This is a genomic window from Magnetospirillum sp. SS-4, assembly GCF_902729425.1.
In the GTDB taxonomy this organism is placed as follows: domain Bacteria; phylum Pseudomonadota; class Alphaproteobacteria; order Rhodospirillales; family Magnetospirillaceae; genus Phaeospirillum.
The window spans coordinates 55,900-171,242 of record NZ_CACVCH010000081.1 but is presented as its reverse complement, the minus strand read 5'-3'; the positions used below and the strand labels follow the sequence as shown (position 1 = coordinate 171,242).

The 115,343-nt window shown below is 66.2% G+C and carries 95 protein-coding genes and 2 pseudogenes (2 of these 97 only partly in view); 33 read left to right on the top strand and 64 right to left on the bottom strand.

Annotation, left to right across the window (positions count from 1 at the left end; all coding sequences use genetic code 11):
- From MTBSS4_RS15095 to MTBSS4_RS14995, 22 genes and pseudogenes are all read right to left on the bottom strand, one after another.
- A pseudogene (locus MTBSS4_RS15095) lies at nt 1–23 on the bottom strand (2-oxo acid dehydrogenase subunit E2) (its annotated part extends 832 nt beyond the left edge of the window); the annotation flags it as partial.
- Between the two features lie 29 nt (nt 24–52).
- A complete protein-coding gene (locus MTBSS4_RS15090) occupies nt 53–580 on the bottom strand; it encodes a VOC family protein (protein ID WP_173984226.1) in 528 nt (175 codons plus the stop codon).
- Between the two features lie 11 nt (nt 581–591).
- Complete coding sequence (locus MTBSS4_RS15085) at nt 592–2,775, bottom strand: thiamine pyrophosphate-dependent enzyme (protein WP_217425554.1); 2,184 nt, start codon at nt 2,773–2,775, stop codon at nt 592–594.
- A gap of 20 nt (nt 2,776–2,795) precedes the next feature.
- Nucleotides 2,796–3,767, bottom strand: coding sequence for a GTP-binding protein (locus MTBSS4_RS15080; RefSeq protein ID WP_173984224.1), 972 nt, complete (start codon nt 3,765–3,767; stop codon nt 2,796–2,798).
- A gap of 2 nt (nt 3,768–3,769) precedes the next feature.
- Complete coding sequence (gene gabD / locus MTBSS4_RS15075; protein WP_173984223.1) at nt 3,770–5,227, bottom strand: NADP-dependent succinate-semialdehyde dehydrogenase; 1,458 nt, start codon at nt 5,225–5,227, stop codon at nt 3,770–3,772.
- 11 nt (nt 5,228–5,238) lie between these two features.
- On the bottom strand, nt 5,239–5,871 hold the full coding sequence (locus MTBSS4_RS22160; protein ID WP_368667787.1) for a M24 family metallopeptidase: 633 nt from the start codon (nt 5,869–5,871) through the stop codon (nt 5,239–5,241).
- A gap of 179 nt (nt 5,872–6,050) precedes the next feature.
- A pseudogene (locus MTBSS4_RS22455) lies at nt 6,051–6,476 on the bottom strand (aminopeptidase P family N-terminal domain-containing protein); the annotation flags it as partial.
- A gap of 78 nt (nt 6,477–6,554) precedes the next feature.
- The gene (locus tag MTBSS4_RS15065; RefSeq protein ID WP_173984222.1) at nt 6,555–7,268 is read right to left on the bottom strand and encodes an ABC transporter ATP-binding protein; all 714 of its coding nucleotides are present in this window, start codon (nt 7,266–7,268) and stop codon (nt 6,555–6,557) included.
- Complete coding sequence (locus tag MTBSS4_RS15060) at nt 7,255–8,022, bottom strand: ABC transporter ATP-binding protein (protein ID WP_173984221.1); 768 nt, start codon at nt 8,020–8,022, stop codon at nt 7,255–7,257. The genes MTBSS4_RS15065 and MTBSS4_RS15060 overlap by 14 nt, the downstream gene beginning before the upstream one ends.
- Nucleotides 8,019–9,020 (bottom strand): branched-chain amino acid ABC transporter permease, encoded by a 1,002-nt coding sequence (locus MTBSS4_RS15055; RefSeq protein WP_173984220.1) that lies wholly within the window; start codon nt 9,018–9,020, stop codon nt 8,019–8,021. The genes MTBSS4_RS15060 and MTBSS4_RS15055 overlap by 4 nt, the downstream gene beginning before the upstream one ends.
- Before the next feature lie 10 nt (nt 9,021–9,030).
- Nucleotides 9,031–9,891: a branched-chain amino acid ABC transporter permease gene (locus tag MTBSS4_RS15050; RefSeq protein WP_173984219.1), complete on the bottom strand. Its 861-nt coding sequence runs from the start codon at nt 9,889–9,891 to the stop codon at nt 9,031–9,033.
- A gap of 68 nt (nt 9,892–9,959) precedes the next feature.
- Nucleotides 9,960–10,310, bottom strand: a complete 351-nt coding sequence (locus tag MTBSS4_RS15045; RefSeq protein ID WP_173984218.1) for an AraC family ligand binding domain-containing protein — start codon at nt 10,308–10,310, stop codon at nt 9,960–9,962.
- Between the two features lie 27 nt (nt 10,311–10,337).
- Nucleotides 10,338–10,754, bottom strand: a complete 417-nt coding sequence (locus tag MTBSS4_RS15040; protein ID WP_173984217.1) for a cupin domain-containing protein — start codon at nt 10,752–10,754, stop codon at nt 10,338–10,340.
- 35 nt (nt 10,755–10,789) lie between these two features.
- Complete coding sequence (locus tag MTBSS4_RS15035) at nt 10,790–11,713, bottom strand: NAD(P)-dependent oxidoreductase (RefSeq protein WP_173984216.1); 924 nt, start codon at nt 11,711–11,713, stop codon at nt 10,790–10,792.
- 6 nt (nt 11,714–11,719) lie between these two features.
- Nucleotides 11,720–12,574 (bottom strand): 4Fe-4S dicluster domain-containing protein, encoded by an 855-nt coding sequence (locus tag MTBSS4_RS15030; RefSeq protein ID WP_173984215.1) that lies wholly within the window; start codon nt 12,572–12,574, stop codon nt 11,720–11,722.
- A gap of 10 nt (nt 12,575–12,584) precedes the next feature.
- Nucleotides 12,585–15,596 (bottom strand): molybdopterin-dependent oxidoreductase, encoded by a 3,012-nt coding sequence (locus MTBSS4_RS15025; protein WP_254432577.1) that lies wholly within the window; start codon nt 15,594–15,596, stop codon nt 12,585–12,587.
- A gap of 147 nt (nt 15,597–15,743) precedes the next feature.
- Entirely contained in the window at nt 15,744–16,658 is a 915-nt protein-coding gene (locus MTBSS4_RS15020; RefSeq protein ID WP_173984214.1) for a LysR family transcriptional regulator, read from the bottom strand.
- Nucleotides 16,659–16,883: 225 nt separating this feature from the next.
- Nucleotides 16,884–17,516 (bottom strand): hypothetical protein, encoded by a 633-nt coding sequence (locus MTBSS4_RS15015; protein WP_173984213.1) that lies wholly within the window; start codon nt 17,514–17,516, stop codon nt 16,884–16,886.
- Entirely contained in the window at nt 17,501–18,094 is a 594-nt protein-coding gene (locus MTBSS4_RS15010; RefSeq protein WP_173984212.1) for an SCO family protein, read from the bottom strand. Before MTBSS4_RS15010 ends, MTBSS4_RS15015 begins: the two co-directional genes overlap by 16 nt.
- Nucleotides 18,094–19,545, bottom strand: a complete 1,452-nt coding sequence (locus tag MTBSS4_RS15005) for a cbb3-type cytochrome c oxidase subunit I (RefSeq protein WP_173984211.1) — start codon at nt 19,543–19,545, stop codon at nt 18,094–18,096. Before MTBSS4_RS15005 ends, MTBSS4_RS15010 begins: the two co-directional genes overlap by 1 nt.
- A 12-nt stretch (nt 19,546–19,557) precedes the next feature.
- Nucleotides 19,558–20,085, bottom strand: a complete 528-nt coding sequence (locus tag MTBSS4_RS15000) for a cytochrome C oxidase subunit II (RefSeq protein ID WP_173984210.1) — start codon at nt 20,083–20,085, stop codon at nt 19,558–19,560.
- Nucleotides 20,086–20,160: 75 nt separating this feature from the next.
- The gene (locus MTBSS4_RS14995; RefSeq protein ID WP_173984209.1) at nt 20,161–20,433 is read right to left on the bottom strand and encodes a hypothetical protein; all 273 of its coding nucleotides are present in this window, start codon (nt 20,431–20,433) and stop codon (nt 20,161–20,163) included.
- Nucleotides 20,434–20,801: 368 nt separating this feature from the next.
- Here MTBSS4_RS14995 and MTBSS4_RS14990 point away from each other — a divergent pair, with 368 nt between their 5' ends.
- From MTBSS4_RS14990 to MTBSS4_RS14980, 3 genes are read left to right on the top strand one after another with little or no spacing between them, the layout of a single operon-like run.
- Nucleotides 20,802–21,302 carry an HPP family protein gene (locus tag MTBSS4_RS14990; RefSeq protein WP_173984208.1) on the top strand — a complete coding sequence of 167 codons (501 nt, stop codon included), beginning with the start codon at nt 20,802–20,804 and terminating at the stop codon, nt 21,300–21,302.
- Between the two features lie 47 nt (nt 21,303–21,349).
- Nucleotides 21,350–22,630 carry an EAL domain-containing protein gene (locus MTBSS4_RS14985; protein WP_173984207.1) on the top strand — a complete coding sequence of 427 codons (1,281 nt, stop codon included), beginning with the start codon at nt 21,350–21,352 and terminating at the stop codon, nt 22,628–22,630.
- Nucleotides 22,631–22,666: 36 nt separating this feature from the next.
- Nucleotides 22,667–25,660, top strand: coding sequence for a response regulator (locus MTBSS4_RS14980; RefSeq protein WP_173984206.1), 2,994 nt, complete (start codon nt 22,667–22,669; stop codon nt 25,658–25,660).
- Nucleotides 25,661–25,666: 6 nt separating this feature from the next.
- Here the strand turns inward: MTBSS4_RS14980 and MTBSS4_RS14975 are convergent, their stop codons facing one another.
- Together MTBSS4_RS14975 and mce are read right to left on the bottom strand one after the other, a co-directional pair.
- Nucleotides 25,667–26,221: a DNA-3-methyladenine glycosylase I gene (locus tag MTBSS4_RS14975; protein WP_173984205.1), complete on the bottom strand. Its 555-nt coding sequence runs from the start codon at nt 26,219–26,221 to the stop codon at nt 25,667–25,669.
- A 21-nt stretch (nt 26,222–26,242) separates the two neighbouring features.
- Complete coding sequence (gene mce / locus MTBSS4_RS14970; RefSeq protein WP_173984204.1) at nt 26,243–26,647, bottom strand: methylmalonyl-CoA epimerase; 405 nt, start codon at nt 26,645–26,647, stop codon at nt 26,243–26,245.
- A gap of 158 nt (nt 26,648–26,805) precedes the next feature.
- Between mce and MTBSS4_RS14965 the strand changes: the two genes are divergently transcribed.
- The 4 genes from MTBSS4_RS14965 (at nt 26,806) to MTBSS4_RS14950 (ending at nt 32,079) form a co-directional block, all read left to right on the top strand.
- A complete protein-coding gene (locus tag MTBSS4_RS14965) occupies nt 26,806–29,703 on the top strand; it encodes a molybdopterin oxidoreductase family protein (protein ID WP_173984203.1) in 2,898 nt (965 codons plus the stop codon).
- Nucleotides 29,700–30,437 (top strand): 4Fe-4S dicluster domain-containing protein, encoded by a 738-nt coding sequence (locus tag MTBSS4_RS14960; RefSeq protein ID WP_173984202.1) that lies wholly within the window; start codon nt 29,700–29,702, stop codon nt 30,435–30,437. Before MTBSS4_RS14965 ends, MTBSS4_RS14960 begins: the two co-directional genes overlap by 4 nt.
- A 14-nt stretch (nt 30,438–30,451) precedes the next feature.
- Entirely contained in the window at nt 30,452–31,432 is a 981-nt protein-coding gene (locus MTBSS4_RS14955; RefSeq protein ID WP_173984201.1) for a DmsC/YnfH family molybdoenzyme membrane anchor subunit, read from the top strand.
- Nucleotides 31,433–31,539: 107 nt separating this feature from the next.
- Nucleotides 31,540–32,079, top strand: a complete 540-nt coding sequence (locus tag MTBSS4_RS14950; protein ID WP_254432576.1) for a GAF domain-containing protein — start codon at nt 31,540–31,542, stop codon at nt 32,077–32,079.
- Nucleotides 32,080–32,152: 73 nt separating this feature from the next.
- Here the strand turns inward: MTBSS4_RS14950 and MTBSS4_RS14945 are convergent, their stop codons facing one another.
- Nucleotides 32,153–32,572 (bottom strand): helix-turn-helix domain-containing protein, encoded by a 420-nt coding sequence (locus MTBSS4_RS14945; RefSeq protein ID WP_254432575.1) that lies wholly within the window; start codon nt 32,570–32,572, stop codon nt 32,153–32,155.
- A 262-nt stretch (nt 32,573–32,834) separates the two neighbouring features.
- Here MTBSS4_RS14945 and MTBSS4_RS14940 point away from each other — a divergent pair, with 262 nt between their 5' ends.
- The 5 genes from MTBSS4_RS14940 (at nt 32,835) to rpmB (ending at nt 35,526) form a co-directional block, all read left to right on the top strand.
- The gene (locus MTBSS4_RS14940; protein ID WP_173984200.1) at nt 32,835–33,230 is read left to right on the top strand and encodes a hypothetical protein; all 396 of its coding nucleotides are present in this window, start codon (nt 32,835–32,837) and stop codon (nt 33,228–33,230) included.
- Nucleotides 33,230–33,496: a hypothetical protein gene (locus MTBSS4_RS14935; protein WP_173984199.1), complete on the top strand. Its 267-nt coding sequence runs from the start codon at nt 33,230–33,232 to the stop codon at nt 33,494–33,496. The genes MTBSS4_RS14940 and MTBSS4_RS14935 overlap by 1 nt, the downstream gene beginning before the upstream one ends.
- 7 nt (nt 33,497–33,503) lie before the next feature.
- Nucleotides 33,504–34,505: a methylmalonyl Co-A mutase-associated GTPase MeaB gene (meaB, locus tag MTBSS4_RS14930; protein ID WP_173984198.1), complete on the top strand. Its 1,002-nt coding sequence runs from the start codon at nt 33,504–33,506 to the stop codon at nt 34,503–34,505.
- 44 nt (nt 34,506–34,549) lie between these two features.
- Complete coding sequence (locus MTBSS4_RS14925) at nt 34,550–35,110, top strand: protein phosphatase CheZ (protein ID WP_173984197.1); 561 nt, start codon at nt 34,550–34,552, stop codon at nt 35,108–35,110.
- Nucleotides 35,111–35,226: 116 nt separating this feature from the next.
- Nucleotides 35,227–35,526: a 50S ribosomal protein L28 gene (rpmB, locus tag MTBSS4_RS14920; protein WP_173984196.1), complete on the top strand. Its 300-nt coding sequence runs from the start codon at nt 35,227–35,229 to the stop codon at nt 35,524–35,526.
- Nucleotides 35,527–35,614: 88 nt separating this feature from the next.
- On the opposite strand, the gene MTBSS4_RS14915 is transcribed toward rpmB, so the two are convergent.
- From MTBSS4_RS14915 to MTBSS4_RS14865, 11 genes are all read right to left on the bottom strand, one after another.
- Nucleotides 35,615–37,240 (bottom strand): ATP-binding protein, encoded by a 1,626-nt coding sequence (locus MTBSS4_RS14915; protein WP_254432574.1) that lies wholly within the window; start codon nt 37,238–37,240, stop codon nt 35,615–35,617.
- A complete protein-coding gene (locus tag MTBSS4_RS14910) occupies nt 37,237–38,949 on the bottom strand; it encodes a response regulator (RefSeq protein ID WP_173984195.1) in 1,713 nt (570 codons plus the stop codon). Before MTBSS4_RS14910 ends, MTBSS4_RS14915 begins: the two co-directional genes overlap by 4 nt.
- Nucleotides 38,946–40,007, bottom strand: a complete 1,062-nt coding sequence (cheB, locus tag MTBSS4_RS14905) for a chemotaxis-specific protein-glutamate methyltransferase CheB (protein ID WP_173984194.1) — start codon at nt 40,005–40,007, stop codon at nt 38,946–38,948. Before cheB ends, MTBSS4_RS14910 begins: the two co-directional genes overlap by 4 nt.
- The gene (locus MTBSS4_RS14900) at nt 40,004–42,301 is read right to left on the bottom strand and encodes a response regulator (protein WP_173984193.1); all 2,298 of its coding nucleotides are present in this window, start codon (nt 42,299–42,301) and stop codon (nt 40,004–40,006) included. Before MTBSS4_RS14900 ends, cheB begins: the two co-directional genes overlap by 4 nt.
- Nucleotides 42,298–43,920: a methyl-accepting chemotaxis protein gene (locus MTBSS4_RS14895; RefSeq protein WP_254432573.1), complete on the bottom strand. Its 1,623-nt coding sequence runs from the start codon at nt 43,918–43,920 to the stop codon at nt 42,298–42,300. The genes MTBSS4_RS14900 and MTBSS4_RS14895 overlap by 4 nt, the downstream gene beginning before the upstream one ends.
- An 11-nt stretch (nt 43,921–43,931) precedes the next feature.
- The gene (locus MTBSS4_RS14890) at nt 43,932–44,549 is read right to left on the bottom strand and encodes a chemotaxis protein CheW (RefSeq protein WP_173984191.1); all 618 of its coding nucleotides are present in this window, start codon (nt 44,547–44,549) and stop codon (nt 43,932–43,934) included.
- Nucleotides 44,549–46,048: a protein-glutamate O-methyltransferase CheR gene (locus tag MTBSS4_RS14885; RefSeq protein WP_254432572.1), complete on the bottom strand. Its 1,500-nt coding sequence runs from the start codon at nt 46,046–46,048 to the stop codon at nt 44,549–44,551. The genes MTBSS4_RS14890 and MTBSS4_RS14885 overlap by 1 nt, the downstream gene beginning before the upstream one ends.
- Complete coding sequence (locus tag MTBSS4_RS14880) at nt 46,045–46,575, bottom strand: chemotaxis protein CheW (protein ID WP_173984190.1); 531 nt, start codon at nt 46,573–46,575, stop codon at nt 46,045–46,047. Before MTBSS4_RS14880 ends, MTBSS4_RS14885 begins: the two co-directional genes overlap by 4 nt.
- Nucleotides 46,576–46,598: 23 nt before the next feature.
- A complete protein-coding gene (locus MTBSS4_RS14875) occupies nt 46,599–47,690 on the bottom strand; it encodes a ParA family protein (RefSeq protein WP_173984189.1) in 1,092 nt (363 codons plus the stop codon).
- 320 nt (nt 47,691–48,010) lie between these two features.
- Nucleotides 48,011–48,649: a peptide-methionine (S)-S-oxide reductase MsrA gene (msrA, locus tag MTBSS4_RS14870; RefSeq protein WP_173984188.1), complete on the bottom strand. Its 639-nt coding sequence runs from the start codon at nt 48,647–48,649 to the stop codon at nt 48,011–48,013.
- 48 nt (nt 48,650–48,697) lie between these two features.
- Entirely contained in the window at nt 48,698–49,063 is a 366-nt protein-coding gene (locus MTBSS4_RS14865; protein WP_173984187.1) for a hypothetical protein, read from the bottom strand.
- A gap of 227 nt (nt 49,064–49,290) precedes the next feature.
- On the opposite strand from MTBSS4_RS14865, the gene MTBSS4_RS14860 reads away from it, so the two are divergent.
- Nucleotides 49,291–50,070: a GNAT family N-acetyltransferase gene (locus tag MTBSS4_RS14860; RefSeq protein WP_173984186.1), complete on the top strand. Its 780-nt coding sequence runs from the start codon at nt 49,291–49,293 to the stop codon at nt 50,068–50,070.
- On the opposite strand, the gene MTBSS4_RS14855 is transcribed toward MTBSS4_RS14860, so the two are convergent.
- Together MTBSS4_RS14855 and MTBSS4_RS14850 are read right to left on the bottom strand one after the other, a co-directional pair.
- The gene (locus MTBSS4_RS14855; protein WP_173984185.1) at nt 50,060–51,667 is read right to left on the bottom strand and encodes a glycosyltransferase; all 1,608 of its coding nucleotides are present in this window, start codon (nt 51,665–51,667) and stop codon (nt 50,060–50,062) included. The genes MTBSS4_RS14860 and MTBSS4_RS14855 overlap by 11 nt on opposite strands.
- A 125-nt stretch (nt 51,668–51,792) precedes the next feature.
- Nucleotides 51,793–53,232 carry a DUF294 nucleotidyltransferase-like domain-containing protein gene (locus MTBSS4_RS14850; protein WP_173984184.1) on the bottom strand — a complete coding sequence of 480 codons (1,440 nt, stop codon included), beginning with the start codon at nt 53,230–53,232 and terminating at the stop codon, nt 51,793–51,795.
- Nucleotides 53,233–53,718: 486 nt separating this feature from the next.
- Here MTBSS4_RS14850 and MTBSS4_RS14845 point away from each other — a divergent pair, with 486 nt between their 5' ends.
- Nucleotides 53,719–54,054, top strand: coding sequence for a DUF485 domain-containing protein (locus tag MTBSS4_RS14845; protein WP_173984183.1), 336 nt, complete (start codon nt 53,719–53,721; stop codon nt 54,052–54,054).
- Nucleotides 54,055–54,101: 47 nt separating this feature from the next.
- Nucleotides 54,102–55,739, top strand: a complete 1,638-nt coding sequence (locus MTBSS4_RS14840) for a cation acetate symporter (protein WP_368667792.1) — start codon at nt 54,102–54,104, stop codon at nt 55,737–55,739.
- A gap of 60 nt (nt 55,740–55,799) precedes the next feature.
- Here the strand turns inward: MTBSS4_RS14840 and MTBSS4_RS14835 are convergent, their stop codons facing one another.
- Entirely contained in the window at nt 55,800–56,594 is a 795-nt protein-coding gene (locus MTBSS4_RS14835) for an undecaprenyl-diphosphate phosphatase (RefSeq protein WP_173984181.1), read from the bottom strand.
- A 153-nt stretch (nt 56,595–56,747) separates the two neighbouring features.
- Here MTBSS4_RS14835 and MTBSS4_RS14830 point away from each other — a divergent pair, with 153 nt between their 5' ends.
- The gene (locus MTBSS4_RS14830) at nt 56,748–57,047 is read left to right on the top strand and encodes an STAS domain-containing protein (protein ID WP_173984180.1); all 300 of its coding nucleotides are present in this window, start codon (nt 56,748–56,750) and stop codon (nt 57,045–57,047) included.
- A gap of 89 nt (nt 57,048–57,136) precedes the next feature.
- Entirely contained in the window at nt 57,137–59,194 is a 2,058-nt protein-coding gene (locus MTBSS4_RS14825; RefSeq protein WP_254432571.1) for a methyl-accepting chemotaxis protein, read from the top strand.
- Here MTBSS4_RS14825 and MTBSS4_RS14820 read toward each other — a convergent pair whose 3' ends face one another.
- The 6 genes from MTBSS4_RS14820 to MTBSS4_RS14795 form a co-directional block, all read right to left on the bottom strand.
- Complete coding sequence (locus MTBSS4_RS14820) at nt 59,195–60,457, bottom strand: diguanylate cyclase (protein WP_173984179.1); 1,263 nt, start codon at nt 60,455–60,457, stop codon at nt 59,195–59,197. It lies immediately after the preceding gene.
- 88 nt (nt 60,458–60,545) lie between these two features.
- Entirely contained in the window at nt 60,546–60,956 is a 411-nt protein-coding gene (locus MTBSS4_RS14815) for a DUF2237 family protein (protein WP_173984178.1), read from the bottom strand.
- A 9-nt stretch (nt 60,957–60,965) separates the two neighbouring features.
- Entirely contained in the window at nt 60,966–63,269 is a 2,304-nt protein-coding gene (gene clpA, locus MTBSS4_RS14810; protein ID WP_173984177.1) for an ATP-dependent Clp protease ATP-binding subunit ClpA, read from the bottom strand.
- A 19-nt stretch (nt 63,270–63,288) separates the two neighbouring features.
- Entirely contained in the window at nt 63,289–63,612 is a 324-nt protein-coding gene (clpS, locus tag MTBSS4_RS14805) for an ATP-dependent Clp protease adapter ClpS (RefSeq protein ID WP_173984176.1), read from the bottom strand.
- 160 nt (nt 63,613–63,772) lie between these two features.
- Nucleotides 63,773–64,666, bottom strand: coding sequence for a phasin family protein (locus tag MTBSS4_RS14800; protein WP_173984175.1), 894 nt, complete (start codon nt 64,664–64,666; stop codon nt 63,773–63,775).
- Between the two features lie 135 nt (nt 64,667–64,801).
- Nucleotides 64,802–65,473: a hypothetical protein gene (locus tag MTBSS4_RS14795; protein ID WP_173984174.1), complete on the bottom strand. Its 672-nt coding sequence runs from the start codon at nt 65,471–65,473 to the stop codon at nt 64,802–64,804.
- Between the two features lie 233 nt (nt 65,474–65,706).
- Between MTBSS4_RS14795 and MTBSS4_RS14790 the strand changes: the two genes are divergently transcribed.
- The 6 genes from MTBSS4_RS14790 to MTBSS4_RS14765 all read left to right on the top strand — a co-directional run bounded on the left by MTBSS4_RS14790 (nt 65,707) and on the right by MTBSS4_RS14765 (nt 75,247).
- Nucleotides 65,707–66,975 (top strand): D-alanyl-D-alanine carboxypeptidase, encoded by a 1,269-nt coding sequence (locus tag MTBSS4_RS14790; RefSeq protein ID WP_173984173.1) that lies wholly within the window; start codon nt 65,707–65,709, stop codon nt 66,973–66,975.
- Between the two features lie 113 nt (nt 66,976–67,088).
- Nucleotides 67,089–68,474, top strand: a complete 1,386-nt coding sequence (locus MTBSS4_RS14785; protein WP_173984172.1) for an aspartate aminotransferase family protein — start codon at nt 67,089–67,091, stop codon at nt 68,472–68,474.
- Nucleotides 68,475–68,593: 119 nt separating this feature from the next.
- On the top strand, nt 68,594–69,832 hold the full coding sequence (gene hemA / locus MTBSS4_RS14780) for a 5-aminolevulinate synthase (protein WP_173984171.1): 1,239 nt from the start codon (nt 68,594–68,596) through the stop codon (nt 69,830–69,832).
- 369 nt (nt 69,833–70,201) lie between these two features.
- Nucleotides 70,202–72,148, top strand: coding sequence for a PrkA family serine protein kinase (locus tag MTBSS4_RS14775; protein ID WP_173984170.1), 1,947 nt, complete (start codon nt 70,202–70,204; stop codon nt 72,146–72,148).
- Between the two features lie 253 nt (nt 72,149–72,401).
- On the top strand, nt 72,402–73,718 hold the full coding sequence (locus MTBSS4_RS14770) for a YeaH/YhbH family protein (RefSeq protein ID WP_173984169.1): 1,317 nt from the start codon (nt 72,402–72,404) through the stop codon (nt 73,716–73,718).
- On the top strand, nt 73,715–75,247 hold the full coding sequence (locus tag MTBSS4_RS14765) for a SpoVR family protein (protein ID WP_173984168.1): 1,533 nt from the start codon (nt 73,715–73,717) through the stop codon (nt 75,245–75,247). The genes MTBSS4_RS14770 and MTBSS4_RS14765 overlap by 4 nt, the downstream gene beginning before the upstream one ends.
- Nucleotides 75,248–75,250: 3 nt before the next feature.
- Here MTBSS4_RS14765 and MTBSS4_RS14760 read toward each other — a convergent pair whose 3' ends face one another.
- From MTBSS4_RS14760 to MTBSS4_RS14750, 3 genes are all read right to left on the bottom strand, one after another.
- Complete coding sequence (locus tag MTBSS4_RS14760) at nt 75,251–76,204, bottom strand: GGDEF domain-containing response regulator (RefSeq protein WP_173984167.1); 954 nt, start codon at nt 76,202–76,204, stop codon at nt 75,251–75,253.
- A gap of 110 nt (nt 76,205–76,314) precedes the next feature.
- Nucleotides 76,315–77,226, bottom strand: coding sequence for a response regulator (locus MTBSS4_RS14755; protein WP_173984166.1), 912 nt, complete (start codon nt 77,224–77,226; stop codon nt 76,315–76,317).
- Nucleotides 77,227–77,416: 190 nt separating this feature from the next.
- Nucleotides 77,417–79,240 carry a long-chain fatty acid--CoA ligase gene (locus tag MTBSS4_RS14750; protein WP_173984165.1) on the bottom strand — a complete coding sequence of 608 codons (1,824 nt, stop codon included), beginning with the start codon at nt 79,238–79,240 and terminating at the stop codon, nt 77,417–77,419.
- 68 nt (nt 79,241–79,308) lie between these two features.
- Here MTBSS4_RS14750 and MTBSS4_RS14745 point away from each other — a divergent pair, with 68 nt between their 5' ends.
- Nucleotides 79,309–81,093, top strand: a complete 1,785-nt coding sequence (locus tag MTBSS4_RS14745; protein WP_173984164.1) for a M3 family oligoendopeptidase — start codon at nt 79,309–79,311, stop codon at nt 81,091–81,093.
- Between the two features lie 245 nt (nt 81,094–81,338).
- Here the strand turns inward: MTBSS4_RS14745 and MTBSS4_RS14740 are convergent, their stop codons facing one another.
- Together MTBSS4_RS14740 and MTBSS4_RS14735 are read right to left on the bottom strand one after the other, a co-directional pair.
- Nucleotides 81,339–81,788 (bottom strand): Rrf2 family transcriptional regulator, encoded by a 450-nt coding sequence (locus tag MTBSS4_RS14740; RefSeq protein ID WP_173984163.1) that lies wholly within the window; start codon nt 81,786–81,788, stop codon nt 81,339–81,341.
- 78 nt (nt 81,789–81,866) lie between these two features.
- Nucleotides 81,867–82,799, bottom strand: a complete 933-nt coding sequence (locus MTBSS4_RS14735) for a histone deacetylase family protein (RefSeq protein ID WP_173984318.1) — start codon at nt 82,797–82,799, stop codon at nt 81,867–81,869.
- 95 nt (nt 82,800–82,894) lie between these two features.
- Between MTBSS4_RS14735 and MTBSS4_RS14730 the strand changes: the two genes are divergently transcribed.
- Nucleotides 82,895–83,635 carry a TlyA family RNA methyltransferase gene (locus MTBSS4_RS14730; protein ID WP_173984162.1) on the top strand — a complete coding sequence of 247 codons (741 nt, stop codon included), beginning with the start codon at nt 82,895–82,897 and terminating at the stop codon, nt 83,633–83,635.
- Here MTBSS4_RS14730 and MTBSS4_RS14725 read toward each other — a convergent pair.
- A complete protein-coding gene (locus MTBSS4_RS14725; RefSeq protein ID WP_173984161.1) occupies nt 83,629–83,883 on the bottom strand; it encodes a hypothetical protein in 255 nt (84 codons plus the stop codon). The genes MTBSS4_RS14730 and MTBSS4_RS14725 overlap by 7 nt on opposite strands.
- 243 nt (nt 83,884–84,126) lie before the next feature.
- On the bottom strand, nt 84,127–85,032 hold the full coding sequence (gene rpoH / locus MTBSS4_RS14720) for an RNA polymerase sigma factor RpoH (RefSeq protein WP_173984160.1): 906 nt from the start codon (nt 85,030–85,032) through the stop codon (nt 84,127–84,129).
- Between the two features lie 322 nt (nt 85,033–85,354).
- Here rpoH and MTBSS4_RS14715 point away from each other — a divergent pair, with 322 nt between their 5' ends.
- On the top strand, nt 85,355–86,938 hold the full coding sequence (locus MTBSS4_RS14715) for a lysine--tRNA ligase (RefSeq protein ID WP_173984159.1): 1,584 nt from the start codon (nt 85,355–85,357) through the stop codon (nt 86,936–86,938).
- A gap of 24 nt (nt 86,939–86,962) precedes the next feature.
- Here MTBSS4_RS14715 and cysC read toward each other — a convergent pair whose 3' ends face one another.
- Genes cysC through MTBSS4_RS14695 form a run of 4 tightly spaced genes read right to left on the bottom strand, consistent with a single transcriptional unit; the run spans nt 86,963 to nt 92,487 of the window.
- Nucleotides 86,963–88,846, bottom strand: a complete 1,884-nt coding sequence (gene cysC / locus MTBSS4_RS14710) for an adenylyl-sulfate kinase (RefSeq protein ID WP_173984158.1) — start codon at nt 88,844–88,846, stop codon at nt 86,963–86,965.
- A 16-nt stretch (nt 88,847–88,862) separates the two neighbouring features.
- Nucleotides 88,863–89,663, bottom strand: coding sequence for a sulfate adenylyltransferase subunit CysD (gene cysD, locus MTBSS4_RS14705; RefSeq protein ID WP_173984317.1), 801 nt, complete (start codon nt 89,661–89,663; stop codon nt 88,863–88,865).
- Nucleotides 89,664–89,695: 32 nt separating this feature from the next.
- Nucleotides 89,696–90,406: a phosphoadenylyl-sulfate reductase gene (locus MTBSS4_RS14700; protein WP_173984157.1), complete on the bottom strand. Its 711-nt coding sequence runs from the start codon at nt 90,404–90,406 to the stop codon at nt 89,696–89,698.
- Nucleotides 90,406–92,487: a nitrite/sulfite reductase gene (locus MTBSS4_RS14695; protein ID WP_173984156.1), complete on the bottom strand. Its 2,082-nt coding sequence runs from the start codon at nt 92,485–92,487 to the stop codon at nt 90,406–90,408. Before MTBSS4_RS14695 ends, MTBSS4_RS14700 begins: the two co-directional genes overlap by 1 nt.
- Before the next feature lie 156 nt (nt 92,488–92,643).
- Between MTBSS4_RS14695 and MTBSS4_RS14690 the strand changes: the two genes are divergently transcribed.
- From MTBSS4_RS14690 to MTBSS4_RS14660, 7 genes are all read left to right on the top strand, one after another.
- The gene (locus tag MTBSS4_RS14690) at nt 92,644–93,090 is read left to right on the top strand and encodes a rhodanese-like domain-containing protein (RefSeq protein WP_173984155.1); all 447 of its coding nucleotides are present in this window, start codon (nt 92,644–92,646) and stop codon (nt 93,088–93,090) included.
- A gap of 110 nt (nt 93,091–93,200) precedes the next feature.
- Nucleotides 93,201–94,808: a murein L,D-transpeptidase gene (locus MTBSS4_RS14685; RefSeq protein ID WP_173984154.1), complete on the top strand. Its 1,608-nt coding sequence runs from the start codon at nt 93,201–93,203 to the stop codon at nt 94,806–94,808.
- Nucleotides 94,809–95,033: 225 nt separating this feature from the next.
- Nucleotides 95,034–96,980, top strand: a complete 1,947-nt coding sequence (locus MTBSS4_RS14680) for a response regulator (RefSeq protein WP_173984153.1) — start codon at nt 95,034–95,036, stop codon at nt 96,978–96,980.
- Nucleotides 96,981–97,445, top strand: coding sequence for a response regulator (locus MTBSS4_RS14675; protein WP_173984152.1), 465 nt, complete (start codon nt 96,981–96,983; stop codon nt 97,443–97,445). It abuts the gene before it with no gap.
- A gap of 110 nt (nt 97,446–97,555) precedes the next feature.
- Nucleotides 97,556–102,316, top strand: coding sequence for a response regulator (locus tag MTBSS4_RS14670; RefSeq protein WP_173984151.1), 4,761 nt, complete (start codon nt 97,556–97,558; stop codon nt 102,314–102,316).
- A 10-nt stretch (nt 102,317–102,326) separates the two neighbouring features.
- A complete protein-coding gene (locus MTBSS4_RS14665) occupies nt 102,327–103,517 on the top strand; it encodes a two-component system response regulator (protein WP_173984150.1) in 1,191 nt (396 codons plus the stop codon).
- Nucleotides 103,518–103,531: 14 nt separating this feature from the next.
- Nucleotides 103,532–104,638: a two-component system response regulator gene (locus tag MTBSS4_RS14660; RefSeq protein ID WP_173984149.1), complete on the top strand. Its 1,107-nt coding sequence runs from the start codon at nt 103,532–103,534 to the stop codon at nt 104,636–104,638.
- Between the two features lie 180 nt (nt 104,639–104,818).
- Here the strand turns inward: MTBSS4_RS14660 and MTBSS4_RS14655 are convergent, their stop codons facing one another.
- From MTBSS4_RS14655 to MTBSS4_RS14620, 8 genes are all read right to left on the bottom strand, one after another.
- Nucleotides 104,819–106,714, bottom strand: coding sequence for a serine/threonine-protein kinase (locus MTBSS4_RS14655; RefSeq protein ID WP_254432570.1), 1,896 nt, complete (start codon nt 106,712–106,714; stop codon nt 104,819–104,821).
- 91 nt (nt 106,715–106,805) lie between these two features.
- Nucleotides 106,806–108,095: an adenylosuccinate synthase gene (locus MTBSS4_RS14650; protein WP_173984148.1), complete on the bottom strand. Its 1,290-nt coding sequence runs from the start codon at nt 108,093–108,095 to the stop codon at nt 106,806–106,808.
- Nucleotides 108,096–108,110: 15 nt separating this feature from the next.
- On the bottom strand, nt 108,111–109,247 hold the full coding sequence (locus tag MTBSS4_RS14645; RefSeq protein WP_173984147.1) for an ATP phosphoribosyltransferase regulatory subunit: 1,137 nt from the start codon (nt 109,245–109,247) through the stop codon (nt 108,111–108,113).
- A 121-nt stretch (nt 109,248–109,368) separates the two neighbouring features.
- On the bottom strand, nt 109,369–110,694 hold the full coding sequence (locus tag MTBSS4_RS14640) for a methyl-accepting chemotaxis protein (RefSeq protein ID WP_173984146.1): 1,326 nt from the start codon (nt 110,692–110,694) through the stop codon (nt 109,369–109,371).
- A gap of 257 nt (nt 110,695–110,951) precedes the next feature.
- On the bottom strand, nt 110,952–112,529 hold the full coding sequence (gene serA, locus MTBSS4_RS14635) for a phosphoglycerate dehydrogenase (protein WP_173984145.1): 1,578 nt from the start codon (nt 112,527–112,529) through the stop codon (nt 110,952–110,954).
- A 71-nt stretch (nt 112,530–112,600) separates the two neighbouring features.
- On the bottom strand, nt 112,601–113,779 hold the full coding sequence (locus tag MTBSS4_RS14630; RefSeq protein WP_173984144.1) for a phosphoserine transaminase: 1,179 nt from the start codon (nt 113,777–113,779) through the stop codon (nt 112,601–112,603).
- Between the two features lie 136 nt (nt 113,780–113,915).
- Nucleotides 113,916–114,758, bottom strand: coding sequence for a hypothetical protein (locus MTBSS4_RS14625; protein WP_173984143.1), 843 nt, complete (start codon nt 114,756–114,758; stop codon nt 113,916–113,918).
- A gap of 10 nt (nt 114,759–114,768) precedes the next feature.
- Nucleotides 114,769–115,343 carry the end of a hypothetical protein gene (locus tag MTBSS4_RS14620; protein ID WP_173984142.1) on the bottom strand. It continues 1,468 nt past the right edge of the window, so the window shows 575 of its 2,043 coding nt (coding positions 1,469–2,043); its start codon lies off the right edge, out of view — the gene reads right to left on this strand; the stop codon is at nt 114,769–114,771.

Sequence of the window (115,343 nt, the reverse complement as noted above, 5' to 3'; positions counted from 1 at the left end):
GCCAGCGGACTGGCGACGATGCGATGATCGGAATCGGAGGGCATGATATGGCTCAATTCGCGGGAAAGGCGGGATGCCACAGGCGCGCCGTGGTCTCGCGCTCGTAGCCCTTGCCGTTGGGAAAGCTGACCAGTTCAAGCTGCATCCCCCAGGGCGACAGGAAATAGACCCAGGTCTGGCCGCCATTGGGACCATTGGTCCTGACCGTCGGTTCGCCCAGGATGCGCACCCCTTGCGACCTCAGATAGGCCACCGCGACATCCATGTCGTCGACATAGAAGGCCAGATGGTGGCCGCCGATGTCGCTGTTGCGGGGCTGCGCCCGGTTCTGATCGGGCGAGTCGTACTCGAACAGCTCGAAGTTGGAGCCGTTGCGGCAGCGCAGGAACTTCAGGCGTTTCATCACCGCCCTGGGATGAACATCGAGATGGGTAGCCATCCAGTCGCCGTCGGAGCGGAACGGCCCCAGTTCGTAGAACGGCTCGCAGCCGATGACGTCGACGAAGAACGCCACCGCCTCGTCCAGGTCGGGAACGGTGAAGCCGATATGGTCGGTCCCCTTCAGGCCGGGCAGGCTCATGCTTCCCTCCCCTATTCCGCCGCCAGCGTCAGGCCGGTCTCGGCCAGGGCGCGGGCGAAGCCCTGGCGGATTTCCTCCTCGCCCACATAGGCGGCGCGTTCCAGCACCTTGGAGACCGAGGGCGCGGCCTCGCCGCCGTGGATGCGGCCCACCGGGGCGTCCAGCCAGTCGAAGAAGCGGCGCTGCACCTCATCGGCCACCATGGCGCCATAGGAAACCGTCAGCCCGCCCTGCTCCAGCACCACCACGTTGTTGGTCTTGCGGATGGAAGCGCCGATGGTGTCCCAATCGAGGCCGGCGCGATCCAGAGAGCGCAGGTCCACCACCTCGATGTCCAGCCCGGCTTCGTCGGCCACCGTCACCGCCAGCGGCGTCATCGCCAGATAGGTCAGCACCGTCAGGCGGGAACCGGGGCGCACCACCTTGGCCTTGCCCAGCGGAATGAAATAGTCGAAATCCGCGGATGGCCCCGGGCCGGTCGAGCTGTATAGGCCCACATGCTCGATCACCAGCACCGGGTCCTCGCACAAAAGCGCGCTGTTCATCAGGCCGACATAGTCGAAGGGGGTGGATGGGGCCACGATCCGCCAGCCCGGCCAGGCGGCGTAAAGCCCGGCCGGGTCCATGGAATGCTGCGAGCCGTAGCCGGTGCCGATGGCGCACTTGCTGCGCAGCACCAGCGGCATGGGGGCGTCGCCGCCGAACATGTGCCGCACCTTGGCGATCTGGTTGAACAGCTGGTCGGCGGCGACCAGGGCGAAATCGGCGTACATCAGCTCGATCACCGGCCGGTAGGTTCCGTCCATGGCGATGCCGCCGCCCACGCCGACGAAGCCCTGTTCCGAGATCGGGGTGGGAACGATGCGGCCGGGAAAGCGGTCGAACAGGCCCTTGGTGGCGCCATTGGTGCCGCCCTTCAGGCGGTGGATGTCCTCGCCCAGGACGACGATGCGCTCGTCGGTCTCCATGCGCCGCGTCATCACGGCGGCGACCGCATCGATGAACCTGACCTCGCCCACCGGGCCGGTGGCGGTCTCCAGTTCCTCGAACCGGACGCCGGCGAACTCGGACAGGTCGCCGCGCAATCCGTGGTCGCGGAATTCCGGCTTGGGCCACAGCGAGGCAACGATGCGGCGCTTGTTGCCGTCCGGCTCGGTCAGGCGCGCCGCCGCATGGCTCATGGCCGTCTGGGCATTGGCGCAGATCGCCTGATCCTGGTCGGCCGACAGCCATTTGCGCTCGATCATTTCGGCCGCCATCCGGACCAGGGGATCGCGCTGGCGCCACGCCGCCTCCTCGTCCTTGGCGCGGTAGCCGAAGGCGCTGCCGGGCAGGCCGCCGCTGTGATGGAAGTAACGGTAGACATCGGCCTCGATCACCGTCGGTCCCTCGTCGGCCCGCATGATCTTCAAGGCCTCCCCGGCGGCGAGGCGCACCGCCACCGGGTCCATGCCGTCCACCCGGAACGACGGAATGCCGAAGGCCGGCCCCCGCGACGACAGGCGGGGTTCCCGCGTCGCCTCCGCCAGGGTGGTCGAGACGGCATAGGAATTGTTCTCGATGAAGAAGCAGATGGGCAACCGCCACAGGGCGGCCAGGTTCATGGCTTCCGGCACCGCGCCGATATTGGCGGCGCCGTCGCCGAAGAAGCTGAACACCACGTCGCCCCGTCCCTGCCGCCGCCTGGCCCAGGCCAGCCCGGCCGCCAGCGGCACGCCGCCGCCGACGATGGCGTTGGTGCCCTGGGCGCCGGCCTCGGCCCAGCGCAGATGCATCGAGCCGCCGCGCCCCTTGCAGAAGCCGGCGGACAACCCCATGATCTCGGCCAGCGAGCGATGCAGGAAGGTCATCACCTCGCCGGACAGTGGATCATGACACGGATCGGCCCCCGTCCGATCAAGATGCCGCAGCCCCTTGGCGAGGAACTGGTGATGGCCCCGGTGAGACCCGGTGATGAGATCCGGACTGTTCAGCAGGGCGCAGACGCCGACCGCGCCGCCTTCCTGGCCGATGCTGGAATGGGCCGGACCATGGACCAGCCCCTCGCCCTCCAGTTGAAGGACGGTTTCCTCGAAGGCGCGAACCACATGCAGGTGGCCCAGCATGCGCAGCAATTCGTCACGGCCGAGCGCCGCCCAATCCTCGGGCGAGGAGCGCAGCTCGCGCCAGGGGGCGTCCGGGGTAAGATCGATCATCTGTGCCATCGCGAGAATCCCTAACAATGTCCCTGGGCGAGTTTCCGCCGCCGGTCGCGGGCGGCCATGCCCTCGACCAGCGCCGCGATCTCGTCGACCACCTGACGGCCGATCCCCTGGGTGATGAAGACGATGCGGCTGCGGCGGTCCTGGCCGGGCCAGTCCTCCAGCCGGACGAGGTCATGCAGGACGGCCTGCGCGCCCTGAAGCACCGCCGGCCGGCCGGGCTCGCCCTCGATGTCGATGATCCCCTTCACCCGCAGCAGGCCGGGACCGAGATTGTCCCGGATGGCGCGCAGCAGCAGGTCCAGGGTATCCAACGCCATGGGCTGGTCCCGGACGATGGAGAACGACTGGATGCCATGGCCGTGCCCCCCCGTGGCGGTCTCGAACACCCGTCCCGGCGGTTCGACCGCCAGATCGGACAGATCGCATCGCTCGGGCAGGACGATGGCCGCCGCCGGATTGACGGCGGCCAACCGGCGGCGCAGGACGTCCTCGGCATCGGGGCAGAGGTCCAGTTTGGTCAGGACAATGCGGTCGGCCAGCGACACCTGCCGGGCGCTGTCGGCGTGGGCGGCCAGGGTGGCCGGACCGTTGACGGCGTCGAATGTGCAGGTCACCGACCCCAGCGCATAGCGGGCCGACACCACCGGATCGGTCAGGATCACCTGGATCACCGAACCGGGATCGGCCAGCCCGCTGCACTCGATGGCGACGCGGGCGATTCCGGCGCCGGGGCGGAAGCACAGCTCGCGCAGGGTCTTGACCAGATCGCCCCTGACGGCGCAGCACAGGCAGCCGTTGGACAGCAGCACCACGGCGTCGTCGCTGTGGACGATAAGGTCGTGGTCAAGCCCGATATCGCCGAACTCGTTGACGATGACGGCGGTGCCGGCCCCCATCGGCCCCCGAAGCAGCCGGTTCAGCAGCGTCGTCTTGCCGCTGCCGAGATAGCCGGTCAGGATGGTGACGGGGATGCGCGGATCCATGGCTAGCCCCCGATTCCGCCCATGCAGAGATACTTGATCTCCAGATAGTCCTCGATGCCGTATTTCGAGCCCTCGCGGCCCAGGCCGGATTCCTTGACGCCGCCGAACGGGGCCACCTCGGTGGAGATCAGGCCCTCGTTGATGCCGACCATGCCGTATTCCAGCGCCTCGGCCACCCGCCACACCCGGCCGATGTCGCGGGTATAGAAGTAGGAGGCCAGCCCGAATTCGGTGTCGTTGGCCATGCGAACGGCCTCGTCCTCGGTCTTGAAGCGGAACAGCGGCGCCACCGGGCCGAAGGTCTCCTCCCGCGCCACCGCCATGGCGGGGGTGACGTCGGCCAGGATGGTGGGCTCGAAGAAGGTGCCGCCGCGCACATGCCGCCGGCCGCCGGCCACCACGCGGGCGCCCCGCGACAGGGCGTCCTGGATATGGGCCTCGACCTTCAGCACCGCCGCCTCGTCGATCAGCGGCCCTTGCTCGGCCCCGTCGGCGAAGCCGTCGGCGACCTTGAGCGCGGCCACCGCCGTCTTCAGGCGATAGGCGAAGTCGTCGTAGACGCGGTCCTGGACCAGGATGCGGTTGACGCAGACGCAGGTCTGGCCGGTGTTGCGGTACTTGGACGCCATCACGCCCCTGACCGCCGCATCCAGGTCGGCGTCGTCGAACACGATGAACGGCGCGTTGCCGCCCAGTTCCAGCGACACCTTCTTGACGGTGCCGGCGCACTGGGCCATCAGCATCTTGCCGATCTCGGTCGAGCCGGTGAAGGTCAGCTTGCGCACCACCGGATTGGAGGTCATCTCGCCGCCGATGGCCGAGGCGGCGCCGGTCACCACGCTGAACACGCCCTTCGGCACTCCCGCCCGCTCGGCAAGCACGGCCAGGGCCAGGGCGGAAAACGGGGTCTGGCTGGCCGGCTTCAGCACCACCGGGCAGCCGGCGGCCAGGGCGGCGCCGGCCTTGCGGGTGATCATCGCGTTGGGAAAGTTCCACGGCGTGATGGCGGCGACCACGCCGATGGGTTCCTTGACGACGATGATGCGCTTGTCGGGGGCATGGCCGGGAATGGTGTCGCCATAGACCCGCTTGGCCTCCTCGGCGAACCATTCGACGAACGACGCGCCGTAGAGGATTTCCCCCCTGGCCTCGGCCAAGGGCTTGCCCTGCTCCGAGGTCAGGATGGCGGCAAGGTCCTCCTGGCTGTCCACCATCAGCTCGAACCAGCGCCGGAGAATGCGGGACCGCTCCCTGGCGGTCCGCCCCCGCCAGTCCGCCCAGGCGGCGTTGGCGGCCTGAATGGCCCGATGGGTCTCGGCGGCCCCCATCCTTGGGACCGAGCCGAGCCGCTGGCCGGTGGACGGGTTGCGGACCTCGATCACCGCGCCGTCGGCGGCGTCGCACCAGACGCCGCCGACAAGGCATTGGTTCCGCAGCAGCCCCGAATCCTGAAGCTTCATCTGGGCGCTCCTCAGAACACGTCGCAGCCGGGCAGGCCGCAGGAGATCAGGCGGTCCGACGGGAAATTGGTGATCACCTCGCAGCCGGTCTTGGTGACCACCACCTCCTCCTCGATCCGCGCTGCGCCGGACCCGTCGGCGGCGCCCTTCCAGGTCTCGACCGCGAAGACCATGCCTTCCTTCAGCACGGTGTTCTGGCCCTTGAAGCGGCGGCTGATGATGGGGCGCTCCCACAGCGACAGGCCGATGCCGTGGCCGTATTGCAGCAGGAAGGCCTCTTCCTCGTTGCGATAGCCGAATTCCTCGGCCGCCGGCCACACCGAGGCCACCTCCTCGACCGTGGCGCCGGGGCGGATGGCGTCGATGGAGGCACTGATCCACCTGGACGCGGTCTCGTAGGCCTCGACCTGATGCCGGTTGGGCTCGCCGCAGACGAAGGTGCGGTAGTAGCAGGTGCGGTAGCCGTTAAAGGAATGCATGATGTCCAGGTAGATCATGTCGCCGGGCTGGATGATCCGGTCGGAAAAGGTGTGCGAATGCGGCGTGCCGCGCGGCCCCGCCACCGAATTGACGCACTCCACCCGCTCGGAGCCCAGGCGGTAGAGCCGGTCGTGGGCGATGGCCACCAGTTCGTTCTCGCGCACGCCGGGGCGGATGGCCTTGCAGATGTCGTAATAGGTGGCGTCCACNAGATGTCGTAATAGGTGGCGTCCACCATGCCGGCGGCGACCTTCAGCAATTCGATCTCGTCGGGGGTCTTGATCTCGCGGGCGTCCAGCATCGCCTGCTGCCCGTCCACCACCTCGATACCCTCGGCCTCCAGGGCGCGCAGCATGGGCAGTTCCAGCAGGTCGATGCCCAGCGGTTTGCCCTCGATGCCGTAATGGGCCATCATCTTTCTGATCTGCTTGGCGAAATCCTTCTGCGCGCCCACCTTGGGCGGCAACGCCCCTTGCATGTTGCTGATGGGGGCGTCGACCCGATCGGCGATCCAGGGCGAGCTGATCCGCTTGGCCGGCGGCGCCGGGTCCCACAGATAGGCCGGACCGTCGGCGGGGCAGAGCGCATAGCGGTCGAACTTGTCCCTGACCCATTCGCCGATATGGGTGCCGGTGATGTAGCGGACGTTGTCGACGTTGAAGCAGAGCACGGCCCCCAGGCCGGCGGCCTTGACCGCCGCCTGGGCGCGGTCGAAGCGGTCCGAGATCAGCCGCTGGTAATCGACGCCCTTTTCCCAATCCTTGGCCATCGTCCCCCAGGACGCGGTCGAATGCGGGCGGTTGTATTTCATGAGGACCCCTCCGGAATCGGTTGGTGTGGTAATGGCCTAATGCTTGGCCTTCGACGCTCCCCCGGCCCCGATCAGATCGGCCATCAGGTCCTGATCCTGGCGCAGCCGCTCGGATTCGCCGGCGAACACCACCCGGCCCCGGTCGAGGACGATGGTGACGGGCGAGAAATCGAGGGCGAGATTGACGTATTGCTCCACCAGGATGATGGCGAGGTCGCCGTCGGCCCGCAGGGTGCGGAAGGAATCCAGCAACTGCTCGACGATCACCGGGGCCAGCCCCTCCATGGGTTCGTCCAGCAGCAGCAGGGACGGATTGCCCATCAGGGCGCGGCCGATGGACAGCATCTGCTGTTCGCCGCCCGAAATCTCGGTGCCCTTGTTGTCGCGCCGCGCCGCCAGATTGGGAAACACCTCGAACACCCCGTCGAGATCCCATTTTCCCGGACGGGCGGCGATCCGCAGGTTCTCCTCGACGGTCAGCGACGGAAACACGTCGCGGGTCTGGGGAACATAGCCGATTCCCATGCGCGACCGGCGATACGACGCCTGTCCGGTTATGGTTTCCCCCCCGAACCTGATGTCGCCCTGGCGTATCCTGGTCTGGCCGACGATGGTCTTCATCAAGGTGGACTTGCCGACGCCGTTGCGCCCCAGCACCGCCAGCAGGCCGCCCGGCGGCAGGCTGAGGTCGACGCCTTCGAGAATGACGGTATGGCCGTAGCCGGCGGTGATCCCCTCAAGCCGCAGCATGGTCGCTCTCTCCCAGATAGATCTTGCGGACGCGCTCGTTGGCGGCGATCTCGGCCGGAGTTCCCTCGACCATCACCGATCCCTGAACCAGGACGGTGATGCGCTGCGCGAAGCGGAAGACCAGATCCATGTCGTGGTCGATCAGCAGCACCGCGATATCCTTGGGCAGGGTGTCCAGGATGGACAAGATGATGTGGCTCTCCGAGGTGGGGATGCCGGCGGCGGGCTCGTCCAGCAGCAGGACCCGGGGGCGCAGCGCCAGGGTGACGGCGATCTCCAGCAGACGCTGCCGTCCATAGGGCAGGTCCTGGGCCGGCACTTCCGCCACGTCGGAGAGACCGACCCGATCCAGCAGTTCGTCCACCCGGTCGAATTGCCGGCGGTGGGACGCCGCCGAGCGGAACAGGTTCCAGGCCACGCCCTCGTGCTCGGCCACCGCCAGGAACACGTTCTTGCGCACCGACAGGTTTGGAAACAGCGAGGTGATCTGGAATGTCCGTCCCAGGCCCAGCTTGATCCGCCTGGCCTCGCTCATGGCGGTCACGTTCTCGCCGCCAAGAAAGACCTGGCCGGAACTGGGGGCAAGACGTCCGCTCAGCAGGTTGACGAAGGTGGTCTTGCCCGCGCCGTTGGGGCCGATGATGGCGCGGCGCTCGCCGGGATGAAGGGTGAAGTCGACATCGCCGGTCACCCGCACCGGGCCGAAGAACCGGGTAAGCCCCCTGGTTTCGAGAATGGGCGCCGAACCGCTCATCGCCGACCTCCCCGCCCCAGGGAGCGCCGGACGCGCTCTACCAGGCCAAGGACGCCGCCGGGCACGAACAGGGTCATGACCAGCAGGATCACGCCTTGCCCCAGATACCAGTTGGCCGGGTCCTCCTTGGCCAGCAGGTCCTGGGCGAACATGAACAGGGGAACGCCGACGAAGGCGCCGTACAGCCGGCCGGCTCCCCCCAGGATCAGCATAATCAGCACGTCGCCGGACAGTTCCAGGCTGAGGGAGCGCAGGGCGACGAACTGGGTGATCTGCGCCTGCAACGCCCCGGCCAGCCCGGCCAGGGCGGACGAGATCACATAGGCGGCAAGGCGGCGGCGATAGATGGGGCAGCCGATCGCCCGCATGCGGCCGTCGTTCTCGCGGATGCCGCGCAGCGACCACCCGAACGGGGAATTGACCACCCGGCGAACCAGTAGGAAGGCGGCGAACAGGCAGGCGAGGCTGTAGTAGAACGCCGTCTGTCCCCTGAAATCGAATTCGAACACTCCCAGGAGCGGCGCGAAGCTGACGCCTTGCAAGCCGTCGTCGCCGCCGGTCACCGAGGTCGCCATGTTGGCCAGTTCATGCAGCATGAAGGCGGCGGCCAGGGACAGAACCAGGAAGGCCAGCCCCTTGGTCCGCAGCATGCAACTGCCGGTCACCAGCCCGACCAGGGCCGCGACGGCCATCCCGGACAATGCGGTGATCAGGGGGTCGTTGGTAAGCCGCAGCGCCATGATGCCGGCGGTGTAGGCGCCGGCGCCGAACAGGGCGGCGTGGCCCAGGGTGACGATGCCGGTGAACCCAACCAGCAGGTCCAGCGACAGGGCGAACAGGATCATGACCACGATCTGGCTGGCCAGCGGCGTATAGCCGGGGGCAAATGTCGGGATCGCCAGCGCTGCCACCCACAGCAGCATCGGCAGGATCTTCCTGGCCCCCACCGTGCCGGCCTGCGGCAGGACCAGGACTGCGGCGTTCGATCGGTCGGTCATGATGCCCTCCTCAACGCTTGCCGGTGATGCCGTTCGGTCGCCACAGCAGCAGGGCGAAGACGAAGGCGAAGATGAAGACGGAGCCCATTTCGGGAAGCAGGTACTTGCAGGCGGTGTCGGCCAGACCGATGGACAGCGCGGCGATGAAGGGACCGCGAATGCTGCCCAGTCCACCGACGGCGACCACCACCATGAAGTAGACGATGTAGTGGAGGGGGTAGTTGGGGGCGATGGCCAGCACGTCGGCCCCCAGGGCGCCGCCCAGGGCGGCGAGCCCGGTGCCCAGGCCGAAGGTGACGGCGAACAGCCTGCCGGTGTCGATGCCGATGGCCTGGGCCATGCCCCGGTTGTCGACCGCCGCCCGGATGCGGGCGCCGAACAGGGTGCGCTCGAAGATCACCCATAGGGCGACGATTACCGCCGTCCCGAAGGCGACCAGGACAAAGCGATAGGTCGGCAGTTCGATGCCGCCGACCACCGACTGGCCCTTGAGGTAGTCGGGCAGTTGGACCGGCTGGGCCAGCGGCCCCCACACCACCCGCACCAGTGCCATGGAAATCAGGATCAGCCCCATGGAAAACAGGACCTGATCCAGTTCCGACCGGCCGTAGAGACGGGAATACAGCGTGCGTTCCAGAACGAACCCGACGACGGTGACCATGGCGCAGGCCAGGGGCAGCGCCGCGAACAGCGACAGGCCCAATTGGTTCATCAAGGTCACGGCGGCGTAGCCGCCCAGCATGGCGAAAACGCCGTGCGCCAGATTGACGAACCCCATCAATCCCATGGTGACCGACAGGCCCACCGAGATGAGATACAGGATCATCCCGTACGCCACCCCGAAGAACAGTATGGTGACTACCGCGGTCATGGCCTCCCCCCAATCGCTATGACATCCAACCCGGCGCCGGACTCCCGACCGGCCGCCGGGGTTCCCGGTCAGGCCACCGTCTTCGGAACCACCAATTGGAAGAGCTTCAGGGGAGATCCCCCCGTCTGGCTGATGCTGGCGGTCTCGGACGGACCGAGATAGATGCCGGCGCCGGGACCGACCTCATAATCCTTGCCGTCCAGCCGGATCACGCCGCATCCTTCCATCAGGTAGACGACCTGGTGGGACTTGCCGTCCGAGGCGGCGGCGAGACTCTGGCCGGATTCCAGCCAGCGCAGGCTGCCCACCACGCTCTTGGCCCCGCACAGGGCGTCATTGAGAATTTCGGCATGGCGCCCCTGGCCGTTGCCGAGGGTGACGGGGGCGATGGTGTTGGTGTCGATAAAGGTCGTGGTCATTGCTTGCGTGCTCCCTTGCCAATCGGTTCAGCTCTGGACCCAGACCCGTCCGTCGACCCGCTCCCAGCGCAGGTCGTCCTCGGTCCCGTCCAGGATGGTGGTCTTGAAGCGGTTGGGGGCCTGAAACTCGAAATAGAACAGCGCGTCCTTCGAGGCCCGCAGGCGGTGCTTCTCCTCGGCGGGAATGAAGACCATGGTGCCCGGTCCGACCGGGGTCACGCCTTCCGGCGTCTCGACCTCGCCATCACCGGTCATGATGAAGTAAAAATGCTCACAGTTCTCATGGAAGTGATAAGGCGACGCGGCGCCATGCTTATAGCGCATGATACCGCACAGAAGATCATCGATATTGGCCAGCTCCTTGTTCACGAAGAACACGCGCTCGCGCCCAGGAACCACTGAAACAAGCTTCGGCAGTTCATCTTGCTGAAAAATGTATGCCATTCCGTCCTCCGCTTAATATTTTGTTCCCATCGGGATCACAGCCCGGTATCGACGTCCACGGCCTCGGGCGCCAGGGTCATGCCGGCGGCCTTGGCCTCGACCTCCAGCAGGGCGGCGAAGTCGCAGTCGCGATAGCCCTGGCCGATCATGGATTGCAGGATTTCCCGGACCTGGGCGGCCAGCGGCAGCGGCACCTCCATCTCGCGGGCGGCGGCCAGCCCGAGATCCAGATCCTTGCGCAGCAGCACCGGGGTGAAGGTCGGCCGGAAGTCGAGATTGACGTAGGCCGGCGCCTTGTAGCGGGTGAACATCGACCCCATCACGCTGTTGTTGATGAAGTCGAGGAAGGCGTGCCGGGGCACGCCGCCCTTTTCGGCCAGGACCGTGACCTCGGCCAGCGACTGGGCGACCACGCCAAGAAAGACGTTGTGGCAGATCTTGACGATGCGGGCCGCCTCGCCCTCGCCCACATAGGTCGCCGCCCTGGCCATCAGGCGGAGATAGGGCAGCGCCAGGTCGAAGGCGGCGCGCTCGCCGGACGCCACGATGGACAGCTTGCCGGCCTCGACCACCTTGGCGTTGCCGCTGACCGGCGCGTCCAGCATGGCGGCGCCGCGCTGCGCCAGGGCCTTCCTCGCCAAAGCCGAGGCCTCGGTGGAAATGGTGGAGAAATCCACCAGCAGGCGCGGCGATGGCCCCTTGCGCGACAGCAGGCCGTTCGCGCCGCACACCATGTCGACGAACACGTCCGAACTGGACAGGTTGGTGAAGACGATATCACGGCCGGCGAGGTCGGCCGGGCCGTCGACCAGGCGTGCGCCCAGCGCGGCCAGGGGTTCGGCCTTGGCGCGCGTCCGGTTGTGGACGGCGACGTCCAGTCCCGCCGTCAGCAGCCGGGCCGCCATGGCCGAGCCCATCCGGCCGGCGCCGATCCATCCCAGGGTGAGTTCAGCCGGCATGGCGCGTCACGCCGCCGACGCGGACAGGGTGATGACGCCGAGATAGGCCGAACGCTCCAAGGTGAAGTTCAGGCTACCGGGGGCGAAGCCCGGCTTGCGGATTTCCAGGCGATAGGCGCCGCTGCCTTCGTCCAGTCCGTCGAAACGGAAATCGCCGAAGGTGTCGGTCCGGGTCTCGGCCAGCGTCCGGCCGTCCCTGACCAGGGAGACGCTGGCCCCGGCGACGCATTCCTCCACCCCGGCGACGGGACCGGCCACCGAGCCGCCGACCAGCGCCTTGGTGAAGCAATCAAGATTCCGGTAGTAGACCCGGGGCCTGGTCCCGGCCTCGGGCTTCAGCACCTTCAATCCCTCGGCGGCGGCGATGCGGCGCATCTCGGCGTCATCCACCTTCAGGGTGCGGATCGCCTCGGTCGGGCAGGATTGCACGGCGCGGACCTTGGTCCAGCCGGAATCGAGCAGATGGGCGTCGAACGGCCAAGCCTGGGGAATGTTCAGGTCCTCGTTCCACCACACGGCGCCGTAGGGGCAGGATTCGACGATCTGGCGCTGGCCCTTGGCCTTTTCCGGCACGATGACGACGATGCCGTCCGCCCGCTTCACTACCGCTCCGCCGCGAGCGGCCTTGAGGCAGGGGGCGTCGTCGCAGTGATTGCAGGTGACCGGCATGGACACCACGTCGATCATGGGATAGACGCCGCGCTCGCGCTGGATCACGTCGATCCAGCGATGCCCCTGGCGGGGCATCTCGGCGGCGATTCCGGGAAACTCGTTGCCGTGATACTCGTCATGCACGGCCAGGGCGCAGTTGTTGCAGTTGAAGCACTTCCGCACGTCGACGATCATATTCCACTTCTTCATGATTCATCCCTCACTGCGCGGGAACCAAGACGGGCTCGGCCTTGCGCTCGGCCCCCACCAGATCGCCCCGGCCATCCCAGGGCTCGACCTGGACAAGGCAGGAATTGGCGGCGGTGCCGGTCACCTTCTTGGCGATGGAGCGCTTGGACGTCAACTGGTTGACGCAGCCGCCGCGATCGGCGGAATAGCCGGGTTCGCCGATCGGGTCGTAGACCGCCGAGGATTCGTAGGCGTGCACGGTGCCGCTGGGCAGCCGCTGGGTGACGTGGGCGGCGCAGATCACCGCGCCGCGATCATTGAACACCCGCACCAGATCGTGATGTCCGATACCGCGCGCCTTCGCGTCCTCGGCGTTGATGCGGATCACCCAGTAATAATAGCCGTCGACCAGGACGCGATGTTCCTTGATGTCGTTGACCGCGCTCTTCTTGCCATCGCTCAGGGTGTGATAGCTGAACCGCGAATGCGGCGAGATCATCTGAAGCGGATAGCGGTCATAATTCTCGGTTCCTGGACCTTCCCACGACCGCAGATACTTGACGATGGGCGGACGTTCCGGGTCGTCGGCGTCGAAACGCTTCAGGCTGTTGCACTCGAACTCGAACTTGCCGGTCTGGGTCTGGAGCCCCTCCAGGAATTGCTGGCTGTAATCGGCCGGCAGGGGATGGGGCTCGGGCACGTCCTTCTTGCGGCCCTCGTAGAACCAGCGCAGCGCCACGGGGTCGCGGTGTTTCTCGTCCAGGGCCGGCACCACGAAGTAGCCCTTTTTCAGGAACTCCTTCCAGGTGATGTGCTTGGGCAGGTCCGAGGCGTCGAACATGCGCTTGACCCAGTCCAGCTCGGTCTGGCCTTCCGAGAAATAGGCCGACAGGCCAAGACGCACCGACAGGTCCAGGAAGATCTGGAAGTCGGACCGGGATTCGCCCAGGGGCTCGATGCACTTGTGCTGAAGCAGGATGACGCGGTGGTTCATCTGGGTCTGCCCGTGCAGGGCATAGCCGCCGGTACCGCCGAACTCGCTGATGTCCCAGCGTTCCATCTGGGTACAGGCGGGCAGGATGATGTCGGCGAACTTGGCCTCGCCCTCGAACCAGATCGACTGGTTGACCACGAATTCCAGCTTGTCGGTGCGGTACGCCTTAACGTAGCGGTTGCTGTCGTTCATGGTGCCGAGCGAGGCGCCGCCGATCTTGTACATCATCTTGACCGGCGAATGGCCGGCGGCCGGATAGGTGAACTTGCGGAACTGGCCCTCCAGGGTCTTGCCGTCCCAGGGATAGCCCTCGGCCTTGCCGTCCAGGATGGCCTCGGGGATTTGCAGCCTCGGCACCTTCTGGGTCGCGGTATTGTAGGTCGGCAGTTGCGGCATGCGCTGATAGAGGCTGATGGCCAGCCCGGTGCCCTCCAGGTCGCCCGACAGGCCGCCATCGGCATAGCCGGGAAAGAAGAAGCGGATGTCGATGGGCGTGCCCCATTGCATGTGGCCGTAATTGACGCCGGGCCGCCCCATGCCCTGCATGCCCATCAGGCAGGCCAGCGTGCGGGCCCACTGGATGCCGGTGGCCGAGCGGCAGGCGCCGCCGTGGCCGTTGCCCCAGCCGCCGGCGCCGAGATAGGTCTTCTTCCTGCCCCACTGCCGGGCCAGGGCGCGGACCTCGCGGGCGGGAATGCCGGTCTCGGCCTCCTGCCATTCCGGGGTCTTGGGGATGCCGTCCTCCTTGCCCAGAACGTAATCGGCCCACTTGTCAAAGCCCACCGTCCGCTCGGCGACGAATGTCTTGTCGTAGAGCCCCTCGGTCAGCCAGACATGGGCGATGGCGAAGGCCATGGCGGGATCGGTGCCGGGCTTGGGCGCCAGCCACTTGCCGCCGATCAGGGTGGCGGTGTTGTTGTAGTAGGGGTCGATATGGACGACCTCGATGCCCAGGTCCTTCAGCCACTGGCGGCGCGAGGTGCCCTCGAAGGCGGCGTAGGAACCGCTGGTGGTCTCGGGGTCGGCCGACCAGAACACCACCATCTCGGCTTCCTGCATCAGATCCTCGACGCAGTTGTAGGTCTCGGTCTGGCCGAGCCGCATGCTGTAGCCGAAATGATGCATGGCGCCCCAGTACCATCCCTCCCAGCTGTCGGGATTGTGGGCGACCTTGGTGTAGCCGATGGTGTTGAAGAACTTGAAGGCCGAGCTGATGTAGTAGCCGAGATTGCCCCAGGTGTGGTGTGAGCCGTGGGTGCCCATGATGGCGCCCTGGCCGTGCTCCCGCTTCACCCGCTTGATCTCGGAGGCGACGATGTCGAGCGCCTCGTCCCAGCTGATCCGCACATAGCCCGAGATGCCGCGGTTCTCGCAATTGCGCTCGCCGTTGGGGTCGAAATCCACCCGCTTCATGGGATAGACCAGCCGGTCGGGCGAATAGAGCGTCGATTTGTGGCACATGGAATGCGGCGCCAAGGTGGTCTTGCGCGGCGGGGTAAAGGTCTTGCCGCGCGCCCGGATGGTCCAGGACGGCGCGTCCTCGTCGGTGAATTCGATGGGGGTCACCCGGACGACCTTGCCGTCCCTGACGAAGACGAACATCGGCCCGCCGTTGGTGTGCGAGACGTAGCGGGTGGTGCCGTCCGGCATCTTGGTGCCGTACTCGATCCCCTGCTGCTGCATGATCATCAGGGTCTGGGTGAACCACAGCGTCAGTTCATCCGGCCCTTCCATCATAAGCTGGAAATTCTTGATGGCCTCGATCTGGGCCAGCTGGTCGATGGGCGGCATCAGCAGCGAGGCGCCCAGTTCGGCCGAGATGAACGAGATGGTCATGTCGGGCCCGGCGTGGATGCCCCTGCCCGAGCCGACCTTGCCGTCCTTGAAGGTGAACCAGCGGCCGGCGCTGTTGTCGGCCACCTTCATCTGGGCCGTGAAGTTCTTCTCTTTCAGGCGATTCGCGAAGTCCGGATAACGCAACGCCTGGAGACGGAGCGCCTGCGCCATGCCGAACAACAGCATCGAGAACTTCATGCCACCCAAATCCATCTCGTCCTCCGTCCGTCGGCCCCATGCCGCCGGCTCGGAAAGCCGGCGGACGGGGACCCCTCACATGGGATGACTGGATGATACCGAGGCGGCGTTCTCCATCTGATGCAGATTGATAAGCAATTGATCTGATCTGGCGAACGCCGGTCAGCTGGCGCTGAGGCGGGCCTTCTCGGCGGTGCGGCGCAGTTCCTCCAGGAACGCCATGCACAGGGGTGACAATTCGTGATGGCGGCGCGAGATCACGGTGACGTCCCAAGGCGGCATGGGCGTTCCCATGAACAGCGGCGTGATCGGCGTCCGCCGGGGCCGGTTGGCGAAAATCTGGGTCGGCACCAAGGTGACGTAGTCGCTGTTCTCGACCAGGGCGATGGTGGCGGCGAACGACGTGCATTCGATGATCCGCCGGGGCGGGGTGAGGCCGTTGGACAGGAAACTGCGCTCGAAGATGTCGCGGCCGGTCCGGCTGCGGCGATAGATCACCCAGTTGAGGTCAAGCAGGTCGGACAGGACCAGCTTGCCCTTGCAGGTCATGGGATGATCGACCCGGACGGCGGGGGTCAGATAGTCCTGAAGCAGCAATTCGCACTGAAGCTCCTCGTCGGTCGGCATTTCGGGAACCAGCGCGACGGCGAAATCCAGTTCGCCCATCCGGACGGCGGGCAGGACGTCGGGATAGACCCCCTCCTCGATATGGAAGCCGACATTGGGCCGGGTCTTGCGGAAACTGGCCACCGCCCGGGGCAGGATTCCCACCGACACCGTCGGCGACGCGCTCACCCTGATCTCTCCGGACGAACCGCCATGAATGGTCTCGACGTCGTTCCTGATCTGGCGCAACTCGCCTTCGATGGACTTGACGCGGGAGATCAACATCTTGCCGATTGCGGTGGGCGACAGGCCGTGGGAACCGCGCAGGAACAGCTCCGCCTGGAGCGATTCCTCCAGTTGCTGGACGCTTTTGGTGACCGAGGATTGCGACAGGTTGAGATTGCGCGCCGCCTGACGGACCGATCCGGCCTCGGCCACGGCGAGAAAACAGCGGAACTGGCTGAGCTTCATGATATTTCTCCAGTCCGGGCGCAAGGGCCGGAAACGGCCGTCAACATACTATGCCCGCATCAGGGATAAAAACTCGGGAAAGCCGACGAGATACGCGGCCGGATCTCCCGAATCGCCGGGGCGGTCTGGTTGGCCAATGTCCTGCCCCCCGCGAAGCTCCGCCCCCCTGGGCTGGAAAACGAGATGATGGGCCGGAATCCTGACAAGATATCCGTTGGCGCCCGATCAATTGTTATCGATTGATGCGATGTTGATCGCGGTTATCGAACACGCGGCATCCGCCCGGCGCGGGCCGATGAAGGCGGCGCACAAGATCGAGGCGGTGATCGCGCCGGCCAGATAGAGCAACGACCGCCCGACAGTTTCCTGCTGGTCGGTCAGGTAGTACACGCAGACCCGAACGGGTGCCGCCAGATACAGCCAGCCGGCGATGCCCAGCATGGATATGGCGTTGGCGACGACGAAGCCCCGGCCAAGGGTGGGCATGCGGGGCCAGGAGCATCGCAGCGCCACGCCGACCAGCAGGGGAAGCGAGATGAACTTGGCAGCCTCGATGGCGGCCGAGACGATGGCGTCGTCCAGCGAGCGCGGCAGCATCCAATAGGCGGCGACCAGGTTGGCGGTCAGGACCCCGACGATGCCGTGGCGGTCCCAGCCGTCGGCGACCTTTCCCGACACGCCGCCCGGCGGCGCCAGCAGCCATCCGGCGACGACCAGCAGCGGAATCTGGACCAGCATATGCCGGACCATGTCCCGTTCCAGCGCCTCGCGCAGCGATGGCAGGGCCAGGACCAGCAGCAGCATGGCCCCGGTGGCGGCCTGGACGCGATGGGAGGGGGACGTCAGGACCGAAGCCACGGCCTCACCTCGTCGATCAGGGCGGCAACCGGCTCGAAATCGAGGATGCGGACCAGACGTCCGTCATGGTCGAGCAGGTGAACCGCCGCGTTGTGCTGATAGCCGCCCCAGCCGTCGGGGATCACCACCACTCCGGCGGCGTCCAGCAACCGGTCGAGGTCATGGCGGGACGTCGGGCGGACCACCCGCCAGTGACGGCCATCGGCGCCGTGACGGGCCGCGTAGTGCCGCAACTCTTCCGGCCCGTCGTGGTCGATGTCGAAGCTGATGCTGAGCAGGGTGGTTCCGGGCAGGGCGCGGGCCACCCGCGCGAAGGCCTCGCCCAGGGTCGAGCAGACGGTCGGGCAGCGGGTATAGATGAACTCGACCAGCACCACCCGGCCGCGCAGCGACTCGGCGAGGACCGGACGCCCGTCCTGATCCTCCAGGGGCACCCGCGGAAACGGACGCGGAGCCTGCTCGACCGCCAGCCGCCGGGCGCCCTCGGTGGTGACGACCCTGAACCCGTCGGTGGCCGAGGCGAACGCCCCGGCGGCGGCGAGGGTGACCGCCAGGGCGGCAAGCAGGCTCCGCCACATCAGCGGGCTCCGGTCGGACGATGAAGGCCGGCCAGCAGGCGTCCGGCCAGCATGGCGGCGCCAAGCACCACCAGCGCCGCCGACAGGGCGCCGATTCGGGCCTGCCCGATCCATTCCGGCAGATATTCGGCGAACCGGCGCGGAACCCCCGACCGTCCGGAATACAGGAACGACTGGGTCAAGCCGATGCCGCCGCCCACGAACAGCCAGAAGGCCAGGGCGTTGAACAGGCGCGACGGGGAGGTCCCGCCCGAGGCCTTGCCCAGCCAGCACGCGAAGCCCAGCAGCATCGCCACCTGTCCCAGCAGCAGGTAGCTGTGGAAATGACCGGGAACCCAAAGGGTGTTGTGCATCACCGAATTGACGATGATGGTGGCGTCGATGATGGCCGGAATCACTCCGGCGGCCCATCCGAACACGCCGACGAACAGCAGCCCGGCCCCCAGGTCCCAGCGCAGCCCCGAGCGGAAGACGATCATCAGCGCCCCGAAGGCGGTCACGACCAGGATCGGCAGGCCGCTGATATAGGACACGATCTGGCCGACGATCAGCACCCAGCGCGGCATGCCGAAATCCATCAGCAGGTGGTGGGGATAGGCCACCATCACCAGGACGGTCGACAGGGTCCAGGCCGCCAGGAACGGCCGGTTGGGCTTCCACGGCCGCCCGGTGTACTCGGGCAGCAGCTCGTAGACCGCGATCACCGCCATGTAGATGGTGGCGTTGATGAAGACATGACCGAAGAAGTAGATCATGTTCTTGGCGATCATGGCGTCGATGGCGAATTGCGGCACCATCAGGTTGATCAGGCTGATCACCAGAACCGAGGCGCCGAACACCAGCCCCAGGATGTTGACGATCAGCACCATGGTGCTGGCCACCACGGTGGCCGGCGGCGGCTGGGGATCGCTGCCGAACAGGCTGGGCCAGCCGAGAGCCCGGGTCAGGCTGCCGTAGCGGCCAAGGATGGCGCGGGCGGTGTCCAGGTGAAACAGCAGGAAGCCGGTCCCGATCAGCAGCAATCCGCCCAGATGCACCGCCGCCGCCCAATCCTCCCACTGCCCTCCGGCATTGGCCGGCAGGGGAAACAGAAAGGTCCACGCGGCCGCGAAGCCGCCGATGAAATCGGCCGACAGGATCATCGCCGCCCCGATGACGAAGGTGACGAGGTTGAACACGAAGACCCAGGTGGTCAGCCGGACGTAGCGCCCGAGGAAGTGCCACAGCACGGCGGCGCCGCCGATGCCGGCGACACCGACCATGCCGGTGCCGTGGACGGTCATGCTCTGATAGAACAGCTCGGGCGGCAACGTCACCAACCCGCCCTGATTGAGCCGCATCAGCAGCCCCAGGACCATCATCAGCAGGAGAACCGCGCCGAACACCGCGAGATAGGCTCCCACGGCGCGCCTCGCGCCCTGGGTCGGAACAAGAATGGAATGGTCGGCCATGGCCGGTCTCCTTCAGCGGTCGACCACGGTGAACTCGCCCATCATGCCATGATGGGCGACACCGCAGTATTCGAGGCAAAGCAGGCGATAGCGTCCGGCCTGGCGGAAGGTATAGGTCAGGACGTTGGTATATCCGGGCATCGCCTGGGTCTGGGCCAGCAGACGCATGGATTCGTCGTAGATGCCGAAGCCATGCGTCACATCGGTGGCGGTGACGCGAAACCGGACCGGTTGGCCGACCACGGCCCGGTCGGCCGAAAGCTCCCATTGCCAGCGGGCGCCGACCGCGTCGATCACCTGGAATTTTCCGGATTCGGCCCCATGGGTGGCGGCATAGGGCAGATCGCCCAGGGTGGCGGCGCTGACGCCGCCCGAAACCGCCAGCAAGGCGATGAACAGCACCTTGCGTATCCTGTAGGCCTTCTGGACGATTCCCGGATATTCGGCGAAGTTCCCGGCGCCGGCGGCGACCCACAGGAAGCCGATGGTGACGGCTCCCATGGCGACCAGGGTAATCACCCAGGCGATGTGTTGGACCATTTGGACGTTCCTTATTTGGTATTAACGTACTGGAATGCCGATATCGCGGCGGCCGAGGCCGCCGCGCGGCCCCCGTCAGCGGGCATGGTTCCCCACGCCCATGGCCGGGAACAGCTGCCGTCCGAACAGCTTTTCCCAATTGGAGATCTCGATCCGGCGCCGCTCCACCTCGCGGTTTTCATCGCCGGCCGAGACCTGACGGACAGGGTGCGGATTGCCGATTCCAACTACCTCCAGCGCCGTCGACAGGCCGGAAGAGCCGGAAGCGGCGGCGTCGACCGCCACGGCCGGCATGGCGATGGCCACAAGGGCGGCAACCGATAAAATCCTAGCGATCAACTTGGTCATGAGAACCTCCTTCTCAGGGTCATTGTATCGATGCATTCTCAATGCATGTTTAAACCGAACCAAACCCGAGCAAGAAAGTCAACCATGTTGAGTGTGGGGCCACCCTGCGAAAGAGCCAGCAAAACACGAGTTAATAAATTGTTATTAAACAATTTTTTTGATACAAGCCATGAGCATGAAAAAATGTCGTCATATTTTTTTCGATCCCATTAATCGGAAATAGCCTCACCCATGGACATCCGGCATCACAATCCGGGAACATCATTTTACCATATCAATTTAGTCAGTTAACCAACGTCAATGTCAGGAAGGCACGCGACCGACACCATCGCCCCGCTTTGTCATTCCAGGCTTGAAGGAACGCGCCGATGCCCCGCCGTTTTATTCACCGTCACCAGCCCTCGCACGGCTCATCGAACTGGGCCAAGGCGGCGTTGGGCGGGCTGACCGGACTGGCGGTGGTGGCGATGCTGGGAGAGTGGACCGGCACGCCGATGCTGCTGGCGCCGCTGGGGGCGTCGGCGGTGCTGCTGTTCGGCCTTCCCGACAGCCCGCTGTCGCAGCCGGTCAACCTGATCGGGGGACATGTCATCGCCACCCTGCTCGCCCTGATCTTGGATCAGGTGCTGCCTCAAAGCGGCTGGTCCATCGCCCTGGCGGTCGGGCTGGTGATCGGGGTGCTGGGAATGCTGCGCCTCACCCACCCCCCCGCCGGGGCCGACCCGATCGTGGTGATGATGCTTCACCCCGACTGGAGCTTCCTCTTCACCCCCGTCCTGGTTGGAACGGTGACCCTGGTGCTGGTGGGGCTGCTGATTCACCGCATACCGCCGCGATCGGTCTATCCGCTGCCGGTCCGCGTCCCCTGACGCCGGAGCGGAACATTCATTTCCCCGCGATTGGAACCCCGTCCCCCATGTCCATTCCTCCGCCCGCCGCCGCGACCGACAGCTTCCGCCGCCATCATCACCAGATGCGCGACATGATGGGGCGCATCCGCGACATCCTGGACGTGGCCCATGTCAGCCTCGATCCGGGCGCCGTCGCCACCATCCTTAGGGAATTGTTCGGCAAGTTCTCGATCCATCTGGCGCTGGAGGACCGTCTGCTCTATCCCAAGCTGCGAAGCTGGCCCGTTCCCCATCTCCAGGCCATCGCCGACCGTTTCGAGGTCGAGATGGGGGGGATGAAGGCCGAATTCGACCGTTACCGGCGAACCTGGCCCGGCCCCCAGGCCATCAGCCGCGATCCCGCCCGCTTCGTCGCCGAGACGTCGACGGTCCTGGCCGCCCTGGAACAGCGCATCAACCGCGAGGACGCCGATCTTTATCCCTCGTTCGAGGCGACGGCCTGCGCTCCGGCCGGCCGGATCACCCTGTTCGGGGAGGAACCGGACCCCAGGGCGGTTCCCAGCGACGAGCAACTGACCGAGGCGCTTGGACGCGCCCTTCGCCAGGGCGGCGTAACCCCGTTCTTCCAGCCGAAATTCGACATCTTCCGCAAGCGGATCATCGGCTTCGAGGCGCTGGCCCGCTGGTCCGATCCACATTGGGGCGCCATTCCCCCCATCCGCTTCATCGCCATCGCCGAACGGACCGGCCTGGTGTCCGCCCTGGGCGAGGCGATGCTGGCGGCGTCATGCCGCGAGGCCGCCCGCTGGAGCGCCGAGGGCCACGCCGCCTCCATCGCCGTCAACGTCTCGCCCCATCAACTGAACCAGGGGAACGGCTTCGCCGCGATGGTGTCGTCGGTCCTGGACGAGACCGGATTGCCGCCGGCCAGCCTGGAACTGGAGATGACCGAGGGGGTGATGATGGAGCCGGCGCTGCGCGGCGTGATCGACGCCCTGACCGGAATGGGAATCGGAATCGCCATCGACGATTTTGGAACCGGCTATTCCTCGCTGGCCTACCTGAAGCGCTTCAGCGCCTCGACCGTCAAGATCGACAAGAGCTTCATCGACGACATGCCGGCCGCCCTCGACAGCTGCATCCTGGTGGACGCCATCATCCGGCTGGGCCATGGCCTGGGCATGACCGTCGTCGCCGAGGGCGTCGAAACCGCCGAGCAGGTCGAGGCGCTGGAACTGGCCGGCTGCGACCTGGTCCAGGGATACACCATCGCGCCGGCCCTGGCCGGGCCGCAGGCGTTCGAATCGCTGGTCGCCCAGGACCGCCGCCTCGCCGATGCCGTCTGAGGCGCGGAGAACAGCGTGAACGCCCCGGATGGCATCATGATCGCAACCCTGCTGCTGGGCCTGTGCGCCGGCCTTCTGGCCGCCGGCCTGTGGCGGCGGTCACGGTCGGACCGGCGCCGCGACGGCACCGAATCGCGCTTCGCCTCGCTGACCGCCGTGGCGGCGGACGCGGTCGTCACCATTGACCAGAACAGTGTGATCCTGTCGTGGAATCGCGGCGCCGAGGCCATTTTCGGCCATGACGAGGCGGCGATGATCGGACGGCCGCTGCATGTGGTGATTCCCGAGCGCTACCGCGCCGCCCATGATGGCGGTGTCGCCCGCCTGTGCCGGGAAAGCGCCATCCCGTTCTCGGGCCGGACCCGCGAATTGTACGCCTTGCGCCGCGACGGCAGCGAGTTTCCCATCGAGCTGACCGTGTCGAGCTGGTCCGGTCCGCGCGAACGGCTGTTCATCGGCATCATCCGCGACATCACCGAGCGCCGCCTGATCGACGACGCCTTGCGGCAGGCGAAGGTCGAGGCCGAGCAAGGCGCCCGCGCCAAGTCCGAATTCCTGGCGATGATGAGCCACGAAATCCGCACGCCGCTGAACGGCATCATCGGGATGCTGCAATTGCTGCGCCGCAGCCCGCTCGCCCCCGACCAGACCGACTGGGTCGAGACCATCCACTATTCCAGCCATGCGCTGCTAAGCATCGTCGACGACGCCCTCAGCTTCTCGAAGCTGGATTCGGGACGCCTGGAACTGGAACGGGTGGATTTCGACCTATGGCGCCTCGGCTCCAGCATCACCTCGCTGATGGCGTCGCGCGCCGAGGCAAAGGGGGTGCGGCTGTCCATGCATGCCGACGAGGCGGTTCCGCGCCGCCTCAGGGGCGATCCCACCCGGCTGCGTCAGGTGCTGCTCAATCTGGTGGTCAACGCCATCAAGTTCACCGATCACGGCGACGTCACCATGGCGGTGACCGTCACGCGGCACGCCGCCGCCGGGGCGACGCTGCACTTCTCCGTCGCCGACACCGGCATCGGCATTGCGGACGAGGCGATCCCGTCCCTGTTCACCGCCTATACCCAGGCCGATTCATCGATCGCCCGGCGCTTCGGCGGAACCGGCCTTGGCCTTGCCATCTGCAAGAAAATCATCGACGCCATGGGCGGACGGATCGGTGTCCACAGCCGGGTGGGCGAAGGCAGCACGTTCTGGTTCGAGGTGCCGTTCGAGGTATCCAGCCGATCCCCGGAGGAAATCGGCGCCGATCCGGGGACGGACGAGGCCCCGGCCGATTTCGATCTGGCCAATCCGGCCCGTGTCCTGGTCGTCGAGGACAACCCCATCAACCAGAGGGTCGCCGAGACCCTGCTTCGGGCAATGGGATTGCACGTCGACGTCGTCGGCAACGGCCGGCTGGCGGTCGACGCCGTCCTTGGCGACAGCGGCGGCTACGATGCCGTCCTGATGGACGTGGACATGCCCGAGATGGACGGCATCGCCGCGACCGGCCTGATCCGCGCCCGGACCGGCGGCGACCGCCTTCCCGTCATCGGGCTGACCGCCCTGGCCATGGAGGACGAGATTCAGGCCTGCCGCGCCGCCGGCATGGACGACGTCATCACCAAGCCGATCGACGCCGTCGCCCTTCGCGACGCCTTGCTGCGTCACCTGCGGCATCCGCCCGCCCGACCGGAACCGCCCCCGCCCGCGGGCGGCGACATCCTGCCCGACCAGTTGCCGCCGTTCGACCTCGCCGCCGCCACCAAGCGCGTCGGCGGCAACCGGCTGCTGCTGCGCGAGGTGATCGTCGGGTTCCGCCAGCACTATCTCCATGCCGCCGACGACCTGCGCCGCCTGATCCGCGACGGCAGCCGCACCGAGGCGCAACGGCTGGCCCATTCCCTCCGGGGCGTGGCCGGAACCCTGGGGGCGACGGCGCTGTTCACCGCCGCCCGGGAACTGGAAACCGCCATCCGCCATGGCCGGGGCGATCCGGCCTCCGGCATCGCCGCGCTGGAGGCGGTGCTGTCGCCGGCCCTGGCGAGCGCCGGCGTCATCGCGGAATCCGAGACGGCGGCGGCCTGCCAATGCGGAACCGCGACCGCCGGCGCCCCCCTGTGCGCCAAGGACACCCGGGTCCTGATGATCGACGACGACCCGCTGAACATCCAGGTTCTGCGCGACATACTGAAGACCGAACACGAGATCGTGGTCGCCTCCGACGGCCCCGGGGCGCTTGAACTGGCCCGCAGCGTCGCCCCGGACCTGATCCTGCTCGACATCATGATGCCCGGCATGAACGGCTACGAGGTCTGCGCCCACCTGAAGGCCAATGCCGCCACCTCGCACATTCCGGTCATCTTCCTGACGTCGCTGGGCGATATCGACGCCGAAATCCGGGGATTGGAAGTGGGGGCGGCCGATTACGTTTCCAAGCCCATATCCCCCCCGATCATCCGCATGCGGATTCGCAACCAGATCGAACTGAAGAAAGCGCGCGAGGGGCTGACCATCCTGGCCGAGATCGACGGACTCACCGGCCTGGAGAACCGTCGGCGCTTCGACGAGGTGCTGGAGGCGGAATTGCGCCGCCTGCGCCGGTCCAGGGGATTGCTGTCGCTGGTCCTGCTCGACGTCGACCACTTCAAGGCGTTCAACGACAGCTATGGCCACGTCGCGGGAGACGACTGCCTGCGGCAGGTCGGTTGCGCCATCCGCAGCGTCGTCAGCCGGTCCGCCGACCATTCGGCCCGCTATGGCGGCGAGGAATTCTGTATCGTCCTGCCCGAGACCGATCATGCCGGGGCCAACGCGCTGGCCGAGCGCATCCGTTCCATCGTCGCCGGCCTGCGCATCCCCCACGCCGGCTCGGACACCGCCGCCTTCGTCACCGTCAGCCTGGGAGTCCTGACCGTGACGTGCCAGCCCCGGGATACGGCCAAGGACCTGCTGGCCATGGTCGATGCCCAGCTCTACCGGGCGAAGCGGGATGGACGCAACCGGATCGCCGCTAAACGGCGCGACGACGAGTCCTGACGCCGTTTAGCGATAGAATTCCTCTCCGACCCGCAGCCAGGGCGGGTCAAGCGGCCTGATCCGGTCGAACACCGGGCAATCCTGGCGGTGGGCGCCGGGCAGATAGCCGATGCTCATGAGGAATTCGCCCACCACCTCGCCGCCCATGAAGACGAAGGTCTTCCTGAACAGCCTGATCCAGCCGTCCTTGGCAAGCGGATGATTGGCCTCGATCCAGCCGGCGAAGCCGCCGTGGACGGGATCAAGCCGCCGAAGCCGGCGGGCGTTCTCGATCACCGCCTCGATCTTGCGGCGGTTGCGGATGATGCCGGCATCGTTCATCAGCCGCTCGATCTCGGCCGGACCATACTCCGCCACCGTGGCGGGCTCGAACCCGTCGAACGCCGCCGCCAGGGCCGGGCGCTTCTTCAGCACGATCAGCCACGACAGCCCTGCCTGGAAGATTTCCAGGCAGAGCCGCTCGAACAACGCTCGCTGATCGGTCAGCGGAAACCCGTATTCCCGGTCATGATAGGGGCCGTGGTGCGGATGCCCCGGCGCGACGTCGCAATACCAGCTCATCCGCCGCCTCTCCCCTTCGGTTCAGGCCTGTTCCAGTTCCACCAGGGTTCCGGTGAAATCCTTGGGATGCAGGAACAGAACCGGCTTGTCGTGGGCGCCGATCCTGGGCTCGCCGTCGCCCAGGACACGGGCGCCCTTGGCCTTCAGCTGATCGCGGGCCGCCAGGATGTCGGCGACCTCGTAGCAGATATGGTGGATGCCACCCGACGGATTCTTGTCAAGGAAACCGGCGATGGGCGACTTTTCCCCCAGTGGATGCAGCAGTTCCACCTTGGTGTTGGGCAGTTCGACGAAAACCACGGTCACGCCATGAGCGGGCTGCGGCACCGGCTGCGACACCTTGGCGCCCAGGGTGTCGCGGTAGAGGGCGGTAGCGGCGTCGAGGTCCGGCACGGCGATGGCGACATGGTTCAGCTTTCCGATCATTGGGTCCTCGTTCCAGGTGAATCCTCGGCTTGTCTTATCACGCCGGCCGGCTTATTCCAAAGGCGATGGGCGGCGGCCACCCCCTTTCCCATTGCCTTATTAGAACGCTCTAAAGTACAGTGCCCACGGAATATGAAGCGGCAGGGGAGATGGCTGGCATGAGGGATCCCGCGTCCATACCGGATTCCGAGCTTGGGCGGACCGAGGTCAAGACCACCACCTGCTACATGTGCGCCTGCCGCTGCGGCATCAAGGTTCATCTGCGCGACGGCGAGGTCCGCTACATCGAGGGTAATTCCGATCATCCGCTGAACCGGGGCGTGCTGTGCGCCAAGGGCGCGTCGGGCATCATGAAGCAGTATTCGCCGGCCCGCCTGACCAGGCCGCTGAAGCGCAAGGACGGGGCCGAGCGCGGCGCCAACCAGTTCGAGGCCATCACCTGGGACGAGGCCTTCGCCACCCTGGCCGAGCGGCTGGGCCGCATTCGCGCCACCGATCCGAAGAAATTCGCCCTGTTCACCGGCCGCGACCAGATGCAGGCGCTGACCGGCATGTTCGCCAAGCAGTTCGGCACCCCCAATTACGCCGCCCATGGCGGTTTCTGCTCGGTCAACATGGCCGCCGGCATGATCTACACCATCGGCGGCAGTTTCTGGGAATTCGGCGGCCCCGACCTGGAACGGGCCAAGCTGTTCGTCATGATCGGCACCGCCGAGGACCACCACTCCAACCCCATGAAGCGCGACCTGGGCCGCTTCAAGCGCGGCGGCGGCCGCTTCATCGCCGTCAATCCGGTGCGGACCGGCTATGCCGCCATCGCCGACGAATGGGTGCCGATCCGCCCCGGCACCGACGGCGCCCTGCTGCTGGCCCTGATTCACGAGATCATCGAACTGGGCCTGTTCGACCGCGACTTCCTGACCCGCTACACCAACGCCGCCGAACTGGTGAACCAGGACGAGGCCAGCGACGAATTCGGCCTGTTCGTCCGCGACCCCGACGTGCCGGTGCGTCCCGACACCTTCGAGACCCCCGACAAGCTGTGGTGGGACCGCCATGGAGACAAGGCGACCATCGCGCGCGTGGCCGGCACCGACGGCCGCCTGATGGGCAGCTACATCCTGCCCGACGGCACCCCGGTGAAGCCGTCGTTCCAGTTGCTGAAGGAACGGGTCAAGGACTACACGCCCGATTGGGCCGAGGGCATCACCGGCATTCCCGCCGCCACCATCCGCCGCCTCGCCCACGAGATGGGCGTCACCGCCCGCGACCAGAAGATCGAGTTGCCCATCGCCTGGACCGATTGCTGGGGCACCGAGCACGACAAGGTCACCGGCAATCCGGTGGCGTTCCACGCCATGCGGGGGCTGGCCGCCCATTCCAACGGCTTTCACGCCATCCGGGCGCTGGCCATCCTGATGACCCTGCTGGGCACCATCGACCGGCCGGGCGGATTCCGCCACAAGGCGCCGTTCCCCCGGCCGATTCCGCCCTGCCCCAAGCCGCCCAAGGGGCCGCAGGCCATCAAGGCCGGCGAGCCGCTGACCGGAACGCCGCTGGGCTGGCCGGCCGATCCCGACGACCTGTCGGTGGACGCCAATGGCGAGGCCATCCGCCTGGACAAGGGCTTTTCCTGGGAATTCCCGCTGTCGGTCCACGGCCTGATGCACAACGCCATCACCAATGCGTGGCGCGGCGATCCCTATCCCATCGACACCATGATGCTGTTCATGGCCAACATGGCCTGGAACTCGACCATGAACACGTCCGAGGTGCGCAAGATGCTCACCGACAAGGACGAATCCGGCGAATACAAGATTCCGTTCCTGGTGGTGTGCGACGCCTTCCAGTCCGAAACCGTCGCCTTCGCCGACCTGGTGCTGCCCGATACCAGCTATCTGGAACGCCACGACGTCATGAGCATCCTGGACCGTCCCATCTCGGAATTCGACGGACCGGTGGATTCGGTGCGCGTTCCCATCCTGCCGCCCATGGGCGAGTCCAAGCCGTTCCAGGACGTGGTCATCGAACTGGGCACCCGCCTCAAGCTGCCCGGCTTCACCAGGAAGGACGGATCGAGGAAGTTCCGCGACTATCCCGACTTCATCGTCAATTTCGAGACCGAGCCGGGGTCCGGCATCGGCTTCCTGTCGGGCTGGCGCGGCAAGGCCGGCGAAAAGTTCCTGGTGGGCGAGCCCAATCCCAACCAGTGGGACATGTACGCCCGCAACAACAACCACTATCACCACGAAATGCCGCGCAGCTACCAGTACATGCGCAACTGGAACAAGGGCTATCTGGACTGGGCCTACCGCCACCGCCTGGTGCGCTACACCGACCCGATCATCCCGCACGTCTATTCCGAGGTGTTGCAGAAATTCCGCCTCGCCGCCGAGGGCAAGTGGCGCGGCAAGCAGCCGCCGGAGCGGCTGCGCGAACGGGTCCGGACTTTCTTCGACCCCCTGCCCTTCTATTACTCGCCGCTGGAATGGGGCAAGTCGGACGGCACCTCGTTCCCGCTGACGGCGCTGACCCAGCGGCCCATGGCCATGTATCATTCGTGGGATTCCCAGAATGCCTGGCTGCGCCAGATTCACACCAGCAACGTCTTGTTCGTCCATCCCAAGGTGGGCGCCACCGCCAATTTCGACGACGGCGCCTGGGTATGGGTGGAAAGCCCGTGGGGCAAGATCAAATGCCAGGCCCGCTTCACCGAGGCGCTGGAGCCCGGCACGGTGTGGACCTGGAACGCCATCGGCAAGGCGTCGGGCGCCTGGGCGCTGGACGCCGACGCCAACGAGTCGAGGCAAGGCTTCCTGCTCAACCACCTGATCGCCGAGGAACTGCCCGACATGGTGGCGGGCAGGCCGGTCTCCAATTCCGACCCGGTCACCGGCCAGGCGGCGTGGTACGACCTCAAGGTCCGGGTCACGCCCTGCCAGCCGGGCGAGGCCGAGGAAAGCTGGCCGCAATTTCCGCCGATCGGCCCGGTTCCGGGGCAGGCCATCGGCTTCAAGTCCAAGGTCCGCGCCTTCTTCGCCGGGAGGAAGGCATGAGCAAGGTCCAGCTTGCCCTGGTCATCGACCTCAATGTCTGCGTCGGCTGCCACGCCTGCGTCACCTCGTGCAAGGAATGGAACAGCTCGGGCTGGGCCGGCCCCATGACCGACGAGAACCCCTATGGCGCCGACCCCTCCGGCGTGTTCTTCAACCGCGTCCAGACCTATGAGTGCGGCACCTATCCCGAAACCGAGACCATCCATTTCCCCAAGTCCTGCCTGCATTGCGTCGAACCGCCCTGCGTGCCGGTCTGCCCCACCGGCGCCAGCTACAAGCGGGAGGAGGACGGCATCGTCCTGGTGGATTACGACAAGTGCATCGGCTGCAAGTACTGTTCGTGGTCGTGCCCCTACGGCGCCCGTGAGTTCGATCCCGTCCAGGGCGTCATGAAGAAATGCACGCTGTGCGTCGACCGCATCTACGACAAGACCCTGGCCGAGGACCGGCGCAAGCCGGCCTGCGTCCTGGCCTGTCCGCCCGGCGCCCGCCTGTTCGGCGACGTCAACGACCCGGCGTCCGAGGCGTCGCGGGCCATCCGCGACAATGGCGGTTTCCAGCTGATGCCGGAATGGGGCACCAATCCGGCCAACCATTACCTGCCGCGCCGCAAGACCAGCATGACCTTGCACCACGATGAACTGGTCCGGGTCGACAACCCGCTGAAGATCGAGGGCGAACTGCCGCGGCCCAGCTTCAACGCGCCCTCCATCGACGACCTGTCGAGCTGGTAAGACGGAGAAGCCCCATGAGACCCGCCTTTTCCGTCCTGTTCCTCACCACCCTGATCGGCGTCGGCCAGGGATTGCTGGTCGCCCTGGTCACCGCCCAGTTCTTCCTGGTGATCGGCGCGGACGGCGCCGGCGAGACCGGCGGCTTCTACGCCCTGGGCAGCGTCCTGGCGCTGATCCTTCTGGGTCTCGGCCTGCTGGCCTCGTTCTTCCATCTCGCCAATCCGGGGCGGGCATGGCGCTCTGCCGCCAAGTGGCGCACCTCGTGGCTGTCGCGGGAAGTGATCCTGATTCCGGCGGTCTGCGGCCTCGCCTTCCTCTACGCCCTGGTGCACTGGCTGGGCTGGAGCCCGGTGCTGCTGGTGTTCGACAACGGCAAGGCGCTGGACCTGCCCATGGCGTTGGGATTCGCCGCTGCCGGCGCCTCGCTGGCCCTGTTCGTCTGCACCGGCATGATCTACGCCTGCGTCCGCTTCGTCCGCCAATGGGCCAGCGCCTGGACCGTGGTCAATTACCTGATGATGGGGCTGGCCTCGGGCTTTACCCTGGCCGCCGCCTACGCGGCGCTGAGCGGCAGCGCGCTGCGCGATTTCCTGACGGTCGCCGCCCTGGCGCTGACCCTGCTGGCCATGGCGACACGGCTGTATCAGGTGCGCCGCAATGGCCGGGTCCGCCTGAAATCCACCCTGAAGACCGCCATCGGCTCGCACCATCCCCAGATTCGCCAGATCAGCCAGGGCTTCATGGGCCAGTCGTTCAACACCACCGAATTCTTCACCCCAGGCGCCGCCGAGACGATCAGGGGGCTGACCCTGTTCTTCACCCTGGCCGGCTTTGTCGTCCCGGCCATCCTGCTGGCGGCCAGCCTGGGCGGCGATTACGGCCTGCTGATGGTGGCGGCGGCGCTTTGCCAGTATGCCGGCCTGCTGGCCGAGCGCTGGGTGTTCTTCGCCGCCGGCAACCATGTGCAGAACCTGTATTATCAGGCCAGGGCATAGCCGCCCTCTCGCAATTCGTCACACAGAAACACCGTCCGTATCTGGCGCCGCGCGATCAAACCGCATATCGTGGTTTCTACGCACATGTTTAGAAACGCGGATACGTCATGGGCCGTTCAGCTCTCGCCTTGATATCGGCCTCTTCCAGCCGTCCGGCGCCATCGCGCATGGACCGGGCGGTGGCGTGGCTGAGCGATCCGGCGCGGCGGCTCCACCGGATGCTCTGTTCCATGCAGGGATTGTCGGCGCTTCGCCATGTGTCGCTGTCGGTGCACGATCCCGTCACCGACATGCTGTGGGCCTTCAGTTGCTCGACCGACGATGGACACCCGCCCGAGGTCCAGGAAATCGACATGAACAACGCGCCGTCGCTGGTCCTGCTGGCGGGCAGCCACGAACCCCGCGTCATTTCGGACCTGACCGAGTTCGGCGAGGAAAGCCGCTTCCACACCCCGGGCGCCCGCAAATCCGGAAACCGGTCCTGCATGACGGTGCCGCTGCATTACGACGGGGCCTTTCTCGGCTTCGTCATCTTTGGCGCCACGGTTCCGAATTTCTTTGGCCCCACGGTCCAGGGCGTGCTGGAAACCTATTCCGAGGCCTTCGCCATCCTGATCTGCCGCGCCCTGGAAGAAGCGGCCGTCTGACCCCCGGCCATCCCCACGACAAAATGCCCCCTCCCGCTTCCGGAAGGGGGCATCGGCCCGCGAACGAACGGCATCAGACCGACGGAGCCAGGGCCTTGGCCAGTTCCCAGACCTGGGAGCGCAGATTGGGGTCGCTGATGCCGTAATAGGCCTGGATGAACTCCCTGGCTTCCCGGCTGTTGGCGGATTCGGCGGCGGCGCCGTCGTCGACCACGGCATCGGGCAGCCCGTCGAAGAAATAGCTGACGGACACATGCAGCGCCTTCGACAGGTCGAAAAGCCGCGAGCAGCTGACGCGGTTGACGCCGCGTTCATATTTCTGGACCTGCTGAAGGGTAAGGCCGATGGCGCGACCCAATTCGGTCTGGGTCATGCCCAGCTGCTGGCGACGATGACGCAGCCGGTCGCCCACATACTGGTCGGTGGGGCTGGGCGCGGCCCACATGACGCGAGGCTTGGCGCATTCCACGTTGATCGTCTGTTCCGGCGTCATCGTCATCCTCCAGGACCCACAAGCTGACGAATGCTAGCACCGCGCCCGCCTCCTGAAGATACGTAGAAACTACGCATATCCAGGACAAGGATCTCCAAAAGAATCGATTGCCCATCACCCCCAATACAAGAAGGCCTCGGCGGCTATTCTGCTTTATGATGCCCCGCTCATCCTGGAAAAACCCCACTGCGACGGACGGGAATTGATCATCGGACCGCCGGTTGCGGCGCAACATTACTGCTGACCGTGATATCATGGCGACATGTTGAAAAATGATGGGCCGGTCAGAATCGACACGCCCCGCCGCCGCCATTTGCGCTACCATCGTCGCATGATCGGCTGGCTGCAACGTCTGTTCCTGGACAAGCGGGCCCGCGACGCCCTGACCCGGCGGACGGCGGCGCCCCTGGCGGCGCGCCACCGCCGGAATCCGGCGGCGACGGGAACGCCGCCGCCGCCGCCCGAGCGCGACGCCGCCACCGCCCTGGCCGAGGCCGAGGCGCGCATGCGCCGTCTGCCGCCGGAAAAGGCGCAGCTGATCCGCAGCGCCCTGCTGGTCCACCGGGCGCGGCAATCGGCGCTGGGCGAGCTTAGCGACGACGAGCGCGCCAGGTTGCGGCAGGTGGCGCAAAAGGCGCTGCTGGGGGGAGGGGGCTGATGTTCGGCTTTCTCAAGGCCATGTTCGGCGGAACCACGCCCCGGTCGAAGCCGGCCAGGCCACCGCCAAAGCCCCAGGCGAAACCGCCCATGACCGAGGATCGCGCCGCCCTGCTGAAGCGGGCCCAGGACGTCCATCGCGCCAAGCGCAAGATTCTCGACCACCTGTCCGACGAGGACCGCGCCAAGCTGGTGTCCATGGCCATCCTCACCTTTCTGAACGAAGGCCGCGAGCCCGAAGTCAAGAGCCCCGACAAGAAGAGATAGACCCGCAGTGACCCTCCTTTCTCCCGATCCCGTCGCCCTGGCCGAGGGCGTCCTGGCCGGCGAGCGCCGCGCCCTGGCCCGCGCCATCACCTTGATCGAATCGTCGCGTCCCGACCATCGCGAGGCGGCGGAAGCCCTGATGCACCGCCTGTTGCCCCATACCGGGCAATCGGTGCGCATCGGCATTACCGGCGTGCCCGGCGCCGGCAAGAGCACCTTCATCGAAAGCTTCGGGCTGCATGTGCTGGAACAGGGCAAGCGCCCGGCGGTACTGGCGGTCGACCCGTCCTCGCCCCGCACCGGCGGCTCCATCCTGGGCGACAAGACCCGCATGGAGGAATTGTCCCGCGACGCCAGGGCCTTCATCCGCCCCAGCCCGTCGGGTTGCACCCTGGGCGGAGTGGCGCGACGCACCCGCGAAGCCATGCTGGTCTGCGAGGCCGCCGGCTTCGACGTGATCGTGGTGGAGACCGTCGGCGTCGGCCAGAGCGAGACCGCCGTGGCCGACATGGTCGACATGTTCCTGCTGGTGCTGGTGCCGGGCGGTGGCGACGAATTGCAGGGAATCAAGAAGGGCATCGTCGAGCTGGCCGACGCCATCGTCGTCAACAAGGCCGATGGCGACCTGGCGGCGGCGGCGGCCCGGGCGGCCCGGGATTACAAGAACGCCCTGCACCTGCTGGCGCCGGCGTCGGCCCATTGGCGGGTTCCGGTGCAGACCTGCTCGGCCCTGGCCCGGTCGGGCATCGACGAGGTCTGGGCCATGGTCGAACGCTACCGCGACACCATGGACAAGGCCGGCGCCCTAGCGGAACGCCGCGCCGAACAGGCCCACGCCTGGATGTGGAGCGAGGTTTCCGAAACCCTGCTGCAAGCGCTGCGCGACGATCCCAGGGTCGATCGCCTGCTGCCCGAGATGGAACGGGCCGTCGCCGCCGGCCGGATGGCGCCGGGGGCCGCCGCCCGGCAACTTGTCGGAACCTTTCGTCTCCCCTTGGCGCACGCCTGACAATCAGGCTATCTTCTGCCCGGACCTGTGTGGATAAAAACAAAATGCCGAAGATGCCGAACGATAGCCTGATCCTGAAACGCGAACTTGTCGGCCTGTTCGGTCACCTCCAGAAAATCAGAAAGGAACTGGCGGCCCTCAATCCGCCGGGCTCGACCGATCATTTCGGCGGCATGTCCGAACAGCTGGATGAGATCGTCAACGCCACCGAGACCGCCACCAACACCATCATGGAAAGCATGGAATCCATCGATGGCCTGATGGGCGAGGCCCGCGCCGCCGCCGGCGACAACCCCGCCCTGGCCGAGGTGTTCGACAAGGTCACCGACAAGGTCAACATGGTGTTCGAGGCCTGTTCGTTCCAGGACATCACCGGCCAGCGCATCTCGAAGGTGGTCAACTCCCTCAAATTCGTCGAGGAGCGGGTCAACACCATCATCCTGACCTGGGGCAAGGACGAATTGACCCAGGTGGTGGTGGAGATCAAGGAAAAGGACGCCGACAAGTCCCTGCTGAACGGCCCGCAGCTGCCCGGCCAGGGCGTCACCCAGGCCGACGTGGACCGCATGCTGGGCCAGGACGCCATCGACAAGCTGTTCGGGTGATGATTCCCGCTTGACGGACGGCCTCCGGCCCCTTAAAAACTCGGCTTCTTCCGGAACCGCTCCGGCCCCGTGGCCGTCGATGGACCGGTGAACGATTCAAAGCGAGGATTTGAGATATGGCACGTCGCTGCGCCATCACCGGCAAAGGCGTTCTGACCGGAAACAACGTCAGCCACGCGAACAACAAGAGCCGTCGCCGCTTTCTGCCCAATTTGCAGGATACGTCGCTGCTGTCCGACGCCCTGGGGCACGCCGTGCGTCTGCGGATTTCGGTGAATGGTCTCAAGACCATCGACCATAACGGCGGCATCGACTCCTTCCTGCTGTCGACCGCCGATTCCAAGCTGTCGGCCGAGGCTCGCCGCCTGAAGAAGAGCATTCAGCGCGCCATCGCCAGCAAGCAGGTCGCCGCCTAAGTCCAGGGGTCGGCTGAATTATCCAAGGGCGGCGCGATCCTCGCGCCGCCCTTGGTGCGTTTTCATGATCGATAGGGCGCCGCTTCCGTCAGGACGGCATGGTCCGGGTGACGGGAAACGTCACCACCATCCGCGTCCCCTTGCCGACCACGCTGTCGATGGCGAGGGTGCCGCCGTGCAGTTCGACGAAGCCCTTGGCCAGGGGCAGCCCCAGTCCGGCTCCCTCCTGCTTGGGGCTGATGGCGCTTTCCGCTTGGCCGAAGGGTTGCAGCACCATCGGGATATCGGCCTCGGCGATGCCGATTCCATCATCCTCGACCCGGATGAACAAGGCACCGTCCCGCAGCCCGGTGACGACCCGGACCGTCCCTCCCTCGGGAGTGAACTTGGCGGCGTTGGACACCAGGTTTAGCAGAATCTGCTTCAGCAGCCGCTCGTCTGCCCATAGCCGGGGCAGCGGCAACGGTTCCGGACGGACCAGGGACTGTCGCTTGGCCATGATGGCGTGGCCGACCAGCCGGCAGACCGATTCCACCACCTCTCCCACATCCACCGCGCTTTCCCGCAGCGAGACCTTGCCGATTTCCACCCGCGACACGTCGAGGATGTCGCTGATCACCTTGAGCAGGTGCTCGGCCGATTCGGAGATATTGTCGAGAAAGCCGCCGTAACGTTCGGCATCGGCCTCGGTCATCACCCGCCCCGCCAGTTCGGAAAATCCGAGGATGGCGTTCAACGGCGTACGCAGTTCATGGCTCATATTGGCGAGAAAGATGGTCTTGGCCCGGTTGGCGGCCTCGGCCACCTCGCGCGCCGCCTGGGCTTCCCGTTCGGCCCTGGCGCGATGCTCGACTTCCAGCCGTAGCGACCGGGTGCGTTCCGTCACCGCGCGTTGCAGCTCGTCATGGGCGTTTTGCAGGTAGGCCTCGGCCTCCTTGCGCCGGGTGACGTCGCGGGCGATGCCCACCAGGCCGATGACCTCGCCCCCCATGCGGATGGGGGCCTTGGTGGTGGAAACCCATCCTTGCGAGCCGTCGGCCTGGATGAAGCCCTCGATCACGTCGTCGACCACGGCCCCCTTGTCGATGATAGCCTGCTCCAGCGCCTCCACCGGACCGGCCTGGTCGACGGAGACGATGTCCGACAGCCGCATGCCCAGCAGGTCGACGGGATCGCCGCCACCGAGAATCACGGCCTGTGGCCGGTTCAGCCGGGTGAAGGCCAGGTCGCGGTCCTTGAAGAAGATGGCGTCCGGAACATTGTCCATCAGGGCGCGCAGCAGGTTGCGCTCGTGATCCAGCGCCCGGTTCAGGCGCCAGCGGTCGGCGGCGGTCCTGACCACGACCTTCAGTTCCAGGGGGTTCCACGGCTTTGACAGATAGGCGTGTATCTGCCCCAGATTCACGGCGCTGACCAGCGCGTCCAGATCGGAATAGCCGGTCACCAGCACCCGCGTCGCATCCGAGATCGAACGGGCGCGGCCCAGGAATTCGGCACCGGTCATGCCCGGCATGCGCTGATCCGACAAGATGACGCAGACCGTCCGAACCGCCAGGATATCTAGGGCGGCAAGACCATCGCAGGCGGTGTGAACCTCGAACTCCTCCTCCAGCAGATCGGTGATGGCGGTCAGAATCTGTGGTTCGTCGTCGACCACCAGCACGCCGAAGCGTTCCTTGGCGGGAGTCACGAAGCGCCCTCCCCCCTGGGTCATGGTTCGATCCTTTCCTTGAGGTCCAGCGGAATGAGAATCCGCACCTCGGTTCCCTTCCCCAAGGTGCTCGACACCTCGATCCGCCCCTGGTGGCTGCTGATGATACCGTATGAGATGGCCAGACCAAGCCCTGTTCCCTGCCCCACCGGCTTGGTGGTGAAAAAGGGATCGAAAATCCGTTCCAGATGCTCGGAGGCGATGCCGCCGCCGGTATCGGCGACCACGATCTTGAACATCCCGTCCTGCGTCTCGGTGCGGACGGTGATGACGCCCTCGCCGTCGATGGCGTCGACCGCGTTGGCGACCACGTTCATCAGCACCTGATTGAGCTGCCCGGCGAAGCAGCCCAGCATGTTGTCGCCGTTCCGGTAATCGCGAATCACCTCGATGCGGCCGGACATCTTGTGACGCAGGAACAGCAGCACCGATTCCATGGCGTCGCGGACGTCGATGACCTTGAACTCGCCCTCGTCCAGACGCGAGAAGGTGCGCAGCTTCACCACCAGTTCCCGCACCCGTTCCAGCCCGTCGCCGGTGTCGCTGACCCGCTTGCGCGCCTTTTCCAGGTTGGCGACCTGCTCCGCGGACAGGGCCGCGCCGGCCTCGTTGAGGATGGCGTTCAGCCAGCCCTCGACCGAAAAGACGTTAGACAGGGCGAAGGACAGGGGATTGTTGATCTCGTGGGCGATGCCGGCGACCAGTTGGCCCAGCGACGCCATCTTTTCCGACTGGATCAGGTGAACCTGGGTCTCGCGCAGCCGGGTGTTGGCCGCCTCCAGGTCGAGATTGGCCCGCGCCAGCCCCTCGACCAGGGCGGCCCGCGCCTCGGCCGCTTCCTTTTCCGCCTTCGCGCGCAGCGTCTCCATCTCGCGCATGCGGATCTCATCCATGATCCGCCGGTTCTGCTCCAGCAGGAACTTGCGGCGCAGCAGCGCGCGTAGGCGGGCACGCAGCACGCTCATCTCCGCCGACTTGCCGACGAAGTCGTCGGCGCCGGCTTCCAGGGCGCGGGCGACGTTCTCCTTGGTCTCGTAGGCCGACAACATCAGGACGACCAGCGGCACGTCCTCCTCCGTGCGCCGGGCGTTCAGCGCCTGACAGACGGCGATGCCGTCCATGTCCGGCATCACCATATCGACCATGACGCAGTCGAAATCATCTCCGGCCAGGGCCGCCAGCCCGTCGGCGCCGTTGGTGACCTGGGTGACGTCGCAGCCCTCGTCGCTCAGTTCCTGGACCAGGCTCTCGCGATAGGTCGGACTGTCGTCGATCACCAGGACGCGGGCGCGGCGAAACAGCGAGCGGGCCACCTCCACGTTGGCGGTGTCGCGCCGCGACTTGCGCAGCAGGTTGTGGACCCGAAGCAGCAGGATGTCGGAATCTTCCGACTTGGCGACGAAATCGTCGGCACCGCTTTCCAGGCCGTGCAACTGGGCGGCCGAGGTGTCGTCCGACGTCAGCATCAGCAGCGGAATGCCCCGCGTGGTGACGTCCATGTGTATCTGGCGGCACAGCTCGTCGCCCTGGATGCCGGGCAGGTGGTAATCGACGATGATCAGGCAGGGCAGTTGCCGGTTGATCTCTTCCAGCGCCGCCTCGCCCGAGCCGGCGACGACGGTGCGAAAGCCCTCCTGCTCCAGGGCGAATTGCAGCCGGATGGCCTGGGTTGCCGAGTCCTCGACGATCAGGATCAGCCGGTCGCCGGTCACCCCCCTCCTCCCCGGCCGGCGAGGTCGCGCAGCCGGGGCGCGATGGCGGGAAGCGGCAGCATCTCGCGGGCGGCTCCCAGCTTGGCCGCCGCCGCCGGCATCCCGAACACAACGCAGGTGCTGGCGTCCTCGGCGATGGTGTAGGCGCCGGCCTTGTGCATGTCCAGCAATCCGTCGGAACCGTCCGACCCCATGCCGGTCAGGACCACGCCGATGGCCTTCCGGCCCAGTTCGCGGGCCATGGAGTTGAACAGCACCGTCCCCGACGGCTTCTGATTGCACACCGCCGGCGTATCCAGGATGGACAGACGGTGGTGGATCAGGGCCAGATGGCGTTCGACCGGGGCCACGTAGACCCGGCCCGGCTGTGGGGTCTCGTCCTCGGTGGCGATGCCGACCTTGAACGGGGTGGCGCCGCTCAGCCAGGTGACGAAGCCTTCCAGGAAACTGGAGGTGATGTGCTGCACCAGCAGGATCGGCAGCGGAAATCCCTCGCCCAACCCGCTGAGCAACTGGACCAACGCCTGCGGCCCGCCGGTGGAGGCGGCGATGCCCAGCATGTCGTAGCTGCCCGGCCGCGCCTCGGGCCGCGGCACCGGCAGCGGGGAAGATCCGAAGGTCAGGCCGCGATTGCCGCCCTGGCGCACCACCCGGACCTGGCTCATGATCGCCAGTTGGGTACAGAGCTTGGCCGCCAGCGACTCGAATTCCACATGGGTGACGCCCACCGGCTTTTCCACCACCGACAGCGCCCCGGCCCGAAGGGCGTTCATGGCGATGTTCAGTTCGTCGTCGTCGACCTGGGCCGCCACCACCACGATCGGGGTCGGCCGCCGCGACATGATCTGAAGGGTGGCGTCCAGGCCGTTCATGCCCGGCAGGCGGATATCCAGCGAGATGACGTCGGGGGCCTCGGTCTCAAGCAATTGCAGGCATTGCTCGGCGCTTTCCACCGCCGCCACCACCTCGAAGCGGGAATCGCCGCCGATGATATGCTTGAGGAGTTCCCGCACCACCAGGGAATCCTCGACGATCAGGACACGGATCTTTTTCCTCATAGAAACTGTCCTATGGTTTCCAGAAGTTCCTTCTGGTCGAATTTCCGCTTGACCACATAGGCGTCGGCCCCCAGCGACAGCCCCCGCTCGCGATCCTCGCGCGCTTCCAGCGAACTGACCAGGATCAGGGGGATTGATTTCAGCGCCTGATCGGCGCGGATCGCCTGCAACAGGCCGAAGCCGTCGAGACGGGGCATCTGGATGTCGGAGATGACAAGGTCGATATGCTCGGCCCGCAACCGGCCCAGGGCCTCCAGGCCGTCGAAGGCGAGGCGGACCTGATAGCCGTGCGCCTCCAGGATACTTTTTTCCAGCGTCCGGGTGGTCAGCGAATCGTCGACCACCAGGATCACCGGCACCCGGCGTTCGGCCGGCTTTTCCACGGTGGTCAGCACCCGGATGCTGCCCGACTTCCTGAAGGTCTCGACGATCTCGAACGGATTGAGGACCAGGGCGATGCCGCCGTCCTCCATCAACATGCCGCCGGCCACCATGGTCCCCCGCGATCCCGGCACGCCGATATCCTTGACCATCCCCTCCCGGATGGACAGGAAGCTGTCCACCGCCACCGCCACCCGGCGGTCGCCGTTCTTCAGCACCACCAGCGGCACCACGTTGCGGGTAACCTTGACGGCGCTTTCGCCAAGCGCCAGCAGATGGGCCAGGGACAGCAGCGGCAATTGCTGGCCGCCGAGATAGACCACCGAGCGCCCTTCCACCATGCAGACGTCGTCGGCCTTGACCCGGTACAGCCGGTCCAGCCCTTCGGTGGGCAGGGCGTAGACGTGCCCCTGGCATTCCACCAGGAATAGCCGCTGGGTCGACACCGATAGCGGCACCGACAGGCGGAAGCAGGTGCCCGTCGGCTCGCGCCGCCGCACCTCGACGGTGCCGTTCATCATGGCGGCGGCTTCCCGCACCACCGACAACCCCATGCCGCGCCCGGCCAGGTCGTCGACCACGCGGGCGGTCGAGAAGCCGGGATCGAAGATGAGATCGAGCAGGGCGTCGCGTTCCAGCCCGGCCGCCTCGGCCTCGGTCAGGGCGCCGCGCTCCACCGCCTTGCGGCGGATGGCGTCGTAATCGACGCCGCGCCCGTCGTCTTCCACCAGCACCACCAGCCGGCCGTCGGAAACGTCGAAGCGCAGGAAGACGGTGGCGTGGGAGGGCTTGCCCGACGCGACCCGTTCCGCAGGCGGCTCGACCCCATGGGACAGGGCGTTGCGCAGCAGGTGCATGACCGGGTCCTTCAGTCCCTGGAGCACCATGCGGTCGGCCTCGACGTCGAGACCGGCGACCTGAACCTCCACCTTCTTGCCGGCGTCGCGGGCGAGGTCGCGCACCATCTTGCGAAAGCCGCCGAAGATGCTTTCGGCCGGCACCATGCGGACCTGACGGACTTCCTGCTGCAATTCCTCGCCCAGCTGGCGCAGCGCCCAGCCGGTCCGCTGCTGCAACCGGCGGCCGTCGCGGGCCTCGCGGGTCAGGGTCCGCAACGATTGTTCCAGCGCCTCGAACTGACGGTCGATCAGGCCGGCGCGTTCGTGGTCGGCGGTCTCGCGAATGGTGGCGGAAGCCACCTTGCGGACCCGGCGCCACTGCTTGTCGAATTCGGACAGCGAGCGGTCGATGCCCACCAGCTGACGGGTCAGTCCCCGCTGGATCATGGTCTCGGTGACCAGTTCGTTGCTGGAACGCAACAGCCGGTCGAGATGCAGCGCCCGCACCCGGACGGTCTCCTCCGCCCGGGCCGGAAGCGGCCGCTCCGGCTCGTCCTGGGGAGCCGGAGAAGAGGTGTCCTCCTCCGGCGGCAGGGGGGCGGGTGCAGGCAAAGGCGGCGGCGACGGAGCCGGGGAACACGGCGGCGGCGGGGACGGAGAGCACGGCGCCGTGGCCGAGGCGGCGCCGCCCTCCAGCACGTTCTCCAATTCGGCCATGATGGCGGCGGTGTCGGGCAGCGGGGAATCGGCGCTGTTGGCCGCCACCCAATCCTCGATGGAATCCAGCACCCGGCCGATCATCGCCGCCATGGCCCCATCAAGCCTGATGTCGCCGCCACGGATGCGGGCGAACAGGGTCTCCAGCCGATGGGCGATCTGCTCGACCGGCGGCAGGTCGACGGCGCGGGCGGCGCCCTTCAGGGAATGGGCGCGGCGAAAGGTCTCGTCCAGCTGGGCGATTCCGCTGCCGTCCGTGCGCCGGCTGAGGTCATCCAGCAGGGCGCGGATCGTCTCCAGATGTTCGCGGTATTCGATCTGAAAGGCTTCGAGAAGCCTTTCGCGGATGCCTTTCACAGCCGGAATCTCTCCAGGGTCGAGGCCAGCTTCTGGCCCAGTTGATTGAGGTCGAGGGAAGCCCGCTCAAGCTGGGCGGTGGTGATGGCGGTCTGCTGGCTCGCCTGGCGGATTTCATGCAAGGCCTGGGTGACCTGTTCCAGGCCGATCTGCTGCTGGTTGGTGGCGCCGACGATCTGCTGGAACGCATGCACGCTTTCCTGGATGTTGTCGGACATCTGGCGGATGACGTGTTCGGACACCGTGGTGCGCTCGCGGCCGGTCTCGACCCGCTTCAACGCCTCCTCGGTCAGCATCACCGAGGTGTTGATGCCCTTCTGGGTCTGTTCCAGGATGCCGCGCACCTGCGACGTGGCCTCCTTAGCCTGATCGGCGAGGTTCTTGATCTCGTTGGCCACCACCGAGAACCGGCGCCCCTGCTCGCGGGCGTCGGCGGCCTCGATGGCGGCGTTCAGCGCCACCAGGTTGGACTGTTCGGCGATCTCGTTGACGGTGGCGATGATCTCGCCGACCGCCTGGGTGCGCTCGGACAAGGTGATGATGTTCTCGGCCACCGTCTCGGTCTGCTCGCGGATGGCCTCCATCCCCACCGAGGCGTCGCGCACCGCCTGAAGCCCGGCGTTGCCCGAGGTCGCCACCGCCTCGGCGGTGCCGGCGACCTGACGCGACCGTTCGGCCACCTGCTTGCCCGACAGGCTGATCTCCTCCACCGTGGTGGTGATCTCCTGCACCGCCGCCGCCTGCTGCTTGGTGCCGGCCGCCTGTTCCTGGGCCGACGACAAGATCGCCGCCGAGGCCGCCGTCAGGGCGTCGCACACCGTGCGGGTCTGGACCGCCACGTCACGCTGGCTGGACAGCATCTCGTTGAAGGAGACCTGAAGCACGCCGATTTCGTCCGAGCTGCTGACCTGAAGCGGCTCGATGCGAAGATCGCCGCCGGCCACCCGGCGGGCCGCTTCCGAGCACGCCTCCAGCGGCTCGGCGATCTGATGCCCGACGGCGCGGCTGATCAGCATGCCGATCAGGGCGAACAGCACCCCCACCACCACCTGGAGCAGAATCATGGAGGAAATGTTGGACGCCGCGTACAGCCCCATCATCTTGACGGCGGAATCGGCGAGATCATTCATCTGCACCTGGGTGGTCAGCAGTTCCTTCAGCTTTTCGGGTCGCCGCGGATCGCTGGCCGGCAATCCCAGATAGGCGTTGGCGGCAGCCTCGTACTGACGCAACGCGATGGCCTGCTCGGCCAGCCGGTTGCGGATTTCGACGCTGAGCGCCGGCGGCAGCGTCACCTTGGCGCCGGTATCGAGATTGGCGATGATCTCGCCGCCATCCATCAGCGCCCCCAGACTGTCGCGCAACAGCTTGAGGGTCGATTGGGCATCCATCGTCACGCCGGCGCCGACCAGCAGGATCTCCTTTGCGAATTTCTGCGACAGCATGCGCTGACGCCCCGCCATGTCGGTGATCAGCGAGTACTGCGACTGGCTGCGCAACACCGTGACGTTGAAGGCGATCAGGCCGGCAAGGATGGCGGTGGCCAGGACCGAGATCACCGCGAACTTGCGGCGCAACTTCAGGGTTTTCCACAGCGAGTGTTGAGCGGCGTTGGTCATGGGAACTTCCTTCATGGGGCGCTGGTGGCGTCGGCGCGACTGTCCCTCAGGACATCGAGAGCGAGTATCTGGGGGATATCGAGCAGGATCAAGGTATCGGCTCCGATACCCCTGATAAAGCGCTGGGGAAGGCCGTTCCCCGAGATGTGCGGATCGGTCAGACCGGCGGGGTCGATGGCCCTGATGCTGTCCAGCCCCTCGACGCGAAGACCGACCTCGGACCGGCCATGCTTCACGAAGATCACCCAGCAGCGCGTCGAGGCGCCGGGGGGCTCCAGCCCGAACAGGGAATGCAGGTCGAGAACGGGCCGGATCTCGCCCCACAGATTGGTGATCCCCAGCAGGTATTGCGGCTGGCCGGGCACCGGCGTCCAGGCGGTCAGCGGCATGACCTCGGACAGGCAGGACAGCGCCAGGGCATAGCGTTCGGCCGCGATGCGGAAGCTCAGCACCTGAATGCCGGACTCCCGTTCGGCGGCGACGTCGCGAGGGCGGGCCAGGCGCAGGGCCCGGGCCTTCAGCAGGGCGGTATTCAAGTTGGAATCGCGGTCATTGCCGCCCCACTCGATGCGCGCCTGCAACCGCCGTCGCAACGAAGCCGAAGCCAGCTCATCGCGGGAGGTGGTCATCAGGGCTCTCCGATCAGCTTAAGGTGCATCTCCACCGCCTCGCGCATCTGTCCCGTCGTGATCTTGTCGGTATCGGCCACCCGGGCGTCGTCGGGCCGGTCCCGCAACAGGGCCTGGACATTGCGGAACGCCTTGGCCGCCGCCGCCGCATCGTCGCGACGCAGCAGGAACAGCCCCAGGTGATAGTGAGGCAGGACCAGCTTGCGGTCGAGATAGATGGCGCGCCGCAATGACCTCTCGCACAGTTCGGCCTCGCCGACCTGCTCGTGGATCATGGCGCGGTAGAAATGAGCCCAGGCGTCCAGGGGCGTCGCGTTCAGCAGCGTGTCGCAAGCCGCCGCAGCGGCCTCCCACTGGCCGCAATCGGCCAGTTCGCGAATCCTGGACACGCCCTCGCCGCCGCCGGTCGGGGGAGATGGCGGCGGGACCGGAAGAGACGGGGAAGGAGCCGGCCTCGGCGTGGCGGCCTTCGGCGAAGGCCGGCCTGCCGCCGTCTCCGGGCGGCGGGGCGGCTCGCGGGCGACATCGAGCGCCGTCAGGCGCGGCAGCACCAGCGACGGCGACGGCGACGGCGGGGGAGGCGGCGTCGGCGCGAGCGGCGGCGCGGATGCCTGATAATGTCGATCGGACCGCTGATAGAGGACGGCGCCGGGGGTATTGACGGTCTTGAACCTGCGGAACAGGTGCTGGTTGGGTTCGGCGTGTCCCATGATCAGCCAGCCGCCATCGGTCAGGGTCTCGTGAAAGCAAGGAATCAGCGATTCGATGGTTTCCGGGCTGAAATAGATGATGACGTTGCGGCAGATGATGACGTCGAAGCCGGCGATGTTGTCGATGATCGACGGAAACCGGCTCTTGATCAGGTTGTGGTACTGGAACTTAACGAAGCGCTTGAAGCCCGGATTGATCTGCCACTGGCCGCCGACCGGGGTGAAGCAGGCCGCCCGGATGTCGTCGGGCATGGTGCGGAACGCCCATGAATCGTAGCGCCCCTCGCGGGCGCGGGCCAGGAACTTCTGATTGATGTCGGTCCCCAGCACGGTGACATGCCAGTCGGCGATGCGGTGGCCGAATTCCCGTTCCAGCATGATGGCGATGGAATAGGGCTCGGGCCCGGTGGCGCAGCCGGCGCTCCATATCCTCAGGCGGCGGAACGGCCGGTTGCGTTCGATCACGTCGGGCAGGATCACGTCCCTCAGGGCGTCGAACTGCTCCTTGTGGCGAAAGAAGTAGGTCTCGCCGATGGTCAGTTCCGCCACCAGCGCGTCCATCTCGCAATCCTCGGACTTCGGCGCCTTCAGCAGCTCCAGGTAGGCGGCGCAGTCGGCGGCGCCGACCAGACCCATGCGGAGCTGGAATATCCTGGCCAGGTCCTCGCTCTTGTCGGCGTAGAAGGCCATGCCGGTGGCGTCGATCACCATGGCCTTCAGCGAGGCGAAGGTGAAATCGGCAAGAATGTCCCCAACCGCCGGCCCCGCCGGTTCGCCTCCCGCCGTCACGCCGAACCGTCCCGGGGCGGATCATCCGCCAGCGCCGCCAAGCGTTCCTGGGCGCAGGCCTGGAAATCGGCCAGCCGCGCCCGCTCCTCGGCCAGCAGGACGTTGCGCCACGACAGCAGATAGGCCATGCCGCCATCGGCGGCCAGCTGGTCGACGACGCAGCCGTTGAACGACTGCGCCTCCGGCATGCCGAGCGGGGAGAAGGCCTCGGCGGCGCGGACGCCGTCCACATGCTCGACCAGCAGCCCCAGCGGACGGGCATCCCCGGAATCGCGCATCACCAGGATGGAGGCGTCAATGCCGTAGCGACCGTCCTCCAGACCCAGCAGGCGGTCGAGCCGCAGGACCGGAATCGCCGTTCCGGCAAGATTGAGAACCCCCTGGACGATGCCGGGCATGCGCGGCGGCCGGTCGAGCCAGGCGACGGGAACCACCTCGCGCACATCGCCGACCGCCAGTCCGAAGGTCTGGCCGCATAACCGGAATGTGACCACTCCCGCCAGACTCTCGACACCATGTTCGGCCACCAAACTCCCCCCCAATCGTCCCGTCACCCGAATCCCAGCAATTCGGCCAACCGCCGCGCCCCCTCGAAGCCGGCTCCAAGCAGGGCGATCAGGCCGATCAGCATCACCAGAAGGAACGCCGCCAGCGACAAACGATTATCTATGAAGAAGTGAACCAGCGCCAGATGCCATCGCTCGGCCCGGCTACGGTCGCCATAAAGCATGCGGTCGAGTTGGTCCCTCTTCTGGCGCAGGCGCTCGTCGCCATCGGGACCGATCGACACCGCGTTCTGCGACTGCCAGCGGAACAGCCGTTCGATCGCCTGCTCGCGGGGCAGCCGTCCGGCGATGGTCTCGCCGACCTTGGCGGCGATGGAGACGTGACGGTCGATGAATTCCTCGGTGAAGTCGAGGTGAGCCTGCGCCGCCGCCGATTTCGGCCCGTAGACGCAGACCGGCAGGCGGGCGGTGGCGGCCTCGATCACCGTGTTGTCGCGGGGGATCTCGGTGCGGTAGACCGTCCCGCCCAGGCGCGAGCGGATCAGTTCGTTGATCTTGCGGGTGGTCTTGGTCTTGTCGTTGATGGTGAACAGCACGCCCTGAAGCAGCAGGTTCTTGTTCAACCCCTCCTGCACATACTTGATGGACGGCAGGGTCCGCAGCAATCCGTCATTGGCATAAGGCGTGGCGGTGACCGGAATGATGACGGCATGGGCCGAGGCCAGGGCGTTGATGGGCAGGATGCCCAGCGCCGGCGGGCAATCGATCACCACGTAGTCGCAGTCCAGTTCGGTCTGGGCCAGGATGGTGGACAGGGTCCGTTGTGAATTCTGCAATTCCGACAACTTGATCTCGATGCCGGCCAGGCTGTAGGTCGACGGCAGCACCCTGACGCCCTCGAACACGGTAGGCACCATCACCTCGTGCACCGGCACATGGCCGATGAACAGGTCGAAGATGCCCTGCTTGATCTTGGGGTCTATGCCGAGGCTCTTGGTCGAATCGCCCTGGGAATCGAGATCGATCACCACCACCGACTTGCCGAACGCGGCCAGGCAGACGGCAAGGTTCGTGCTGGTGGTGGTCTTGGAAATGCCCCCCTTCTGATTGAATATGGCGACGATATACGGCTTCATGTCCGCGGTTCATCCATGATGTCTCGTCGGCCGACAGTCAAACAACCCAGGCCCGTTTCAAGTCGCTCCCCGAAGAGCCGAATTCACGACCCCGCCCCCAGTCCTCTAAGCCCCCAGTGATCAGGGTCGCCCCATCCGCCTCGAATACCTTAAGCATAGACGGACTCCCGTTGCAACGAGAGACCTTGGCAAAGTCTTGATTTTATCCAAATCAGGATATGGTGGCGCGGGTTTCATTGTGTCGTTTTCGTCACCGACCGCTACCATCCGAATGAATCGCCCCCCGGCCGGCGATTCCTTTTACAACATAGATCGGACTGTCAGACGGTCAGGCGAATCCCGGTTCCGCCCAGACCGCAATAGCCGCCGGGATTGCGCGCCAGATATTGCTGATGGTAGGGCTCGGCCCAATAATAGGGGCCGAGAGCGGCGATTCGGGTGGTGATGGCGCCGAACCCGGAACGGCTCAGCCGTTCCTGATAGAGCGCCAGGGTCTCTCCGGCCAGTCGCTCCTGCTCGGGCGAGGTCACCAGGATGACGGAACGGTACTGGGTGCCGATGTCGTTGCCCTGGCGCATGCCCTGGGTGGGATTGTGCCCCTCCCAGAACCGCCTCAGCAGCGCCTCGTAGCCGGTCACGGCCGGATCGTACACCACCATCACCACCTCGGCATGGCCGGTGCGGGCGGTGCAGACCTCGTCATAGGTGGGATTTGGCGTAAAGCCGCCGGCATAGCCGACCGAGGTGACATGGACCCCGGGCATCGGCCAGAACAGCCGCTCGGCTCCCCAGAAGCACCCCATGCCGAACACCGCCACCGCCATGCCGTCCGGAAAGGGCGGGGCCATGGCGGCGCCGAGCACGACATGGCGTCCGGGCGCCGCCATCGCCGCCGCGCGGCCGGGCAGCGCCTCGGCCTCGCTCACCATCACCGTCTTGCCGGGCCCGAACAATGACATGGGAAGCCCTCCGAACGCACTGATCCCCCCTTATATGGGGATGCACCGTCAGCGTAGCGAGACCGCGGCGAGGCCAAGGGCGGCGACCACCGCCAGCGCCCCCAGGAACACGATGCGCTCCCGCTGGATACGGGCGGTTTTTTCCTCGATGCGGCGTTCCAGCCAGCGACTGGTGACCTCGACGGCGGCGGCGCCGGCAAAGTCGCTGAACACCCCCTGGACCGCCGATGGCTCGAACACCCCGTCATTGAATTCGTGCAAGGTGAAGACCGACCAGTCGCCCTTGTATTCGACCTGACAGACCCAATCCTTGACCACCCAGCGATACTGGACCTTGCGCACCGGGGTTTCCGGCTCTTCCGGATGAAACGAAAACTGGAAACCTTCGACGGAGGCGATGCGAGACTCGGCCATGTGGACTCCCTGCTGAAAAACCAGTGCCCCAGGAAATAAGCTTGAGGGCTGCGACTGTAATAATTGTTTCACCCCCTTCAAACAAGTCTTCACGTTATATGACGATCCATGAGTGGAGACCACAGCTCCGTTATCAGAGATCGGGCAGATACCGGCAAACGCATGACGGCGTTCATGCGGAGCACCCGAGAACCGCCCCCACCCCCATCCATCAGCCGAGGTGAGCCATGACCCACCAGAGTACGGCCGTCCACGCGCTTGCCCCCGCTTCCGGCGACGGCGTCGAGGTCCGTCTGGCCGAAAGCCGGGCCGAGATCGCCGCCGCCCAGCGCATCCGCTACCGGGTGTTCTACGAGGAGATGGGAGCCCGCCCCAGCGCCGCCATGCGGGCGCTGGAACTGGACTTCGACGATTACGACCAGGTCTGCGACCATCTGCTGGCCCTGGTGGACGGCGAGGTGGTGGGCACCTACCGCCTGATCCGCCGCCATGCCGCCGCCCAGGTCGGCCGGTTCTATTCGGCCGGCGAGTTCGACCTGTCGCCCTTCGCCGACAGCCCCGGCGAGGTTCTGGAACTGGGCCGGTCCTGCGTCGACGCCCGCTGCCGCCATCGCGGCACCTTGCAAATGCTGTGGCAGGGTCTGGCGGCCTACATGGTCGACAACGACATCAAGACTCTGTTCGGCTGCGGCAGCCTGCCCGGCACCGATCCGGCCATCCTGGCGCCGCAACTGGCCTATCTGCGCGACAATCACCTTGCTCCGCCCGAACTGCGCGGCCGCGCCCTGCCCCACCGGGACCGGGTCGATTTCGCCACCATCGATTCGGAATGGGAAGCCCGCCGCGTGCTGGCCTCGCTGCCGCCCTTGCTCAAGGGCTATCTGCGCCTGGGCGGCGTCATCGGCGACGGCGCGGTGATCGACCATCAGTTCAACACCACCGACGTGCTGGTGGTGGTCAACACCGCCGACATCGCCGGACGCTACGTCAAGCGCTTCACGGTGTGACCTCCGCCAGCCAGCGCCGCATCAGCCCGACGCGGGGGGCCATCTGGGCCGCCTCGCCCCACACCTCGGCGAAGCGCTTCCGGCCGGCCTCGGCCAGGGCGTAAAGCCGGGGCGGGTCGGCCAGCCATCGGGCCAGGGTTCCGGCGATCTCGGCCGGCCGGTCGGCGATGGGTACGTAATGCCGTTCCGGCCCGATCATCCGGTTCAGTCCCATGGGATCGGTGGCGAACAGAGCGACGCCGCACATGCCGGCCTCGATGCAGCTGGTGACGGGAAAACCGTCGAACGCCCCCAGGGCCAGCTGATCGGCCACATTGGGCGACACCACCGCGTCCATGCCGGAATAGAATTCCGCCATCCAGGCCTGATCGCGCCGGCCGTGAAACGCGATCCGTCCGTCCAGCGCCGACACGTCCACGGTGCCGGCGTCGAAATTGCCGATGACGTGCAGGCGCAGATGGGGGAAACGCTCCGCCAGGAGAGCCGCCGCCGCGATGAAGCGGTCATAGCCCTTGTCGGCGCCGGTGGGGGAATAGCGGATGCCGACGAAGCAGACGTCCAGGGTGTCCTTGTCGGCCGGAAACATCCGCTTGGGCCGGACATGGGCGGCCAGGAAGCGCTCCATCACGATGGTGCCGGGAATCAGGACGATACGCTCGTCGGGAACCTGGAAGCGCTCGACGATGTAATCGCGGGTGCGCTGATAGGTGACGATCACCCGGCGGAACATGGGCGAGGCGAACACCCTGCGCAGCCGCTCGTCGGAATAGGGGTCGTTCAGGCGGAAACCACCGCCGGGATTGAGGGTGAAGGTGAAGGGAATCCCCAGCGTCTCCCACAGCGGCCGGAACAGGTCGGCATTCATGGCGAAGATGCAATGGGCGAGGCGCGGCTTGCGGAACCGCCCGTCCGCCAGCGACGCCAGCGCATGATGGGCGTCGCCGGGGGCGCCGGCGGGGCCGAGGCCGGGCAGCAGCTGGTGGACGCGCGAGCGGTCGCCGCCATGCAGCGCCGTCCAGGCCTGGGCCGCCTCCTCGAACTGGTCTGCCGCCCACGGCTCCATCACCTTGCGGCCATAGCTGTAGACCCGGCAATCGGGGAAGCTGTCCAGATAGGTGTTGAACTGCTGGGTCAGGAAACCATAGGTGTGGGGAAAGCGGTCGCAGAACAGGCCGAGGCCGATCTCGGCCGGGTCCGAGGCCCGCCCCAGCGGCGCGAAGGTCTCGGCCGCCCGCGGACCCGGCTCGCGCAGCAGGCCGAACGCCATGTTGGTGAAGGTCCAGGGATTGCCGGGCTCCAGCCGCGCCCCCCGGCGAAAGGCCTCCAGGCTGGCGTCAGGCCGGTTGGCGTTGCGCTCGGCCAGCCCCAGATGGTTCCACAGATCGGCCCGGCCGGAATCGTGGGCCAGCGCCGCCCGCAACACCCCGACGGCCTCGTCGGCGCGGGAGCGCTGGCGCAGCAGGGTCGAGAGCTGAACCGCCGCCGCCGCTCCGCCCGGCGCCGCCGCCATCGCCGCCTCGGCATGACGGATGGCGTCGTCGAAACGGCCCCGGTCGGCCGCGTTCCTCGACATTTCCAGCAAGGCTTCCAGACGCATCACGGCCTCGCCGGGCGAGAGCGCGGCCTGCTTCCACCGAGGGCGGCGCAATGCGCCGCCAGGTCTTCCCGAAACAGGGAGCGGCGGGAGAGGAGGCTGCCGGCGATGTCGCGCATGGGGCCGGCTCAGCCGTTGACGCCGCAGGCCTGCTTCAGGCTCTCCAGGCGCTTGAACGCCCAGCGCAGCCGGATGCGGGTCCGCTTGTCGAAACGCTTGGGATCGATATCGGCCGAGGGCAGCAGACCGGACGCGATATCCGCCAGCTGCTGTTCCAGCATGACGCGCAGAACCAGCTCCCGCACCTCGATGAAGTCGCGCAGATCGTCCTCGTGCAGCAGGCCGGCATCCCTGAGGGCGGCGAAGCGCTCGTCGGTGCCGGTCGCCGGCACATGGGCGCGGATGGCCCGCATGCGCGCGGCGCTGACCAGCGGCAGCAACCCGAACTTCTTGGCGTTCAGGCGGCCTTGCCGGGTGACGAAGTTGCCGAACAGACCGATGGAACCGCCCATGCTGGCGACATTCTGGGCCAGATAGCGCAGGAAGAAGGCCGATTGCGCCGCCTTTTCCAACGCGATGGCGCGCAGTTCCTCCGCCACGGCATGGTCGCCCCATACCGGCTGGAAGTCGAAGAAGATGTCGCAGTTCAGCACCGTCTGGTTCTCGACGGCGAACACCCAGTCGTGAAGCTCGCTTCGCCACTGCTCCAGGTTCTTGCGCCACTTGGGCTCGCGCGCCATCACGCCGCCGTCGCAGAAGGGAATGCCGGCGGCATGCAGGGTCTCGTTCAGGCGCCGCCCCAGTTCGGCGAACCAGGCGTCGTCGCCAGGCCGGCCGGCATGGACGATGGCGTTGTCCTGGTCGAAGGCCAGCAGGCTCTCGCCCCGGCCGCCCGACCCCAGGATCAGCACTGCGTAACGGGCGGGAGCGGGTCCCCAGCCGTCGTCATGCAGCGACAGTTCCGCCAGTTCCGCCGCCCGCGCCGTCATGTCGCGCAGCACCAGCGAAATCACCGAGGCGATGTTGCGGGCGCCGACGCCTTCGGCCAGCAGCGAACGCGCCAGCCGGGGCAGGTTGCCGAGCACGCCCCTCATCTCGTCGGGGCCGGCGGCGTTCTCCACCGAATCGCCCAGCACCAGCGCCTCGGTGGCGCGGACCTTCAGCAGGGCGCGCCCGGTGATCATGCCCAGCGGACGGCTGTCGGCATCGACCACCACCAGATGGCGCAGCCCCATGCGGGTCATCCGGGCCAGGGCCACATAGACGTAGGCGTCGGCCGGAACCGCCGCCACCGGCCGGGTCATGGTCTCGTCCAGCGAAAGTTCCAGGGCTCCGGGGCCATCGTTGGACAGCAGGCGCAGCAGGTCGCGTTCGGTGAAGATGCCGGCCGCACGCCCCAAACCGTCGACGCCGACGATGGACGAGACCCTGGCCTCGTACATCATGCGGACCGCCTCGGAAAGGGCGAGCCCCCCCGGGGCGGTGAGCACCGGAGTGCTCATCACCTCGCGCAGGCGATGGCGATAGGGGAAGCTGTCGATCCTGGCCAGGGCGGCGATATCACTCATGTCGCGCTCACGATAGTGACCAATCGGGATATTTCAACGGATTTCTGGCATTTTTTGTGCACCTGCGAATACGGGCCAATACGCCACGAAATTACCCATTAGAATACATAAAGTTAATTACTATGAGATCAATACGGCACTCCAGGACAGATTAGACGCCATAGTAAATGTAACTTCGATGTTATCAAGCATAAACAATACATTTACTACAATTTACTTTAAATAAAGCACCGGATCGACAACACAAATACGTCGAATTCACTACAATACACCAACCAACAACTAAGGCACTACGCCATTGGTGTTGACGCACTCGATGCCGGGTGTTAATAGACGCCTCGCTTGAGCTAGGCGGGGGACGCATGGCCTGCATGCAATGAGTGCGCAAGCACCCCGCAAGCTCAAAGGATAGAAACCGGCGGTAAGACCGGCATCCGAAAACACCCATCGCCACCGGTATCCGGCGATAGAAAGTGGAGGGTCAAAGTGAGCTCATCAAATCAACCAACGGCTGCGCATCTCGCCAGCGTCGATCACATTCGGAACAATCCGAAGTTCGCCGAGCTGGTCCGCAAGCGCAACGCCTTCGCATGGACGCTGTCGGCGGCCATGCTCATCATCTATTTCGGCTTCATCCTCATCATCGCCTTCAACAAGGCGTGGCTGGGCACCTTGCTGTCGGAGGGCGGCGTCACCACCATCGGCTTCCCGATCGGCGTCGGCGTCATCCTCAGCGCCATCGCGCTGACCGGCGTCTACGTCTATCGCGCCAATGGCGAGTTCGACGACATGAACCGCCAGATCATCGAGGAATCCCGCTGATGAAGACGACAAACACCGCAATCGCGTCCGCGCTGGCCTTCGGCGGCATGGCGCTTCTCGGCACCGCCGCCCTGGCGGCCGGCGCCGACATGGGCGGCGCGACCAAGCAGCCCACCAACTGGCACGCCATCATCATGTTCGTGATCTTCGTCGGCGCGACGTTGGGCATCACCTATTGGGCGGCGGGCCGCACCAAGACCGCCGCCGATTTCTATGCCGCCGGCGGCGGCATCACCGGCTTCCAGAACGGCCTGGCCATCGCCGGCGACTACATGTCGGCGGCCTCGTTCCTGGGCATTTCCGCGCTGGTCTACGGTTCGGGCTATGACGGCCTGATCTTCTCGGTGGGCTGGCTGGTCGGCTGGCCGATCATCTTGTTCCTGATCGCCGAGCGCCTGCGCAACCTGGGCAAGTACACCTTCGCCGACGTCTGCGGCTACCGCCTCGCCCGCATGCCGATCCGCACCTTCGCGGCCACCGGCTCGCTGATCGTGGTGATCTTCTACCTGATCGGCCAGATGGTCGGCGCGGGTCAGCTGATCAAGCTGCTGTTCGGCATGGACTACGTCTACGCCGTCATGATCGTCGGCGCGCTGATGATGGTCTACGTCACCTTCGGCGGCATGGTCGCCACCACCTGGGTGCAGATCATCAAGGCGTGCCTGCTGCTGGGCGGCGCCACCTTCATCGCCTTCGGCGTGATGTCCCATTTCGGCTTCTCGTTCGAGAAGATGTTCGTCAAGGCGATCGAGGTCCATCCCAAGAAGACCGCCATCATGGCCCCCGGCGCCCTGGTCACCAATCCGGTGGACGCCATCTCGCTGGGCATGGCCCTGATGTTCGGCACCGCCGGCCTGCCCCACATCCTGATGCGCTTTTTCACCGTTCCCGACGCCCGCGAGGCCCGCAAATCGGTGTTCTACGCCACCGGCTTCATCGGCTACTTCTACATCCTGACCTTCATCATCGGCTTCGGCGCCATCACCATGGTCGCCACCAATCCGGAATACCTGGTCAAGGGTGTCGGCGCGCTCGACCTCAAGGGCGGCAACAACATGGCGGCGGTGTGGCTGGCCCACGCCATCGGCGGCAACCTGTTCCTCGGCTTCATCTCGGCGGTGGCCTTCGCCACCATCCTGGCGGTGGTGTCGGGCCTGACCCTGGCCGGCGCGTCGGCGATCTCGCACGACCTGTATGCCAGCGTCATCATGCACGGCCATGCCACCGAAGGTAAGGAAGTGACCGTCTCCAAGATCTCGTCCATCGGTCTCGGCGTCATCGCCGTGCTGCTGGGCCTGATCTTCGAGAAGCAGAACGTGGCGTTCATCGTGGCGCTCACCTTCTCGGTGGCGGCCTCGGCCAACTTCCCGGTCCTGGTGCTGTCCATGTTCTGGGGCGGCCTCACCACCCGCGGCGCCGTCCTCGGCGGCGTCATCGGCCTGTTGATGTCGGTGATCATGGTGGTGCTGTCCAAGGCGGTGTGGGTGCAGAGCTTCGGCTTCAAGGAAGCGCTGTTCCCGTTCGCCTATCCGGCCCTGTTCTCGGTGCCGGCCGCCTTCTTCTTCTCGTGGCTGTTCTCGGTGCTCGACAACAGCCCCAGCGCCCAGGCGGAGCGTGCCGCCTTCGAAGCCCAGGCGATCCGGTCCGAGACCGGCCTGGGTGCCGAAGGAGCCGCCTCGCACTAAGCCGACGAGGGCATTCATCGACTGGGGCCGCCGGGAAACCGGCGGCCCTTTTTCTGTCCGTCATCCGGACAGGACCATCCAGATCATCAGCGAGCCGAAGACGATGCGGTACCAGGCGAACGGCGCGAAGCCATAGCGGCCGATGATGCCGATGCAGGCCTTGACCGCCACCATGGCCGCGACGAAGGCGGCGGCGAAGCCGACGGCGATGACGGCGCCATGGTCGAAGGACAGGCTGGACCAGTTCTTGTACAGCGAGTAGGCGGTGGCCCCCGCCATGGTGGGAATGGCCAGGAAGAACGAGAATTCGGCGGCGACGCGGCGTTCCACCCCCAACAGCATGGACCCCATGATGGTCGCCCCCGACCGCGACACCCCCGGAACCATGGCCAGCACCTGGCAGAAACCGACCGCCAGGGCCATGGCCGGCGACATGTCCTCGATGCGCTGGACGCGGCATCGCTTCACCAGCCGCTCGATGGCCAGGATGGCGAAGCCGCCCGCCACCAGCGCCACCGCCGGCACCAGCGGCATGTCCAGCATCTGCTTGATGTGCTTGTAGGCCAGCGCGCCGATCACCGCCGCCGGCAGGAACGCCAGCAGGATATTGCGGACGAAGACTTGCGAGTCCGGCTTGTCCAGGCTGCGCGCCACGCCCCACAGCCTGTTGCGGTAGACAACGCAGACCGCCAGGATGGCGCCCAGCTGGATGACGATCTCGAAGGTCTTGCCGGGAGGGCCGTCGAAGCCCAGCATCTCGCCCACCAAAAGCAGATGGGCGGTGCTGGAGATCGGCAGGAACTCGGTCAGGCCTTCGATGAGGCCAAGGAACAGGGCTTCGAGGAAAAGCTGCATGATGCTTCCGATGACGGCTGAACGATGGCCGGGATCATGGAGCCACGCCCCGGCCGACGCAATCGGGCAAATGATGACACGAAGCTGTCACTGGCCGGCATCCGGCCGATCTGCTACCTGCCTGGGATGCATAGGCACTTCCGGGAGGACCCCATGGAATTCGAATTCAACCCCGCCGCCGCCGCCCTGCGGGTGACGCTGCGCGGCCGCCTCACCTTCGCCGAGAACCCCCGTTTCCGTCAGGTTCTCTCCCATATCGGCAGCCGCAAGGCCAAGCGGGTCGTGATCGACCTCGCCCATGTGGACTTCATCGATTCCGCCGGCCTCGGCATGCTGATGCACGCCCGCGACGCGGCACGGCGCCATGACGGAATCGTCACCTTGGACGCGGCGCGCGGCCAAGTCGACCGCATGCTGGGACTCGCCCGCCTGCACGACGTGTTTCGCGGGTAACAGAACCGTCACATCGCGGTCACGGAAGTGTCTCGCTTCATCCCTATAGTGCCCCCCGGAGGGGCACCATCGAGAGAAAGGCAAGCACGGTGAATCTGGACACGGTTACCGCGGAGATATCCGGACTTTCCGGCCGCCTTTCCCTGCCGCGACGGTTGCGGCAGGGCTGGGACAGCGGCGACATGGCGCTGCTGGGCGACATGCCGATCCGCCTGCGGTTCGGCCTGCTGGTGCTGATGGCGCTGGTCGCGGCGGCGACCTACGGCACCGTCACCCATCTGGCCGAGCGGCATATGGAATCCATGCTGGCCGCCCAGGACAATTACCGCCGCCTGAACGATCTGGCCGGCGACGTCCGGGCCGGCGCCGCCGTCTTGCAAAACCTCCAGGAATTGTTCGTGCGCGAACGCGACATGGCGACCGCGGACTCGTTCCGCCGCGAAATCGACCAGATGCGCCGGCGGCTGGATACGGTGACGAAACTGGCGGCGGACGGCCCGATGACCCAGGCGGCGAACCGGGCAGGCAGCGAGGTCGGCGCCATCGCGGCCGGATTCGAGCGGGTGGTGGCGCAATCGGCCGCCCTCGGCCTGACCGAGGATCAGGGACTCCGGGCCCAGCTCAACGCCTCGACCAAGGCGATCGAGAGCGAGTTGGCCCAATGGCCCAATGTCGGCCCGATGTCCTTTCTGATGGCGCGCCTGCGGCTGGCCGAGCGCGATTTCATGCTGTACGGGGAGGAAGCCTCGCTCAGACGCCATCAGGGCATGGTCACCCAGTTCGACCTTGCCATTGACGGATCGCCGCTCCCCGCCTCGACCCGCGAGGATTTCCGCAAGCTGCTGGTGATCTACGCCGCCGATCTTCGAGCCTTCGCCGAGGGGACGCGCGCCCTGACCACCGAACTGGCCGGGCTGCGCACCGGGGTCGGGGCGCTGCAACCGGCCATGCAGCAGATACTCGGCTTCACTCGCCAGGGCATGGCCGACGCCATCGCCGCCCAGGACGCCGAGCGCCGCGCCACCAGCCGCATGGTGGCGGTGGTGGGATCGCTGGCGGCCATCTCGTTCATGATCGCCTGCCTGGTGCTGGCGCGCAGCATCAGCCAGCCCATCCGCCGGATTCAGTCGGCCATGGAGCATCTGGCCAACGGCGACCACGCCGTCGCCGTTCCCGGCATTCGCCGCAAGGATGAAATCGGCGAGATGGCGCGCGCCGTCGCCGTCTTCAAGGAAAACGCCATCGCCATGGTCCGCCTCCAGGCCGAGCAGCATTCCATCCGCGCCGAGACCGAGGCGGCCAACCGCACCCGCCTGCTGTCGCTGGCCAATTCGTTCGAGGATGCGGTCAAGCGCGCCTCGGACATGGTGGCCACCAATTCGGTCGCCATCCGCGAAACCGCCGAACGGATGGCGGCCCGCATCGATTCCGGCGAGAACGGATCGCTGACGGTGGCCGAGGCCGCCAACCAGTGCCGCCAGACCGTCGCCAAGGTGGCCGAGGCCGCCGACGAGTTGGGCCTGTCGGTGGACGACATCACCCGCTGCGCCGGCCAGGCGTCGCTGATCGTCCAAGGCGCCGTGCTGGAACTGGACCGTTCCACCGACCGGATTCACAGCCTGTCCGAGGTCGCCGGCCGTATCGACCGGGTGGTTTCGCTGATATCCGAGATCGCCGGCCGCACCAACATGCTGGCGCTCAACGCCGCCATCGAGGCCCAACGGGCGGGAGAAGCCGGCAAGGGCTTCGCCGTGGTCGCCGGCGAGGTCAAGCTGCTTGCGCAACAGACCGCCCAGTCCACTCGGGAGATCGCCGAGCAGATTGCCGCCATCCAGGCCGCCACCGCCGACACCGTCTCGGCCATCGATTCCATCGGCGGCGCCATCCGCCGCATGGACGACATCGCCGCCCAGGTCTCGGCGGCGGTAAGCCGCCAATCCGACGTCACCCGCCGCATCAGCGGCTGTGTCGACGAAGTCATCGCCGACACCCGGATCGTCAGCGAGGGGGTGGCGGCGGTGACCCAGTCGGCCGCCCGCTATTGCGGATCGGCCATCGCGGTGATGTGGGCGGCGGAAGATCTGGCCGGACCGGCGGCGACGCTGGATCGCGAGGTGGATGGCTTCCTGTCGACGGTACGCGGCTGATCAGGCCCGCTCCACCTTGTTGCGGCCGGATTGCTTGGCCCGATAGAGCGCCGCATCAGCCTGGGCCAGCATGACCCCCAGGCTGTCCTGGGCCACCGGGCACAGCCCGACGCTGATGGTCACCGGAATGTGGGCGCCGTTGAAGACGATGGCGGCGGCCTCGACCGCCGCCCGAATACCCTCGAAGAAGGCCATGGCGGCGTCTCCCGCCAGACCGGCGGCCAGGATGCAGAATTCCTCGCCGCCGAACCGCGCCACCAGATCGCCGGCGCGGACGGACGCGGCCAATATCCGCGCCACCTCCACCAGCACGGCGTCGCCGCATTCATGGCCGTGGCCGTCGTTGATGCGCTTGAAGAAATCGATGTCGATCATGGCGACGGACATCCCCTCTCCCTGCTGGACCAGGGTTTCCAGCCGGCGCGGGCCGATCTCGAAGAACGATCGGCGATTGCTCAGCCCGGTCAGGTAATCGGTGGTCGCCAGGGTGCGCAGCGCCGCGATGCTTTCCAGGCTCTCCACGTTCTGCGACACCCGGCAGAACAGCTCCTCGGGCAGGAACGGCTTGTTCAGGTAGTCGTTGGCGCCGCTCTTGATGAATTGGGCCGAGATCGGCCCTCGGCTCGACTGGCTGGACGATATCCCGATGATGGCGAGGCGATCGCGGGGATGAATGGCGCGGATGCGGCGGACCAGATGAATGCCGTCCAGCCCCGGAAGCTGATAGTCGATGACCGCCAGCCGGATATGCGGATTGTCCCGGATCAGCTCCAGCCCCCTGGCGCCGTCGTCGGCCTCCAGCACGGAGAAGCCGTAAAGCCGCAACAGACTGCTTATCTGCATGCGGTAGCTGCGGGAATCATCGACCACCAGGGCGGTCAGATCGCGATTGCGGGCGATCCGCTCGACCAGCCACGCCAGATAATCGACGCTGGCCGGATTGTCCTTCAGGACATAGTCGATGACCGGCCGCGCCAGGATGCGTTCGCGGATGCCGGTGTCGAACACGCCGCTGACCACCACCAGCGGCAGCCCCCGACCGACGAAGAAATCCACCACCTGCCGCTCGTCGGCATCGGGCAGGACCAGACCGCTGAGAACCAGCATGATCCCGTCGTCGCCGGACTCCAGGGCCTTCCGGGCGCCGTCCAGACTGTCAGCGAGGATGACGGAAAAACCAAGCCGTTCCGACAACGTCCCGGCGACGATGGCGGAATAGGCGCGGGAATTGTCGACCAGAAGAATCCGCCCAGCCCTGTCCATTCCCTCCTCCTCTTTCACACCCCCATACTATGGTCCTGGGCGGAAAGCAATGGACTCAGGGTTGCAAGATACGGCTGGGCGAAGCGTATCAGCGGCTTTCGACGGCATGACGCTTCAGGTCGGCCAGGGAACAGTATTCCAGGGCGGCCGCGTGGGTGGCCTCCAGGACCACCCTGGGCGCCATGCCGTCCCGGAACGCCTCCTGCCAGCGCGGCGCGCACAGGCACCAGCGGTCTCCCTGCCGCAATCCGGGAAATCCGAATTCCGGCATCGGCGTCGACAGGTCGTTGCCCATCCGGCGGGAATAGGCCAGGAACTCGGCGGTCAGCACCACGCAGACGGTATGACTGCCCAGGTCCTCGGCCGATGTGTCGCAGCAGCCGTTGCGGAAGAACCCGGTCGCCGGCCGTTCCGAGCAGGATTCCAGCGGCCCGCCCAGCACGTTCAGTCTGGCATAGGGCCGTCCGCCGCCACCGCCGCCGCCAGCGTCCCGGGGCATGACCGCCGCCTATCCCACCAGTTCCTCGACCGGCGACTTGGCCGGCCGGTGGGGCGGCGCCGCGATGCAGTCGAAGCTCAGCTTGCCGTCCTCGCCAAGCTTGATGCGGACGACACCGCCCTTGGCCAGCTTGCCGAACAGCAATTCCTCGGCCAGCGGCTTCTTGATGTGCTCCTGGATGACGCGGGCCAGCGGCCGGGCGCCGAACGAGCGGTCATAGCCCTTGCGGGCCAGCCAGGCGCGGGCCTCGTCGGTCAGTTCGATGGTGACGTCACGGTCGCCCAACTGGGTTTCCAGTTGCATGATGAACTTGTCCACCACCTGCGAGACGATTTCCGGCGTCAGATTGGCGAAGCCGATGATGGAATCCAGCCGGTTGCGGAATTCGGGGGTGAACATGCGGTTGATGGCGTCGGTGTCGTCGCCCTCCCGCGAGGCCCGCTCGAAGCCGATGGCCGACCTGGCCAGATCGGCGGCGCCGGCATTGGTGGTCATGATCAGGATGACGTTGCGGAAATCCACCACCTTGCCGTTGTGGTCGGTCAGGCGGCCGTGATCCATCACCTGGAGCAGGATGTTGAACAGGTCGGGGTGGGCTTTCTCGATCTCGTCGAGCAGCAGCACCGAATGGGGATGCTGGTCGATGGCGTCGGTAAGCAGGCCGCCCTGGTCAAAGCCGACATAGCCGGGCGGCGCCCCGATCAGCCGCGACACCGAATGGCGCTCCATGTATTCCGACATGTCGAAGCGGGTCAGCTCGATCCCCATGATGCGGGCAAGCTGGCGCGCCACCTCGGTCTTGCCGACGCCGGTCGGGCCGGAGAACAGATAGCAGCCGATGGGCTTCTCCGGCTCGCGCAGGCCGGCGCGGGCCAGCTTGATGGCCGAGGCCAGCGCCTCGATGGCCTTGTCCTGGCCGAACACCAGGGTTTTCAGGTCGCGGTCCAGGGTCTTCAGCGCCGCCATGTCGTTGGTCGATACGCTCTTGGGGGGGATGCGGGCGATCTTGGCCACCACGTCCTCGATGTCCTTGACCGTCACCGTCTTGCGACGCTTTGATTCCGGCAGCAGCATCCGCGACGCGCCGACCTCGTCGATGACGTCGATGGCCTTGTCGGGCAGCTTGCGGTCGTTGATGTACTTGGCCGACAGCTCCACCGCCGCCTTGATGGCGTCGGGGGTGTAGCGGACCTTGTGGTGGCTTTCGTAGTAGGTCTTGATGCCGTTCAGGATCTTGATGGTATCGGGAATGGATGGTTCGTTGACGTCGATCTTCTGGAACCGGCGCACCAGGGCGCGGTCCTTCTCGAAGTGATTGCGGTATTCCTTGTAGGTGGTCGAGCCGATGCAGCGCAGCGTGCCCGAGGCCAGCGACGGCTTCAGCAGGTTCGACGCATCCATGGAGCCGCCCGAGGTGGCGCCGGCGCCGATCACCGTGTGAATCTCGTCGATGAACATGATGGCGCCGTCGTAATTCTCCAGCTCGGTCACCACCGCCTTCAGGCGTTCCTCGAAGTCGCCGCGATAGCGGGTGCCGGCCAGCAGCGCCCCCATGTCCAGCGCGAAGATGGTGGCGTTGGCCAGCACCTCGGGCACCTCGTCCTTGACGATGCGCCGGGCGAGGCCCTCGGCGATGGCGGTCTTGCCGACGCCGGGATCGCCGACATAGAGCGGGTTGTTCTTGGAGCGGCGACACAGGATCTGGATGGTGCGGTCGATCTCCTCGTCGCGGCCGATCAGCGGATCGATCTTGCCGGCCAGCGCCTTCTTGTTGAGGTTGACGCAATAGGCGTTGAGCGCGTCCTGGCCCTTCTTCACCACCTTGTCGGCCCCGGATTCCTCGTCGGCGCCGTGGACGGTGCGGCTCTGGCCGCGGCCGGGGGCCTTGGCGACGCCGTGGCTGATGTAGTTCACGGCGTCGAGACGGGTCATGTCCTGCATTTGCAGGAAGTAGACGGCGTGGCTTTCCCGTTCCGAGAACAGCGCCACCACCACGTTGGCGCCGGTGACTTCCTCGCGGCCCGACGACTGGACATGGATGGCGGCGCGCTGCACCACCCGCTGGAACCCGGCGGTGGGCTTGGGCTCGACACCGCGCGGATTGATCAGGTCGACCAGGCTGGTGTCGATGAAATCGGCAAGATCGCGCCGCAGCTTGTCGAGGTCGACGTTGCAGGCCCGGAGCACGGCCACGGCGTCCTGATCCTCGGTCAAGGCCAGCAGCAGATGCTCCAGCGTCGCATATTCGTGCCGCCGCTCGGTGGCGTGGGACAAGGCTCGGTGGAGGGTCTGCTCCAGATTGCGCGACAGCATGGGCCGATCCTTTCTAGGTCTATTCCTTCTCGATCGTGCACTGCAACGGATGCTGGTTCTGGCGAGCCAGATCCATCACCTGCGTGACCTTGGTCTCGGCCACCTCGTAGGTGAATACGCCACAGATACCGACGCCTCGGGTATGAACATGCAACATGATCTGCGTCGCCTCTTCGCGATTCTTGCTGAAGAATCGCTCCAGCACATGAACGACGAACTCCATGGGAGTGTAGTCGTCGTTCAGCATCAGAACCTTGTACATGGACGGTTTCTTCGTCTTGGGACGGGTCTTGATGACCACCCCGGTCTGAATGCCGTCGTCGTTGCGCTTGTCGTCGCTCATCGCCTCGATTGCTCAGGTATGCTCTCGCTACACCCATATCATATTGGGTGCGGATGGCCGAGGAAAAGACCTCTTCCGCGTCCGGCAAGAATTTCGCCGCCAAACGCGAACGGCCCGGCGGGAGTCCCGCCGGGCCGTTCCGTAACGAAGAAACGCCGGTTCAGGCGGCCTTGACGAACTTCTCGACGGCGGCGCCGACCCGCTTGCCGATCGGGGCCAGGGCGTCCTCGACCAACTTCACCGACTGTTCGGTGATGCGGGCGGTCTCCAGGACCGCCTTGTCGACATTGGACTTGGCGGCATTGGTCTGCACGTCGATAAGCTCGTCCAGGGTCTTGACGTTCAGCAGCGCCTTGGAAGCGGCGACGTTGTCCTCGATGGCGGCCTGGGTGACGGCCAGCACGGCCTTGCCGATATCCTGCATGCCCTTGGTGAGGATGTTGCCGGCGGCGACCATGGCCTCCATGTTCTCGCGGCCGAAGGCCAGGACATCCTCGTAGCCCCTGTAGGCGACGGTCTGGGCCTGCACGGCGGCCTCGGCCTGCTCCTTGCCCAGCGAGACGGCCTTGTCGAAGCTCCTGGCGGCGGCGGCGGTGGAGGCCTTGACCACGGTGTCGATGCTTTCCTTGCCGACGGCGACGGCGGCGTCCACCTGTTCCTTGCCCAGCGCGACCGCCTTGTCGTAGCCCTTGGTGGCGACCTCGGCGGAGGCCTTCACCACGCTCTCGATGGTCTCCTTGCCGACGGCGACGGCGGCCTCGACCTGCTCCTTGCCCAGGGCGACCACCTTGTCGTAGCCCTTGGCGGCCTTGTCATACCCCTTGACGGCGGCGTCGGCCGAGGCCTTCACCACGGTCTCGATGGTCTCCTTGCCGACGGCGACGGCCTCCTCGATGCTCTTGACCGCGTCGGCCGAAACGGCGGCGGGCGCCGCGACGGGAGCGGGAGCAGGAGCGGAAACGGGAGCGGCGGTCGCCTTGACGGCCTTGGGGGCCGGAGCCTTGACGGCGGGAGTGGCGGTGGCGGTGGCGGGCTTGGCTTTCACGGTGGCCATGACGATGAACTCCTCGGAGGCGGGGTGGCGCAGCCGCACGCACGCAATGCGCACATACTGCAATGCAACATAAGCCTACTATGCGGCGAAGCCACCCCCGAAGTCAATATGGCTTATTGCAGTGCAACATAACCGTCATCGGGCCATTCCGGCGGCGCCGACCTTGAGGGTGAAATCCACCGCCGCGCCCCGGTTGCGGTCATATTCCCACATGACGTCGACCGGAATCGGGCCAGCCGGCCGCACCGAGGCGCGATCGGGATCATGGCCGAACAGCAGGGCGGGAAAACGCAGGCCGTCGAAGGCGGCCGAGGGGTATTTCCAGCCGGTGAAGGTAAAGCGCCCCTGGCGGCAGGTGGCGGCGCTCCAGTGATAGGAGCGCGACGGCAGGTCCAGCCCCACCGACGGCGGGCCGAAACCGCCGTCCTCGGCCAGGGCGGCGACCAGACGGGCGGAAGCCGCCTCGTCCAGCTGGACCGTCGCGTCGCTGGACCGCCAGCCCGCCACCGGGTCGGACAGGGTCACCCCCCGCAGGTCGCCGGCTCCGAAAACCCGGATGCCGAGCAGACGGCGCACAGAGTCCCATTCATAGATCCGGACCTGCTCTCCCCATACCGCGTTGTAGACCAGACGCACGCGATCAGGCAGGTCGGGCTGGCACGAGGCGGCGATGTCATCGCCGGCGACGAACGAGAACCAATGAAACTTGCGGTGAATCGGATCGCCGATATCGCCGCCCTTGAACGTGCATCCCGAGGCCAGGGACAACCCGACCAACAGCATAGACAATCGGAAATGGCGCTTCATCACGAGTCCTTCAGGTTGCGACGGAGACACTGGACTCCACCCGGGGCGGAAAGAGGATTCCACATGGGTGCTATTCCCCGGCGTCCGGCAGGGACATCATAACCGATCGATATGTCATTATTCCGATCATGGCAAAGCTGGACACCGATTCGTAATTTCTTTAAGGTTTTCCCGCTACCTTGGTTTTCCCGTTACCTTAATCGAATCCCATCGCTGAACGGAAGGTCGACACGTTGCACCCGAGCCGCACCGGATTCCCGCCAAGCCTTCGCCCCGCCCTATTCGGGGCACTTGCAGTCCTGTTCGGCCTGTTTCTGTCGACGTCGCCCGCCCTGGCGGACCGTTACGCCTCCATCGTCATCGACGCCAACAACGGCACGGTCCTCCACGCCGCCAACCCCGATGCCCGCCGCTATCCGGCGTCCCTGACCAAGGTCATGACGCTGTACCTGCTGTTCGACGAACTGGAAGCCGGCCGGCTGCGCCTGGATTCCAAACTGAAGGTCTCGGCCCACGCCGCCGCCCAGTCGCCGTCCAAGCTGACGCTGGAGCCGGGCGACAGAATTTCGGTCCAGGACGCCATCATGGCCCTGGTGATCAAGTCGGCCAACGACATCGCCGTGGTGGTGGCCGAGGCCGTCGGCGGCAGCGAGGCCAATTTCGCCCAGATGATGACCCGCAAGGCCCGGGCGCTGGGCATGCGCAACACCACCTACCGCAACGCCTCCGGCCTGCCCGATTCCGGCCAGGTGTCGACGGTGCGCGACCAGGCCACCCTGGCCCGCGCCCTGATCAGCCATCACGGCCGCTATTACCGCTATTTCTCGTCGCGCCAGTTCGTCCACGACGGCCAGACCATCAACACCCACAACCGCCTGATGCTGCGCTATCCCGGGGCCGACGGCATCAAGACCGGCTATATCCATGCGTCGGGCTTCAACCTGATCTCGTCGGCCAAGCGCGGCGAGCGGCGCATCATCGGCGTGGTGTTCGGCGGCACCACCGGCGCGTCGCGCGACAAGCACATGGGCGAATTGCTGGACAAGGGCTTCGCGCGCCTGAAGCGCGGCCACGCCGTCGAGGTCGCCCAGGCGGAAACCGAAGCCGACGACCTGCCGAACATCGACGATCTGGTGGCCGCCGCCCAGGCCGCCAAGACCCCGGCCGCGGCCAAGCCCGCCTCCGGGACCGTCGCCATGCGCGGCCCCACCCGCGCCAACTCCGAAGACGACGCCGTCGGCGACGCCGACCCGGCCTCGTGGTCGATCCAGGTCGGAGCCTTCGGCACGTACCGTCCGGCCCAGCAGGCCGCCGCCGCCGCCGCCAAGCGCCTCGGCAGGCTGGTCGACAGCGGCGCCATCGACATCGACAAGGCCGGCACCGCCAAGAAGCCGCTCTATCGCGCCCGCATCGGCGGCCTCAACGAGGATCAGGCCCGCGCCGCCTGCAAGAAGCTGCAAAAAGCGGGCAAGGGGTGCAAGCTGCTCACCCCCAGTTCCTGACGCCCCGTTCGGGGCGATCGGAAACACCGATTGCCCTGGGCGGCATCGATCCCCCTTGCCGTCCCCTCCCCGGTCCGGTCTATGCTGCGGACCATCCAACACCGGGAGGCCCCATGGACCCGCGCACCAGCAACCGCACCACCGCCGAGCGCGACGTCGAATCCGTCCTGCACCCCTACACCAACCTGATCCGCCACCGCGAGACCGGGCCGATGGTCATCACCCGCGGACAGGGAGTGCGGGTGTTCGACGAGCAGGGCCGCGATTACATCGAGGGGCTGGCCGGACTGTGGTGCACCTCGCTCGGCTGGGGCGAGGAACGGCTGGTGGAGGCGGCGGCGGCCCAGATGCGCAAGCTGCCGTTCTATCACCTGTTCAGCCACAAGAGCCACGATCCGGCGGTGGAGTTGTGCGACCGGCTGCTGGCCATGGCGCCGGCACCGATGTCGAAGGTGTTCCTGGCGGGATCGGGATCGGAGGCGAACGACACCGCCATCAAGCTGATCCACTACCGCGCCAACGCCCTGGGCCAGCCGGCCAAGAAGAAGATCATCGCCCGCGACAAGGCCTATCACGGCGTCACCATCGCCACCGCCTCGCTGACCGGCCTGCCCAACAACCAGCGGTCGTTCGACGTGCCGATTCCCGGCACCCTCAAGGCCGGCTGCCCCCATCACTACCGCTTCGGCCGGCCGGACGAGAGCGAGGCCGACTTCGCCACCCGCATGGCCGAGGATCTGGAAGCGCTCATCCTGGCCGAGGGCCCCGACACCGTCGCCGCCTTCTTCGCCGAGCCGGTGATGGGAGCCGGCGGCGTCATCGTGCCGCCCGCCACCTATTTCCCCAAGATCCAGGCGGTGCTGGACCGCCACGACATCCTGCTGGTCGCCGACGAGGTCATCTGCGGCTTCGGCCGCACCGGCAAGATGTTCGGCACCGAGACCTTCGCCATCCGCCCCGACATGATGACCCTGGCCAAGGGATTGTCGTCGGGCTACGCCCCCATCTCGGCCCTGATGGTCAACGAGCGGGTCTTTGGTCCGGTGGCCGAGGAATCGGGGCGCATCGGCGTATTCGGCCATGGCTATACCTATGGCGGCCATCCGGTCTCGGCGGCGGTGGCGGTCGAGACCCTGAAAATCTATGCCGAACGCGACATCCTGGCCCAGGTCGCCACGGTCGGACCGGCTCTGCAACGGGGGCTGGAGGCGTTCCGCGACCACCCGCTGGTGGGCGAGAAGCGGGGCGTCGGGCTGATCGGCGCCCTGGAACTGGTCGACGACAAGGCCAGCCGCCGGCCGTTCGACGCGACGCGGGGCGTCGGCCCGGCGGTGGTGGCCCGGGCGCAGGCCAACGGCGTCATCCTGCGGGCCATGGGCGACACCATCGCCTTCTCTCCGCCCTTGGTCATCTCGGAAGACGAAATCGCAGAGATGCTGCGGCGCTTCGGCCGCGCCCTTGACGAAGCTCATGGAGCCTTGATCCGGGAATCGATATGACGGACAGGCAAGGACAAGTACCGCCGACATTACGGCATGTACACTTGCAAGCCGCCTTTTCGATCCTCTAGGATCGCCGAGGCTCGCGCGGCCAACGCCGGCGCGAAGGGAGGAGTGGCATGGATTACGAGCATTATTTCGCCAAGCGGATCGCCGAGCTGAAGAGCGAAGGCCGCTACCGGGTCTTCGCCGATCTTGAACGCCAGCGCGGCCGCTTTCCCATCGCCACCAATTACCGCGACGGCAAGACCTACGAGGTCGTGGTGTGGTGCTCCAACGACTATCTCGGCATGGGCCAGCATCCCGACGTCGTCAAGGCCGCCCACGAGGCGCTGGAACGCTGCGGCGCCGGCGCCGGCGGCACCCGCAACATCTCGGGCACCAACCACTATCACGTCCTGCTGGAGGAGGAGCTGGCCTCCTTCAACGGCAAGGAAGCGGCGCTGCTGTTCACCTCGGGCTACGTCGCCAACCAGACCGCCCTGTCCACCCTGGGCGCCTCCATTCCCGGCTGCGTCATGTTCTCGGACGAGCTGAACCACAATTCCATGATCGAGGGCATCCGCCATGGCCGCTCGGCCAAGCATGTCTTCCGCCACAACGACCCCGAGAACCTGGACCAGCTGCTGTCGGCCTACCCCAAGGAGACGCCCAAGCTGGTCGCCTTCGAATCGGTCTATTCCATGGATGGCGACATCGCGCCGCTGGCCGAGTTGTGCGACGTGGCCGAGGCCCACAACGCCATGACCTACCTGGACGAGGTCCATGCCGTCGGCATGTACGGCGCCGAGGGATCGGGCGTGGCCGAACGCGACGGCGTGCGCGACCGCATCACCATCATCCAGGGCACCCTGGCCAAGGCGGTGGGCGTGGTCGGCGGCTATATCGCCGCCAGCGATTCCTGCGTCGATTACGTGCGCAGCTTCGGCCCCGGCTTCATCTTCTCGTCGTCGATGCCGCCGGCGGTGGCCGCCGCCGCCCTGGCCTCGATCCGCTTCCTGCGCGCCAATCCGTCGTTGCGCGACCGCCACCAGGAACGCGCCGCCACCTGCAAGCGCCGCCTGACCGAGATGGGTATCCCGGTGATGCCGTCGGTCAGCCACATCGTGCCGGTGATGGTGGGCAACGCCGCCTTGTGCAAGCAGGCCAGCGACCTGCTGCTGAAGGAGCACAACATCTACGTCCAGCCCATCAACTACCCCACCGTGCCGGTGGGGACCGAGCGGCTGCGCATCACCCCGACGCCGCTGCACGACGACGCCATGATGGATCATCTGGTCAACGCATTCAGCACGGTGTGGGAACAACTGGACCTGCACAAGATTCCGCATCCCAAGCCCTCCCGGGCGGCGGAATAGCGATCCCGCCGCCCGTCGCCGGCAAGATCGCGCGGCCCAAGGCCATCCCCGGACCATCCGGGGGTGGCCTTTCCGTTTTCCCAAAGGCTTTGTTAAGGACCGCGCCCTTAGACTGGCAGTGAACGGAGGCTGGCGAGAAGGATGACGCCATGTGGTCTTCGGCATCCCTTGAGGGCTTCTCGAACCGCCACGGCGGTTCCGTCAACGCAGCCTTGCCGCGGACGCATCGCGTCGCGTGGAAATCTTCGGGCCTCCCCCCTGTATTTCATCTGATCAATCCAAACATGAATGATGGGACCCGCCCGTTCGCGGCCGGCTCTTCGGCGCGACGGAACGTCGCTGGACAGACTCTAAGGATGGAGAGACGCCATGGCTGCCTCCGATGACATCTTCTCCCATTACGCGCGGGCCTACGAAGGCCGCAAGGAAGTCGAGCTTTCGTTGCAGGATTATCTGGAGGGCTGCCGTCATGATCCCATGATGTACGCATCGGCCGCCGAACGGATGATCGCCGCCATCGGCCAGCCCGAGGTGATCGACACCGCCAAGGACGCCCGCCTGTCGCGCGTCTTCATGAACCGAACCATCAAGATCTATCCGGCCTTCTCCGAGTTCTACGGCATGGAGGAGACCATCGAGCGCATCGTCGGCTATTTCCGCCACGCCGCCCAGGGGCTGGAGGAAAGAAAGCAGATCCTCTATCTGCTGGGGCCGGTGGGCGGCGGCAAGTCGTCGCTGGCCGAGAAGCTGAAGGCGCTGATGGAGGTTCACCCCATCTATGTGCTGAAGGCCGGCAAGGAGGTCAGCCCGCTGTTCGAAAGCCCGCTGGGCCTGTTCGACCCCGAGACCATGGGAACGGTGCTGGAAGAGCGCTACGGCGTTCCGCGCCGCCGCGTCACCGGACTGATGAGCCCATGGGCGGTCAAGCGCCTGGACGAGTTCGGCGGCGACATCTCCAAGTTCAAGGTGGTGAAGGTCTTCCCGTCGCGCCTCAAGCAGATCGCGGTCTCCAAGGCCGAACCCGGCGACGAGAACAACCAGGACATCTCCACCCTGGTGGGCAAGGTCGATATCCGCCGGCTGGAAATGTTCAGCCAGAACGACCCCGACGCCTATTCCTATTCCGGCGGCCTCAACCGCTGCACTCAAGGCCTGCTCGAATTCGTCGAGATGTTCAAGGCCCCCATCAAGATGCTGCATCCGCTGCTGACAGCCACCCAGGAAAGCAATTACATCGGCTCGGAAAACATCGGCGCCATGCCGTTCCTCGGCACCGTGCTGGCCCATTCCAACGAGGCCGAGTGGCAGACCTTCAAGAACAACCGCAACAACGAGGCCTTCATCGACCGCATCTGCGTCATCAAGGTGCCCTATTGCCTGAGGGTCACCGAGGAGCAGAAGATCTATGACAAGCTGATCGACAATTCCGAACTGGAAAGCGCGCCTTGCGCGCCGGGCACGTTGGAGATGCTGTCGCGCTTCGCGGTGCTGTCGCGCCTGCGCGAGCACGAGAACTCCAATCTCCATTCCAAGATGCGGGTCTATGACGGCGAGAACGTCAAGGAGACCGACCCCAAGGCCAAGCCCATGCAGGAATACAAGGACGCCGCCGGCGTCGACGAGGGCATGGACGGCATCTCGACCCGCTTCGCCTTCAAGGTGCTGTCGTCCACCTACAATTACGACACCCACGAGGTCTCGGCCGATCCGGTCCACCTGATGTACGTGCTGGAGCAATCCATCCGGCGCGAGCAGTTCCCCGAGGACACCGAGAAGAAGTATCTGGAGTTCATCAAGGGCGAACTGGCGCCGCGCTATGCCGAGTTCATCGGCAACGAGATCCAGAAGGCCTATCTGGAAAGCTATCACGATTACGGCCAGAACCTGTTCGACCGCTATGTGGATTACGCCGACGCCTGGATCGAGGACCAGGACTTCAAGGACCCCGACACCGGCCAGTTGCTCAACCGCGACCTGCTGAACCAGGAGCTCTCCAAGATCGAGAAGCCGGCCGGCATCGCCAATCCCAAGGACTTCCGCAACGAGGTGGTCAAGTTCGCCCTGCGCTCGCGCGCCGCCAACGGCGGCAAGTCGCCGTCCTGGACCTCGTACGAGAAGATCAGGGAAGTCATCGAGCGGCGCATGTTCAGCCAGGTGGAGGAATTGCTGCCGGTGATCAGTTTCGGGTCCAAGAAGGATTCCGACAGCGAGAAGAAGCATTCGGAATTCGTCGAGCGGATGATGAGCCGCGGCTATACCGAACGTCAGGTCAGACGCCTGGTGGAATGGTACATGCGGGTCAAGCAGGCGGGGTGAGGATTGCGCGACGGCCCTCGTCCTTCGAGACGCTGCGCTCCTCAGGATGAGGGCCGATGACAAGGTCTGCGGGTTGGCCTCATCCTGAGGAGCCGCGACAGCGGCGCCTCGAAGGACGAGGCGCCCGGCGACTGAGGGACCGAAGAATGGAGTTCGCGAAGCGAACGACTGGGCCGTTGAGGCCCCGCGAGCGCGTGCGAGCGAAAGCCCAGGGGCGCGGAGGCACCCCGCCCGGCGACTGAGGGACAAGACCATGAACGTCATCGACCGGCGTCTCAATCCCAAGGGCAAAAGCCTCGCCAACCGGCAGAGGTTCCTGCGCCGCGCCCGCGCCCAGATCGTCAAGGCGGTGCGCGAGGCCTCGGGCAACCGCTCCATCCAGGACATCGCCAACGGCGAGAAGATTTCCATTCCCGCCGACGGGCTGCGCGAACCAACCTTCCGCCGCGCCGCCCACGGCGGCATCCGCGACTACGTGGTCCCCGGCAACCGGGATTTCGTCGAGGGCGACCGCATCGACAAGCCCGAGCAGCAAGGCGGCGGCGACGGCGGCTCCGAAGGCAGCCCCGATGGCGAGGGGCAGGACGATTTCGCCTTCGTGCTGTCGCGCGAGGAGTTCCTGGATATCTTCCTCGACGACCTGGAACTGCCCGACCTGGTCAAGAAGAAGATGAAGCAGACCGAGTCCACCACCCCGGTGCGGGCGGGCTATTCGGTCACCGGCTCGCCCGCCAACATCAACATCGTGCGCACCATGCGCAATTCCCTGTCCCGGCGCATCGCGCTGCGCCGACCCAAGCCGGCGGAACTGGCCGAGCTTGAGGCCGAGATCATGCGGCTGGAGGAATCGGGCGAGGACCCGGAACGGCTGTCGGCGCTGCGGGTGGAATTCGACCGGCTGGTGTCGAAAAGCAAGCGGGTGCCCTATATCGATCCGTTCGACGTGCGCTATTCCCGCTTCGAACATGTGCCCAAGCCCATCACCCAGGCGGTGATGTTCTGCCTGATGGACGTGTCCGGCTCGATGACCGAGCACATGAAGGATCTGGCCAAGCGCTTCTTCATGCTGCTGTTCCTGTTCCTGTCGCGCCGCTACCAGCATGTCGACGTGGTATTCATCCGCCACACCCACGAAGCCCAGGAAGTGGACGAGGAGACCTTCTTCTATTCCACCGAGACCGGCGGCACCGTGGTGTCGACCGCCTTCGTCGAGATGCAGCGGGTGATCCATGAGCGCTATCCGGTCGGCGACTGGAACATCTATTGCGCCCAGGCGTCGGACGGCGACAACACCTCGACCGACAATCCGAAGACCGTCGGCCTGCTGGAGGACGTGATCCTGCCGGCCTGCCAGTATTTCGCCTATATCGAGGTCGGGGCCGAGTACAAGGACTGGCTGGGCCGCGAATCCGACCTGTGGCGCACCTACAAGCAGATCCTCAAGCCCGGCGGCCACCTCGCCATGCGCCGCGTCCGGGTGCGCAGCCAGATCTTCCCGGTGTTCCGGGAGCTGTTCTCGAAGGAACGCAACGACAGCACCACCTGGGCGGCGGGAGGAGAGGCGCCATGACCGGAATCCCCCTGTTCACCGGCGCCGATTGGGATTTCGACAAGGTGCGCCGCGTCTACGACGCAGTCGAGGACATCGCGGTGAACGAGATGGGGCTGACCACCTACCCCAACCAGATCGAGGTCATCACCGCCGAGCAGATGCTGGACGCCTATTCCTCCATCGGCATGCCGCTGATGTACAAGCACTGGTCGTTCGGCAAGCATTTCGCCCAGGATGAGACGCTCTACCGCAAGGGCATGCGCGGGCTGGCCTACGAGATCGTCATCAATTCCAGTCCCTGCATCAGCTACATCATGGAGGAGAACTCCATGGCCATGCAGACGCTGGTGATCGCCCACGCCGCCTTCGGCCACAACCACTTCTTCAAGAACAACGGCCTGTTCCGCCAGTGGACCGACGCCAGGGGCATTCTCGACTACATGGAATTCGCCAAGGGCTATGTCGGGCGCTGCGAGGAACGCTACGGCCATCAGGCGGTGGAACGGGTGCTGGACGCCGCCCACGCCCTGATGAGCCACGGCGTCCACAAATATCCGCGCAAGCGCACCCCCGATCTGGCCGACGAGGAACGCCGCGCCGCCGAACGGCTGGCCTATCAGGAACAGATGTACAACGACCTGTGGCGGACGGTCCCCAAGCCGGCGGCGACCAAGCGCGGATCGGAGGAACTGGCCGAACGCAAGCGCCGCCTGGGCCTGCCCGAGGAGAATCTGCTCTACTTCCTGGAAAAGATGGCGCCCAAGCTGGCGCCATGGCAGCGGGAACTGATCCGCATCGTCCGCAAGATTTCCCAGTACTTCTATCCCCAGAAGCAGACCAAGATGATGAACGAGGGCTGCGCCACCTTCACCCATTACACCATCGTCAACCGCCTGCACGAGATGGGGCTGCTGACCGACGGCGCCATGCTGGAAATCCTGCATTCCCACACATCGGTGGTGTTCCAGCCCGATTTCGACGACCGCCGCTATTCCGGCCTCAACCCCTACGCGCTCGGCTTCAACATGATGAGCGACATCCGCCGCATCTGCGAATCCCCCACCGACGAGGACAGGGCGTGGTTCCCCGATTTCGCCGGCAACAGCGATCCCTACGGCACCCTGCGCCAAGCCTGGGAGGACTACCGCGACGAAAGCTTCGTGCTGCAATACCTGTCGCCGGCCCTGATCCGCAAGATGCGGCTGTTCAAGATTCACGACGTCAGCGACGACCCCGACATGGAGGTGACCGCCATCCACAACGAGCGCGGCTACCGCGAGGTCAGGAAGGCCCTGTCGCGCAGCTACGATATCGCCCGGCTGGAACCCGACATCCAGATCGTCGACGTCGATCTGGCCGGAGACCGCCGGCTGATCGTCCATCACATGGTGGAAAGCGGAATGCAGCTGGACGAGGCCGAGGCCATCCGCGTGCTGCGCCACATCGCCAATCTATGGGGGTACGAGGTCCGGCTGATCGAGATCGAGTCGGGAAGCGAGACCGTTCTCAAGACCTACGACGACATCGCGCCGACCACGGTGATGTGAGGGTCACACGAAACTGAAGCCGTCGCCGCCGTCGCGCTTGATCGTGTACATAGCCGCGTCGGCCTGGCGCAGCAATTCAGCGGTCGAGGTGCTGTCGTCGGGAAAGACCGAGACGCCGATGCTGCACGTCACCACGTCGGCCAGACCGGTCTCGACCATCGCCTTGTCGGCCACCGCCTTGCGCATGGTGTCGCATATCCGGGCCAGGCCGGCCTTGTCGCGGATATTCTTCAAGATGGCGATGAATTCGTCGCCGCCGATCCTGGCGACGGTATCGCTGGCCCGCAGGCTGGCGACCATGGCATTGGCCGAGGACTGGATCAGCCGGTCGCCGGCCTCGTGTCCCAGGGTGTCGTTGACGGCCTTCAGCTTGTCGAGATCGATGACCATCACGGCGAACTTCTCGCCGTGGCGCGACGAGAAGCGGTGAACCTCCTCCAGCCGGTCGAACAGCAGATGGCGGTTGGCCAGCCCGGTCAGCGGGTCGTAAAGGGCGCGCTGGCGCAGCCGCAATTCCTTGTACTTGCGGTAGATGGCGTACTGAATGGCCTGATGCAGCTCGTTCTCGCTGTACTTGCCCTTGATGACGTAGTCGTCGGCGCCATGGCGAAGGGCCTCCAGGACGAATTCCCGGTCGTCGAAGGCGCTGACCACGATCACCGGCGTGGTGACATGGCCGAAATCCACCCGCGCCAGGATATCCTTGGCGTCGCCGCCCTTGACCAGATAATCCAGCAGGCAGATTTCGAACTCCCGGCTGTTCAGCATGTCGATGGCGCTCTGACAATCGACGGCGCGTTCCAGGACCAGCTTGTCGCCATATATTAGATTAAGGACATGCTCACAATATGTAAAGTGAACAAGATCATCCTCAACCACCAGAACCCGGAAGGGGGATTTCGAGCAGACCTCTTCCGGATCCTGGCAAGCTGTCGAATTTGTTCGTTCGATCAACATGGCGGCCCCCTCCCCACCCAGATTCCGGGCGAGTTTTAACATAGCAATATTATGGATATTTGGCTATGCGGCCGAGGGAACGCCATGCGCGACTAAAGCACTATCGTGACCTAGCGGGACGTATAGGTTCCCGAAATCTTGCGCCCGGTCATGGACAACCCCTCCACGTCCGAGAAGGTGACGTTGGCGGGAGAGTTCTTCAGCTTGCGGATATCGGCCAGATAGCCGTCGATAAGGTCGGTGGTGTGGCCCAGGGTCTTGCTGACCCGGGACGACAGTTCCTCGGTGACGGAATCCAGCTTGATCAGGCTGCGGAAGGTGGTCTCGCCGGTGGCGGTGCTTTCGCGGAAGCTGACCATCAGGGCGTTGCACTCCCACTCGATGGTGGCGGCAAGCCGCTTGATGCGTTCGACGGCGATGGTCGCCAGCATCTCGCTCATCTGCTTGTAATATCGATCGTGGGGAATACCCTGCCCCCGGGCCCGCATGGGATTGGGAACATTGAACTGGGTGGCGGAGGTGACGCCGGGCCGTGGCGCCGCGCGCCGGTCGGGGCCGATATAGTCGTGGGTGACCACGAAGGGCTTGCGCCGCTCCACCAGCACTCGCAACCGGTTCATGAGCTGGTCGGGGGCAAAGGGAATCAGCAGCAGGTCGTCGGGGCCGGCATCCATGGCGGCGCGGACCTTGGGTTCTTCCCGCGAGGCCAGCAGCATGACCGAGACGATGAAGGGGTCCTTGCCCAGCTTGCCCGAACGCATCTCGCGCAGGATATAGCTGGAATCGTTGGCCTCGATCTCCTGATTGATGATCAGGATGTCGTGATCGCTCTCCTCGCAGGCCTTGTGCGCGGCCAGAAAGGTATTGGCCTCGACGATGGTGCGGATGCCGACATTGTTCAGCGCCAGCCGGATGCCCTGGCGCAGCAGGCCGCTTGGTTCGCAGACCAGGGCCCGGACCTTGGACAGGTCGACATTGGCCTGGGCCGGAGCACTGGGAAATTTTGGGGCGAGTTCAGCCATTCTCTTCCACAAACCATGACTGGGCTCGCCACGTTCCCGAAGGGGAGATCGCCGTATCAAGCCCTCGGGCGGAATTTAGGCCATACACGTTCTAAAAAGCAATACGAAGGTTGGTATCTGCACAGGAAAGATGGGGATTTTCCAAGCCATTCACAGGACGTTCAAGAGTTGTTTACTAAAGGGATGGGCGCTAGTTATCAGGGCGCGATTTCCTGTCTTCGTACAACCCCTCAAGTGTTTCACCGAATTTCTCGCGTATCTTGTGGCGTCGTATCTTGAGAGTGGGCGTCAACATGGAGTTATCGACGCTAAACGCCTCATCCGACAGGACAAACCGGCGGATTCGCTCGACGGGAGACAGTTGGGCGTTGACCCGGTCGACCGCCCGGCCGATTTCGGCCCGGAAGCCGGGATCGCCGATCAGTCCGGCCAGGCCGGCTCCGGCGCGGCCATTGGCCGCCGCCCAGCCCTCGCTCCATTCGGCGTCGGGCACGATCAGCGCCACCAGATGGGGGCGACGGTCGCCATGGACCATGGCCTGGGCGATTTCCGGCTGAAGGGTCAGGAAGCTTTCCACCCGCTGCGGCGCCACGTTGTCGCCACCGGAATTGACGATGATGTCCTTCTTGCGGTCGGTGATGCGGATATGGCCGTCGGGATCGATCACCCCGATATCCCCGGTATGCAGCCAGCCCTCGGCGTCGATGGCCTTGGCGGTGGTCTCGGCGTCGCGCCAGTAGCCCTGCATGACCAGTTCGCCCCGGACCAGAATCTCGCCGTCCCCGGCGATCGTCACCTCGACTCCCTCCAGGGCGGGGCCGACGGTCTCGATGCGGACGCCGCCGGGGCGGTTGCAGCTGATCACCGGCGCGGATTCGGTCTGGCCATAGCCTTGCAGGATGCGCAGGCCAAGCGCGGTGAAGAAGGTCCCCACCTCCGGCGACAGCGGCGCGCCGCCCGACACGAAGGCCTTGAGGCGGCCGCCGAAACGCTCTCTCACCTTGTCGCGTACCAGGCGGTCCAGGACCAGGTCGGCCAGCCAGTCCAGCGGCCCCAGCCGGCCGGTCTCGATCCGCCTGGCGCCGAGATCGAGGGCGGCCATGAACAGCCGGCGGCGCAATCCGCCGGTCTTGGCCAGTCCCTTGAGAATACGGGTGCGCATGCTCTCGTACAGCCGGGGCACCGCCGTCATGATGGTGGGGCGGACCTCGGCCATGTTGGCGGCCAGCATCTCGATGCTTTCGGCATAGCGGATCTGGGCGGCGATCGAGATGGGGAAATGAAGGCCGGCGGTGTGCTCGTAGGCATGGGACAGCGGCAGGAACGACAGGAACACCTCGTCGCCGAGGCCCAATTCCTCCAGCACCTTCATGGCGCCCCGGCAATTGTGCAAGATGGCGCCGTGCGACAGCATGACGCCCTTGGGCACGCCGCCGGTCCCCGAGGTGTAGATCAGGCAGGCGGTGGAGCGGCGGCCCAGGTCGGCGACGACGGTGCGGATGTCGGTCTCCCCCGCGGCCTCGCGTCCCATGGTGACGACGGCGCCCCATGAATGCAGGTCGATGCCGGTGGATTGCGACAAGGGCGGCGGCTCGATGGCGATCACCGCCGGCTGGTTGTCGGCCCGGCTGGCGGCGGCCAGCACCCGCTCGGCCAGTTGCCGGGTCGAGACGACGACCAGCCGGGCGCCGGAATTGTTCAGGATGTGCAGATGATCGGCCACCGTGTTGGTGGTATAGGCGGGAACGGAGATGCCGCCGGCCGCCATGATCGCCAGATCGGCGACGGCCCATTCCGGCCGGTTCTCGGCGACCAGCGCCACCCGGTCGCCGGGCTCCAGTCCCAGCCCCCGCAGCCCGGCGGCCAGGGCAAGGACCTCGTCGGCCGCCTCCCGCCAGGACTGGGCATGCCACTGGCCGGCCCGCTTGGCCCACAGGAACGGTCTGTCGCCCATGCGGGCGGCCTGCTCCAGGAACATGCCCGGCAGGCTGGTGCAGTCGCGAATGTCAAGCATGCCCGAAACTCCCTGGTCCGACAGTCGAGTCATACCTATATTCCCGTCTGGCACAAGGAGTCAGCGCAATGAATCATCAGCCCGCGTCCGATCTCGGACACCTTCCGGAATGGGACCTGTCGGACCTTTATCCCTCGCCGGATTCGCCCGAGCTGGAAGACGACCTGACGGCGGCGGCCGAAGCGGCCATCGCTTTCGGCCGGGCCTATGCCGGCAAGCTGGCCGCCCTGTCCGGGCGGGATTTCGGCCGCGCCATCGCCGAATACGAAAGCATCAGCGAGACCATCTACCGGGCCATGTCCTATGCCCAGCTGCTCTATTCCGCCGATGTCTCCGATCCCGAACGGGGCCGCTTCTACCAGGGCATGCAGGAACGGGTGACCGAGATTTCCACCCACACCCTGTTCTTCACCCTGGAGATCAACCGCCTCGACGACGATCTGCTGACCGGGCTGCTGGCGGCGCCCGAGGCGGCGCGCTATGCCTCGTGGATCAGGGATATCCGCATGTTCCGGCCGCACCAGCTGTCCGACGAGCTGGAAAAGATGCTGCACGAACGCCATGTGGTCGGCGCCGCCGCCTGGAACCGGCTGTTCGACGAGACCATGGCGCGCCTGCGCTTTCCGGTGAACGGCGAGATTCTGACCTCGGCCGAGGCGCTGAACCTGCTGTCCGACATCGATTCTGCCAAGCGCAAGGCGGCCGCCAAGTCTCTGGGGGCGGTGCTGGGCGACAACGCGCCGCTGTTCGCCCTGATCACCAACACCCTGGTCAAGGAAAAGGAGATCGACGACAAGTGGCGCCACTATCTTCGGCCGCAATCCTACCGCAACCTGTCCAATCAGGTGGAGGATCATGTGGTCGACGCCCTGGTGGCGGCGGTTCAGGACTGCTTCGCCCCGCTGTCCCACCGCTATTACGCCCTGAAGGCCCGATGGTTCGGCGTCGACCAGCTTGACTACTGGGACCGCAACGCGCCGCTGCCCGACGACGACGACCGCCGCTACAGCTGGGACCAGGCCAGGGACACCGTGCTGGGGGCCTATGCCGCGTTCTCGCCCGAAATGGCCGAGATCGGGCGGCGCTTCTTCGACAACCGCTGGATCGACGCGCCGGTGCGGCCGGGAAAGTCGCCGGGCGCCTTCGCCCATCCGACGGTGCCGGCGGCCCACCCCTATCTGCTGGTCAACTACCTGGGCAAGACCCGCGACGTCATGACCCTGGCCCACGAACTGGGGCACGGCGTGCACCAGGTCCTGGCCGGCGGCCAGGGCGCCCTGATGGCCGACACGCCGCTGACCCTGGCGGAGACCGCCTCGGTGTTCGGCGAGATGCTGACCTTCCGCGCCATGCTGGAGCGCGAGACCACGCCGGCGCGCCGCAGGATCATGCTGGCCTCCAAGGTTGAGGACATGATCAACACCCTGGTGCGCCAGGTCGCCTTCTACCAGTTCGAATCCCTGGTCCACGAGGGCCGGCGGCAAGGCGAACTGTCGCCCGAGGCGATCGGCGCCCTGTGGATGCAGGTGCAGCGCGACAGCCTGGGGCCGGCGCTGCGCTTCCACGACGAATACCGCCACTTCTGGACCTATATCCCCCACTTCGTCCATTCGCCGTTCTACGTCTACGCCTACGCCTTCGGCGATTGCCTGGTGAACTCGCTCTATTCCGTCCACGCCAAGGGCGGCGTGCCGGATTTCCCCGCCAAGTATCTCGACATGCTGCGGGCCGGGGGCACGCTGCGGCATCGGGAATTGCTGGCCCCGTTCGGCCTCGACGCCGGCAACCCCGATTTCTGGCGCCGCGGCCTGGAGGTGGTGATCGGCTTCATCGACGAACTGGAATCCATGTGACGGTCCGGTCGTCGCATGTCTTCAAGTCGCGGCATATCTAATATGCCCCGGATGTGATATGCTGCCGCCATGGAACGACAGCCTCGTCCTTCGCGCGGGCGCCATCCCGCTCCCCGTCCGGTTCGGGCCGATCCCCCCGAGGATTGCCCGGTCAAGGACCGCTGTCGTCGCGCCCGCGCCGCGCTGTGCCGCGATTGCGGCGCGTCCCGTCCCCCGCGCAAGGCCGGCGGGTCAGACCGGCCCCGTCAGATGTCGTAGTTCAGCACCGTCTCGGACGTCGCGGTCCGGTTGATCATGTCAGCCAGGCTGGTGTTATCGAGAATGGCGGCCAGGGCGTCGCGCACGTCCTGCATCACGGCGCGCAGGGCGCAGGCCTCCTCGTCCTGGCAATCCTCGCAACGTCGGTAGGCGCTGCGCGAGACACAGGGAATCGGGGCAAGCGGACCATCGAGAATCCGGATGATCTCGCCGGCGGTGATCCGCGACGACGGGCGGGCGAGAACATAGCCGCCGCCCTTACCCTTCTTGGACGACAGCAATCCGTGATTCTTGAGCTCCAGCAAGATGGCGTCGAGAAATTTCTTGGGAATCCGCTCGCTATCGGCCACGTCGGCAATCAGCGACGGCCCCCGCCCCTCATGGCGCGACAGATAGATCATGGCCTTCAGGCCGTATTTCGCCTTGCTGGAAAGCATCACCCTACCCATTCAATAGGGTGGTAGAAAACCCGATCTCTCCCGGATGGTCAAGGCCGCCGCCGGAACGAGGGGCGGTCACATCCCCATCAAGGCCCGGACATGCTCGCGGGTGCTGGCGGCCAGGGCGCGGAGGTCGTAGCCGCCCTCCAGCACCGAGACCACCCGGTTGCCGGCAAAATCCCCGGCCACGTCCAGCAATTGCCGGGTCGCCCAGCCGAAATCCGCCGTGGTCAGCCGCAGATGGGCCAGGGGGTCGGCGGCATGGGCGTCGAATCCGGCCGAGATGATCAGGAAATCCGGCTGGAAACTCCGCAGCCTGGGAATCAGGACATCGCCGAAGGCGGCGCGGTAATCGGTGGAATTGGTGCCGGCCGGCAGCGGGATGTTGACCATCACCCCCTTGCCGCCGGTCTCCTCGGGAAAGCCGGTATTGGGGTAGGCGTGTTCCTGATGGGTGGAGGCGTAGAACATGCCGTCCTCATCCCACAGGATATGCTGGGTGCCGTTGCCGTGGTGGACATCGAAATCCACGATCGCCACCCGCTTGAAGCCATGAACGTCGCGGGCGTGCAGCGCCCCCACCGCGGCGTTGTTGAAGAAGCAGAAGCCCATGGCGGTCTCGCGCTCGGCATGATGGCCCGGCGGGCGCACGGCGCAAAAGCAGTTGCGGACCTGCCGGGTGGCCACCGCGTCCACCGCCGCCACCACCGCGCCGGCGGCGCGAAGCGCGGCCTCGCCGGAATGGCGCGACAAGACGGTGTCGGGGTCCAGGTGATGATGCCCGTCGCTGGTGGGGACCGATTCCAGGACGTGATCTATATGACTGAGGGGGTGGGCCCGCATCAGCTGTTCCATGGTGGCGTGCGGCGCCTCGTCGCGCAGCAGCATCATGAACTCCTCGCTCTCCAAGGCGGCCAGAACCGCCTTGATGCGATCGGAACATTCGGGATGATAATCACCCGTGTCGTGCTGAAGGCAGACCGGATGCGTGAACAGCAATGTGGTCATCGAGGCTTCGGACGTCCCGCTCATTTAGAATTTTGTTTATTGTCGTGGAACCCTGGCGCAATTTCCATCCCTGATTTTGCATGAGGCTATTTCGCATGACGGTCAAGACACGGATAGATCAGCTTATGGTTGATCGCGGATTGGTGGAAAGCCGATCCCGCGCCCAGGCCCTGATCATGGCCGGGCTGGTGTTCTCGGGCGAGCGGCGCATCGACAAGCCGGGAACCGCCGTGGCCGGAGATTGCGCCCTGGACCTGAGGGGGCAGGACCATCCCTGGGTGTCGCGGGGAGGGCTGAAACTGGCCAAGGCGCTGGAGGCCTTCGCCATCGACCCCGCCGGGCGGGTCGCCGTCGACGTGGGCGCCTCCACCGGCGGCTTCACCGACGTGCTGCTTTGCCACGGAGCCGCCCGGGTCTATGCCGTCGACGTGGGGCACGGCCAACTGGCCTGGAAACTGCGCAACGACCCCCGCGTGGTGGTTCTGGAACGCACCAACGCCCGCCATCTGACCGCCGAACTGATTCCCGAGGCGGTCGACATGGTGGTCTGCGACGCCAGCTTCATCGGGCTGGAGACGGTGCTGCCCGCCGCCATGGCGCTGGCCCGGCCGGGAGCATGGCTGGTGGCGCTGATCAAGCCGCAATTCGAGGTGGGCAAGGGCCGCGTCGGCAAGGGGGGCGTGGTCCGCGACCCCGACCTGCACGCCGAGGTATGCGGGCGCATCCACGAATGGCTGGCCTCCAGGCCCGGCTGGAACGTGGCCGGCCTGACCGAGAGTCCGATCCTGGGGCCGGAGGGCAACAAGGAATTCCTGATCGTGGGACGGCTTCAGTGAGCATGGACCCGGCGGAACTCGGCTAGTCCACGGTCCCAGTCCTGGAGGCGGTCGGGATGGCGGCGGCTGGCCCCTCGGACCTCTTCCACCAGGATGGCCTCCACCAGGGTGCAGCCCCCCTCGCAGTCCAGGGCGGTTTCGGCCCATTCGGCGACGACGATCAGGGGCAGGTGCTCGTGACAGGCGACGGCGTCCAGTTGCTCTCGCGTCAGTCCACTGAAGGCGATGCAGTCTTCCAGGCTCAACATGGCCGGCCTCCCTTTGCAATGCATGCCCATTCTACCACACCCCCCTCCGTCGCCGCCGTGCCGGTCCGGCGGAGCGGGGTTGCGAAATGGGCGGGCGCGCCCCGATCAAGGACGCGCCCGCGAAGGCAGGCTATTTGGCGGTGATGGCGAGGCGGCGGCAAGGCGCGCTTCGCCGGTCGATGCCGCGCATCGGCCAAGGAGCGGAACGCCGCCGATGCCCACCCCATGGAAATCCGCCGCCGGCTAACCGGCGGCGGGAATCAGCGAACGCCCGGCGCCGCTCACGGCCGGGGCGAATCCGCCCTGGACCACGTCCCTGACCTTCTCGAAGGCCTTGACCTCGATCTGGCGGATACGCTCGCGCGAGACGCCGTAGCGAGCCCCCAGATCCTCCAGGGTCACCGGGTTGTCGCGCAGGCGGCGCTCGACGAAGATTTCGCGTTCGCGCTCGCTCAGTACGTCCAGCGCCCGGGCGATCAGCTTGCGGCCCTTGCCCAGTTCCTCGCGGCGGGCATAGGAAACCTCCTGATTGTCGGCCTGATCGGGCATCAGATCCTGAATCTCGGTGCCGCCCTCGCCGACGGGGGTGTTGAGCGACGCATCGCGCCCCCCCATGCGTCGGTTCATGGAAACAACGTCGCTTTCGGCCACGCCCAGTTCGCGGGCGATGGTGGCGACGTGTTCCGGCGCCAGATCGCCGGACTCCAGCAGCCTCAGGCGCGACTTGATGCGGCGCAGGTTGAAGAACAGCTTCTTCTGGGCGGCCAGGGTGCCGATCTTGACCATGGACCACGAACCGAGGACGAATTCGTTCAGCGAGGCCTTGATCCACCACATGGCATAGGTGGCGAGACGGAATCCCTTGTCCGGATCGAATTTCTTGACCGCCCGCATAAGGCCGATATTGCCCTCGGAGATCAGGTCGGCCACCGGCAGCCCGTAATGGCGATAACCGATGGCGATCTTGGCGACCAGGCGCAGATGGCTGGTGACCAGACGGTGGGCCGCCTCGGTATCCTGGTAATCGATCCAGCGGCGGGCCAGCATGAACTCCTCGTCCATGTCGAGGAGCGGAAACGCCCGGATATCCGTGAGATATTTCGCGAGACCGTCGTCGGACGCGACGACGGGAAGAGATGCTGCCGACATGATCCGTTCTCCCCAGTTTGACGACATCTCCCACCGGCCGGAATGGCGGGCGGGTTGCTGCGGCTATGGAAAACGGCTAGTCGAGGCCCTGAATCGTATCGAACATCGTCATATCCTCCACCGAGCAACATGACCGGAGACCCGCCCGCGGGCAGCGTCCCGATTGGATGGCGGCCGGCCCCATCCGGGCACCGACCATGCTTAATTATGGGACGGCGCCCCCGAAAAATCAAGAAATCGAGCATATTTCAAGGCGATGTTGACGCCCCCGCCCCGGCGGGACTAGCTTCCCGGTTCCATTCGTGAACCGAAAGCATCCGCCATGTCCGATCTTGCCGCCCTCGCCCGCTCCGCCGCCGCCTGGCCGTTCCAGGAGGCCCGCGCCCTGCTGGACGACCGGCTGAAGGGAAAAACCCCGGACAAGGGCTATGTGCTGTTCGAGACCGGCTACGGCCCGTCGGGCCTGCCCCATATCGGCACCTTCGGCGAGGTGGCGCGCACCACCATGGTGCGCCGCGCTTTCTCCATCCTGGCGCCCGAGATTCCCACCCGTCTGTTCGCCTTTTCCGACGACATGGACGGGCTGAGGAAGGTGCCCGACAACATCCCCAACCAGGACATGGTGCGCCAGCATCTGGGCAAGCCGCTGACCCGGATTCCCGATCCCTTCGGCACCCACGAGAGCTTCGGCCACCACAACAACGCCCGGCTGCGCTCGTTCCTGGACACCTTCGGCTTCGAGTACGAGTTCCAGTCGGCCACCGACTGGTACACCTCCGGCCGCTTCGATCAGGCCTTGCTCGGCGTGCTGCGCCACTATGACGAGGTCATCAACGTGGTGCTGCCCACCCTGGGCGACGAGCGCCGCGCCACCTATTCGCCGTTCCTGCCGGTCTGCCCCAGGACCGGCGTGGTCCTCCAGGTGCCGGTGGTGGAGCGCAACGCCGATGCCGGCACCATCGTCTACCGGACCGAGGACGGCAGGCTGGTGGAGACCCCGGTCACCGGCGGCGCCTGCAAGCTGCAATGGAAGGCCGATTGGGGCATGCGCTGGGTGGCGCTGGGCGTCGATTACGAGATGAGCGGCAAGGACCTGATTCCCTCGGTCCAGCTCTCGACCCGCATCGCCGCCATCCTGGGCGGCCGGCCGCCCATGAACCTCACCTACGAACTGTTCCTGGACGATCAGGGCCAGAAGATCTCCAAGTCCAAGGGCAACGGCCTCGCCGTCGAGGACTGGCTGAAATACGCCCCCCAGGAATCGCTGGCCCTGTTCATGTACCAGAAGCCCAAGACGGCCAAGCGGCTTTATTTCGACGCCATTCCCCGGGTGGTTGACGACTACCTGGCCTTCCTCGGCAAGTTCCCCGCCGAGGACGCCGCCAAGCGGCTGGACAACCCCGTCTGGCACATCCACGGCGGCAAGCCGCCGGCCGAGGATGCCCATCTGTCGTTCAACATCTTGATGAATCTGGTCAGCGTCTGCCATTCCGAAGACCCGGCCGTGCTGTGGGGCTTCATCAAGCGCTACGCGCCGGGGGCCGCGCCCGAGACCGCGCCGATCCTGAACGGGCTGGTGGGCTACGCCATCGCCTATTACCGCGATTTCGTGAAGCCCAACAAGAGCTACCGCAAGGCCACTCCCGACGAGGCCGCCGCCTTCGCCGACCTCAAGGCCGGCCTTGAGACGCTGGGCGGCGACGCCTCGGCCGAGGATATCCAGAATCTGGTCTACGAGATCGGCAAGCGCCCGTGCTTCGCCGATCTCAAGGCGTGGTTCAAGGCCTGCTACGAGGTGCTGCTGGGCAACGACCAGGGCCCCCGCATGGGCAGCTTCATCAAGCTGTACGGCATCGGCGAGACCATCGCCTTGCTGGACAAGGCCATCTCCGGCGAGGCGATGTAGTCGCGCCGCCCCGCCGGAGATCGCTCAGAACCCCCAGCTTTCGGTCTGCTCGCGCGCCGTCAGCGAGAAATTGGCCTCCATGTAGCGGATTAGGGCGGCGACGCATTCGTCGATGCTCTTTCCCGTGGTCTCCAGCACCATTTCCGGGGAATCCGGCGCCTCGTAGGGGGCCGAGATGCCGGTGAATTCCGGAATCTGGCCGGCGCGGGCCTTCTTGTAGAGCCCCTTGGGGTCGCGGCGCTCGCACTCGTCCAGATCGGTGTTGACGAACACCTCGTGGAAGGCGTCGGGGCCGATGGTGCGCACCCGGTCGCGGTCGGCGCGATAGGGCGAGATGAAGGCGGTCACCACCAGCATGCCGGCCTTGGCGAACAGGTGCGCCACCTCGCCGACCCGGCGGATGTTCTCGGCGCGGTCGTCGGGGCTGAAGCCTAAGTCCGAGCACAGGCCGTGGCGGACATTGTCGCCGTCCAGCACGGTGACCTGCCAGCCCTTGAGGAACAATTGCCGTTCCACCTCCATGGAGATGGTGGACTTGCCCGAACCCGACAGGCCGGTCAGCCACACCACGCCGCCGCGATGGCCGTTGGCCAGCGCGCGGGTCTCGCCATCCACCTTGTGCTCGACGGCGGTGATGTTGGTGGATTTGTGGGCCTGCTGGACGCCGCCGGCCTCGGCGATGACGCCGCCGCCGACGATGTCGTAGCCCTCGACCACCACGAAGCGGCCCAGGCGCGGATTGTCCAGGAAGGAATCGTGGGCGATGGGCGTCTTGCCACGGAACACCACCTCGGCGACGGCGTTGCGGCCGACTTCGGCGCCCTGGTGGTTGGCGAGGTCCTCGACGTCGATCACCCGCTCGATGGCAATGACCTCGACGGCGTGCTCGGCGGTGGCCAGCTTCAGCTTGTAGCGCGAGCCGACCTTGAGCGGCTGGCGGCCCAGCCAGAACAGCCGCGCCTTCAAGGTGTGGGACTGGGACGGCGCCCGCTCGGCCAGGCTGGCGACCTGACCGCGCTCGACGAAAATCTGCTCGTCGAGCGTGATGCCCACCGACTGGCCGGCGCCGGCCGCCACCGCCGCCACCTGATTGACGCCCCAGGATTCGATGGTGGCGATACGGGCCGACTTGCCGGTGGGGGCGAACACCAGGGTGTCGCCGACCCTGAGCCGGCCGGATTCGATGCGCCCGGCGATGATGCGGCGCTGGTCGAACTTGTAGACGTCCTGCACCGGAAAGCGCAGCGGCAGGTCGGAATCGGGCCGCGCCTGCTCGAACAGATCCAGGGCGCCCAGCACGCTGGGTCCCTGGTACCAAGGCGTTTCGGGCGAGGCGGACGAGATGTTGACGCCCGAGCGCGCCGCCACCGGAATGACGAAGGTGGGCTCGACCCCGATGGAATTGAGATAGGCGACGATCTCGGCCTTGACCTCGTCGAAGCGGGCCTGACCGAAATCGACCAGATCCATCTTGTTGACCGCGACAGCGATCTGGCGCAACCCCAGCAGGTGCAGCAGGTAGCCGTGGCGGCGCGACTGCTCCTGCACGCCCTCGTCGGCGTCGATCACCAGCACGGCGGCCTCGGCCGAGGCGGCGCCGGTGATCATGTTCTTCAGGAATTCCTTGTGGCCGGGCGCGTCGATGATGACATAGGGGCGCGCCTCGGTGCGGAAGCGGATCTGGGCGGTATCGATGGTGATGCCCTGGTCACGCTCGGCCTGGAGCGCGTCCATGACGAAGGCCCATTCGAACGGCATGCCGCGCTTCTCGCAGACGTCCTTCAGGTATTCGACCTTGCCGTCGGGCAGGGCGCCGGTCTCGTTGAGGATGCGGCCGACCAGGGTGGACTTGCCGTGGTCCACATGGCCGACGACGACGATCTTCATGGGGGAGATGTTGGTGGTCATATCTCGTCGTCCTCTCTTACATATATCCGCCGGCGCGCAGACGCTCGAAAGCGTCCTCGGATTCCTTGTCCTGGGCGCGGCCCGAGCGTTCGGAAATCCTGGTGGTCGCCAGTTCCTCGATGATCTCGGCCACGGTGGAGGCGTTGGATTCCACCGAGCCGGTGCAGGGCGCGCAGCCCAGCGAGCGGTAACGCCGCCCGTTCTTGGCGAAGTACAGATCAACCACCGGAATCTCTTCCCGCTCGATGTAGCGCCACACGTCCAGCTCGCTCCACGCCAGCAGCGGATGGATGCGCAGATGGGTGCCGGGGGCGAAATCGGTCTTGAACTGGTCCCAGAATTCGGGGGGCTGGTCCTTGAAGTCCCACTCGGCCGCCTCGGTGCGCGGGCTGAACACCCGTTCCTTGGCCCGGGTGCCTTCCTCGTCGCGACGGATACCGGCGATGACGCCGGTATAGCCGTGCTGGGCCAGCACCTGCTTCAGCCCCTCGGTCTTGAGGGCGGAACAGCATTCGACCCGCCCCTGATGCGGCCCCATGCCACCGTCCAGCGCCGCCCGGTTCTCGCCGACGATCATCGGCAGCTTCCATTCCCGGGCGACCCGGTCGCGGAACTCGATCATCTCGGGGATCTTGTGCCTGGTGTCCACATGGACCACCGGAAAGGGGACATGGCCGAAGAAGGCCTTGCGCGCCAGCCACAGCATCACGTTGGAATCCTTGCCGATCGACCACAGCATGGCGATCTTGTCGAGGCGGTTGAAGGCCTCGCGCAGGATGTAGATGGACTGGGCCTCCAGGGCGTCAAGGTCGTTCATGCTCATGGTGGTGCTGTCTCTCTGAATGCAGGTCATATTCCGGCTCCGTCGCGGCCGAGGGCCAGGGTGTGGATGCCGCACTCGCTCTTGGCCTTGCCGGCCCAGCGGCCGGCGCGGGCCGGCTGGCCGGGGTCGACCGGACGGGTACAGGGCCAGCAGCCGATGGAACGGTAGTTCTGCGCCACCAGCGGATGGCGCGGCAGGTCGCGGGCGATGAAATGGGCCTCGATCTCGGCCGTGCTCCAATTGGCCAGCGGGCTGACCTTGATGACGCCGACCCCGTCCTCGATGGTGGAAAGCTGCTGGCGCTCGAAGCCATGCGCCCGCTTGCGGCCATCCACCAGGGCGTCGAAGGCGCGGGTGACGCGGGCCAGCGGGCGGACCTTGCGCAGTTCGCAGCAACGGTCGATGTCGTCGCGCCACAGTTCCTCGGCCTCGGCCAGATCGGCCTCCGAGGGATGCAGCACGACCACATTGGTGAGACCCAGCCGGGTCTCCAGGGTGCGGCGGTATTCCACCGTCTCGTCGAACAACTCGCCGGTATCGAGGAACAGCACCGGCAGGCCGGGATCGACCTGGGCGACCAGATCCAGCAGCACCGCCGATTCGGCGCCGAACGACGAGGTCACCGCGATCCGGCCCTTCAATTCGCCGCCAACCAGGGCGGCCAGCAAGTCCTTGCCGTCCAGGTGGCCATGGGCGGCCTTCAGGCGCTCGACCCGATTGGTCTCGATCACGCTCATCACGCCACCTCCACCAGGACCGAGGCCAGATCGCCCACCGGCGCCGTCACCTGCGCCGACTTCCGGGCGATCAGCACGCCGACGGTGTCGATGAAATAGGCCACCGCCTCGCGGTAGGATTCGGCGGAACCGGTCACCAGGGCCGAGGTCCGCTCGGCCAGCACCGAGTCGAAGGCGTTGATCGCCTCGGACGGCACCGCGATACCGGAATGCAGACGGGCGAACACCGCTTCCGCCGCCTCGCCGTCCTCGGTGACGATGCCCCTGGCGGCCAGCAGCAAGCGCACGGCGTAGAGGGTGGCCTCCTCGCCCGCCTTCAGCGCCTCGGGCCAGCGGCCCCGGGCGAGATTGCGATCAAGATTGATCAGCCCGTCATCGGCCAGATCGGAATAATAGGTGGTGCTGACCTGCGGCGCGGCGCACTCGCCCTTGGCCTTGGGCGGCCCGACGAAGGTGTCGGCATCGCCCCAATCGACGAAGCGCTCGTCGCCGCCGGTTCCCTCCAGCGGCTTCAGGATGGCGGCAAGGCCGTCCTTGCCGATGCGCTCGGCCCAGGCGCGGATATCCTCGCCGCCGCTCCGCACCGGGCCGATGGCCTGGCGCAGCAGCCTGACCGCCTGATTGGCGAGGCGGGCCGGAATCACCGGACCTTCGAAGCCGACCACGCCGCGCGTGGCGTCGCCGCCCAGGTGAAGCTGGTAATGGGGCGCCGGCTTGCCGTCGATCTTCTTGCCCATGCCGTGCAGGCCGATATCGGCGACATGGTGCAGGCCGCAGGAGTTCTGGCAGCCCGACACATGCACCGAGACGCCGCGCGCCGAGGCATCACCCCGGGCTTCCCGCTCCACCTGGAGGCCGAAGCCCTGGGAATTGGTGATGCCGATGCGGCAGGTGGTGGTGCCGGGGCACGACACCACGTCGGGCACGTCATCGGCATGGGCGGGAACGTCGAAGCCGATGGCCTTGACCGCCGCCGCCACCGTCGCGACCTTGTCCCGGGCGACGCCGAGCAGGGCGATCTTCTGGTCGCGGGTGGTGCGAAGCTGCGACACGCCGGCCGCCGCCGCGATGTCGTGAAGCGCGTCGAGCTGATCGGACGAGGTCAGGCCCAGCGGCACATAGACCACCACGGCGACGCTGCCGTCATGACCGTCCACCAGACCGGCCGGGGTGCGGGCCACCGCCGCCTCGGACGGGCGGCGCCAGGTCAGCGGCTGCCAGGGGCGCTGACGCAGCCCCTTCAGGTGCTCGAACTCCTCCTGGAACAGGGCGGCGAACTTCTCGGCGCCGAACCGCTTGACCACGAATTTGAGGCGGGCCAGCGAGCGGTCGCGGCGGTTGGAATAACGCTGATGCAGGCGGGCCGCCGCCTCGACCACGGTGGGAAGCTCGGCCTCGGCGACGAAGGACAGCACCTCGACCGCCATGATCGGCTGGCCGCCCAGGCCGCCGCCGGCCAGAACCCTGAAACCGGTGCGGCCGCCCCGCTCGGTGGCGATGAAGCCGAGATCGTGAATGGGCGAGCCGCCGCAATCGGTGGCGCAGCCCGAAACGGTGAACTTCATCTTGCGCGGCATGTGCTGGACCAGCGGATGGCGGATCCACGACCGCGACAGCTGTTCGGCCACCTTGCCGGCGTCGACCAGCTCGCGCGGGCAGGCGCCGGCCAGCGAGCAGGCGCTCATGTTGCGCAGCGTGTTGCCGCAAGCCTCCCGCGTGGTGATGCCGTTGGAATAAAGCTCCTCCAGCATGTCGGCGGTCCGCTCCAGCTTCACGGAATAAAGCTGGAAATCCTGCCGGGTGGTGATGTGGGCCGGCCCCTCGGCGAACTCGCGGTTGACGCGGGCCAGGGTCTTCAGCCAGGGCGTCGGCACGATGCCGCCCGGAATCTTGATGCGCACCATCTGGACGCCGGCCTGCTTCTGGCCGTAGACGCCGTAGCGCAGACGGAAGGCGGTGAACGTCTCGTCGTCCCATTCGCCGTCGAGGCGGCGCCGCAGCGCGCCGCGATATTCCTTCAGATCGGACATGCGGGCCAGGGGCTCGATCGCATCCAGATCGAATTGGGCGGCATCCTTCATGGCTCGGCCTCATTTGCTATTTACACAATTAAATGTGTATGATCTAACTAATCTACGAGATAGCGCGTATTTCGCACCCGCGTCAACATAAATTTGTGTAGAATATTCGGTATATACGCTATCTTATGTGTTAAATTAGCCATCGGAGCCGCCCCCATGACCTTCCCTCCCCCCGTTCCCCAGGCCGCCGGCTATGCCGGTGAAATCACTCCAGAGCAGGCGTGGCGACGGCTGTCCGAGGACGCCACCGCCCGGCTGGTCGATGTCCGCACCCAGGCGGAATGGTCGTTCGTCGGCGTGCCGGACCTGTCGTCGCTGAACCGCCAGCCGTTGCTGGTATCGTGGCAGGTCTTTCCCAGCATGGGCCGGAACGACGCCTTCGCCGACCAGATCGCCGAGCTTGGCGTGGACAAGAACGACGTCATCTTGCTGTTGTGCCGGTCCGGCGTGCGGTCCAAGGCGGCGGCGGAACACCTGACGAGCCTGGGTTACCGCTCGTGCTGGAACGTGACCGACGGATTCGAGGGCCCTCACGACGAGGCCAGGCATCGCGGCGTCAAGGCGGGATGGAAAGCCAGCGGCCTGCCGTGGGCGCAAGGGTGACAATATTGCGATCCCGGCCGCCTTTGCCCGTTGACACTCCGGCGGAATGGATCGATATCGACCATTGACGCACACAGCCAGCGCCCACGTCCTCGGGCTTGAGGTTTTCCTTGTCGCTTCGCCGCCCCTTCCTGGCTTCCCTGGTCCTCGGCCTCGCCGTCGCCGGCTGGGACGGCACGGCCGGCGCCCAGCCGGCGACCGAGGCGCAAAAGCGGCTGGACAGCCTGATCGCCGCCACCGCCCTGGCCGAACCGGCGGAAGAATCCCGCGTGCTGCGCGACTTCTATCGCGGCCGGTCGCATCAGCCCGCCTGGACCGGAACCGGCGCCGCCCTGCTGGTGGAATTGCCGGTTCTCGCCGCCGCCGAGGGATTGCCCGCCGCCACCTACCAACTGGCCGCGAGCGGCGCCGGACTTGAACACGACATCCACCTCAGCGCCCTGCTGCTGCGCTTCGGCCGCGATCTCGCCATCGGCGCGGCCGTCCCGGAGCGGGCCTATGGCGGCTTTGGCCGCGATACCCGCGGCGCGTTCGACGGCCTGCGTTTTCTCCGCGCCCTGGCCGAGGGCCGCCCCCTGGCGGAGCAGGCCGCCGCCGTCGCGCCGCGTCTGGTCGGCTATGTCCGCCTGAAGGACGCCCTGGAACAGACCCGCGCCATCGCCGCCGCCGGCGGCTGGCCCACCGTGCCGGATGGCCCCAAGCTGGCCCCGGGCGAAACCGACGACCGCGTTTCCGCCCTGCGCGCCCGGCTGATCGCCTCGGGCGATCTCGACTCCGCGCATGCCGGAGGCCGCGAGTTCGACGCCCCGCTGACCGAGGCCGTCAAGCGGTTCCAGCGTCGCCACGGGCTGGAAGCCGACGGCGCCGTCGGCACCCGCACCCTGGCCCACCTCAATATCGGCGCCGACGCCCGCGCCCGCCAGATCGCCGTCAACCTGGAACGCTGGCGCTGGATGGCCCGCGACCCCGGCCGCAACCACATCGCCGTCAACATTCCCGCCGCCAGCCTGGACGTGGTGGAGGACGGCGCCATCGTCTTGTCCATGCGGGTGGTGGTGGGCGACGTCAAGCACCCCACCCCCAGCATGAGAACCTCCATGGGATCGGTGGTGCTGAATCCGCCGTGGCGGGTGCCGGCCTCCATCGCCAACAAGGAAATCCTGCCCAAGCTGCGCAAGGACCCCAATTATCTCGCCAGCAGCAACCTCAAGATCGCCGACTATCCCGAGGACAGTCCCGAGGCGGCGGGCGACGGCATCGACTGGAACGCCATCGGCAAGAAATTCCCCTATCGCCTGCGCCAGCCGCCGGGGCCGGACAACGCCCTGGGCCAGTTGAAGTTCAACCTGAAGGATTCCGACGACATCTACATGCACGACACCAACAACCGGAAGGCGTTCTCGCGCACCTACCGCGCCCTGTCCCACGGCTGCGTCCGCCTGGAAAAGCCCGTCGAACTGGGGGAACTGCTGCTGGGCGGACGCTGGAGCGGACGGCTGGCCGAGGACATCGCCGCCAACGCCTCCACCCGCACCCTCAAGCTGGCCCGCACCGTCCCGGTCTACATGATGTACCTGACCGCCTGGGCAGACGACGGCGGCGTCGTTCATTTCCGCGACGACATCTATGGTCACGACCGGCGGCTGGCGCCGGCGCTGGAACGCGCCCACGCCGTCAGCCTGCGCGGCGCCGCGCCGCGCCCCGACCGCGCCTCGTAACGCTCCGCCACCGGTCTCCGCCGGCGCGCCTTTTCCAAACGGACAGGATCGCGGGCCGGAAATCATCCATCCCTTCCTAAAGTCCTATACCCTGCGCGTCTTTGGGGCATTCCGGAAGGAATGCTACACTCCAATCCGGAGGAACCCCACCGCGGCGTCCCCATCGCGTGCGCGCGGCACCGGTCAGCCCAGGCCCCGGAGGGAACCACCGCAAGGAGCCAGGACATGGGGGCTGGAAATGACCGCAAGACCATTCTTGTGGTGGACGACACTCCGGAAAATCTGGCCATCGTGGCCGGGGTCCTGAAGGATTCCTACCGGACCAGGGTCGCCACCAGCGGCGCCAGGGCCTTGGCGCTGGCCGGGAGCGACGATCCACCGGACCTGATCCTCCTCGATATCATGATGCCGGAAATGGACGGATACGAGGTGTGCCGGCGTCTCAAGGGCACCCCCGCCACCGCCGCCATTCCGGTGATCTTCCTGACCGCCAAGAGCGAAATCGAGGACGAGGCCAAGGGATTCGACGCCGGCGCGGTGGACTACATCCACAAGCCCTTCAGTCCCCCCATCATCCGGGCCAGGGTGAAGACCCACCTGGACCTGCGCGACGCCGTGATCGCGGCCGAGCGGGCGACCCGCGCCAAATCGGCCTTTCTCGCCATGATGAGCCATGAAATCCGCACCCCGATGAGCGGCGTGCTCGGCATGATCGACCTGATGGGCGATACCCCGCTGACCGACGAGCAGCGGAGGATGCTGAGAGTTTCCCGAGATTCGGCCCAGTCCCTGCTGCGCGTCATCAACGACATCCTCGATTTCTCCAAGATCGAGGCCGGCCGCATGGAGGTCGAATGCATTCCGCTGTCGGTGCGGGCAATCATCGAGGGGGTCGCCGCCACGCTGGGCCATGCGGCCGACGCCAGGAACGTGAGGCTGACCCATGCGGTGGAGCCGGCGGTTCCGGCCTGGGTCGGCGGCGATCCGGTCCGGCTTCGGCAAATTCTGTTCAATCTGGCCGGCAACGCCGTCAAGTTCACCCCGGCCGGCGGAGCCGTCGCCATCCGGGGGTGGTCCGGCGGAGACGGCCGTCTCCGCATCGAGGTGACCGACACCGGAATCGGCATGTCCGCCGATCAGATCGGGCGGCTGTTCAAGCCCTTTTCCCAGGCCGACCTGTCCACCACCCGCCGGTTCGGCGGCACCGGCCTCGGCCTGTCCATCTGCCGCCGGCTGGCCGACCTGATGGGCGGCGAGATCGCGGTCGCCAGCGTGGAGGGACAGGGCTCCGCCTTCACCCTCGACCTGCCGGCGCAAGCGGTGGAACCTCCGGCCGAAACCGAGGATGGGTGTCCGACGCGCTCGCCGGCCTGGGGCCGGACCCTTCCGGCCGATGCCGCCGAGGCGGAAAGGCTGGGGCGTCTGGTGCTGGTCGCCGAGGACAACGAGACCAACCAGGACGTCATCCGCCGCCAGTTGGCCCGCCACGGCGTCATGGCGGAAATCGCCGGCGACGGCCGCAAGGCGCTGGACGCCTGGCGGGCGCGCCGCCATCCCCTGGTTCTGACAGACTGCTACATGCCCGAGATGGACGGGTTCCAGTTGGCCAGGGCCATCCGTGACGACGGCGGACGATGCCCGATCCTGGCGGTGACCGCCAGCATCGGCGCCGAGGATATCGAAGCTTGCCGCGACGCCGGCATCGACGACTGGCTGGCCAAGCCGGTGGAGCCGGAACGGCTGCTCGCCGCCCTGGCCCGGTGGCTGCCGGCCTGGGTGGACGGCGAACCGTCCCGCCCCCCGTCCGCCGCCGCGCCCCATCCGCCATCGCCGGCCCTGTTCGATCCCCACGCCCTGGCCGCCATGGTGGGCGACGATCCGGCCGCCATCGCCGAGGTGCTGCGCGATTTCATCGAGCCGGCCGGGCGGATGGCGGCGGACATCCAAACGGCGCTGGCCGGCGACGATCCGCAAGCCGCCGGCCGGGCGGCCCACAAGCTCAAATCCTCGGCCCGCGCCGTGGGAACCCAACTATTGGCCGATTGCTGCCTCGAACTGGAACAGGCCGGCAAGGCGGGGGACCGGACGCGGCTGGCCGCCCTGGCCGACCGGTTCGAGCCGTTGTTCCGGCGCAGCATGGCGGCCGTCGCGCGCCATATCGGGGAGGTCTGAATGGAAAAAAGCGCCTTCAAGCGGCTGACCGTGATGGTCGTCGATGACGAAATGTTCATCCGCAATCTCATCGCCCGCATGCTGCGCGACCTGGGAATCGGCGAGGTCCAGATGGCCAACGACGGCGGCGACGCCCTCGGCAAGGCCAGGGCGATCGCGGGCCGGCTCGACCTCGTCGTTTGCGACCTGGAGATGCCGGAAATGGACGGCTTCGCCTTCGTGCGGGCGCTGCGGCGCGAGAGCGACCGGGCGCTGTCCTGCCTGCCGGTCCTGATTCTCACCGGCCACGCCGAACAGGAAAACGTGGAGATGGCGGTAAGGCTGGGCATTCACGGCTTCATCGCCAAGCCGGTATCGCTGAATGTCCTGGAAAGCCGGATCGTCAAGGCGCTGAACGCCCCGGCCATCGACCCGTCCCGCTTCGCCGCCACCCCGCCGGGCGGCCGGTTGTCCCGGACCGATTGAGGTTGGGGGGGACTTTCGGACTTTCCCGCCCCGGCGGCGGCGGCTATCCTGATTAAGGGAACGCTTGGCGTTCCGCTCCATCAATACACGGCGGCATAGGGCGGAATTGCATGAGCGATCGGGAGCCGATACCCACGGGAGCGAAATGGCCGCAGGCCGGATCGTCGATTCGCGGCAGCCTCCTGCGGCGCGCCTTCTTCATCGTGGTCATGGCCCTGGGAGTGTTCGCCGGCTCCACCTACCATCTGATCGTTGCTCCGACCATCGACCGGCTGGCCGACACCCAGATGCGGGAAACGGCGGGGGAACTGGAAGCCCGGGTGCGGCGGCTTCTGTCGACGGTCGAGATCACCCTCAGGACCAGCCGGCACTGGGGGATGAACGGCGACCTGGACATGGAGCAGCTTGAGCGCTTCAACGAGTTCTTCTTTCCCGTCATCCGCAATCATCCCGAAATCTCATCGGTGATCTTCGCCCACGAATCCGGACGGGAAATCCTGCTGCTCCTGTCCACCGACGGCAAGTGGATCAATCGGCTCAGCGACCCCGACAGGTGGGGCAAGAAGACCACCTGGATCACCTGGAGCGCCGACCGGGTGATGGAAAAGACCGAGGTGCTGGAGCGCGACTACGACGCCCGCAAGCGCCCATGGTTCACCGGGGCCATGGCCATGCCCACGGACGAGGGCATCCACTGGACCGCGCCCTACATCTTCTTCACCACCAAGGAACCGGGCATCACCGCCGCCAGCCGGTGGAAGGCCGCCGACGGCAGCCGCTACGTCATCGCCCACGACGTGAAGCTGCTGGACCTCTCCCACTTCACCCGCCAGATCAGGGCCGGCTCCAACGGAGTTGGGGTGCTGTTCGACGACCGGGGGCAACTGATCGGAGTGCCGCGGACGCCGCGCTTCGACAGCGACGACGAAATCAAGAAGGCGGTCCTGCACCCCCTGGCGGACCAGGACCTGCCGGTCCTGGCCGAAAGCTGGGGGCACTGGAACTCGCTCGGACGTCCGGAGGACGTCTCGGCCCCGATCTCCATCGACGACGAAATCTGGTTTTCCCGATTCCACCGCATGTTCATCGGCTCGCAGCCGGTCTGGCTGGGAGTGGTGGCCCCGCGCCACGATTTCGTGCCGGTGGGCCGGGATCAGGTCATCCTGCTCACCCTCCTGATCATCGGGTCCCTCGCCATGGCGGCGCTGGTCACCCTGCCCATGGCGCGACGCTTTGCCGCGCCGCTGGAGATGCTGGCCAAGGAAAGCGTCCGCATCGGCCACATGGACCTCGCCCGGCCGGTGGAGATTCGCTCCGACCTGGAAGAGATCGCCGAACTGGCCACCGCCCAGGAGGCCATGCGCGAGGCGCTGCTGTCATCCACCTCCCGCCTTGCCGAGGCCAACGCCACCTTGGAGGCGCGGGTGCTGGAACGGACCGAGGAGCTTGAGCGGTCGAAATGCGCGGCGGAATGGTCCCGCCAACTGATGAGGGACATGGCGGATTCCCTGCCCTGCGCCGCGTTCCGTTTCGAGGTGGGGCCGACGGGCGAGCAGAGCTTCCGATTCATAAGCGCCAAGGCCGAGGAAATCTGGGGCTATACCCCCGAGGAACTGGTGAACGATCCGGATCTGCGCTTCTGGCGCATCCACCCCGACGACCTTGCCGACGCCCGCCGGGGGCTGGACGAAGCGCTTCTACAGGGAACGAGCACCGGCCTGCTCTACCGCGTCATGGATCGCCGGGGCGACGCCCGCTGGATCGAAACCCGCGCCATCGCCTCCGGGCTGCCCGATGGAACCCGCGTCTGGAACGGCTACTGGCTGGACGTGACGGAACGCGAGAAAGCCCTGGCCGCCATGACGGCGGCGGTCGGAGAGCAGACCGCCATCTTCCAGTCGGCCGGCCTTGGCATCGCCGTCCTGCGCGACCGCCTGATGATCCGGCTGAACCCGCGGCTGGCCGAACTGCTGGGCTATCCGCCGGAGGAACTGGAAGGCCGGACCACCAGCATCGTCTTCGCCCATCAGGCCGATTTCGAACGGATGGAACAAGAGGCCTATCCGGTTCTCGCCCGTGGCGAAACCTATCAGGGCGACTGGGAATACCGGCGCAAGAACGGCACCACCTTCTGGGGGCGAACGTCCGGCCGGGCCATCGACCGCGACGATCCCGCCAAGGGGTCGGTGTGGGTCTGCGACGACATCACCGAAAGACGCAACAGCGAACAACGGATTCAGCAGGCCGAGGAACGCCTGCGCGCCCTGACCAATTCGGTTCCGGTGGCGGTGTTCGAGTTCCGCACCGAGGGCGACCTGTTCTGGTTCACCTTCATGGGACGGCAGGTCCGGGGAATTCTGGGAATCGGCACCGCCGAACTGCTCGCCAACGCCGACCGCCTCTATGGGGCGGTGCTGGCCGACGACCGCGACGGGCTCGAAGAGAACATCCTGAAGGCGATCCGGGAGAATGGGCAATTCTCCACCCGCTTCCGCCTCGACGCGGCCGGAGACCCCCGCTGGGTGCAGATGGAGGCGCTGCCCTTCGCCAGCGACAGCCGCGGCGCCACCTGGGCCGGCTTCTTCCAGGACGTGACGGCGGTCAAGGAGGCCGAGACCGCCCTGACGCGGGCCAAGGAAATGGCCGAGGACGCCACCCGCATGAAGTCGGACTTCCTGGCCAACATGAGCCACGAAATCCGCACCCCCATGAACGCCATCATCGGCATGAGCCATCTGGCGCTGAAGACCGACCTCACCCCCCGCCAGCACGACTACATCAAGAAAATCCAGGGGGCCGGCCAGCACCTGCTGGGTATCATCAACGACATCCTGGATTTCTCCAAGATCGAGGCCGGCAAGCTGGCGGTCGAGCATGCCGACTTCGAACTGGACAAGATGCTGGACAACATCGCCAGCCTGCTGACCGACAAGACCAACGCCAAGAATCTGGAACTGGTGTTCGACATTCCATCCGAGGTGCCGCGGACGCTGGTGGGAGATTCGCTCCGCCTGGGGCAGATCCTGATCAATTACGCCAACAACGCGGTCAAGTTCACCGAAAAGGGCGAGATCGACATCATCGTCCGCGTCAAGGAGCGGACGGAGACCGAGGTTCTGCTGTACTTCGCCGTCCGCGACACCGGCATCGGCATCACCGAAGAGCAGATGGGGCGGCTGTTCCAGAGCTTCGAGCAGGCCGACACCTCGACCACCCGCAAATTCGGCGGAACCGGGCTGGGGCTGGCCATCTCCAAGAAGCTGGCGGAACTGATGGGCGGCGAGGTCGGCGTCGACAGCGAATACGGCAAGGGCAGCACCTTCTGGTTCACCGCCCGGCTGGGCATCGGCGCCGAGCGGAAGCACCGGCTGCTGCCGTCGCCCGATCTGCGCGGCTGCCGGGTCCTGGTGGTCGACGACAACGACAACGCCCGCGCCGTGCTTTGCGACCTGCTTGGCGGCATGACCTTCCAGGTCACCGACGTGGCGTCCGGTCAGGCGGCGGTGGACGAGGTCAGGCGCGCCGCGACCGACGACCGGCCCTACGAAATCGTCCTGCTCGACTGGCGCATGCCGGGAATGGACGGCATCGACACCGCCCGCCGCATCAAGTCCCTGGGGCTGACCCCCGCGCCGCACCTGCTCATGGTCACCGCCTATGGCCGCGAGGAGGTGCTCAACCAGATCGCCGAGGCCGGAATCGAGGATGTTCTGATCAAGCCGGTCAGCGCCTCGATCCTGTTCGACACGGTGATGCGGATGTTCGGAACCCAGCCCGGCGAACGCCGGGAGGCCGGCGCGCGGCCGTCTTCCCTGCATGAAAGCCTGGCCGCCCTCCAGGGGGCCAGGATTCTTCTGGTCGAGGACAACGATCTCAACCAGGAGGTCGCCACCGAATTGCTGACCGATGCCGGCTTCCAGGTGGATATCGCCGACGACGGCGCCATCGCCCTCGCCAGGGTTCAGGACGCCCCCTACGACATCGTGCTGATGGACATGCAGATGCCGGTGATGGACGGCGTCACCGCCACCATGGAAATCCGCAAGCTGGGCCGCTTCGACGACCTGCCCATCGTCGCCATGACCGCCAACGCCATGCAGCGCGACCGGGATCGCTGCATCGAGGCCGGCATGAACGACTTCATCGCCAAGCCCATCGATCCGGATCAGTTGTGGAGCACGCTGCTGCGGTGGATCAGGCCGCGGGACAATCCGCAGGCCCGGCCAGCCGCCAGAACCGGCGCGGTCGCGACCGCTGGGGAAACCGGAGCCATCCCCGAGATTCCCGGGCTCGATACCGCCACCGGCCTGCGCCGGGTGCAGGGCAAGACCAACCTTTATCTCTCGACCCTGCGCAAGTTCGCCACCGGACGGAAAGCCGCGCCAGCCGCCATCCGCGAGGCGCTGGATGACGGCGACTGGGGAACGGCGGAACGTCTCGCCCATACCGTCAAGGGACTGGCCGGCATGATCGGAGCCGACGAGATACAGCGCCACGCCGCCGGACTGGAGGCCGCCATCGGCGACAAATCCCCGCGCCAGGAGGTCGACAGACTGGTCGGCGCGCTGGAGACGCCCTTGATGGAGATGATCGCCGCCCTGGAAACAACCCTGCCGGCCGAGGCGGGGGTGGCGGTGACCGCCATGGCGACGGTCGATCCCGAGCACCTGGAGGCGATATGCCGCCGCCTGCTGATCCTGCTTGCCGAGGACGATGCCGAGGTAGACGATGTCATGGAGGCGAACGCCGCCCTCCTGAGCACCGCCTTTCCCCAGGACTACCGCCGCATCCGCGCCGCCATCAAGGATTTCGACTTCGACACCGCCCTGACCATCCTGAATCAGGCCATGGAACGGAACAGACCCGCATGAGGACCGCGTGATGGACAGCCAGGACTTTTCCGATAGGGCCACCATCCTGGTGGTGGACGATACGCCGGACAATCTGGCATTGCTGAGCAGCCTGCTGAAAGACGACTATCGGGTGAAGGTAGCCAGCAATGGCGAGAAAGCCCTTAGAATCTGCGGCTCCGACAGCCCGCCCGACCTCGTCTTACTGGATATCATGATGCCGGGGCTCGACGGCTACGAAGTCTGCCGGCGTCTGAAGGCCGATCCCGGGACCCACCATATTCCGGTGATCTTCCTCACCGCCAAGGTCGAACTCGACGCCGAGAGGAAAGGGCTGGAGATCGGCGCGGTGGACTACATCACCAAGCCCATCAGCCCACCCATCGTCCTGGCGCGGGTCAAGACCCACCTGAAGCTCAAGATGGCCGCCGATTTCCTGCGCGACAAGAATGATTTCCTGGAACAGGAGGTCGCCAAGCGCACCGAGGAGGTCATGGCGATCCAGGACGTCACCATCCTGGCCATGGCCTCGCTCGCCGAGACCCGCGACCTGGAAACCGGCAACCACATCCGCCGCACCCAGTTCTACATCAAGTCCCTGGCGGGCCGGCTCCGCTCCCATCCCCGTTTCGCCGCCCAGCTTGACGACTACACCATCAACATGCTGTTCAAATCGGCCCCGCTGCACGATATCGGCAAGGTCGGAATTCCCGACCGCATCCTGCTGAAGCCGGGGCGGTTCGTCCCCGAGGAATTCGAGGTCATGAAGACCCACACGACCCTGGGACGCGACGCCATCGAACACGCCGAGCATTCGCTGGGGGCCAGGGTCGAGTTCCTCACCATGGCGAAGGAGATCGCCTACTCGCACCAGGAAAAATGGGACGGCAGCGGCTATCCCCAGAACCTCTCGGGCGACGCCATCCCGCTTTCGGCCCGGCTGATGGCGGTGGCCGACGTCTACGACGCCCTGATCAGCCGCCGGGTCTACAAGGAAGGCATGCCGCACGAGGTGGCGGTGTCCATCATCGTCGAGGGGCGGGGAAAGCATTTCGATCCCGACATCGTCGACGCCTTCCTGGAGGTGCAGGAGGAGTTTCGCACCATCGCCCTGGAACATGCCGATTCCGATGCCGACATGATCAGAAAAAAGGCGCTGCTGTCGGCATCCGGAACCGCCGAAGTCGAGAAGGCCCGATCGCCGGAACAGACACCGTCCTGAATTGAGAGTATGCGATGCTATCTCCGGAGCCGATGGAAAGAGCGACGATCCTGGTGGTGGACGACACCCCGGACGAACTGTTGCTGATGAGCGAACTGCTGAAGGAGGATTACAGGGTCAAGGTGGCCAACAGCGGCGACAAGGGCTTGAAGATCGCCACCGCCAACGATCCGCCGGATTTGATCCTGCTCGACGTCATGATGCCGGACATCGACGGTTACGAGGTGTGCCGGCAGCTCAAGGCCAACCCCAAGACCCTGGACATCCCGGTGATCTTCCTGACCGGCCGCAGCCGGATGGCCGAGGAGAAGAGAGGGCTGGACATCGGGGCGGTGGACTATATCTCCAAGCCGTTCAGCCCCTCGATCGTGCTGGCCAGGGTCAAGGCCCAGCTCCGCCTCAAGGCCGCCGCCGACTATCTGCGCGACAAGAACGGCTTCCTGGAACGCGAGGTCGCCAAACGCACCAAGGAAGTGACGGCGATCAAGGATGTGACCATCCTGGCCATGGCCTCGCTGGCCGAAACCCGCGACCTGATGACCGGCAATCACATCCGCCGCACCCAGTTCTACATGAGCGCTCTGGCGACCAGCCTTCAGGCCCACCCCCGCTTTGCCCACAGCCTGGATGAATTCTCCATCACCATGCTGTTCAAATCGGCCCCGCTGCACGATATCGGCAAGGTCGGCATTCCCGACCGCATCCTGCTCAAGCCCGGCCGGCTGACCCCGGAGGAATTCGAGATCATGAAGACCCATGCCGCCCTCGGCCGCAACGCCATCGAGCATGCGGAACGCTGGCTGGGGGCCTCTCTCGAATTCCTGACCATGGCGAAGGAGATCGCCCATTTCCATCACGAGCGATGGGACGGGGACGGCTATCCCGAGGGCCTGTCCGGCGACGACATTCCGGTCTCGGCCCGGCTGATGGCGGTGGCCGACGTCTACGACGCCCTGATCAGCCGCCGGGTCTACAAGGAAAGCATGTCGCACTGGGCCGCGGTCGACATGATCGTCGAGGGCAAGGGCAACCGCTTCGACCCCGACGTGGTCGACGCCTTCCTGGGAATCCAGGAGGAGTTCCGCTCCATCGCCCGGCAATACGCCGATCCGTCCCCGTGACCCCGGCCCCGGTCAGAAGAAGGTCGAGATCACCACGATAGTGGCGGTGGTCATGGCGATGATGATGCCGGTGACGGCGGCGGTCTGACGGCCGATGCGGTCGGCTTCGCTGGCGCGTTCCTCGGTCTCGGTGATGATGTGCTTTATCTCTTCCTCGGCGGCATGGTACTGCGCCTGCGCTCACTGGAACTCGTTTTCATCCCGAACCCGTTCCTCGTTATTTTCCAGCAGGTTGTAGATTTCGACGATCGAGCCCTTGCGCACCAGCCGGGGCAGTTCCTTTTCCAGTTCCTTGCGCTTCTCGCGGCCGTGATAGGACCCGACCACCGGTCCCAGCGCCGCCCCCAGCCAGCCGCACAGGCCGGACAGCGCCTCCGGCCCCAGCCGGTATTGCAGCACTGCGTACAGGTTGAGAACCGCCATCATGGCGGTGCCCTGATTGCCGTCATTGAGCTGGTTCAGGTTGCGGTCGATGTCCGAACGCATGCGGGCGCCGAGAAAGGCGGCGATGTGGCGGTCCATCGGCCCGTGCCGGTTGTCGGAACGCTTGGCGGCGGCGGCGTTCAGCGCCGGCAGCAATTCCTTGACGTCGACCACGTATTCCTCGCCCAGCAGCGAGCTTTGGCAGGGCAGCGCGTCGTTGAGTTCGTACAGGCAGCGTTCCAGCCCGAACCCCATGCCGGTCTGGGTGAGATAGCTGCGCAATTCCTTGAAATTGGTCTCCATCAGCGAGTTGTCGGGCTGGTACTCGCCACGCATGCCGAACCACAGCTTCGGCACCTCGCGCAGGATGATCTCGGTCAGCAGCTTGGTGTCGCCCCGGCTGGCCGCCACCGCCGACAGCGCCGAGCCGAAGCCGTCGGGCATGAAGTTGAAGCCCTTGTAGCGGATGGGTGCCGACGGATCCAACAAGATCAGCACCTTGCACAGCATCAGGTCGGTGGCGCCCTTCTTGTCGCTGCTGTCGTTGAGGGCCATGCGCACCACTTCGGCGACCACGTTGGCCTTGTCCTTGTCCTCGACGGCGCGGCGCAGCCACAGTTCCAGCTTGCCTTCCACCACCGGCGGAATCGCCTGATCCCAGGCCTTGGACATGGCCTGGGACAGTTCGCGGCCGTTGAAGTATTCCTTGCCCTGGAAGGGGAAGCCGCGCGCCGCCCGCTTTTCTCCCCTGGGCTGCAACGGCGACATGCGCCGCCCCGACAGCCACAGGTCCAGATCCTCCAGACCCCAGCGCTGGTCGCTGTCGTCGCACAGCAGGCCGCGCAGCAATTCGATCATCGGCAGCGGCAGCCGTTCCTCGCCGATCAGCAGGTTATAGGTTCCCTGCTGGATCTTGGCCGACAGGATGGCCTCGTCGTTGAGGTTCGCCACCGGATTGCGGCCCAGCAACAGGAAGGCGATGGTGACGCCCAGCGAGTAAAAGTCCTCGGTGAAATTGCCGCTGCCCCGGGCGATGGGGTTGCACATGCCGGATTCTATGGGCTCGAACAGCACCGGCTGATCGAATCCCGGCGGGGCGGTAACGCAATCGCCAAAGGCCAGGCGATCGCCGTTGCCGCTCATGTCGAACATGTTGGTGGGACGGATGGCGCGGTGGGTGACGCCGCGTCCGTCCATCTCGCGGATCGCCGACATCAGCGGCTCGATCACCTTCTTGGTGATCTCGTACTCGTCGATGCGCCGAATCTCGCCCTTGATGCTGGTCATCACCCGGCGGCCGCCGGGACGTTCGTAGACCACCGTCATGCACTGCCGGCCGGCCGGCGGCCAGTTGAGCGGCCCCCATTCCACCAATTGCTGGAGACCGGGCGAGGACACCCCCTTCAGCGCCCGCATCACATTGGTGCGCGGCGGCAGGTCGGGCTTGCAGATCAGGGCGTAGAGGGGACGGCCGGGGTCGCGCTTGTCCTCGGCGGCGAAGGCCTCCGCCGTCGGAGTCGACAGATCGGACAACGGCTGGTTGGAGCGGATCATGTAGCGATCGCGCAGCATGCCGGGCGGCCCGGCGGGCTGGGCGACCTCTACCCTGACCTCCTCATCCACCTCGTCGGTATCAACCTCGGCTTCCGCCATATCCCCCATCCGTTTGCCGGCCTTGAAGCGGCGGCACCCCCCCTACTGTAAAGGCGGGAGTGCCATCCGACAATCAGATCGCGAGGGCGGTTCAGGTCGCGAAGGGGTCGTGGACCAGAATGGTGTCGTCGCGCTCCGGACTGGTGGACAGCATGGCCACCGGCGCCTCGATCAGTTCCTCGATACGGCGGATATACTTGACGGCCGTGGCCGGCAAATCCTTCCACGACCGGGCGCCATAGGTGCTTTCCGACCAGCCGGGCATGGTCTCGTAGATGGGTTCCACCTCGGCCTGACGCGACATGGAGGCGGGGAAATGCTTCAGTTCCTCGCCACGGCAGCGGTAGCCGACGCAGATCTTCAGCTCGTCGATGCCGTCCAGAACATCCAGCTTGGTCAGCGAGATGCCGTTGATGCCGCCCACCTTGATGGCCTGACGCACCATGACGGCATCGAACCAGCCGCAGCGGCGACGCCGGCCGGTGACGGTGCCGAATTCGCGGCCGCGGTCGCCTATCCGTTCGCCGATGGCGTCGAACAGCTCGGTCGGAAACGGCCCCGACCCGACCCGGGTGGTGTAGGCCTTGCAGATGCCGAGCACATAGCCCACCTGCCCCGGCCCGACGCCGGCGCCGGTGCCGGCGTTGCCCGACACGGTGTTGGAAGAGGTGACGTAAGGGTAGGTGCCGTGGTCGACGTCGAGCATGGCGCCCTGGGCGCCCTCGAACAGCACCCTTTTCCGGGTATGGCGGACCTCGTCCAGGCGCTTCCACACCACGTCGGAGAACGGCAATATCCTGGGTGCGATCTCCAGGAGCTGGTTCAGCAATTCCTGACCATCCACCTCGGCGGCGCCAAGGCCGCGCAGCAGGGCGTTGTGATGGCGCAGCAGCGCCTCGATCTTGGCTTCCAGCACGGGCCTGTCGTCCAGGTCGCAGACGCGGATGGCGCGGCGGCCGACCCGGTCCTCGTAGGCGGGACCGATGCCGCGCCCGGTGGTGCCGATCTTGGCGTTGCCGCTGGCCTCTTCCCGCGCCCGGTCGAGGTGGCCGTGCAGCGGCAGGATCAGGCAGGCGTTCTCGGCGATCTTCAGAACGTCGGGAGTGATGTTGATCCCCTGGTCCCTGATCCGCCCGATCTCGTCCAGCAAGGCCCAGGGATCGACCACCACGCCGTTGCCGATGATGGACAGCTTGCCCCGGACCACGCCGGACGGCAGCAGCGACAGCTTGTAGGTGACGCCGTTGATCACCAGGGTGTGGCCGGCATTGTGGCCGCCCTGGAATCGCACCACCACGTCGGCCCGCTCCGACAGCCAGTCGACGATCTTGCCCTTGCCCTCGTCGCCCCACTGGGCGCCGACCACCGCGACATTCGCCATTCTTGTCCCCTAACCCTATTGGACGTCGATGATACCGTCCGGACCGAGCAACTGCCCGCAGCCGAGACGCCTTGCCTCTTCCATTCGGTCACGGCCGGCATCGAGGCCGCCGACGGTGACGAATCCCTTCGCTCGCATGGCCTGGGCCCAGGCCCTGGGGGTGCCGGCGGGAATGAAGACCCTGTTCCTGGCCTTGGGCCGGGGCAATGCCGCCAGCACCGAATCCATGAACAGGGTCGCGCCGGTGGCCGGTTCGACCCCGCCGGCCAGATAGCGGCCGCCACGCCCCAGTTCGGCCCCCATGTTGCGGGCGAACAGGGTGAAGCCGACACCGGTATGATACTCGAAACCGCGATTTTCCACCGGATCGACCGTCAGGGTCAAATCGGGAAGGTCGGCGCGCACCAGTTCCACCACCCGGGCCAGCCGGTCGCGTTCGGCGGCGGCGGCGGGCGGCAGGGTCAGCGCCCTCAGCGCCGCCACGGCGCGCTCGGCCGGACCGGCGGCGCTGATGAGCGCCCGCAGCAGCGGCGCGGCGGCGCCCGCCTCGGCCACCAGGGCGGAATCCTTGTGGTCGAGGGCGGCCCGCAACCGCTCGGCCAGTTCACCCGTCAGGCCAAGCTCGGAAAACAGCACCGGCATCAGGGTCGGCAGCGCCAGATCGACCGAAACCCCCGGCACACCGAGATCGGCCAGGGCGTCGGCGGTCAGCACCAGGACCTCGGCGTCGGCGACGGGAGAATCGCTGCCGATCAGCTCGATGCCGGCCTGACCGAACTGGCGCTCGGGCCGCAACTGGCTGCCCTTCACCCGCAGCACCTGGCCGGCGTAGGACAGGCGCAGCGGCCGCTCCACCTGGGCCAAGCGGACGGTGGCGATGCGGGCCACCTGCGGCGTCATGTCGGCGCGCAGGCCCATCATCCGCTGGCTGACCGGGTCCATGACCCTGAAGGTGTGGTGCGAGGTGGCGGCGCCGGCGCCATCCAGCAGGCTTTCCTCGAACTCGATCAGCGGCGGCTTGACCCTCTCGTAGCCCTGGGCGGAAAAATGGGTCATCAGCAGGCTGACCACGTTGGCCTCGTGATCGGCGTCGGGGGGCAGCATGTCGCGCAGGCCGGCGGGCAGCAGGGCACGATTGGCGATATCGGTCATGAAAGATGTCGCAACCTGAGACGAGGGGGCGGCCGCAGCCACCCCGGTTGAGTCGAGCACCAGCCTACCTATCGCGTTTGCCACGGAACGGCAAACGGAAATGATGCAAATCAGCGCCGCCTCAGAACCGGTTCCGATTCCCCAGATCGTCCAGGCAGGCCATCACCCCCTTGGAGGCCTCGGCCGCCAGGGAGATTTCGGCCAGGGCGCCGTCCAGATCGCCGACCTTGAAGCGGCGCGCAGCCTCGATGCCATGCCGATGCACGTCACGGTGCGGGGCCTCCAGACGGGCGAAGGCGGGATGCTTCAAGATGCTGGGATCGGTCAAGGCGCCACACCACTTGCCCAGCCGGCATTTGGTGTGATCGGCCAGTTCGTCGGGGTTGAGGACCTCGCGCCCGACCACCATGTCGGCGAGCCGCTTGCGCCACAGCATGTGATCGGACTTGGCGACATGCAAGGTGAAGTCCTCGATCTCCAGGCTGGCCATGTCGTTGAGGGTGGCGACCACCGCCTTGGAGGCCTGATCCATCTCGCCGACCACGTCGGTGATGGCGGCGACGTTGTTGGCGGCCAGCGAGGCAATCATGCTCACCCCTTCGGACACGTCGGCGGAGGCGGCGGTCTGCTGGCTGAGAATGCCGGCGATCTCGGCCATCTTGATCGACACGTTCTGGACCTGCCCCACCACCCGGCGCATGCCGTCGCTGGTGGCGGTGATGACCTCCTCGCCCCGCTGCACCGCCTCGGCGCCCTGCTGCATGGTCAAGACGATGTCGCCCATCTCCACCCGCAGCGATTCGATGCGCGCCCGGATGTCGACGGTGGCCTTGGCGGTCTGGTTGGCCAGGGTCTTGACCTCGTTGGCGACCACGGCGAAGCCCTTGCCGGCCTCGCCGGCGCGAGCCGCCTCGATGGTGGCGTTCAGGGCGAGAAGGTTGGTCTGGGACGCGATATCCTCGATCTGATTGACGATGTCGCCGATCTGCACCGAGGCCTGGGCCAGGGAATCGACCTTGCCGGCGGCGGCCTTGACCGCGTCGGCGATGGAATGCATGGCGACGATGGCCTGATCAGCGGCGCCCTGCCCCTCGCTGGCCGTGGATTGGGCCGAACGGGCATCCTCGGCGGCGGCGTCGGAATTGCGCGCGATCTCCCCGACACTGGCCACCAGTTCCTCGGCGGCGGCGGCGATGGCCTGGCTGCGGCGGTCGACCTCGTTGACGTCGCGCATCATGCCGGCGGCCTTGGTCACCGCCTCGTTGATGTTGACCGACAGGTCCACGTCCATCTTGAGGGTCTGGCGCGCCTTGCCTTCGAGTTGCCGCGCCATTTCCTTGATCTTGCGCGACATCGGGCACTCGCCTTCCGGCACGGAGTGGTAGCGCCCGGCCAGGATGAGATCGATGGACGCCTCGATCCGGGCCAGTTGCTCCGGCGCCGTCATCTCCGAACTGCAAGGATCAACCGCGACGACCGCGGGACTCTCTTTCTGCCGCGAACCGAACCAGGACATGCGCACCCCCACAGGCCATGCTTTGTTTATTATGGATGTCTTATACCAAAGTCATTATCGGGTCTCTACCCCATATTTCCACACAGGCACTTTCCGGAGAAATAATACAAAAACCATAATCTGAAAAAAGAAAAGTCCCGCAAGAAGCATCTCCTTGCGGGACCGTTGGCTTTGATTTTGGAAGAAAATCAGAAGCTGAGCGACTTGGCCTGGACCACCTGCGGCAACGCCTTGACCTTCTCGATCAGATCGGCCGTCAGGGGCTGATCCACCTGGGTCAGCAGGATGGCGTCGCCGCCCTGCTCGTTGCGGCCAAGATGGAAGGTGGCGATATTGACGCCGTGCTGGCCCAGCAGGCTGCCCAGGGCGCCGATGAAGCCCGGCTTGTCCTGGTTGGTGACGAACAGCATGTTCGGGCCAAGCTCGGCCTCGATGGCGATGCCCTTGATGTCGACCACGCGGGGCTTGTCGCCGCCGAACAGGGTGCCGGCCACCGACCGCTCGCGCTTGTCGGTCACCACGGTGAGGCGGATCAGGGTGTGATAATCGCCCTCGGTCTCGGACTTGACCTCCGAGACCTTGATGTTGCGGTCCTTGGCGACCACCGGGGCGTTGACCATGTTGACCGTCTCGTTCATGGGCTTCAGCAGCCCTTCGAGGACGATGGCGGTCAGCGGCTTGGTGTTGACCGTCGCCACATGGCCCAGATACTCGATCCGCACTTCCTTGATGCCGGTTTCGGTAAGCTGGCCGGCGAAGCTGCCCAGCTGGTTGGCCAGCTTCATGTAGGGCCGCAGCTTGGGGGCGTCCTCGGCCGAGACCGACGGCATGTTGATGGCGTTGGTGACGGCGCCGGTCAGCAGGTAATCGGCCATCTGCTCGGCCACCTGGAGGGCGACGTTCTCCTGGGCCTCGGAAGTGGACGCGCCGAGATGCGGGGTGCACACCACCTTCTCGTTGCCGAACAGGCCGTTATCCTTGGCCGGCTCGACCTTGAACACGTCCAGGGCGGCGCCGGCGACGTGACCGGATTCGATGGCCGCCTTCAGGTCCTCCTCGACCACCAGGCCGCCACGGGCGCAATTGATGATGCGCACGCCCTTCTTCATCCTGGCCATGGCCTTGGCGTCGATGATGTTGCGGGTGGCGTCGGTCAGCGGCGTGTGCAGCGTGATGAAGTCGGCGCGCGGGAACAGGTCGTCCAGTTCGACCTTTTCCACGTTCAGTTCCTTGGCGCGCTCGTGCGACAGGAAGGGATCATAGGCGATGACCCGCATGCGCAGGCCCTGGGCGCGGTCGGCGACGATGGCGCCGATATTGCCGCAGCCGACGATGCCCAGCACCTTGCCGGTCAGCTCGACGCCCATGAACTTGGACTTCTCCCACTTGCCGGCATGGGTGCTGGCATTGGCCTGGGGAATGTCGCGGGCCAGGGCGAACATCATGGCGATGGCGTGCTCGGCGGTGGTGATGGAATTGCCGAACGGGGTGTTCATCACCACCACGCCGCGGGCGGTGGCGGCGGGAACGTCGACGTTGTCGACGCCGATGCCGGCGCGGCCGACCACCTTGAGATTGCCGGCGGCTTCCAGGATCTCGGCGGTGACCTTGGTGTTGGACCGGATAGCGAGGCCATCGTACTGGCCGATGATGGCCTTCAACTCGTCGGGAGCGAGGCCAACCTTGACGTCGGTCTCGATGCCGCGATCCTTGAAGATCTGGACGGCGGCGGCGCTCAGCTTGTCGCTGATCAGAACCTTGGGCATGTCAGTTCCCTCATATGGTTCGGGCGCCGCCCTGGAGGAAGGCGGCGCCCGCGTTTATGCGTTGGAATAGATCAGGCGACCTTGGCCGCGAACTCGGCCTTGACCTGGGCGAAGGCCCAGTCCAGCCAGGGCAGCAGCGCCTCGATGTCGGCGGTCTCGATGGTGGCGCCCCCCCAGACCCGGAGGCCGGCGGGAGCGTCGCGATAGGCGCCGATGTCGTAGGCGATGCCCTCCTTCTCCAGGATCGAGACGATCTTCTTGGCCGCCGCCGCCTGATCGTCGGCCGACAGCCTGGCGAAGAACGGCGCCTTGACGATCATGCAGATGGAGGTGCAGGACCGGACCTTGGGATCGTCGGCCAGATTGGCGGCCCAGTCGGACTTGTCCAGCCAGGACTGGACGGCCTTCAGGTTGGCCTCGGAGCGGGCGATCAGGGCCTTGAGGCCGCCGATGGATTCGACCCACTTCAGGGCGTCGATCTGGTCTTCCACCGCGATCATCGACGGCGTGTTGATGGTCTCGCCCTTGAAGATGCCCTCGGACAGCTTGCCGCCCGACGTCATGCGGAAAATCTTGGGCAGCGGCCACGACGGCTTGTAGGTCAGCAGACGCTCGACGGCGCGGGGGCTGAGCACCAGCATGCCGTGAGCGCCCTCGCCGCCCAGAACCTTCTGCCAGGACCAGGTGACCACGTCCAGCTTGTCCCACGGCAGATCCATGGCGAACACGGCGCTGGTGGCGTCGCAGATGGTCAGGCCCTTGCGGTCGGACTTGATCCAGTCGCCGTTGGGAATGCGGACGCCCGAGGTGGTGCCGTTCCAGGTGAACACCACGTCGCGGTCGCAATCGACCTCGGACAGCTTGGGCAACTCGCCATAGCCGGCCTTGAAGACGCGGGTGTCCTCGATCTTCAGCTGCTTGGTGATGTCGGTGACCCAGCCCTCGCCGAAGCTTTCCCAGGCCAGCGCGTCGATGCCGCGGGCACCGAGCAGCGACCACATGGCCATCTCGACGGCGCCGGTGTCCGAGGCCGGCACGATGCCGATGCGGTAGTCGTCGGGAATGCCGAGCACGGCGCGGGTGCGGTTGATGACCTCTTCCAGGCGGGCCTTGCCGATCTTGGCGCGGTGGGAGCGGCCCACCGGAGTATCCTTCAGCGCGTCCACCGTCCAACCGGGACGCTTGGCGCAGGGACCAGAGGAGAAATTGGGATTGCTGGGCCGAACAGCCGGCCGCGGAAAATCGGTCATAGGATGTAACCCTCCCTTACAGAAGGGACGCGGCCCGTTGGGGGACCGTGGCCCGGCCGGAGTGTATGGGGGGGGACGCGAGCGCGTCAACGAGGCATTTGCAAAAAAATGCCTCGCCGATGGCGATTTCACCCGATCAGGCGCCGGGCCTGCGGCCGCTGAGCCGCACCACGTTTCCAAGCAATCCGAACCAGAATTGCGATCCCACCGCCGCCGCCACGGCGGTGATCAGCCATCCCACAATCTTCCCCGCCCAGCCCATGGCGCTATCCGGCTTGACGAAGGGAAGCACCTTGCCGACCTCGCCGATACGGCCGAGCGCGGCGTCGACGGCGGCGGCGATGACGCCCATGTCGGCCTCGGAACCGGCCGCCGGAGCGCTGTCCGGGGCGGGGGCGGGGGCGGCGGCCGCGTGCCCCAGGGAATCGCTCAGAACCGACCGCTGGTCGTTTGGCATCTGGGCCAGGGTCCGCACCAGTTGGATCGAATCAATGTTGCACAACGCCGCCACCGCCAGCGAGAACGCCAGCATGACCACATGGGTTCGCCGCTTGTAGGCGCCCGACACCCGCGCCATGCCCTCGTCGAACCACCGTTCGGCGCCGGCGCGGAACGCGGCGGGATCGTTGCCGCTGGCCCGCAGCAAGGCCCCCACCGCCCCCCCTTGGACGGTGGAATCGAACTCCCCCGATTCCTTGACGACGTCGGCAAGGGCCAGGCCGAAGACCTTGGAATCCAGGTAGCTCGGCCCCCGGCGGCCCGACGGCTGCGACGCGATCAGGGGATGCGTCCACACCCGCCTCGCCAGGGACCGCATGCGGGGGTCGCCGAGCATGCGCCCGATACCGTCCCTCAGCGTGTTTCCCCGCCAGTTCAACACGCTTCCCAGCAATTCCACCAGACCCGAGGCGGCGGCGGCCATCACCAGATAGATCGAGACCAGCACGACGGCGATATCAAGGATTGCCTGCCAGGCCATGCCCGCCTCCTCAGTCGATCTTGACGCCGGATATCTTTCGAACCATGCCGCCCAGCACGGGCAGGGTTTCCACCAGGTTCGGCTTGCGGGAATGCAGCGCGTAGCCGATCTGGCCGCCATCGTCGGTGATCGCCGATTTCCAGACCGCATGAACCGCGCCGGGCGACACCCCGGACGCCAGATCAAGCGCCTCGGTCACCTGCGCGCATCCCAGGCTGGTCTGGCGGGCCAGACTGGGAATCGTGCGCAGGTCGGCCGATGACCCGGCCAGCGCCGCCAGCACCTCGCGCTGTTGCGCGCTGAATCCCGGCAAGGGCGTCCCCCGGGGCGATTCGATGGCGGCCAGTCCATCCTCGATCTGATCGCGGCGGATGAGGTCGGCCAGGATGCTTCGCCGTACCAGCGACATCAGCATGCGCCGCCCGCTGACGGGCCAGAGCATGGCGACGCCCAAACGCATCATCCGGCTGTTGGCGATTTCCTGCTTGGACAGAAGCGGCACCAGCCGGTCGGCCCGATCCTCGATCCGCCGCATCAGGGTCTCGAACGCCTCCATCGACATGCGCGGCCAGTCCGGCTCGGAAA

Coding starts and splice junctions, on each gene's coding strand:
- MTBSS4_RS15090 (WP_173984226.1), bottom strand. CDS start 580: ATGAGCCTGCCCGGCCTGAAGGGGACCGACCATATCGGCTTCACCGTT.
- MTBSS4_RS15085 (WP_217425554.1), bottom strand. CDS start 2,775: ATGATCGATCTTACCCCGGACGCCCCCTGGCGCGAGCTGCGCTCCTCG.
- MTBSS4_RS15080 (WP_173984224.1), bottom strand. CDS start 3,767: ATGGATCCGCGCATCCCCGTCACCATCCTGACCGGCTATCTCGGCAGC.
- gabD (WP_173984223.1), bottom strand. CDS start 5,227: ATGAAGCTTCAGGATTCGGGGCTGCTGCGGAACCAATGCCTTGTCGGC.
- MTBSS4_RS15065 (WP_173984222.1), bottom strand. CDS start 7,268: ATGCTGCGGCTTGAGGGGATCACCGCCGGCTACGGCCATACCGTCATT.
- MTBSS4_RS15060 (WP_173984221.1), bottom strand. CDS start 8,022: ATGAGCGGTTCGGCGCCCATTCTCGAAACCAGGGGGCTTACCCGGTTC.
- MTBSS4_RS15055 (WP_173984220.1), bottom strand. CDS start 9,020: ATGACCGACCGATCGAACGCCGCAGTCCTGGTCCTGCCGCAGGCCGGC.
- MTBSS4_RS15050 (WP_173984219.1), bottom strand. CDS start 9,891: ATGACCGCGGTAGTCACCATACTGTTCTTCGGGGTGGCGTACGGGATG.
- MTBSS4_RS15045 (WP_173984218.1), bottom strand. CDS start 10,310: ATGACCACGACCTTTATCGACACCAACACCATCGCCCCCGTCACCCTC.
- MTBSS4_RS15040 (WP_173984217.1), bottom strand. CDS start 10,754: ATGGCATACATTTTTCAGCAAGATGAACTGCCGAAGCTTGTTTCAGTG.
- MTBSS4_RS15035 (WP_173984216.1), bottom strand. CDS start 11,713: ATGCCGGCTGAACTCACCCTGGGATGGATCGGCGCCGGCCGGATGGGC.
- MTBSS4_RS15030 (WP_173984215.1), bottom strand. CDS start 12,574: ATGAAGAAGTGGAATATGATCGTCGACGTGCGGAAGTGCTTCAACTGC.
- MTBSS4_RS15025 (WP_254432577.1), bottom strand. CDS start 15,596: ATGGATTTGGGTGGCATGAAGTTCTCGATGCTGTTGTTCGGCATGGCG.
- MTBSS4_RS15020 (WP_173984214.1), bottom strand. CDS start 16,658: ATGAAGCTCAGCCAGTTCCGCTGTTTTCTCGCCGTGGCCGAGGCCGGA.
- MTBSS4_RS15010 (WP_173984212.1), bottom strand. CDS start 18,094: ATGTGGCGGAGCCTGCTTGCCGCCCTGGCGGTCACCCTCGCCGCCGCC.
- MTBSS4_RS15005 (WP_173984211.1), bottom strand. CDS start 19,545: ATGGCCGACCATTCCATTCTTGTTCCGACCCAGGGCGCGAGGCGCGCC.
- MTBSS4_RS15000 (WP_173984210.1), bottom strand. CDS start 20,085: ATGGTCCAACACATCGCCTGGGTGATTACCCTGGTCGCCATGGGAGCC.
- MTBSS4_RS14995 (WP_173984209.1), bottom strand. CDS start 20,433: ATGACCAAGTTGATCGCTAGGATTTTATCGGTTGCCGCCCTTGTGGCC.
- MTBSS4_RS14990 (WP_173984208.1), top strand. CDS start 20,802: ATGCCCCGCCGTTTTATTCACCGTCACCAGCCCTCGCACGGCTCATCG.
- MTBSS4_RS14985 (WP_173984207.1), top strand. CDS start 21,350: ATGTCCATTCCTCCGCCCGCCGCCGCGACCGACAGCTTCCGCCGCCAT.
- MTBSS4_RS14980 (WP_173984206.1), top strand. CDS start 22,667: ATGATCGCAACCCTGCTGCTGGGCCTGTGCGCCGGCCTTCTGGCCGCC.
- MTBSS4_RS14975 (WP_173984205.1), bottom strand. CDS start 26,221: ATGAGCTGGTATTGCGACGTCGCGCCGGGGCATCCGCACCACGGCCCC.
- mce (WP_173984204.1), bottom strand. CDS start 26,647: ATGATCGGAAAGCTGAACCATGTCGCCATCGCCGTGCCGGACCTCGAC.
- MTBSS4_RS14965 (WP_173984203.1), top strand. CDS start 26,806: ATGAGGGATCCCGCGTCCATACCGGATTCCGAGCTTGGGCGGACCGAG.
- MTBSS4_RS14960 (WP_173984202.1), top strand. CDS start 29,700: ATGAGCAAGGTCCAGCTTGCCCTGGTCATCGACCTCAATGTCTGCGTC.
- MTBSS4_RS14955 (WP_173984201.1), top strand. CDS start 30,452: ATGAGACCCGCCTTTTCCGTCCTGTTCCTCACCACCCTGATCGGCGTC.
- MTBSS4_RS14950 (WP_254432576.1), top strand. CDS start 31,540: ATGGGCCGTTCAGCTCTCGCCTTGATATCGGCCTCTTCCAGCCGTCCG.
- MTBSS4_RS14945 (WP_254432575.1), bottom strand. CDS start 32,572: ATGACGCCGGAACAGACGATCAACGTGGAATGCGCCAAGCCTCGCGTC.
- MTBSS4_RS14940 (WP_173984200.1), top strand. CDS start 32,835: ATGTTGAAAAATGATGGGCCGGTCAGAATCGACACGCCCCGCCGCCGC.
- MTBSS4_RS14935 (WP_173984199.1), top strand. CDS start 33,230: ATGTTCGGCTTTCTCAAGGCCATGTTCGGCGGAACCACGCCCCGGTCG.
- MTBSS4_RS14925 (WP_173984197.1), top strand. CDS start 34,550: ATGCCGAAGATGCCGAACGATAGCCTGATCCTGAAACGCGAACTTGTC.
- rpmB (WP_173984196.1), top strand. CDS start 35,227: ATGGCACGTCGCTGCGCCATCACCGGCAAAGGCGTTCTGACCGGAAAC.
- MTBSS4_RS14915 (WP_254432574.1), bottom strand. CDS start 37,240: ATGACCCAGGGGGGAGGGCGCTTCGTGACTCCCGCCAAGGAACGCTTC.
- cheB (WP_173984194.1), bottom strand. CDS start 40,007: ATGAGGAAAAAGATCCGTGTCCTGATCGTCGAGGATTCCCTGGTGGTG.
- MTBSS4_RS14895 (WP_254432573.1), bottom strand. CDS start 43,920: ATGACCAACGCCGCTCAACACTCGCTGTGGAAAACCCTGAAGTTGCGC.
- MTBSS4_RS14890 (WP_173984191.1), bottom strand. CDS start 44,549: ATGACCACCTCCCGCGATGAGCTGGCTTCGGCTTCGTTGCGACGGCGG.
- MTBSS4_RS14875 (WP_173984189.1), bottom strand. CDS start 47,690: ATGAAGCCGTATATCGTCGCCATATTCAATCAGAAGGGGGGCATTTCC.
- msrA (WP_173984188.1), bottom strand. CDS start 48,649: ATGTCATTGTTCGGGCCCGGCAAGACGGTGATGGTGAGCGAGGCCGAG.
- MTBSS4_RS14865 (WP_173984187.1), bottom strand. CDS start 49,063: ATGGCCGAGTCTCGCATCGCCTCCGTCGAAGGTTTCCAGTTTTCGTTT.
- MTBSS4_RS14860 (WP_173984186.1), top strand. CDS start 49,291: ATGACCCACCAGAGTACGGCCGTCCACGCGCTTGCCCCCGCTTCCGGC.
- MTBSS4_RS14855 (WP_173984185.1), bottom strand. CDS start 51,667: ATGCGTCTGGAAGCCTTGCTGGAAATGTCGAGGAACGCGGCCGACCGG.
- MTBSS4_RS14850 (WP_173984184.1), bottom strand. CDS start 53,232: ATGAGTGATATCGCCGCCCTGGCCAGGATCGACAGCTTCCCCTATCGC.
- MTBSS4_RS14840 (WP_368667792.1), top strand. CDS start 54,102: ATGGCGCTTCTCGGCACCGCCGCCCTGGCGGCCGGCGCCGACATGGGC.
- MTBSS4_RS14835 (WP_173984181.1), bottom strand. CDS start 56,594: ATGCAGCTTTTCCTCGAAGCCCTGTTCCTTGGCCTCATCGAAGGCCTG.
- MTBSS4_RS14830 (WP_173984180.1), top strand. CDS start 56,748: ATGGAATTCGAATTCAACCCCGCCGCCGCCGCCCTGCGGGTGACGCTG.
- MTBSS4_RS14820 (WP_173984179.1), bottom strand. CDS start 60,457: ATGGACAGGGCTGGGCGGATTCTTCTGGTCGACAATTCCCGCGCCTAT.
- MTBSS4_RS14815 (WP_173984178.1), bottom strand. CDS start 60,956: ATGCCCCGGGACGCTGGCGGCGGCGGTGGCGGCGGACGGCCCTATGCC.
- clpA (WP_173984177.1), bottom strand. CDS start 63,269: ATGCTGTCGCGCAATCTGGAGCAGACCCTCCACCGAGCCTTGTCCCAC.
- clpS (WP_173984176.1), bottom strand. CDS start 63,612: ATGAGCGACGACAAGCGCAACGACGACGGCATTCAGACCGGGGTGGTC.
- MTBSS4_RS14800 (WP_173984175.1), bottom strand. CDS start 64,666: ATGGCCACCGTGAAAGCCAAGCCCGCCACCGCCACCGCCACTCCCGCC.
- MTBSS4_RS14795 (WP_173984174.1), bottom strand. CDS start 65,473: ATGAAGCGCCATTTCCGATTGTCTATGCTGTTGGTCGGGTTGTCCCTG.
- MTBSS4_RS14785 (WP_173984172.1), top strand. CDS start 67,089: ATGGACCCGCGCACCAGCAACCGCACCACCGCCGAGCGCGACGTCGAA.
- hemA (WP_173984171.1), top strand. CDS start 68,594: ATGGATTACGAGCATTATTTCGCCAAGCGGATCGCCGAGCTGAAGAGC.
- MTBSS4_RS14775 (WP_173984170.1), top strand. CDS start 70,202: ATGGCTGCCTCCGATGACATCTTCTCCCATTACGCGCGGGCCTACGAA.
- MTBSS4_RS14770 (WP_173984169.1), top strand. CDS start 72,402: ATGAACGTCATCGACCGGCGTCTCAATCCCAAGGGCAAAAGCCTCGCC.
- MTBSS4_RS14765 (WP_173984168.1), top strand. CDS start 73,715: ATGACCGGAATCCCCCTGTTCACCGGCGCCGATTGGGATTTCGACAAG.
- MTBSS4_RS14760 (WP_173984167.1), bottom strand. CDS start 76,204: ATGTTGATCGAACGAACAAATTCGACAGCTTGCCAGGATCCGGAAGAG.
- MTBSS4_RS14755 (WP_173984166.1), bottom strand. CDS start 77,226: ATGGCTGAACTCGCCCCAAAATTTCCCAGTGCTCCGGCCCAGGCCAAT.
- MTBSS4_RS14750 (WP_173984165.1), bottom strand. CDS start 79,240: ATGCTTGACATTCGCGACTGCACCAGCCTGCCGGGCATGTTCCTGGAG.
- MTBSS4_RS14745 (WP_173984164.1), top strand. CDS start 79,309: ATGAATCATCAGCCCGCGTCCGATCTCGGACACCTTCCGGAATGGGAC.
- MTBSS4_RS14740 (WP_173984163.1), bottom strand. CDS start 81,788: ATGCTTTCCAGCAAGGCGAAATACGGCCTGAAGGCCATGATCTATCTG.
- MTBSS4_RS14735 (WP_173984318.1), bottom strand. CDS start 82,799: ATGACCACATTGCTGTTCACGCATCCGGTCTGCCTTCAGCACGACACG.
- MTBSS4_RS14730 (WP_173984162.1), top strand. CDS start 82,895: ATGACGGTCAAGACACGGATAGATCAGCTTATGGTTGATCGCGGATTG.
- MTBSS4_RS14725 (WP_173984161.1), bottom strand. CDS start 83,883: ATGTTGAGCCTGGAAGACTGCATCGCCTTCAGTGGACTGACGCGAGAG.
- rpoH (WP_173984160.1), bottom strand. CDS start 85,032: ATGTCGGCAGCATCTCTTCCCGTCGTCGCGTCCGACGACGGTCTCGCG.
- MTBSS4_RS14715 (WP_173984159.1), top strand. CDS start 85,355: ATGTCCGATCTTGCCGCCCTCGCCCGCTCCGCCGCCGCCTGGCCGTTC.
- cysC (WP_173984158.1), bottom strand. CDS start 88,846: ATGACCACCAACATCTCCCCCATGAAGATCGTCGTCGTCGGCCATGTG.
- cysD (WP_173984317.1), bottom strand. CDS start 89,663: ATGAACGACCTTGACGCCCTGGAGGCCCAGTCCATCTACATCCTGCGC.
- MTBSS4_RS14700 (WP_173984157.1), bottom strand. CDS start 90,406: ATGAGCGTGATCGAGACCAATCGGGTCGAGCGCCTGAAGGCCGCCCAT.
- MTBSS4_RS14695 (WP_173984156.1), bottom strand. CDS start 92,487: ATGAAGGATGCCGCCCAATTCGATCTGGATGCGATCGAGCCCCTGGCC.
- MTBSS4_RS14690 (WP_173984155.1), top strand. CDS start 92,644: ATGACCTTCCCTCCCCCCGTTCCCCAGGCCGCCGGCTATGCCGGTGAA.
- MTBSS4_RS14680 (WP_173984153.1), top strand. CDS start 95,034: ATGGGGGCTGGAAATGACCGCAAGACCATTCTTGTGGTGGACGACACT.
- MTBSS4_RS14675 (WP_173984152.1), top strand. CDS start 96,981: ATGGAAAAAAGCGCCTTCAAGCGGCTGACCGTGATGGTCGTCGATGAC.
- MTBSS4_RS14670 (WP_173984151.1), top strand. CDS start 97,556: ATGAGCGATCGGGAGCCGATACCCACGGGAGCGAAATGGCCGCAGGCC.
- MTBSS4_RS14665 (WP_173984150.1), top strand. CDS start 102,327: ATGGACAGCCAGGACTTTTCCGATAGGGCCACCATCCTGGTGGTGGAC.
- MTBSS4_RS14660 (WP_173984149.1), top strand. CDS start 103,532: ATGCTATCTCCGGAGCCGATGGAAAGAGCGACGATCCTGGTGGTGGAC.
- MTBSS4_RS14655 (WP_254432570.1), bottom strand. CDS start 106,714: ATGGCGGAAGCCGAGGTTGATACCGACGAGGTGGATGAGGAGGTCAGG.
- MTBSS4_RS14650 (WP_173984148.1), bottom strand. CDS start 108,095: ATGGCGAATGTCGCGGTGGTCGGCGCCCAGTGGGGCGACGAGGGCAAG.
- MTBSS4_RS14645 (WP_173984147.1), bottom strand. CDS start 109,247: ATGACCGATATCGCCAATCGTGCCCTGCTGCCCGCCGGCCTGCGCGAC.
- MTBSS4_RS14640 (WP_173984146.1), bottom strand. CDS start 110,694: ATGACGGCGCCGGAGCAACTGGCCCGGATCGAGGCGTCCATCGATCTC.
- serA (WP_173984145.1), bottom strand. CDS start 112,529: ATGCCCAAGGTTCTGATCAGCGACAAGCTGAGCGCCGCCGCCGTCCAG.
- MTBSS4_RS14630 (WP_173984144.1), bottom strand. CDS start 113,779: ATGACCGATTTTCCGCGGCCGGCTGTTCGGCCCAGCAATCCCAATTTC.
- MTBSS4_RS14625 (WP_173984143.1), bottom strand. CDS start 114,758: ATGGCCTGGCAGGCAATCCTTGATATCGCCGTCGTGCTGGTCTCGATC.